We start from the raw sequence: 115,343 nt of genomic DNA, 5'->3' as shown, positions 1-115,343 counted from the left end.
AACAGGACGCGACTCGATATTTTTGAATAATGGACGCAATATACACTTTTCCTTCGGGTTGTACAGTCTTTGCCCATGTGATAGCATGAACGTGAAAATTGAAAACTCCTTTTTTTCTGATTACGACCTCTAAGGGATACATACGAGGGGTATTTAAATGAAGATAAAAACAGTATCCCCTCTAGAAAACAAAAGAGTAAGCCGCTTTCGGAGGGGAGCGGCTTTTATCTATATTTGCGGATTGAGATAAATTGTATAAAAAATACGCAAAGACTTTATCTCCTCAATTTGTGAAAGGGATAACGATTAGTAATAAGTTTCGTTCATATATATGTGATTAACGTTGAGAAATACTTCCCAGAAGCACCAATGGAAGTTCACAACAAGGAGGGGAATCATGTCACAAGTGGAGTTGAAAAAGATCCAGAAAACGCGGGAAATTGTGGCGCCCTGGAAGGGTAAGAAAGGTGGTCTTATTCCGATTCTCCAGGAAGCTCAGCATGAGTTCGGGTATCTTCCCCCAGAGGTGATGGAAACCATTTCCAAAGAACTTAAGATCCCGAAAGCTGAAATTTATGGGGTCGCGACTTTTTATGCTCAGTTCCATTTGAAACCACGAGGTAGACATGTAATTCGAGTTTGTAGAGGAACAGCCTGCCATGTTCGCGGAAGTCTCAAGATCCTTGAGAAAGTGAAAGAACTTACCGGCGTCAGTGAGAACGAGACGACTGATGATTTAAGGTTTACGATTGAGCCAGTCGCCTGCCTTGGCGCATGTGGACTAGCCCCAGTCATGATGGTGGACAGCCAGACCTTTGGACGTCTTGCTCCTGATATGGTGGCTGGAGTACTTGCAAAGTTTGAATAACAAGGAGGACGGCAATGGCTAAAATAACTAATCTGGAAGAACTGAAAAAAATTCGCGAGTCATCGAAGGATTTAACCTCTGCTCGTTCTGAGGGGAAAGTCGTTATTATTGTTGGAATGGGTACGTGCGGTATTGCTGCCGGTGCGCGAGAAATCATGACCGCTATTATGGATGAAATAGAAAAACGGAAACTCAATGAAGTAAATGTCCAAACGACTGGGTGCATTGGCATGTGCCAGGATGAACCTCTCGTAGATGTTATTCGTGACGGGAAACGTATCACCTACGGTAATGTGAAGCCCAGTGACATCCCTGTCATCATCACTGAGCACGTTGTCAATGGTCATATTGTTGAGAAACTGGCCATTGGCAGAGCCGACTAAGGGGGGTAGTGAGGATGCCAATCTATCGTTCGCACGTTCTCATCTGCGGAGGAACAGGATGTACCTCTAGTGGATCTCATGAGGTGATGGACGCATTCCGTGAAGAACTTCGAAACCAGAAGCTTGACAGAGAGGTTCTCATCGTTCCTACAGGCTGCCATGGCATGTGTGAAATGGGTCCAATCGTGGTGGTCTATCCGGAAGGGACCTTTTACTGCCGGGTAAAGGCAGAAGACGTAAAAGAAATTGTAAGTGAACATCTTTTGAAAGGACGAATCGTTCCCAGACTTCTTTATACTGTTTCAGAAGAAGCCCCTAAAGTCCCCCATTATAAAGAGATTCCTTTCTATGGCAAACAGCATCGCATTGCTCTTGAAAATTGTGGTTATATCAACCCGGATAACATTGAGGAATATATTGTCCGCCATGGATACGAAGCATTGGGCAAGGCTTTGACTGAAATGACCCGGGAGCAGGTTATAGAAGAGGTTAAAACGTCGGGATTGAGAGGTCGCGGAGGCGGCGGATTTCCCACCGGACTGAAGTGGAGCTTCTGTGCCAGAGCCCAGGGGGATAAAAAATATGTCATCTGCAACGCTGACGAAGGCGACCCAGGTGCCTTTATGGATCGCTCCATTCTGGAAGGCGACCCCCACTGCGTCATTGAAGGAATGATGATAGGGGCCTATGCCATAGGTGCAGATGAAGGCTATATATACTGCCGTGCTGAATATCCTCTGGCCATCCAGCGCTTAAAGACTGCTATCGAGAAAGCTGAAGCCTATGGACTTCTTGGAAAGAATATTATGGGCACAGATTTCTCATTCATAGTGCATATCAAAGAAGGGGCAGGGGCTTTTGTCTGTGGTGAAGAGACAGCTCTCATGGCCTCTATCGAGGGGCAGCGCGGAATGCCTCGTCCCCGGCCGCCATTTCCGGCCAATAAAGGTTTGTGGGATAAACCCTCGAACATCAACAACGTGGAAACATGGGCAAACATTCCTTATATTATCCTTCATGGCGGCGATCATTATGCTTCAATGGGGACTGAAAAATCAAAGGGGACCAAGGTCTTTGCTCTGACCGGTAAGGTTAAACATACCGGACTTGTGGAAGTTCCCATGGGAATTACCCTAAGGGAGATAATCTTCGATATAGGCGGCGGAATTCTTAATGATAAGAAGTTCAAGGCCGTTCAAATTGGCGGGCCAAGTGGCGGATGTCTCACTGAAGAACATCTTGATCTTCCCGTAAGTTACGAATCCCTCGCAGAGGTTGGCGCCATTATGGGATCCGGCGGTATGGTCGTTATGGATGAAGAAAACTGCATGGTTGACGTTGCTAAATTCTTCCTTGAGTTTACTCAGCGTGAGTCTTGCGGAAAATGTACTCCTTGCCGGGAAGGAACGAAGCAGATGTTGTTGCTTCTCAATAAGATCTCTGAGGGAAAGGGTACGATGGAAGATCTCGACACCCTTCATGATCTGGCGGTTATGGTTAAGGAAATGTCTCTTTGCGGATTGGGACAGACTGCGCCTAACCCCATACTTACAACCCTGCGGTATTTCAGAGATGAATATGTGGCTCACGTAAAAGACAAGAAGTGTCCCGCAGGTGTCTGTTCCGCCCTAATCGAGTACTCCATCGACCAGGACCTTTGCAAGCGCTGTGGTCTGTGTGCCCGTAACTGCCCGGTACATTGTATCCCCGGGGACAGAGCTTCGGGATACACTATCGACACAGAGAGATGTATCCGTTGCGGCACGTGTTTTGAAAAGTGCCCCTTCGGAGCCATTATCAAAGGTTAGAGTGGCAGGGAGGATGCGAATATGAGCGAAATAACTCTTAACATTGACGGAAAGGTTTGTAAGGGTACAGTTGGAGATACGATCCTTGATATAGCCCGTAAAAATGATGTCTATATTCCTACCCTTTGTTATTTAGAGGGTATATCAGCTATAGGTTCATGTCGTATGTGTGTCGTGGAAGTGGAAGGAAGCAACAAGCTGCTGACCTCCTGCACTACTCCTGCCACTGACGGCATGAAGATCCATACTCAAACAGAAAAACTGCGAGCCTACAGATTGCAGATACTTGAACTGCTCTTTGCTGGGCGCAACCATTTCTGTATGTTTTGTTCCCAAAGCGGAGATTGCGAGCTGCAGCGTCTTGCCATCGAGCATGGCATGGATAAAGTGAGATATCCCTATCTCTATTCTGATTTTCATAACGACGCTTCCGACGAAGACCTGCAGGTAGACCATAACCGCTGCATTCTTTGCCTTCGCTGCATCAGGGTTTGTGGTGAGAAAGTAGGAGCCCACACCCTTGATCTGGAAAAACGCGGATGGAATGCCAGCGTAGTATCTGATCTGGGGAAAGTCCTTGGTGAGAGCGATACTTGTGTTTCCTGCGGAGCTTGCGCTCAGGTTTGTCCTACAGGAACGATTACAATCCGGGATTTTGTCTATCGTGGACGCCGTAACGATTGTGACGAAGTAGTGGAAAGCATTTGCCCCCTTTGCCCCATAGGCTGCAAAATCAAAGCCTATGTAAGAACAGGAAGTGTTGCCAGAGTCGAAGGGGCTTCAATTGATACTCCTGACGGCGGACAGCTTTGCCACAAAGGCCGCTGGTGGCTTCCTGAATCTACAGAGAGAGAACGTCTCTCTGTGCCCATGGTCCGTGAGGGTTCAACCTTCCGAGAAGTATCATGGGATGAAGCACTTGACCTTGTTGCCGACAAATTGGGGAGGGCCAAGGCCGCAAATAGAGCGGGAGCACTTATATCCGGGCTTTCCACAGATGAAGAGCTCACAGTTCTTTCTGACTTCTTCCGCAAATCCTTGAAGATGGATAAGGTCGATTGCTTCAATGGAGATGTGCTTCGCGGCTTTGAAGAAGGTTTTCACCCATTTATAAGCCAGGGGGTTCAACCGTTTACAGCAGCCCACAACATACTTGATAGCGATGCAATCATAGTCATTGGCGCTGATCCTCAGAATGAAGCCCCTGTCGTTGCCAGTTATATCCGTGTGGCTACGGTGAAAAATGGAGCCAAACTGATCAATTTCTCGGCCAAGGACAATCCCTTCGAAGGGATTACCGATGTGGATATCCGCATTTCTCCCGAAGTCCTTCACGGGGCCCTTGTTTCCTTTACTGAAGCGGTTGCCGGAAAAGAAGATGCGGAGAACAGAATTTCATCAGTAGCGGATCTTGCCAATATGAAACCGGAAGAAATAGCTATAGCCGCTAAATACCTGGCTGATGCCAAAAAGCCGGTTGTTGTTCTTGGTTCAAGACTGGCCAAACACCCTCAGATAGTTATGGAGGCGGTGAACATGGCCATTACGGCACAAGGCTTCTTCGAAGACGGATTAGCTCTTGTTCCTATGGTTTTGAGCGGGAATAGCCTTGGTGCGTGGAATACAGTTTTGGGCAAAAAAGCGTGGCTTGAAACAGAATACCTTGATTTCCTTTATGTTAGTTCAACAGGCATGGTACCGGAAGATCCCAAGTCATTGGAAGCCGTCAATAAGGCTAGATTTGTAGTAGCACATGTACCCTACATGGTTAGTCCTCTGGTTAACATGGCGGACGTTTTGCTTCCCATGCCAGCCTGGTATGAGAGAAGCGGTCATTTCTGCACATTGGAGGGAGAACGCCGCCGAATGAACATGATTGTTCCCCCAAAAGAAGGGCTTCGTGGGCTTTCGAAGATTTTCCAGGATCTTGCGTCACGGATGGGCGTTTCTCTGGCAACTTCTTCTTCAGCATCGCCCTGTGAAAACGTATTTAAATCACATGTTTCACCTGATAAAGCCCAAGTGGTTTCTTCAGAGGAGGTGTAGGGTATGTCTAAACCGAAGGTAGCAACAGTCTGGCTTGAGGCATGTGCCGGGTGCCATATGTCTTTCCTCGATATTGATGAACGAATAATAAACCTCCTTGATTTGGTGGAAATAACGGCTACGCCCATAACAGACTTTAAAGAATTCCCTGAAGTAACAGTAGGAGTCATTGAGGGAGCTCTAGGGAACGAAGAGGAAGTACATCTAGCTAAAGAGATGAGAAAAAAGTGCAAAATTCTCATTGCATGGGGAGATTGTGCTGTTTTTGGCGGCATTAACTGTATGAGAAACTTTGCGAAAGTAGAGGATGTCCTCAAAGAGGGGTATATAAATACCGTTTCTACGGTGAACCCAAAAGGTATCCTTCCCGGAGAGGATATTCCTAAGCTATTGCCTCACGCAATCCCTGTGGACTATGAAGTAAAAGTTGATGTATACGTTCCAGGGTGTCCTCCGGATGCGGATACGATCTATTATGTTTTCGAGGAAATATTGCAGGGGCGTATCCCCAAAGTGCCGGTAGACATGATGAGGTACGACTAGGGAGCAGGGAGGAGATCGAAAATGTGTGCAGAAAAAGCAAAAACCATTGTTGTTAATCCTGTCTCCCGTATAGAGGGACATGGAAAGATCACGGTGACTTTAAATGAAAAGGGTGAAGTTCATGACGCTCGCTTTCATGTCACTCAGTTCAGGGGATTCGAGGCCTTTACCCAGGGACGGGATTTTCGGGAAATGCCTGTTATTACCCCTCGTATTTGCGGCATTTGCCCGGTAAGCCACCATTTGGCTTCTGCGAAGGCATGTGACGCTATTCTAGGTGTCACCATAACACCTACAGCCCATAAGCTTCGTGAGCTTATGCATATGGGGCAGTTCATTCAGTCCCATGCCCTTTCTTTCTTCCACCTTTCGAGTCCGGACCTGCTTTTTGGCTTTGATGCAGATCCAGCCATACGAAATGTGGCCGGTTTGGTCGCTAAATTCCCGGATTTGGCGGTTATGGGTGTGACCATGCGCAAATTTGGGCAGGAAGTTATAAAAACTCTTGGTGGAAAAAAAGTCCATCCATGGCATAGTATTCCCGGCGGCGTGAACCGCAGTCTGAAAAAAGAAGAACGGGAAACCATTCTGGCGGGGATCCCTAAAATTAAGGAAGACCTCCGCAAGGCACTTGATCTGATCAAAAACTATCTGGCAGAACATGGAGATGACGCAAAGGAGTTTGCCACTCTGGAGACCTCCTATCTTGGCCTAGTTCGCGAAGGAAACCTTGAACTGTACGATGGCCGCATTCGTTTGCGGGGGCCAAGGGGACGTATTACTGATGAATTTAACTCCGAAGAATACGTGAACTTTATTGGCGAGCACGTGGAACCTTGGAGTTATCTGAAGTTCCCCTTCTACAGACCGCTGGAATTTCCCCACGGAAGTTACAGGGTTGGACCTTTGGGACGTGTCAATGCTTGCGATACAATCTCTACTCCAGAGGCTTCTGCCGAATTGGCGGCTTTTAGAAAGCTGACAGATGATGGCATAGTGCACTATACTATGTATTATCACTACGCCAGATTAATTGAGATCATGTATGCAATTGAGCGTATGGAAGAGCTTCTTCACGATGAAGATATTGTAGGAAGCGAACTTAGGATCACATCTAACAGCCTTCAGCCTGAAGGTATCGGTGTCATTGAAGCACCTCGCGGAACCTTGATTCACCACTATCAGGTGAACGAGAAAGGTGCCATTACAAAGGTCAATCTCATTGTGGCCACTGGACACAACAACTATGCCATGAATAAGGGCGTAGAGCTTGTGGCGAAAAAGTACATTCATGGGGAATCTGTGGAGGAAGGCGTACTTAACAGAATGGAACATGTCATTCGTTGTTATGACCCATGCCTCTCTTGCTCAACTCATGCAGTGGGCAGAATGCCTTTGAAGCTGACAGTTGTAGATGTAAATGGACGAGAGATCCGTACCATAGAGAAACACTAAGAGAAGAAGCCTATCTCGTAACCTAAAGGGGATGACAGCGGGGCTGGGGACTTCTTCTGGCCCTGCTGTTTTTTCAAACAAAGGAGTTAAGAATGAAGGTATTCATCGCAGGATTTGGAAATCCTTTTCGTGAAGATGATAGTGTCGGGTTGCAACTTGCCCCCCAAATTGCAGAATGGCTTGAAGAAGAAGGATTTGAGGTTAACCTGTGGATAGGCCAGCAACTTCTTCCAGAATTGGCCTATGACCTTGAAGGCGCTGAGATTGCCCTTTTTATAGACGCTGATATGAGAGAACTTCCTGAAGGGTATATGCTGGAAAACGTTTTATCTGACGCAGCCCTCGAAGGATTGAATATACACTCCATGGGACCGGCCTGGCTGCTATCCCTTATGGATCGCCTTGAGATACCAAAACCTGAAGCATGGCTTCTGTCAATATCAGGGTATTCTTTTGATTTCTCAGAAACCCTTACAGAACAATGTTCTCTAAATGCTCACAAAGCTGAAGAAGCTTTTAAAAAATGGTGGAAGCAAAGAAAGGGAGGCTCATCATGTGTAAAGTAATAACCCCGCAATCATCAGAAGAACATCTTCATGTACATGGTCCATTAGAAGAAGCAGAGCTTCTTAGGGAGACCATCTGTGAAGAATTAGAAGGAATGACAAGTCTTGTGGCCCGTTGGCACGCCGTATCAGGGCATGAGGCAAAACATGCTTTTGTCCATGCTATCGAATCAAAAAAAACAGCTTTAAGAGACTTATGGAAAGCTCTGGAAGAACTGGAAGAAAACCTTTTCTCAGAAGAGAGCGTAGAACATCATCACCACCATCATTAGATCGGGCTAATTACCGGGGAAGAAAGAGAGCAGCCCCAGCATTTCAATGTCTGGAGCTGCTTTTTTGTAACCTATAGAGACTTAAGACACTATTTTTTAAAACTATCCATCAATTTAAGAAGGGCCCCTTTTTGAAATTCTATGGCGTTATTAGGGCATACTTCCTGGCAGCAGAAACAGCGAATGCATTTGTTGTAATTAAAATGGAGTTTCCCGTTCGAATCCAGAATGACGGCATGGGCGGCACAAATTTCTTCACATTTTCGGCATCGAATGCACAGGTCGGGATTTTGAACCGGTCGAGAAACAAGAAAGCGTTTCGAGAAAATATCAAGAAAAGCCGGGATCAGGTGAAGAGAGTCAAGATGAGGTATATCAAAATCATTAAAGGCAAAGGATTCTGGCGTATCGTGGGTAAAAAAGATACAGGGGCTGCTGACAATAAGGTTTCTCCGCTCTGCGGCTCTGTATAAGGGAAAGGATTCGGGAGTTGCGTGAAGAATGCGGCTAATTGCAATATCGAGATTAACTGCATCTTCTGATGCTGCGAGAAGACCTAAAAACCGTGGGGTTCCGTTCCCTGGCCCATGCCCTTCCATGCACCAGATGCCGTCAAGAATTGTAAAGGAGGAAGGGAGGGCCTGATAGATGTCAAGATGAAGTTCAGCAAAAAGGTCTCGATTAAGTCCGACATTGTAATGCCATGAAGCTTTCTGCTGACCTACAACTGTGCCGAATAGATTTTTTACCCCTAAAGTGAGAAGCATTTGAGCGTGGGTCTTAAGTTTAGGCAGATTAATAATAAGGTCTGCTTCTAATGCAAGCCGCGCCAGATCAATACGGTGGAAACGGGCAGAGGAAGAAACAGGTGCGGGTATGGGATCTGTCAGTTCTACTATAGGAATGCCAAGCTCATCGGCCACAGCTTTCATGCCGGTTTTCTCTGCTACGGAAGGAAAACGGTCAAGCCCGGGACTATCTCCTATGACAGGCTTGCCTAACCTGTCGAGAACAGCCTTTGCCGCCGTTTTCACAATTGCGGGGTCTGTAGTAATTCTCTTTTCAGGGGAAGAAGCAGAAAGAAGGTTGGGTTTTAATAGAATAATATCACCTGGGCGGATGGGATTTCCCTTATCAAAATGGAACTGAAAAATATCCTCTATCTTCTGTCGCAACGATGTTTCTTCATAGGTGTTTTGCTTCATAAGCGTAATAGTAACCATATTTTTTCCCCCTATAGATCTTTCTCCATTGACAAAGTATAGGGGTTAGATAGAATATCTTCCAGTATATACTACATCCTGAAGGGGAGTAGCTTGCGAGGGCAGGATCAACATCATGGCTTTACAGCCTGGTCCTGTCGTTGGTGAAGGCCAATAAGCGAGACCTTTGGTGTGGCGAAAGTCATGCTGAAGGTCTTTTTTTATGGCTATTATTTAAGAAGACGAAGACAGGAGAGTGAACTTGGTTGGGATTTATTTTCGAAGGCATTGCGTCGATAACAATTCAGCAAGGGGTCATGATAAGCTTGGGATTATTGCTTATCTATCTGGCAGTGGTGAAAGAGTATGAGCCAGCCTTACTTCTTCCCATGGGTTTTGGAACTATCCTTGTAAACATCCCTCTTACATCGGCTCTGACACAAATTGTTGCAGGGGTTTCTCATCCTGGAGCGTTGTCATTGCTCTTTGATATAGGAATTTCTACCGAACTTTTTCCCCTTCTCATTTTTATAGCAGTAGGGGCCATGATCGACTTTACCCCCCTTTTCCAGTCCCCACTTACGGCTCTTTTTGGTTTCACAGCCCAGGCAGGGATTTTCTTGACCATGGGATTAGCTCTGCTTTTCGGGTTCAATTTGAACGAAGCGGCTTCCATAGGAATTATAGGCGCTGCTGATGGTCCCACTTCTATCTATGTTTCATCCCGTTTCGCTCCCCATCTCCTTGGCCCAATTTCTGTGGCGGCATATTCGTATATGGCTCTTGTCCCTCTTATTCAGCCTCCAGTCATCAAGCTGCTTACAACATCAGAAGAACGCCGCATTCCTATGACCTACACAGAAAAACCCGTTTCAAAAACAGTGAAAGTGCTCTTCCCTCTTGCTGTTACTCTTGGGGCAGGAATATTAGCTCCAGCCTCTGTTTCCCTCATTGGCTTCCTTATGTTTGGCAATCTTCTTCGGGAAAGCGGGGTCGTTGACCGTCTCGCCAAGGGAGCTCAAAACGAACTGGCTAACATTGTAACAATCCTTCTCGGCCTGGGTATTTCCGCTACTCTGACTGCCGACCGTTTTTTGCAGCCTTCAACCCTTGCCATCCTTGCCATGGGACTCGTTGCCTTTATCCTTGATACAGCCGTAGGAGTGCTGTCCGCGCGCTTCATGAACCGCTTCCTTTCTCGAAAGATCAACCCTATGATCGGGGCGGCAGGCATTTCCGCCTTCCCTATGGCAGCGCGGGTGGCTCAGAGGATGGCCTATAATGAAGACAAGAATGTCTTTATTCTTATGCCGGCTGTGGCGGCGAATGTTTCGGGACAGATTGGGTCAGTACTTGCGGGAGGGCTTCTCCTTGCCCTTTTAGGGTAAAAAAGCCATCAACACTAAGCCCCCTCATTTGTTTTTAAAAAAAGATCGCACAAATCCTGATATAATATAGTTATTCACGGCGGATGATCGATGTGGAAGATTTTATTTTTCGCGGAATTTTATGGGCGGCCCTTAAAGTCGCCCTTTTTTATTACTTCTGTCGAGGAGGCGCGTGGTACATGGCTTGGAAAGAGATAGAACATACGGCAGACGTAGGTTTTGAAGTGGAAACTCAGTCTCTTAACGACCTCTTTATAGAGGCTGCCTTTGCTTTATACGGAGTCTGCTATGGAGATATATCTGTTTTAAGGGGCATTCGCCATGGGAGCCATGAAACGATTATGATCGATGGTATCGATCTGGAAGAGCTCATGGTATCGTGGCTAAACGAGCTTATTTATATTTGGGAAAGCAAAAACGTGCTCTTCATCCCTCTCCATGTCAATGTGAAAAGAGGTTCCTGGCATCTTGAGGCTGACGGTCTTTTTGCCGTATATCGCCAGATACAGCTGCCGATCAAAGCCGCGACCTATGGAGGACTGGTCATTCGAGGAGAACCCAGGCCTTTCCTTAGAATTTTCCTGGATGTCTGAATGAGAGGTGAGAGAATGAAAAATCTATTGAAGAGGATGGATAATGTTCGTTTGTTACTAGAAAAAGAGGCTTTCCCGGGCATGGCCGTACCTGGGTTGATCTACGCAGATCACTATATAGAAACCATGCTGGAACAGGATAGTGCTCTTGAGCAGGTTGCCCATGTGGCCTGCCTTCCTGGCATTGTAGGGTATAGCTACGCCATGCCAGACATCCATTGGGGGTATGGCTTCCCCATTGGAGGAGTAGCTGCTTTTGACGTGAATGAAGGAATTATCTCCCCAGGGGGAGTGGGGTACGATATTTCCTGTGGTGTGCGTTTGCTTTCTTCATATATAAAGCTTGCAGATATTAAGCCCGTTTTAGACGCTCTAACAACAGCTCTTTTTTCAGCAGTACCGAGTGGAGTGGGATCTTCGAGCGCAATAAGACTTTCCCTTAAGGATCTTGACGATGTCCTCCGCAAGGGGGCTCGCTGGGCGGTAAAAGAAGGTATGGGAATGCAGGACGACCTGGACCGCACGGAAGAGGGAGGCTGTCTTGACGGAGCTCTATGCGAATTTGTTTCTAGCAGGGCAAAGGAGCGGGGAAAGAATCAGCTGGGAACCCTGGGCTCAGGCAACCATTTTCTTGAGATACAAGTTGTGGATGAAATTTTTGATAAGGCAGCTGCTTCTCAAATGAACCTTGAGTCGGGAAGCATAACTGTGATGATCCATTGCGGCAGCCGCGGCTTGGGGCATCAGGTTTGCGATGACTATTTAAAGGTCATGCGGCGAGCCATGGCAAAATATAAGATTGATGTTCCGGATCGTCAGCTTTGCTGTGCTCCTATACAATCGGAAGAAGGACAGCAGTATATTGGATCGATGAAGGCTGCCGCTAATTTTGCCATGGCGAATCGACAAATAATAGGGTCAGTTGTACGGGATGTCTTCGCCCAGTTTTTCCCAGGAAAGCCTCTTTTCCCTGTCTATGACGTAAGCCATAACATGGCCCATATAGAAAAACATATATGGGAAGGGCGCAAACGTGAGGTTTGTGTCCATCGTAAAGGGGCAACCCGAGCTTTCGAAGGTCAGCCTGTGCTCATTCCAGGCAGCATGGGAACGGCAAGCTACGTTCTGGTGGGGACAAAAAAAGCAGAAATGGAAAGTTTTGCTTCAACTTGCCATGGCGCGGGACGCGTATTGAGCAGAAATGAAGCTGTAAAACGAACGAGAGGACAAAACCTGGTTCGAGAGATGGCTGACCGGGGAGTAACAGTAAAGGCAGATAGTTTCCGTACCTTGGGAGAAGAGATGCCGGAAGCTTACAAAGATATTTCTGCAGTAGTAGAAGTTGTTCATCAGGCTCAATTAAGCCTTAAAGTGGCAAAATTAAAGCCAGTGGCGGTGATAAAGGGGTAGTAACAGTTGCTTAATGGAGAGGCAAAACACAGCTTGCCTCTTTTTTTTTAAATGAGTACAATACGATGGGGATCAAAAAGCATCAAATATATCTATTCATTGCTGTATTGCTGATGATCTTGCATACGGTGAGTAGAGGAGGTAATGCTACGAATGATGCTGAGTGATATTGAGATAGCGCAAAATGCCGAGTTGAAGCCAATTGTAGAGGTGGCTGCGCAGCTGGGAATCAATGAAGATGAGCTTGAGTATTATGGAAAATACAAGGCGAAGGTGACTTATGGTCTTTGGAACAGGATCAAGGATCGCCCCGACGGCAAGCTTGTATTGGTGACGGCCATCACGCCAACGCCAGCTGGAGAAGGCAAGACAACCACAACGGTTGGCCTTGGCCAGGGATTGGCGAAGTTAGGTAAAAGGGTATGCATAGCGCTAAGAGAGCCCTCGCTGGGCCCGAGTTTTGGGGTGAAAGGCGGAGCTGCTGGAGGAGGTTACTCTCAGGTTGTTCCCATGGAAGATATCAACCTTCATTTCACAGGTGATCTTCACGCCATAACATCTGCTCATAACTTGCTTTCCGCCCTGATCGACAACCATCTCCATCAGGGGAACCCATTGAATATCGATCCTCGCCGTGTTGTTTTCCGCCGAGTTGTTGATCTGAACGAACGAGCCCTCCGTCACGTTATCGTTGGCCTGGGAGGCAAAGCTGACGGTGTGCCTCGGGAGTCAGGGTTTGATATCACAGTGGCATCGGAAGTTATGGCCATTCTATGTCTTTCGGCAAACATCAAAGAGTTGAAAGAGCGCCTATCCAAAATTGTTGTGGGCTATACTTATAATGGGACGGTTGTAACGGCAGGAGATCTGAACGCCCATGGTTCTATGGCGGCGTTATTGAAAGACGCATTGAAGCCAAACCTTGTCCAGACCCTGGAGCATGTTCCGGCTTTTGTTCATGGCGGTCCTTTCGCCAATATCGCTCATGGCTGCAACAGCCTTCAGGCGACGAAGTATGGTCTTAAGCTTGCCGATTACTTCATTACGGAAGCAGGTTTTGGCGCGGACCTCGGCGCGGAGAAGTTCTTTGATATAAAATGCCGCATAGGCAATCTTACCCCATCGGCAGTAGTCATTGTGGCTACAGTCCGTGCACTGAAGATGCATGGCGGAGTGGCGAAGAACGAGCTTACCGGGGAAAACCTTGAGGCACTCTCCAAGGGCATCCCGAACCTTGAGAAACATATAGAGAATATGAAGAGGTTTGGAATTCCGGTTGTTGTGGCCATTAACCGTTTCCCCACCGATACTGAGGCCGAATTGGAACTTGTAAAGGAACACTGTGTCGCGTTAGGTGTTCAGCAGGTATTGTCTGAAGTCTGGGCAAAGGGTGGCGAAGGCGGCATTGAGCTTGCGGAACGGGTTCTTGAGGCGGTAGAGAAACCCAACACCTTCCACAAGTTGTATGATGCTTCCTTGAGCCCTAAGGAGAAGATAGAAAAGATAGCCAAAGAAATCTACGGTGCGAAGAGCGTTGCCTATATGGCTCAGGCGGAGAAGGATCTTGAAGAGATCCACCGTCTGGGGAAGGATAACCTGTTGGTATGCATGGGTAAGACCCAGGCATCCATTTCCGATAATCCGGCCCTCATTGGGCGTCCGGAAGGATTTGAACTGACGGTTCGTGAAGTGAGGCTGTCAGCAGGCGCGGGATTCATTGTTCCCATAACTGGATCAATAATGACAATGCCCGGTCTTCCCAAGGTTCCTGCAGCAATGAAGATCGATGTAGATGACGACGGCAATATTACAGGACTGTTCTAGTCAAGGGAGGATCTGTTGTAATGAAAGCTCATATATTGGATGGAAAGAAAGTAGCAGCTGATGTAGTCGCTTCTATCAAAAAAGAAGTGGAAGAAATAAAGGCCCAGGGAAAGCATGTTCCGGGCCTTGCCGTGGTTCTTGTTGGTGAAAACCCAGCATCAAAGGTCTACGTTGGGCAAAAGGAAAAGAAATGCAAGGAAGTGGATTTCAACTCCTTTCTCCATAAACTGCCTGCGTCTACAACAGAAGAAGAACTGTTGAAGCTTATAGACACTTTGAATAATGACAGGGCGATAGATGGAATTCTTGTTCAGCTTCCTCTTCCAGAACAAATTAATACTGACAAGGTGCTCATGGCAATCGCTCCCTCTAAGGATGTTGATGGATTCCATCCTGTAAATATGGGAAATCTTGTGACAGGACTGCCGGCAGTACATCCCTGCACTCCTAAGGGAATTATGTACATCCTTGATGCCTACAATATAGACATCGAAGGCAAACACGCAGTAGTTGTAGGAAGAAGCAACATTGTAGGTAAACCTATTGCCCATCTTCTTCTTGACCGCAACGCTACTGTTACCATCTGCCACAGCCGTACAAAAGATCTTGCGGCTATCGTACGGCAGGCTGATATCGTTGTGGCAGCGGTGGGACGTCCCCGCATGATCACCGCTTCTATGGTTAAAGAGGGGGCAGTGGTCATTGATGTGGGTATTAACCGCCTTGAAGATGGCCTTGTGGGAGATGTAGACTTTGAAGGGGTCGCTGAAGTGGCCTCCTGGATTACACCAGTACCAGGCGGGGTAGGCCCTCTCACTATTGCGATGCTGCTTCAGAATGCTCTGGAAGCGGGGCTGAAAAAGTAGCGCCCGCCACAACACATACGATTGGCAAGAGAGAAAACGATAGAAGGGTCTCCTTGTAATTAATTGTTAATTATAAGGAGACCCTTTTTTATTCTTTCCTCTTCATGTTACAATACTACAATCTTTTTTTTGAGGAGTGAGATCCTTTTTTGTCTACAGTACGTACGTGTAAGACTCTAGCCAGTTTTCCCCTGCTCGCAGGAGAAAAAGGTCTTGATAAAAAAATAGATAAAGTTATGCTTTTGGATGATGTTAGAACTGGGCGTGAGTTTTCTTTAGGATCCTTCATCGTTGGAAGATGGGCTGGAGATAATGGAAAAAGTGACCTGGTTCTTTTAACAAAAGTTTTTAATTCCGGCGCAGCTGGTGTTGCCTTTCAGGGAAACCTCCCCCTCGAACTTGTTCGTTTGTCAGACGAGCAAGGGATTCCTTTGTTTCACATCTCTTCCGATCACGTGCTCCTCGATGTCCTTTTCGACCTCCGCAATGAATTGGTGGCCGAAGAAAAAGGATTGTATTCTTCCTTTTCGCCCTTTGCCGATATTTTATTGGACGACGGCGACATAGAACGCATTCTCTGGGCCCTCCGTGACGCCATAAAATACGGCGTAGCCTATCGAGACATGATTCAGAAGAAATTGTTCGTCGCTTCTTATTCCGACGAATTCAAAGAACATGTAAAAATATACCCTTTAAAAGAAGTAATGCGGCTTCACGAGCATGTGGAAGTGCGCGTGGGGGGCGCGGTAAGCGGGTACCTTATCCTTAACCGCTCCCATCAGCCCAAGAGAGAGCTCACCATTTTTGAGAGATCCGCAGTGGAAAACACTCTCATTGCGGTGAAGCTTGCCATAGAGAAAAAAATATCAGCTCAGAAGGTAGAGCGAAACTATATCGACGAATTTGTGAGAGACCTAATTTATAACAAAGTACAAAGAATGGAAGAACTAGAGAGCCGGTCGCGGACCTTTGGCTGGAGCCCCGTTAACGGTGTTGTGGCAGTGACCCTTGAAATGATAACCGAGAGCGGCGAATCAGGAGAGAGAGAACTACAGGTTTTCTTTTCCACATTGCGATCCAAATTCCTGGCTTTTTTCCCAAAGTCCATTTATACGTTGTCAACAAAGTCGGTGGTCTTCCTTCTTTCCCCGCCAGATCCGGACAGTGGCGCTAAAACCTTTCAAAATAACATCGTCAAAGTGGCGGAACATTTGAACGAAGAGGCCATGCGAGAGCTTCGGTGCCAAATCCTTGTCTCCGTGGGGGGCTACAAGCCAGATCCGTTAAACACTCATGAGAGCTATCGAGAGGCTATTGGGGCTCAAAGAGTTGCCAAACTCTCATCCCATGCTCAAAATGTGGTGTTTTGGGAATTCTTGGGGGCTATGAAACTGCTCTCCATGATATCCCAAAATCATGAAGCGGCTCTTTTCTGCCATAACATGCTGGATAAAGTTATAGAGCACGATTCGGGATGCAATGGAGAGCTTCTCGAAACGCTCAGGGTTCTAAGCAAGTGCAACTGGAATATTAAGCATGCTTCAGAGGCAATGAAGTTCCATTACAATACAATTAAATACCGGAACAAGAAGATAAACGAACTCCTGAATTTTGATCCTGAAAACAGCGATCATCGCTTTGATATAGCCCTGGCCCTTAAATTATATGACCTTGGCGTATTCTGAGTTTTTGTCAAAACTTGACAAAAAGACGAAATAAAACTTATCAATTTACAATAATGCCCCGAAGGTTTTCATCCTATACAATTCCCACGAAAGGTGGGAGTCTGGTGATGAAAGAAAGTTTTACGTTAAGCGAAACGGTCATCCCTATTCTACAGCAACTTATACGTATACGTACCTCTCAGCCCTCTGGCGATGAGCGTGACGCCGCGATTTATATTTCCTCATTATTCCCGGAAGATCGTGTTGAAAAAAGAATAATAAGTCATGGAAACAATAGGGCTTCACTCATAGTCACTATTCCAGGAATGGATCGGAGTCGGGGTGTTGCCATCTTAGGACACCTTGACACTATACCCGTAGGGGACGCGAAGGAGTGGACCCACTCACCCTTTGGAGCAGAAATCGTGGATGGTCTTATATATGGTCGGGGTTCAGCAGATATGAAAGGCGGCTTGGCCTCGATTATTTTCGCAGCGTTATCCCTCCTTCAGGAAGAGTCCAAGCCTGCCGTGGACATTCTCTTTTGTTTTACGGCTGATGAGGAAGATGGGGGAACAGGGGCACTCTCTCTTGTAGGCGGCGGTTTTTTGGACAAAGTAGAGGAAATTATTATTGTTAAACCCACCAATGGGAAAATAGGGTTGGCTGAACGGGGTGCTATTTGGCTTCGTGTTAAAACTGAAGGAAAATCAGCTCATGCCGCAATGGCTGATGCTCAAATTAACGCTCTTTTTGCTTTTAATAAAATCGCAGAAACTATAAAAGCCTTATTTTCAAATGAAAAGAAACACGATCTTCTCGGTTATACCACGTGTTTAGTAACGTCTCTTCATGCTATAAGCGATCAATGCAACGTTGTTCCACATTATGTGGAAGGTACGTTGGACATCAGAACTCTCCCTAGCGTAGATCATGATTGGCTCTGTCGAGAAATGAATGAATGTGCGAGCTGCGTTGAAAGTGAATGCAGGGATGTTCGTGTTTTTCTGGAAGTCATTCAAAATAGACAGCCAGTGGGCATGGATGAAGGGGCTCCTCTCGTCCAATCATTGAAGAACATTTATCGGGATCTGAATATTCCATGGAAAACTACAGGACTGAATTATTTTACCGATGCTTCTATTCTTATTCCTTCTCTAGGAGTTCCATTTGTAATGTTTGGGCCAGGGGATGAGCTTTTTTTCCATCAACCAGATGAGTATGTACGAATCGACTCTGTTATTCGCATGGGAGAAGTCCTTGCGCTCTATGCGAAAACCAGACAGTGAAAATGGGGGATTTTTATAATGAAATATTTTAGCTTGTTGGATACCCTTTGTGAACGGTTTGAAAGATTCGCTGTTTCCTGGAGCATTATCGTTATGGCGTTCGTAGCCATCGCCAATGTTCTTAGCCGCAACCTTTTAAACCATAGCTTCACGTGGGCTGAAGAGGTAACCCAGTTTACCATTGTCTGGGTCACCTTTGTTGGCATGAGCCATGCGGCGCGAAACGGCGCACACATACGAATGTCGGCCCTTTCCGACTTTTTAGGACCAAAGGCCCGCAAGGTTTTAATGATCATTGTTTGTATTGGGACCGCAGCTCTGATGTTCTATCTGAGCTGGTACGGATACATATATGTAGCCAAGCTTGCCCAGATCAAAAAACAGACGCTAGGTCTTCGCATACCCCTCTATCTAATCATGCTGTGGGTTCCTGTGGGTTTTGTTATGACTGGCGTCCAGTATATATTAGCAGCCATAAAAAATATGACTCATGAAGGGATTTATGTTTCAAAAACTGTACTGGAAGGGCACGCTGAGGACCAAGAGTCCTTCGACTTTTAGGGGGGAAACCTTATTATGCTATTGACTCTTATGGGCACAATGATAATTTTGCTGCTATTGGGATTTCCTATGATGGTGCCCCTTGCAGCGGGAGCGTTCTTAACGCTGATTCTAAACTTTCCGAATGTTAACCCATCAATGCTTATACAGCAGATAATAGGCGGCGTCCAGCCGATCTCTCTTACCGCAGTTCCTATGTTTATTTTAGCTGCGGATATTATGACCTCTGGCGAAATTGCAAATAGGCTGCTGTCATTCGTTGTTAAGATTGTAGGGCATAAAAGAGGCGGGCTTCCTATAGCTACAGCGACAGCCTGTACTCTCTTTGGAGCCGTTTCAGGTTCTACTCAGGCTACAGTTGTTGCCATAGGCGGACCTCTTCGTCCCATGCTTATTAATGCCGGGTATACCCCCTCCTTCTCTACAGCACTCATAATTAATGCAGCTATAATTGCTCTGCTCATTCCACCAAGTATCTATATGATTGTCTATGGCGTTGTAGGTGGAGCCTCTGTAGGCGAGCTCTTTATCGCTGGTGTTGGCCCGGGCCTTCTCATCCTGTTGTTCTTTTCTATCTATTGCTGGTTTATCTCGGGAAAGGAACACAGCATGCAAAGAGCGACCTCCCAAGAAAGGTGGCAAGCGTTTAAAGAAGCCATACTTGGCTTTACCTTCCCCATAATCATTTTTGGAGGCATTTATTCTGGAATATTTAGTCCCACTGAAGCGGCGGCAGTTTCTGTGCTGTACGCTTTCGTTCTTGAATATTTCATCTATAAATCTATAAAGCTGTCAGATATCCCTAAGCTTGCGTTACGAACGGGCATCGTTACGGCTATTGTATTTATCCTTATAGCGGTGGGACAAGCCTTCTCCTGGACAGTCTCCTTTGCCAGAATCCCCAATTTGATTCTTCCCCCGCTGCTGGGAACGGATCCATCTGTTCTTCGTGTTCTGGCTGTTCTCTCCATCGCTTATTTCCTGGGATGTATGTTTGTTGACCCCATTGTGGTAATCATGATCCTCACGCCAATCTTCAAGCCGGCCATAGATGCTACGGGTCTTGATAACGTATTAGTAGGTACAATTGTCACCCTGCAGGCTGCTATTGGGTCTACAACGCCCCCTTTTGGGTGCAATATTTTTACTGCCATAGCGATCTTTAAGCAGAAATATACAGACGTTGTGCGAGGTGTACCTCCGTTTGTGTTCATTCTGATACTGGTGTCCGTCTTGCTTGTGCTTTTCCCTCAAATAGCGTTGTTCTTGCGGGATATGGCAGTTGCTAGATAAATAAAGTAATAGCTGGGGAATGTAGGTAGTTTAGTGTAAGGCATAGAACAATGCCTTAAATTAGTAAACAGGAGGTAATAGCTATGAGGAAATTACGTGTTTTAGCTCTGGTTTTTGCATTTGTTTTCGCGCTCTCTGGTGCGGCTGTAGCAGCCGAGTACAACTGGCGTCTCGCCTGTGAGGAAATTGCAGGAAGTGTTGCTGATCTTTATGCAAACGAGTTTGCCCGTCTTCTCGCTGAGAAATCTAATGGAAGGATTCACCTTGATGTGTACCCTTCAGGTACCCTGGGGACTCCTACAGAAATGTTCGAGCTCTGCCTGAACGGCGCTATTGAATTCGGACTTGTTGGCCCTGGGCAGTGCGGCGCTATTGTTCCAGAAAACCAGATCTTCGCTCTTCAGTTTCTTTTCTCCGATGACGATATGCTCAACGAGAAGGTACTTGCGTCAAGCAAAGCGTTGAATGTCGATCTTGCGGCCAAATATGAAGCAAAGGGGCTCAAAGTACTCTCTTACTTCAGCGAAGGTGCTATGTACTGGTCTTCCAACAAACCCCTCCTTACTCCAGAAGATTTTGCCGGTTTCAAAATTAGGGTTATGCCTTCCGAAATGCTTGTAGAAACTTACAAAGCCTATGGTGCTAACCCAACACCTCTTTCCTTTACAGAACTGTACAGCTCTCTTCAGCTTAATATGGTTGAAGGACAGGAAAATGCTCCTTACATCATTCAGGAAATGAAATTTATGGAAGTCCAGAAATATCTTGTTGCTTCCAAACATAATTACTACATTATGCACAACCTTGCTAATGCCGATTTCTACAACGGCCTGCCCGAAGATATCAAGGCGATTGTAGAAGAGTGCGTTGCCGAGCTTCGTCCCTACGTCTACAAAGTTCAGCAGGAACTCAACGACCAACGTCTCGACATGATGGTCAAAGCCTTTAAGCCTGGCCAGGAGCTTCTTGTTCTTGATCAGGAACAGAGAATGCGCTTCCGTGAAATAGCTAAAAAGGCAGACGAAACGTACTTTAAACTTTCTGGCGACCCCGAGTTTGCGAAAAACCTTCTTGAAACTTTCCGCGCGGAGATGGCTTCGGCAGAAAAGGAACTGGCAGGGAAATAAGCAGGATTCTTCTGAAATATACGGGAGAGAATCCGTATAGCAACATGCAGTTTATTTTAGATTTAAAGAACTGATTGGAGGAACTAGAATTGGCAAAGAAGCAGTATGTACATGCAGTACCTAATTTTAGCAACGGGAGAGACAAGGAGGTTTACGAGGCCGTTGTTGATCAGATTCGCAACGCGAAAGGCGTAAAACTCATAGGCTATTTTCCTGATGCTGACTTTAATAGAACAGTTATTGAGTGCCTTGGAGAGCCAGGGCCTTTGAAAGAAGCGCTTTTAAATATGGCCGCAAAATCCTACGAGCTTATCGATATGGAGAAACAGGAAGGGAAACACCCTCGTATCGGTGCTCAGGATACAATTCCTATTTTCCCTCTTCATAACATTACCCTTGAGGAGTGCACGGCTCTCGCAGAAGAAATTGGCAAGGAAGTTTGGGAGAGATTTCAGGTGCCTGTCTATTTTAGCGGCGAGAATGCCAGAACACCAGAGCGCAGAGAGCTTGCCTACATCCGTAAGGGGCAGTATGAGGGATTGAAAGAGGTTGCCCATACTCCTGAGCGTTGCCCAGACCTTGGTCCTGCAAAACTTCATCCAACAGCAGGTGCTACTATCGTAAGTGCCGCACCTCGCAATCTTGTGGCTGTTAATATGATTTTAAATACAACGGACTTGGAAATTGGCAAGAAAATTGCTAAAATGCTGAGGGGGCCAAGTGGCGGCTTCAGTACAATCCGTGCCGTTGCCTTCAAACCTGATGGTTATGATAATGTCGCGGTTTCCATGAACATGTTTGATTATGTCAACACTCCAGTCTACCGGGCCTTCCAGGTTATTGAAAATGAGGCTAAAAGATATGGACTGTGCATAATTGGAACTCAGTTCTGTGGTACACTTCCTCAGGAAGCCCTTTTGAACTGTGCTCATTATTTCCTTCGAGTTGTAGATTTTGATCCGAACCAGATTTTAGAGAACAATATCCTTGCTCTTGATGATGGGGAGTAGAGTGGTATGTTGGTAGAAATGAATTTACAGGCTTTTGTAAAAGAATTAGCATCTGATTCGCCGGCTCCAGGCGGCGGAAGTGTTGCCGCTCTCTCAGGAGCTTTAGGAGCAGGCCTTATCTCTATGGTTTGTAATTTGACCATTGGTAAGGAAGGATACGAAGCCTATGAATCGGATATGGTTGAGGTGCGGGCAAAGTCAGAGAGCCTCTATGCCAGCTTGCTTGAAAGAATTGATAACGATACAGAAGCCTTCAACAAAGTAATGGCTGCCTTTAAGATGAAAAAAGAGACAGATGAAGATAAAGCTGCTCGAAAGGCTGCCATTCAGAACGCTTTTAAAGGAGCTTGTGATTCTCCTTTTTCTATCGCTGAAGAGTGTCTTGCCGTGATTCGCCTGGCTGATAGTATTGTGGATAAAGGCAATATCAACGCCGTGAGCGACATGGGAGTAGCAGCAGCTCAGGCCCTTGCAGGCCTTGAAGGTGCTGTTATGAATGTGCGGATAAACCTTCCTTCCATCAAAGATGAAGCGTATGTGGAAGAAAAAAAGGCTGCCGTTCAGAAAATGCTTGATGAGGGCATGAGCCTTCGCCAGACAGTCCAAGAAAAAGTAGACGCCAAGTTATAAGTTATTTTAAAGCGTTTTCACGTTTGTTCCCTATTAAGGGGCAGAATTAATTCTGCCCCTTAATGTCCTTTATGGGGTATATAAGCTGTAACAAACAGAGGAGGTAGTGCTACTAATGATGCTGAGCGATATTGAAATTGCGCGAAGTGCCAAAATGAAGCCCATCGTTGATGTGGCCGCGCAGCTGGGAATTGACGAAGAAGAATTGGAGCTTTACGGGAAATATAAGGCTAAGGTAACCTATGGCCTTTGGAATCGGATCAAGGATCGCCCCGACGGCAAACTTGTGTTGGTGACTGCTATTACGCCGACGCCAGCTGGTGAAGGCAAGACTACTACTACAGTAGGATTGGCTCAGGGACTTGCGAAGCTAGGGAAAAAAGTGAGCATCGCCCTTCGGGAGCCCTCACTTGGCCCAAGCTTTGGAGTGAAGGGAGGAGCGGCAGGCGGAGGCTACTCTCAGGTTGTTCCCATGGAAGACATCAACCTTCACTTCACTGGCGACCTTCATGCCATAACGACAGCTCACAACTTGCTAGCAGCCTTGCTTGATAACCATTTGCATCAGGGCAATCCATTGAACATCGACCCGCGCCGAGTCGTTTTCCGCAGAGTTATTGACCTCAATGAACGGGCCCTTCGTTATGTAAACGTTGGTCTGGGCGGCAAAACAAACGGAGTTCCCCGTGAGTCAGGTTTTGATATCACAGTGGCTTCGGAAGTTATGGCTATACTGTGTCTCTCTGAGAGTATTAAAGAACTAAAAGAGCGGCTTGCCAAAATTGTTGTGGCCTATACCTATGATGGCACGGCCGTTACCGCTGGAGATCTGAATGCTCAGGGATCTATGGCAGTGGTGCTGAAAGATGCATTGAAGCCCAACCTTGTACAGACCCTTGAGCACGTTCCGGCCTTTGTACACGGCGGTCCTTTCGCCAATATTGCCCATGGATGCAACAGCATTCAGGCAACAAAGTATGGGCTTAAACTTTCTGATTACTTTATTACAGAAGCGGGTTTTGGTGCCGATCTTGGCGCAGAGAAGTTTTTTGACATTAAATGCCGTGAGGGAAACCTCCATCCCTCAGCTGTAGTCATAGTGGCTACGGTCCGTGCGCTAAAGATGCACGGCGGAGTAGCGAAGAGCGAACTCACCGGAGAAAACCTTGAGGCACTGTCCAAGGGTATTCCTAACCTTGAGAAGCACATCGAAAACATGCAAGGGTTTGGAGTTCCGGTTGTTGTGGCAATCAACCGTTTCCCCACCGATACAGAAGCTGAACTGAAGCTTGTTCGCGAGCGCTGTGCTGCTTTCGGTGTCCCAGTAGCCCTTTCAGAGATCTGGGCAAAGGGTGGCGAAGGTGGAATAGAACTTGCAGAGCGGGTTCTTGAAGCGGTAGAGAAACCCAATTCTTTCCACCCGCTTTACGATGTGGCCCAGAGTCCGAAAGAGAAGATCGAAAAAATTGCTAAGGAAATTTACGGAGCGAAGGGTGTCACCTATACAGCTCAGGCGGAAAAGGATCTTGAAGAGATTCACCGACTTGGCAAAGACAATCTTGTAATATGTATGGCGAAAACCCAGGCCTCTATTTCTGACAATCCGGCCCTCATCGGGCGTCCGGAAGGATTTGAACTGACTGTCCGTGAAGTACGCCTGTCAGCAGGTGCGGGATTCATTATTGCCATAACCGGGTCAATAATGACGATGCCCGGTCTTCCCAAGGTTCCTGCTGCGATGAAGATCGACGTAGATAACGACGGTAATATTACTGGACTATTCTAAGTTAAGATACTAGAATATTTTTTAGAGGCGATTGGCATCATTATAATGAAGCCAATCGCCCTTTTTTATGTTTTTGTGGTAGTTTTAAGAAACGACGTCAAAAAAAGCACTAAAATCTTCTAGGAAGGGATAAAATAGAAGGCATAATACATAATCGAGGTGGAGGTATTTCTATGGCTGTAAAACCCTGGTGGCGCGAGACCCTCGAAACAGTACTCTGGGCCGTAGCTCTTGCGCTTGTTCTTCGTACCTTTGTCGTTCAATCATACTGGATCCCGAGTGGATCTATGATTCCCACTCTGCAGATACGTGATCGTGTTATGGCTGCAAAGTTCTGGTATCGGTTTTCTGAACCTCAACGGGGCCAAATCGTTGTCTTTAAATTTCCTGATGACCCTAAAAAAGATTTTGTAAAACGGATAATTGGATTGCCAGGGGAAACGGTGGAGATTCGAAATGGTGCAGTGTACGTTAATGGAGAAAATCTTAATGAACCCTATGTGAGGAATCATGATTCAATGTCGATGGAACCAACGATTGTTCCTGAAAAACATTACTTTATGCTTGGAGACAACAGACCCAACTCATGGGATGGTCGTTTCTGGGACCATCGTTTTGTTTCCAGGGATGAACTGAGGGGCCCCGCATTTTTTCGCTTCTGGCCTTTATCTAGAATAGGAATTCCCAAGTAAAAGACAATAGAATGGCGGCAATGGCAAAGCATATAAGGGGCTATTATGAATTGGACAGATAATTCATAATAGCCCCTTATATTTTAATGACTATTCCCAATAAGGGACCTTCGTGCCAACACCTTGCTCCAGAGCCTTTCTGTATGCACGGGTAACTACGGCTATGTCCTCTATTCCCATACCCACAGCGTTGAAATAGATGGTTTCATTATCGTTTTCGCGCCCAGGCTTTTTACCGTTAATGATCTCTCCGATTTGTGCAGTTATATCTCCATCGGTTATGAGACCCCTGTCGTACATAAGGGCGACAGTACTGATTTTCCGATGTTTTATGTTTTTCCAGTTATCCACGACGATTTTATCTGCCAGCCTTACGCAGTCATCGGTAAACTCGTAGTCGGCCATATTCATCATCAGAGCGCCTTTTTTGATCCAGTCTGCATGAACGATGGGCTCAGAGGCGATGGTGACCGTAATGATAATATCGCTCTTTTTACAGTATTCCCCAGGTTCCTTTACTGCGGTAACAGCCACACCGTATTTTTTGCTCATCTCGTTGGCGAAGATCTCTGCGCGCTCAAAAATGACGTCATTGATATAGACGTTTTTAATGGAAGGACGAGCCAGCAATGCCGCCTCGAGCTGTGTTCTGCTCTGTGCGCCGGCACCGAATATGGTCATTGTGGTCGCATTTTTAACCGAAAGATATTTTACGGCAATTCCGCCAACAGCACCTGTTCGTTTCGCGCTGACCGTGGTGCCATCAGAAATAGCGACGGGAATCTTGGTGATAGGATCATTCAATATTACAAGAACCGTTGCTCTTGGTAGTCCGATCTTGTAATTCTGAGGGCTGCTTCCAATCCATTTGATGCCAGCCATATCATACTCGCCGCCAATATATCCAGGCATGGCATTAAGTCTGCCTAGAGTGTTTTCATCCTCAATGGTCTTTCCCCATGGCATCACGGCTTTGTCAGGGCACATCGCATCACCGCTGTCAAAGAGGGAAAGAACTCTTTCCATATCATGCATTACTTCTGACATGTTGTTTGCTGCGAGTTCATTTACTTGTTTATCGCTCAAAAAAAGTATCTCAAGTTTGTTGGTCATCGTGATTAATTCCTTTCTTTGTTCATATAGTTGTGTAGTCTATGTCAGACCTTTTCAAATTGGGAAATAATCTGCTATACCGTCATTTTTTCCAGATTTAAGCTCTTAACAAGTTTATCCTGTTATCCGCTCATTAGATGTGCTGTAACTTGCATATGCACACTGCCTGTTTGTTCTTCTAGTACCTAGTATCTGCCATTTTAGAGTGGTAGTATGAAGTCTGTAAAGGGCCTCTTCACGACATTTTTATAGGTCTTTTCCTCCTTTCTTATAATGATCTGAAGCACATCAATTGTATTTCTGCAGACTCTTTTAGTCTGGCTTAATCAATCTTCTTTGTCTATAGGGTGAGGTTTTTTATATATCTTACCCTAATTTTCTTGCAGAATCCTATTGAACCTTTTAAGTATTCTGTAAAGAATTATAGGATAATTGGCTTAGAAGTAAGGGGCGCAATATGAAATATCGTTGATTGGAGGGAAGTTTATGTTATCGGATTCCCAGCTTGTTAACGATCATATAACCTTTAAAACCGCTGCCCAGCATGCTTTCATGCAAGTACCGATAGTGTTGCCCAATCAAAATGCTGGTGAAGTACGCCAGATGATGGCAGGGCGGAAGTATGAGCTAGCTAGCCATGTAGTAGTCTGTGGTGAAAAAGGTCTATTCCTTGGTGTTATCAGGATAGAGGACCTATTTGCCGCTCAATGTGAAACTCTCATGGGAGAAATTATGAATCGGAAGGCGCCGGTTGTCGCTCCCGGAGTAGACCAGGAGGTTGCCGCATGGAAAGCTGTCCAGAGCAAGGAGTCTGCCCTCTCGGTTGTAGACCAGAATGGGCTTTTTGTTGGCATTATCCCCCCTCACCGACTTCTTGCTGTTCTGCTATCAGAACATGAGGAAGACCTATCGCGCTTGGGAGGTTTCACAAGGAGTACTGAAGAGGCTCGCTCCACTAGTGAAGAACCGGTGCAGCGCCGATTTCAGCATCGTGTTCCATGGCTTCTGGTTGGCCTCGGAGGGGCACTGCTCGCAGCAGATTTTGTTGGCTGGTTCGAGGTACAGCTTCAGCAGAATGTAATGCTTGCTTTTTTCATCCCGAGCATTGTTTATCTGGCGGATGCCGTGGGTACTCAAACTGAAACCGTTGTAGTACGGGGGCTTTCAGTAGGTGTTGAAATGAAAAGAATGGTAATGAGAGAACTATTGGCAGGGCTGGCGATTGGTTTGGCTCTGGCTGCGGTAGCGGGTCCATTGGTGTGGTGGCGTTGGGGAATCCCTAGTATTGCTTTATGCGTAGGATTGTCGGTTTTCGCCGCCTGTTCCACAGCCACATTGGCAGCTATGATGCTTCCATGGTTGCTGAACACCCTCTCTCTTGACCCTGCCTTTGGAAGCGGACCTTTGGCAACTGTGGTTCAGGATCTCTTATCTATTCTGATCTACTTTTTCATTGCGACAGCGCTCTTGAGATAAAAGAAAACAGTCAGTTTGTATTTTGCGGTTTTATTTGCAATTGAAAAGAAAGTGTTTCTAGAGGCAACTAATTCACGCTAAAAAGCATAAAAAATGGGTTATCAAGATGGATCAGAAAAATCTTGATAACCCACAATAATTTCTCAAATGGCGGAGGACAGAGGATTCGAACCCCTGGAGGCTTGCACCTCAACTGATTTCAAGTCAGCCGCCATCGACCACTCGGCCAGTCCTCCGCAATGGGCATGTGCCCGGGCATGTATTATACACATTGCTTATGCGGCCGACAACCCTTTTAGTGATAAAGAAAGGATATAATGTAAAGAATTTCTTGCGAACCATAGAGAAACAGAGGGGGATTCATGTGGAGAAAATGGACATAGTAAGGATGTATCTTTGTAAGCCATCTGCTATTGTGATTATAGGGGCCTCCCAGAAGGAGAATAGAATTGTGTATAAGGTTATGAAATATCTCCAGGCAGCTGGACATAGACTTTATCCAGTGAACCCCGCATACAAAGGCCAGATGATACTCGATTGCCCCTGTGCAGGTTCTGTTTCAGATTTGTCAGAACCTATTGATGTAGTTGTTTTTTTCCTCTCTCCTTCTTTGCAGCAGCCTATAGCTGAAGAACTGGAAGGAAAGAAAGAACGCCCCGTCGTCTGGTTTCAGCCAGGAACAGAAAATGCGGCCTTGGAATTACGGCTCAAAGACAAAGGTTTTCCTGTTGTGAACCATGATTGCATAATGGCCGCCCATATCAAGCATTGTAAATTTACTTTATAAGTTAGAATACTTTATACAAGCTTTTTTCAAGCTTTTAATTTTCACACTTTTTGTGTCTATGGTATATAATTCTAGAAAGGACGGTTTTTTTTAATCATCCTGAAATCCTTTGCACATTACTTTTCCGTCTAAGGAGGTTCCTCTTTGTCTCAGGAAGTCACCATTTCTTTACGAGTCCGTTATAGTGAAACAGATCAAATGGGAATTGTGTATTACGCCAACTATCTGACCTGGTTTGAAGTTGGGCGAACCGAGTATTGCCGTATTCTTGGCACCCCCTACTCTCATTGGGAAAAAGAAGGGATTCTTTTGCCTGTAGTAGAGGCTTCCTGTCGCTATAAGGCCTCTGCCCGTTACGATGACCGTATCAATATCACTACATGGGTCGATGAGCTTAAGGTGTCCAGCATACGTTTTAGCTATCGAGTTACGAGGGAAGGAGATGGAAGATTGTTAGCTGAGGGTACTACTCGTCATGCCTTTATTAATAAAGAAGGGAAACTGCTTAGGGGAAAACATCCATTCTACACCATGATCCAATCATTTATGGATGAAAAATAATGGAGGTGGCATGTACTGTGAGCACAAAAGCAATACTCTTGGGCAATGAAGCTATAGCTCGCGGTATTGTGGAAGCCGGTTGTGGAGTGGCTACGGCTTATCCAGGAACTCCCTCTTCGGAGATTCTGCCAGCAGTAGCCAAATTTGCAGACGAACTGGGGACTTCCACTGCTGTTGAGTGGGGCGTTAATGAAAAAGTAGCTTTCGAAATGGCGGCATCAGCTGCTTTTTCAGGAGTGCGGTCTTGCGCGATCATGAAGCAGGTGGGCCTTAATGTTGCGGCCGACCCTTTTATGAGCGCAGCCCATTTTGATATGAAAGGCGGAATGTTGCTGGTTGTGGCTGACGATCCAGGGCCCCATAGTTCTCAAACAGAGCAGGACAGTCGGTTTTTTGCGTATTTTGCAAAAGTGCCTTGTTTTGACCCTGCTACAGCATTTGAGGCCAAAGAGATGGTTTTCGATGCATTCGATCTTTCTGAAAAGTACCATATCATCACAATTCTCAGGCCGAGCGTTCGTGTAGACCACTGCCGGCAGGATGTAGATCTCAACGAAGTAATCAAGCTTGATAGAGAAATACGGTTCGAAAAAGATCCTGCCCGGTGGGTCTGCCTTCCTGCAAGCGTGCGTATAAATCACCCTAAATTGAATCAGAAGAACGATGAAATCCGGGAAGACTTTGAAACCAAGTATAGTAAATACAATTATGAAGTTCCTGCAAAAGGAAGGGCTAAGCTCGGCATTATCGCTTCTGGCGTTTCCTTTTCTATTGTTGTTGACATCCTTAAAGCAATGGGAAGAGATGACGTTTCTGTATTAAAAATAGGGACTCCCGTTCCTCTCCCTATTAAGATGGTTTCTGATTTCATTAATCGCCATAGTAATGTTCTCGTTCTTGAAGAAACCTACCCGGTTGTGGAGATGCAGCTTCTTGATCGCACGAAGGTTAAAGGCCGATGGAACGGGTATGTGCCGAGATCAGGAGAGCTTCTGCCGGAAGTAATAGAAGAAATTATTCTTAAATCTCTTGGAGAAGAAAAACAGATAGGTGCCGACAGTGATTTAAAGGCTGCTCTAGAGGATCTTAAAATAACGCCGAGGAAACCTATGCTCTGTCCAGGATGTCCCCATCGAGCGAGTGTCTTTGCTATTCGTCAGGCCATTCCCAGTGCGATCAATCCTTCAGATATTGGCTGCTATACCCTTTCAGTCAACCAGAAAGGGGCAGATGCAGTTATGGATATGGGTGCTTCTGTGACTATGGCGTCGGGACTCTATCTTGCTCATAAGGTGGCAGGTAAAGAACAGCCCATCGTTTCTACCATTGGAGATTCGACCTTTTTCCATATGGGTATTCCTGGGCTTGTCAGTGCCGTTTACAACAAACATGCCTTTGTATTGTGCATCCTCGATAACAGGACCACGGCTATGACAGGAGCTCAGTCTAACCCATCTGTGGGTGAAAAGCTCCGAAAGGGGGACGAGGGCAGGGTTGTAGAAATAGATTCGGTTGTAAACGGGTGTGGCGTGAATTACGTTAAAACCCTTGAAGCCTATGATGTAGAGGAAGGGAAAAAACTTGTAAAAGATGCGTGGGAGTATGCTAAAGCCCATCAGGAACCAGCGGTGCTTATATTCAAACACCCCTGTATGCTACTGCGGGAAAAACAGGATAAGATTCCTATGAAGGTCGATCCTGAAAAGTGTATTGGATGTAAGTTCTGTATTAATTTCTTTAATTGCCCTGGGCTTGTATTCGATGAAGCCGGTAAGAAGGCATACATCGATGAACGGTTCTGTGTCTCTTGTGGAGTTTGCTCGAAGGTGTGTCCACACGGGGCCATAGTTGCTATGGAGGAGGTGTAGGCCCATGCAATATGTCATCGTAGGTATAGGTGGACAGGGAATTTTGTTTTCCACAAAAGTATTGGGTCATATTGCCATGTCCCGCAACGAAAAAGTTATGGGAAGTGAAGTTCATGGCATGGCTCAGCGTGGTGGGTCTGTTATCAGTCATTTTAAAGTGGGAGATTACCAGAGCCCCCTTGTAAAAACTGGTGAAGCGGACATCCTTCTTGCTTTTGATCAAAACGAAGCCATACGAAACCTTCACTTTCTAAGGGAAGAAGGAAGCCTGTTAGTAAATATTTTTGACGAAAAGGCCCTTGAAAATACCCATCTCAACGAGTATCTTAAAAAGAAAAATATTAAGGTATTCAAAATAAAAGGGTACGATATACTCAAAGAGCACATGGGCGGGAATTTCCTTTTTCTGAACGTACTTATTCTTGGAGCTCTTTGCGCATGTGACGTAAGCACCGTAAAAATAGACCAGGTTCGACAGGCTATTCAGCAGTTATCCCCAGAAAAATTTGCAGACGCTAACCTCAAGGTATTAAACCTCGGTTACGATGCCATTTTTTAACAAAAAAAGGAGCATTTTGCGAGGGGGCTCTTTTGAGCTCCCTCCCTTTACTCACCGCGGAACAATGCTTATAGAAGTAATTCTTGTTCTTGCCATCACCCTGGCAATATCAGGAGCAGTAGTTACACGTTTCCGCCCTCTCTCTGTTTTGGGGTCTCCTGAACAACAAGCGCATAAAGAAGCGGAACGCCTTGCTTTATGGTTCGAGTCCCGTCTGTGTAAAGGGAGATTGCAGCAACATTCCTGTGAAATTCGCCTCTTACCGGGAGATCGCCCTGTGGATCAGGTAAGAATCACTTGGGACACAGGAGAAAGGGAGATCTTTGATTCTCGTGGAAAAGCCTGGTTTCAAATGGCATCGTTTAATCGCGTGTGTACCTATAGTCCGCGATGGCACACAGTTTCTCCCGCTTTTGCTCTAGAGGTGAAGACCGCACCCCAGTCAGGTGAAACAGTTTGTTCAGTCGTTGTTTCCCTTCACAGTTTTATCAGCATTAAATAAAAGTAAAAAATATGTTTATTTCTATTGAAATCTTGAAAGCACTGGGGTATAAAAAAACAATTCCAACAGCGCTTTTATAGAAAAGGGGGATAGTTGGATGGCAGAGGGGAAGCCTTGGTGGAGAGAATTTGTTGAGACTATTTTATGGGCTCTTGTTATTGCTCTTATTTTACGGACTTTTATAGTACAGGCTTTTTGGATTCCCAGCGGATCCATGGTCCCTACCCTTGAGCCGAGAGATAGGGTTCTTGTGGCCAAGTTCTGGTATTCTTTCCGAAAGCCAGAACGTGGAGATATTTTTGTCTTTAAATTTCCCCTCGACCCAAAGCGTGATTTTGTAAAACGAATAATAGGTCTTCCTGGAGACTCCCTCGACGTTAGAGATGGGATCGTTTATATAAATGAAAAGCCCCTCCATGAAAAATATGTGAAGTGGAGAGATGATTTTTCACTTTTCCCAAACATTCTCTTTCCTCAGGTTCCCATAAGAATTCCTGAGGGAAGGTATTTTGCAATGGGGGATAATCGATCGCATTCACAGGACAGTCGTTATTGGGGTTTTGTCCCAGAAGAATATATTCGAGGTCCAGTTTTTTTCCGATACTGGCCTTTTAACAGAATAGGGGTTGTGTATTAATATGCCGCGTACAGTCTGGTACCCGGGCCATATGGCAAAAGGGAAACGCAAATTAGAAGAACTGGTTCAAAAGCTCGATCTTATATTAGAAGTTCGAGATGCGCGGGCTCCTCATCTTACCTCTTCGCCAATGTCAGATCAGCTTTCCAGAATTTGTCCCGTCTACATTGTACTTTCACGAGCAGACCTTGCTGAGGAAGGGGCTACAAAAGCATGGCTTCAGTTTTTTTCGTCTATTAAGCAGAAGGCCTGGGCATTCAATTTTCTTGAGGGGAGAATACAATTGTTGCGTCGGGACCTGGCGAAACTTCGGCCAGCTCACCGCGAACTTCGTCTTGCTGTTGTGGGAATTCCCAATGTGGGCAAATCTCTTTTCCTAAACCTTCTAGTAGGTAAAAAACGGGCTCCCGTTGGAGGAGTTCCTGGCATTACCAGGGGGGTTTCATGGTATAAAGGGCAAGATATCCTTGCTGTAGATTCTCCAGGCATTCTTGACCCCCGTTCACATGATGAGGTGCACCGCCGACTTGCCTGGCTCGGCTGCAGTAAGGCGGAAGTTATTGGCGGCACGGATGTCGTAGCACTTTCCCTTATTGAGCATTTAAAAGAGCGAGGACATTGGCATCTTGTTGAAAAAAAGTGGAATATAGAAAATGTGGAAGAAGAACCACTTATTACTCTTGAGAAAATAGGCCATCGTTTAGGATGTCTTGTCAGCGGCGGCCGTGTAGATCTTTTATTGGCAGGGCAGCGTTTTCTTGATGCCTTTTCTACGGGCAAACTTGGGCGAATAACATTGGAGTGGCCAGGGGAGCGGTATCCATGGGAAATAGAATAATAGCTGGTGTAGACGAGGCAGGCCGCGGCCCTTTAGCTGGGCCAGTTGTGGCGGCGGCCGTTGTTCTAACATCCTCTCAGCTTGATGCTTTGGCAGCGTTAGGATTAAATGATTCAAAAAAACTTACGCCCTTAAAGCGTGAAAAAATCTTTAAGGCAATGGTAAGCCTCGGAGTAGCATGGAGAGCCCAGGCTGCTTCCTCTTGGCGTATCGACCAAATGAATATCTTGCAGGCTACCTTATGGGCCATGAGCAGATCAGTGAACAAGTTACCCCTCGTTTTTGAGGAAGTCATTGTAGACGGCAGTATTCTTATCCCCGGGCTTAGGAATTACCCACAAAAGGCGATACCCAAAGGCGACAGTCTCGTACCAGAAGTGGCGGCCGCCTCTGTTGTAGCTAAAGTTCTTCGTGACAGAGCTATGGTCGCTCTGGATATGGCCTATCCTCAGTATAATTTTGCCAAACACAAAGGCTACCCTACAAAGGATCATCGTCGTCGTATTGCTGAGTTTGGGCTGTCACCCATTCATCGCAGAAGCTTTACGTGGAAGACTGTTTCTCCAGAGTAATCTGGGAGATTTTTCTGGCATGGTATTAAGCAACCATCCCGGTTATCCCTAAAAGGATAAATCCTGATCACCAGGGTTAAGCTCATACTGTGAAAGGCGCTGCGGATACAAGGCCGTAGCGCTGTTCTTGCTTTTCAACAACTTGACAAAGGAGATGGATAAAACCATGGATCATGTTGCACTTGGCCGTTGGGGTGAAGAAACAGCCTGTGCGTTCCTTCAGAAAAAGGGGTGGCGCATTATTGAACGTAATGTTTCATTTCCTCGGGGAGAGCTGGACATTGTAGCCATGGATAAAAAAGAACTTGTCATAGTGGAAGTCCGCACCCGATCTGTAGGACGCATTATGCCTCCGGAAGAATCTGTAGGACCTGTAAAAATCAGGCGACTTGTCAGAACCGGCTTTCTTTATATAGATCAGGTTCAATGGTCAGGAATATGGAGAATAGATCTCGTGGGGATAACTTGCCATAATAATATGTCCTCCTATACGATAAAACATTATTCTGATATTACCAATAGGATGATGTTATGATGAAACCTGTTTACGGCATCACCCTCCAGGGAGTGCGGGCTCTTAAAGTAGAAGTGGAAGTAGAGATAACGGGAGGACTTTTTGTCATTGGTATAGTTGGACTTCCGGATGCGGCGGTACGGGAATCTCGCGAGAGGGTTCGAGCCGCGTTAAGGAACCTTGATATACCTGTCCGCGGCCGTGTAACCGTCAATCTTGCCCCCGCCGATTGCCCCAAAGAAGGGGCTTTTCTAGATCTTCCCATTGCTATTGGCATCGCTCAACAACTAGGTGTCATTTCACTGCAAAGACCCACCCTTTTTATGGGGGAACTGTCTCTTGACGGCAGATTGCGAAAAACGAGAGGGGCTGTCCCTGCTGCCTTTTTGGCACGAGACCTTGGAATGCCTCTTTTTGTTCCCAGGGGGAATGCTTTTGAAGTTTCTCTGGTTCCAGGTGTAGAGGCCTATGCCCTGTCAACTCTAAGCCAACTCTTTGATCATCTGCAAGGAGAGGAGATTCTGCTGCCCCTGGAAAAACAGCGTTTGCCTTCACAGAAAAATATTCCCAATCCAGACCTTGCGGATATCAAAGGGCAGGCCGGGGCAAAAAGAGCCTTGGAAATAGCTGCGGCCGGTCATCATAATTTGCTTTTTATCGGATCTCCAGGGAGTGGGAAGACCATGCTTGCCAGAGCAATCCGGGGGATTGTCCCTCCCCTTTCCCATGAAGAGCTCTTAGAAAGCCTTCAGATACACAGCTCAGCAAGGCCAGATTATAAGCCATCCCTTGAGCCTCCTTTTCATACAGTCCATCCCACAGCGAGCACTGTGGCCATATGCGGCGGTGGAGCCTCCCTGCGTCCAGGAGAAATCAGTCTTGCCCATCGAGGTATACTTTTTTTAGATGAGTTTACGGAGTTTCGACGGGATCTTCTGGAGGCACTGCGGCAGCCCCTTGAAGATGGAAGTATCGTTGTTAGCCGGGCGGCTGGAAGGGTAGAGTTTCCTTGTCGCGTATTGCTTTTGGCAGCATGCAATCCTTGTCCTTGCGGCTGGGCTGGTGACCCGGTGGAGTCATGCAGCTGTTCAGCTTATGAGAAAGAAAGATATAGCAAGCGCCTTTCCGGCCCAATACTTGACCGCATTGACCTGCATGTTTCAGTTCCGCGCCTTCTGCCCAAAGAATTGATTTCTTTTGAAGATCAGAGTGGAGAAGATAGTGAAACTGTCCGCCAAAGGGTGTGTGAGGCAAGGGAAAAACAGCGATTGCGATGGAGAAAGTATGGTTTTCACTGCAATGCTGAACTTCCAGAGCGCATCATTAAAAGAGAGCTCAACCTCGGCACCGACGTTCGTCCATTTTTAATCCGGATGGCAGACAACCTGCGTCTTTCGGGCAGAGGCATAAGCAGGGTTTTAAAAGTGGCCAGGACCATTGCTGATCTTGATAATTCTTCTCGGGTACGGGTTCCGCACATATCAGAAGCTCTCGCCTATAGGGGAGGGGGGGGTTCTTCATGACGCCGCGGCAACAAGCCCTTTTATTGATGAACGCATTGGAAGCAGATAGCCGTTTATGGAATAGGCTGATTGCCACAGAAGAAAGTATGGAGGCCCTGCTTTCCGCAAATCTCACAGAAGAACAACGGGGAGCTCTTTCACCGGGAGCTTGCGAGCGCATTGTTTCTTTAATTAGGTCTAAATGGGTGAAAAGACAAGAAAATAGATGGCATTCCATGGAGATTCAGGTACTATATTATGGAGAAAAGGGATACCCCCCCTCTCTCCAGACCATGGAAAATGCCCCCTTGGTTCTTTTTGTACGAGGACGCTCGAGACTTGAAAAACCTATGCTGGCAGTTGTGGGAACTCGCAGAAGTACGTTTTATGGCCAGCAGGTAGCTCGTGCTTTAGGACGGGTTGCGGCTGAGCGGGGTTGCATCTTGTTGAGCGGCGGCGCTCTTGGCATCGATGGGGCGGCTCATGGTGGGTGTCTTGAGTCTGGTGGAGAAACAGCAGTCATTCTGGCTCATGGGCAAAACCGTATTTATCCAAGGCAGCATAAGGACCTTTTTAGCAAGATTGTTGGTTCGGGAGCCCTTATTACTGAATATGGGTTGGGGGTTGATGCTAAACCCTGGCATTTCCCGAAACGAAACCGTATTATAGCTGGATTGGCAGATGTAATTGTTGTGGTTGAGGCTCCTGTTCGAAGCGGAGCCATAGTAACAGCCCAATTGGCCCTTGACCTGGGAAAAGAAATCTGGGCTGTTCCAGGACGTATTGATGAAAAAGTGTGCAAGGGTTCTAACAAACTTCTTTTTGACGGAGCTAACCCCCTTATCGATGTTTCCGATTTTGCTGAAACCCTATGCTCAAAACAGCTTGATCTTTGGGGTTCTGATGTGCGGAAAAACAGGCAAAATCAATTGGATATAACAGAAAAAGAGCAAAAAATTCTCAATCTTTTTCAAATTCATGGAGATCGGACAGTTGACAACCTGTCTGCTGAATGTAAAATGACTGCCGCCGATGTTATCTCTTGCATAAGTCATTTGTCGGCGTTAAATCTTATCTATCAATCTGGGCCTGGTCGCTGGAGGGCCTCTGTCGATCCCAAGTAAAGGAGCGTATCGTATTGACGCGATTGGTACATGATCTTGAAAGAATGTTTTTAACTGAAGATGCACTAGACCTTATACACTACCTTCTTATGACTGAAGAATATCCACGGAAAGTCATAGAAATAGCTATTGAAGATGCCATCATGATCGGACAAATTCGGGGCGGGCATATTGATGCCCCATCTTTTTTGAACATTATTCAGAGGGCTGTCGATTCAAGCCTGGCAAGTTTTGACCTCATGGGTTCTCTTTATGACTCAGTTAAAGGTCAATATTTCGTTCATTAAACAAGGAGGATCTTATGACGAAGAAAGAATCGGGAAAAACCCTTGTTGTTGTTGAGTCTCCTACGAAAGCAAAAACTCTATCGAAAATATTAGGTTCAAAATATACGGTTAAAGCGAGTATAGGGCACATTAAGGATTTGCCTAAAAGCCGTATCGCCATTGATGTGGAGAACAACTTTCAACCTGAATATATTCTTGTAAAAGGTAAAGCCAAGATAAAAAACGAGTTGGTAAAACTAGCCCGGGGAAGTCAAAATATTTTGCTTGCCTCAGACCCTGACCGGGAAGGAGAAGCTATTGCATGGCATCTTTGCAACATTCTTGATATTGATCCTCAAACGTTATGCCGCATCCGCTTTTATGAGGTAACTCCAAAGGCTGTTAAAGAAGCTCTTAAAAAACTAGAACCAGTGGATATGAATCGGGTGAATGCTCAACAGGCCAGGCGGGTGCTTGATCGCCTCGTTGGCTATACTCTCAGTCCTCTTCTTTGGAAAAAAATTCGTTATGGCCTTTCTGCCGGCCGGGTTCAGTCTGTAGCTCTCAATCTCATCTGTGAACGGGAACGGGAGATAATTAATTTTGTTCCCTCTGAATACTGGCACATTAGCGTATTGGCCTCATCCCTTGATAAAACGAGGAATTATGATCTGAAAGTGATGAGCTTCAAAAATAAATCTTTCTGGAAAGAAGGCAAGCCTCTTCTTATTTCCAGCTCAGAGCAGGCGGAGAAAATAGCGCCAGATATTGCTAAACAGGAGCTTGTGGTAAAGGAGTATAAGGTCAAGGAAGGAAACAGAGCCCCCTTGCCCCCCTTTAAGACGAGTACTCTACAGCAGGAAGCCGCTCGCCGCCTGGGCTTTTCTCCTCGCCGGACCATGGGGATTGCTCAGAGTCTTTTTGAAGGTGTCAGCGTACCTGGTCGAGGTCCAGTGGGCCTAATAACCTATATGCGCACAGATAGTCTTCGCATTTCCCCGGATGCCATTAACGGCGCCAGAACCTATATTTCGGAAAGATATGAGACAAAATATCTTCCAGCGAAGCCAAACTTCTTTGCGTCAAAGGCGAGAAGCCAGGATGCTCATGAAGCTATCCGGCCTACCGACGTGACATTAACGCCAGAGATATTAAAAAATGTTTTGAATTCCGAACAGCACCGTCTCTATACCCTTATCTGGAACCGTTTTGTCGCTTCTCAGATGGCCCCGGCAATAGTTGCCAATGCTATTCTTGATGTAGCGGCCGGTTCCTATGGTTTGCGTCAGACAGGCGAATCACTTATTTTTGATGGCTGGGGAGCGGTATGGCCCCTTGAGTTGAAGGGGGGGCAGCTTGACCCAGCACAGCCTGAAGAAACTCTTTTGTGCCAAGAGATTGAAAAAGAACAGCGTTTTACAAAGCCGGCCGCCCGTTATTCCGAAGCGACTCTCATCAAAACCCTTGAAGAAAAGGGAGTTGGTCGCCCATCGACCTATGCCACCATTGTAGAGACCCTTTACGATAGAGGATATGTGGAAAAAAATGAAGAAAAACGTATTGAGCCCACACAGTTGGGTATGACTGTAGATGACTTTTTACTCCAATATTTTGATTCTAAAAGTCAGTCCCCCATAGTTGATACTGGGTTTACTGCCCAGATGGAAGAACAGCTCGACCTTATCGAAGAAGATCAACTTCAATGGGTAGAAGTAGTGCGATCCTTTTGGAATGGGTTTACTAACACCCTTGAAGAGGCTAAGAAAGCTTCCGCTGTTGAATTGCCTGAACCGGAACCTATTGGTGAGGATTGCCCCGAATGCGGCAAGGCCTTAGTTAAAAAAAGAGGCCGTTTTGGGGAATTCATAGCCTGTTCCGGATACCCGGAATGTCGTTATACCAGGCCGATATTAAAAACTATAGGTGTTAAATGCCCTCTCTGTGGAGAAACGGAGAGTGGGGAAGTAGTTCGGAGAAGAAGTAAAAAAGGGAAATTCTTTTATGGCTGTTCTCGTTACCCTGAATGTAAATATGTTTCATGGAATGAACCAACTGGAGAAAAATGTAAGGAATGCGGCGCTTCTCTCATTCGCAAGAACAAGAAAAGTCTTCCAGAATGCCCTGAGTGTGGCTGGAAGAAAGAAAAAAAGGGCAAAAAGGAGAATAAGTAATATATGAGAAGATCTAATGAGATTCTAATTGTCGGAGGAGGACTTGCAGGAAGCGAGGCAGCATGGCAGCTAGCTCAAAGGGGTTACTCTGTTTGCCTTGTGGAAATGAGGCCAGTTGCTACCACTCCTGCTCATCAGACCGATATGATGGGTGAGCTGGTATGCAGTAATTCTTTAGGAGCAGATAGTTTGACAAGCCCAGCCGGGATATTAAAAGGGGAGTTGCGTTATCTTAACAGCCTTATTATGGAAGCAGCTGATCTTTCTTCTGTTCCAGCAGGGAAGGCTCTTGCCGTAGATCGGAATGTCTTTGCTGGCTATATTACAAAAAAACTTTCAGGGCACCCCCGAATTCGAATCGAGCGGCGAGAAATAACTGAGCTGCCTGAAGAGCCTGCCATTATAGCCACAGGCCCCCTTACGAGCCCGATTTTTGCTGAAAGGCTTCGGCAAGTGACAGGCCAGGAATATTTTTCTTTTTTTGATGCCATCGCGCCAGTGGTCTTTTATGACACCATTGATATGAATAAGGCCTATCGGGCTGGTCGATATGGTCAGCAAGCAGACTATATCAATTGCCCCATGAATGAAGAAGAGTACATAAAATTTTGCCAGGCCCTCCTAACGGCAGAACAGGCTCCCCGTCATGAGTTTGAAAAAGATGTCCGATATTTTGAGGGATGTCTGCCTGTGGAGGTCATAGCCTCCAGGGGAATTGATACCCTTCGTTTTGGTCCCCTCCGTCCGGTAGGACTTCCAAACCCCTCTACCGGAGCAGAACCCTACGCAGTAGTCCAGCTTCGCCAGGATAACGCGGATGGAACACTCTTCAATCTTGTAGGTTTTCAGACAAGCTTGAAGTGGGGAGAGCAGAACCGGGTTTTCAGAATGATTCCTGGCCTTGAGAATGCGGAATTTGCCCGTTATGGCGTAATGCATCGGAACATATACGTCAATGCGCCTAAAGTACTTGACGGTTCCCTTCGCCTGCGAGGGAGCAAGGCGTTGTTCCTTGCCGGGCAGATAACTGGCGTCGAGGGATATCTTGAAAGTACAGCTATGGGACTCGTCGCAGGGCTTCACATGGTTTTCTGCGCCGCCGGTTTGCAAATTCCCCTTTGGCCTAAGGAAACAGCCATTGGCTCCCTTCTACGATACCTTGCTGAAACCGACCCAAAGGTATTTCATCCCATGAATGTTAATCTGGGCATATTCCCTACCCTCGATGTTAAAATCCGCCAAAAAAGCTTGCGATGTCAAAAGGTGGGAGAACGAGCCCTCAGTGCCCTGGAAGAATTTGATAAAAACTGTTTGAAATAGGACTTCCCCCCTATTTTCCTAATAGACTATTGTTGTATAATGTATAATAATCAATTCCAATGATTGTTAAACTTTTTCGTTGTTGTATCCTTGACATTCTTCTGACAATTCAAGTTGCAAAAGTTGCAATTTTATGGCATTCTGATTCTTTAGAAAAGTGTCAAGTAGCAGGAAAAGAATGATAAAATATGGTTATGGTTGAAAAGTTATCCTTTGCGCTGGATTATTATTTGGAACAGATGCGTTTTGCCAAAAGTATGTCAATGTATACAATAGAGAATTATGCTGTTGATCTCAATCAGTTTATCAATTACCTTCTAGAACAGAATGTTACCCTTCTATCTGAGGTCGATACTCGCATTATTCGGGAGTACTTGCGTGTTCTTGCTTCTTTTGGATATGCAAGATCCTCTGTTGCGAGAAAGCTTTCAGCTATAAAAAACTGGTTTGTCTTTCTTGTAGATAAAAAAATGGTGGGGAAGGATCCGGCAAAAAATGTTAAGGGGCCGCGTCTGCCGGGACGGTTGCCTCGCGCGTTAAGTGTTGAGCAGGTATCAAGGCTTATAGAAGTGGGATGTGCAAAGAGCGCTGATCCTATTCGTGATAAAGCTGTTCTGGAACTGCTATATGGCTGCGGCCTCAGGATCGGCGAACTAGTGGTCCTTCGCTGGGAAGACATAGATTTTGCGGAGAGATGGGTGTGTGTGCAGGGCAAGGGGAATAAGGAACGCATGATCCCTGTCGGAAAGATGGCTATAAAGGCTCTCTATAACTGGCGAGATAGTTGCCCCCAAATGGGTATTTTCCTTTTCACCGGAGAAGAAGGGAGTCATCTTACAGTTCGAACAGTTGGCCGCATTGTCGATCGAGCCGCTAAACGCGCGGGCCTATCTGGTGTAACGCCCCACATGTTGCGCCATAGTTTTGCCACTCATATGCTTGAAGGGGGCGCCTCTATCCGTGTCGTGCAAGAGTTGTTGGGTCACGAAAGTCTTATCACCACCCAACGGTATCTCACAGTAACGGCCGAGCATTTAAAACAAAGTTATATAGAGGCTTTTCCGAGAACTAGGGGAGATGATTAAGCTGTTTAAAGGAACTACGATTTTATGTGTAAGACAAGAAAATTCAGTGGCAATGGCCGGTGACGGACAGGTTACCCTAGGAGACCAGATTATAAAAGCGGGGGCCCGTAAGGTCCGTCGACTCTATAAAGGCAAGGTTCTTGCCGGTTTCGCGGGAAGCACAGCTGATGCTATGACCCTTTTAGAGCGTTTTGAGGCCCGGCTGGAAGAAAATAGCGGAGATCTAATGAGAGCTGCTGTCTCTTTGGTAAAAGAGTGGCGTTTGGACAGGGCTTTAAGAAAACTTGAGGCTCTTATGCTGGTGGCAGATGAAGAACATACGCTCTTGCTTTCTGGTGCTGGAGATGTCCTAGAGCCTGAAAATAATGTAGCTGCTATTGGATCTGGTGCTGGTTTTGCCTTGGCCGCCGCACGGGCCTTTATGGAGTCCAGTGACAAAAAAGCGTCTGACATAGCTCGCAGGGCCATTGAGATTGCGGCGGATATTTGTATTTATACGGATAAGGAAATAACGGTAGAGGTGATTGGAGAATGATCATTCTGGCCGAGGACAAACAGGATCTGACGCCCCGTATGATTGTGGAGTGCCTTGATAGATATATCGTGGGTCAGGAAAAGGCGAAGAGAGCTGTTGCCATAGCTCTTCGTAACAGAATGCGCCGGCGAAATTTGCCCCGGGATCTTGCAAATGAAGTGGCGCCGAAGAATATCCTTATGGTGGGGCCTACAGGTGTAGGAAAAACTGAGATTGCAAGGCGTCTGGCCGATCTCGTTTTGGCCCCATTTGTGAAAGTAGAAGCGACGAAATTTACTGAAGTGGGCTACGTTGGACGGGATGTAGACTCCATGATACGCGACCTCGTAGAAACAGCAGTAGCCATGGTGAAGAGGGTAAAAATAGAAGAAGTTCAAGGTCCTGCAGAGGAACGGGCGGAATGGCGGCTTGTGGATGCCTTGCTGCCACGGCCGGAGCGAAAGACATCTATGCCGGATTTTATGAAAATATTTTCAGGTAAGGAAGCTGAAGAAACGCCGCCTCAGGAAGAAGACACCATCCGGGAGTCTACAAGAAATAAGGTCTATGCCCTTCTTAAGGCTGGAAAGCTCGATGAGCGGGAAGTAGAGCTAGAAGTTGCTGAGAGTGCGTCCATGGGCATTCCTATTCTTGGAGGAGCAGGGATGGATTCCATGGGTATGAATATAAACGAAATGCTGAGTGGATTGCTTCCTAAAAAAACAAAAAAGCGTCGAATGAAAGTATCAGATGGAAAGAAACTCCTACAGGCAGAAGAAGCAGAAAAACTGATAGATATGGAGTCTGTAGCCAGAGAAGCACTGGATAAGGCCCAGGAAGAGGGCATTATATTCATTGATGAGATAGATAAGGTGGTTGCCCGAGGAACTTCCAGCGGTCCTGATGTAAGTCGAGAAGGAGTGCAACGAGACCTTCTCCCTATCGTAGAAGGATCTACCGTGCAGACAAAATACGGCACGGTAAAAACAGATCATATCCTCTTTATTGCAGCAGGGGCATTCTCGAGTGTTAAGCCCTCTGACCTGGTACCGGAACTCCAGGGCCGTTTCCCCATTCGGGTGGAATTGCAGCCCCTTGGGAGAGAAGAGTTGGCCCGCATACTTGTGGAGCCCGAAAACAGTTTAATAAAGCAATATCAGGCACTTTTAAGCACAGAGCGCATTGAAGTGCGGTTTTCAGAAGATGCCATTGAGGAAATAGCGGCAATGGCCGAAAAAATGAATGCTGAGATGGAGAATATAGGAGCCCGGCGACTCCATACCATGGTGGAGCAGCTTCTCGAAGAAATCAGTTTTACTGCGCCAGAGCGGCAAGGTGAAGTGGTTGATATTGACGCGCAGTTTGTAAAGGAGAGGCTTTCGCCTCTTATGGAAGACACAGACTTACGAAAGTATTTGCTTTAAATCATGCAGGAGGGATCGGAAATGGTAAAAAGTGACAAAAAAGTAGCAGAGAATAAGATTGGAATAGTTGATGACCCAGCAATGAAAGATTTGCTTGATAAGACTCGCCAGGTAGGCAGGGCCCTTCAGAATCGGCGGGAAGGGACGAAACCAGATTATAGCAAATTGGCAAAACTTCTTTGTGAATTCTCAACAGCCAATGTCTATATCATTAACAGAGAAGGGCGGATACTAGGGCATTCATGGGTTAGCGAGTATCATTCAGAAGCAGTGGCGAATTTCCTTGAAAGGGGATATATGCCAGAAAGTTTTGTGGAAAAAATGAACCAGCATAGAGAGTCCATTTTGAGTGAAACAGATGGATATCTTTTCGATGATGAGGTCGCTCCGAAAGAAGCTCCAGAAAAGCATCTATTGTATGTTCCTATCTATAGCGCGGCAGAACGGCTGGGGACATTGCTTCTCGTAAGGTTCTTCAACCCCTTCTACATGAAAGATCTCATTTTGGCAGAATATCTTGCCACTCTCGTAGGTATCGAAATACTCCATGACCGAACACGAAGTATAGAAGAACGGGCGAGAGAACGCCTTGTGGTACAGATGGCTATGCGTGCTCTCTCCTACTCCGAAGTAGAGTCTGTAAAGCATATCATCGCAGAGCTTGGAGCTTATGAAGGAGTTGTCATTGCAAGCAAAGTGGCGGATCGTGTGGGAGTTACAAGAAGTGTCATTGTAAATGCCTTGAGAAAGCTGGAGAGCGCTGGGATTATCGAAAGCAGAAGCCTAGGCATGAAAGGAACCTTTATTAAGATATTAAGTCCTCTTTTTATAGAAGAACTTGGGATGGTTCTTACCCAGAATAATTAACAATAAAACAGTGAAAGGGGCTGATCAGCCCCTTTCACTGTCCTTTCCCCTTTCGAGTGGAGCACAACACAGGAGAGATGCATACATGGGAAAAAGAGTGCTCATAGTTGACGACGCCGTTTTTATGAGGATAATACTGAAAGATATTCTTTTAAATAATAATTTTGAGGTTGCGGGAGAAGCTGAGAACGGGAAAGTTGCGGTGGAGGCTTATCAGAGGCTTCATCCTGACATCGTGACAATGGATATATCAATGCCGAAGATGGATGGCATTGATGCGCTCAGGGCCATAAGAGCTTTAGATCCTGAGGCCAAGATTATTATGGTGAGTGCCATGGGACAGCAACCTATGGTCAGAGAGGCGATCAAAGCCGGGGCGCTGGATTTTATTGTGAAGCCTTTTCAGCCGGATCGGATAGTGGAAGCTCTGAGCAGGGCCTTGGCCTGGATTGTTCCATAGTTCACCAATAGAGGCACGGTATCTATATAATATAAATTGCTTCGAATAAGAATAGGATATTAAAGAGACTGGAACGCCAGTAATTTGATATAATTCCAAAACAGATCTTTTTGTCTAACTAGTTTTTAAAAAAGATTTTATATTAGCCTTCTGGAGGGTAGAAAAACTGATGGTAGAAGATAAGAGGAGTGACCAGGCTCCCGTGAGTGTCGGGGATACGGTCGAATGTGAAGTGGAGCAGATCATGCCTTATGGTGCTTTTGTACGCCTTTCCACGGGACAGAGAGCGATGATTCACATTTCAGAACTCTCGTATAGCTACGTTAAGAAAGTGGAAGATGTTCTTGAGGTCGGCAAGAAGGTAACGGCGAAAGTGATCAAGATTGACGAAAAAAACCGGATTGATCTTTCCTTGAAAAAAATGGAAGAACGTCCTCCTGTTGCTCCTTCTGCTCCTAAAGAGACAGAGGATAACTTTGAAAAAAAGCTATCGAATTTCCTAAAAATTAGCGATCAGAAAATAGCGGATCTCAATAGCAAGTTAAATAATGCGAAAGCGAGCAAAAAACGGAGCAAAAGAAGCAAATGACCCGAATAATAACAAAGCAGGGGAGCTTAAGCTCCCCTGCTTTGTATTGGAGCCTTACGAAAGAAGATATTGAAATTGTGAAGCGTCAAATGGTTCATCGCAAGTTTGAAAACGACATCGTGGCAGGAGTGGTCTATTACTGCCAATGGGGGGCTCCACAAGTTCTTCTATGCAGGCCAATGGTGAAGAAAAGGCCTTTCCCCACGTCTTTTTGGTTAACGTGCCCCTATCTTATTCAGAAGTGCGGCGAACTTGAATCTCAACAGGGAGTGAAGGCTTTAGAAGAATATCTACAGAAAAGGGTTTCTCTCCATGATTGGATTCTTTATCATGTGCTTCATATGAATATACGCATGTCCCTTTTTCCTCCAGCCCAAAGAATGTACCTTCAAAAAAGACGCCCTTCATTATGGAAGGCTTTGCGTCGGGGAGGAGTAGGAGGGATTCAGGATAAAAATTCTTTTAAAGTAAAATGCCTTCATCTTCATGTCGCTTCATGGTTAACGCTGAGAACACACCCTGCCGGAGAGTGGCTGCATCAAAACCTGCAACAGGTTAGCTGTCCCGTTCCAGAGTGCTACCCATGTTTTATAAAAGGAGGGGGAAGGAATGTGGAAAGGGCGCTTTAGTGAAGAAACAGCAGAAATCGTTTTGAACTACACCCAGTCTCTTGATCTGGACTGGTGCCTTGCTCCCTTTGATATCCAGGGGAGCATTGCCCATGAGAGAATGCTTGTTTCTGTCGGTCTTTTGTCCCCTGACGAAGGAGAAAAAATAGAAGGCGGACTTCGTCAGGTCTTACAAGAAATAGAAGAGAAAAGTTTTATCCCCTCTATTGAATTAGAAGATGTGCATATGAACATAGAGCACCGTCTTACTCAATTGCTCGGACCTCTGGGGGCGAAGCTTCATACTGGTCGTAGCCGCAACGACCAGATTGCTACGACGTTGCGCCTTTATTTACGTGATAGACTGCAAAAGGTTCAACAAGGCATGTTCACCCTTCTTGAGGCAGTTCTGGAAAGAGCCCATGCTCATCGCCATATTGTTGTTCCGGGATACACTCACTTACAGCAGGCTCAGCCAGTGAGCATGGGCCATTACTGGATGTCCCATTTTCAGGCATTTCGAAGGGATTGCATCCGTCTTCAGGCTGCTCTGGACTCACTGGAAGATTGCCCTCTCGGCGCAGGGGCCCTTGCAGGTTCAACATTGCCTCTTGATCGTTTTTATACTGCGAAGGAGCTTGGATTTAAGAATCCGACGGAGAACAGTCTTGATTCTGTAGCCCATAGAGATTATTTACTTGATTATCACTATTTTGCGGCGGTGTTTGCAATACATTGCAGCAGATTGGCCGAGGATTTTATTATTTATAATAGTCAGGAATTTGGCTGGCTTAAACTTCCTGACGCTTTCTGCACGGGCTCGAGCATGATGCCCCAGAAGAAAAATCCCGACGTATTGGAGCTGACCCGTGGAAGGACAGGACAAATCATAGGACACTTCGTTGATTTGCTTGTTATGCTAAAAGGACTGCCCATGACATATAATCGGGATTTGCAGGAAGATAAACGAGGTCTTCTGGCATCTCTTGCCGTTATTCTCTCGATTATAGAAATTCTGCCAGAGTTTTTGTCTCGTGTAGAAGTTGAGGAAAAAAGAGCTGTTTTAGGAATGGAAAATGGTATGATCCTTGCTACCGATGTGGCCGAGTATCTGGTTAAGGAAGGTGTTCCTTTCAGAGACGCTCACTGGAAAGCCGGACAGCTTGTTCGCTATTGTCTCGATAACGGGCGGTCTCTTCTGGATCTGACCCTGTCTGAGTGGAAAGCTATTATTCCAGAAGCGAAAGAAGACCTTTTATCCATTCTTTCTCTTAAAGAGAGTGTTGCCAGGCGGCAAACCTATGGAGGAACAGGTTTTATATGTGTAGATCGGCAAATAGAGGAAGGGGATGGGTGGCTCGCGTCTCAAAAGAAGAGAGATGACGCCTGCTCTTCCAGTTGAATATGAAACCAAGTAAAGGCAGGCAAAAGCTATTTGGCAGGCCGAGATTGCCCTTATCAGAAAACTTTCAATCCTGAGATTTTTAAAAAGGGCTTGACTTGCGGCGTTTTTTCTGTAGAATAAACCCTTGCGTAACGGCAGTAACAGGTCGAATGCACGAGCCGTTAGCTCAGTTGGCAGAGCACCGGACTTTTAATCCGGGCGTCGTGGGTTCGACTCCCACACGGCTCACCATAGCGGTCCCATCGTCCAGTGGTCTAGGACACAGCCCTTTCAAGGCTGCGACACGGGTTCAAATCCCGTTGGGACCGCCATTTTTAAATTTAACTGCCGGTGTAGCTCAGTTGGTAGAGCAGCGCACTCGTAATGCGCAGGTCTCCAGTTCAAGTCTGGACACCGGCTCCAGTAATAGCAAGGGCTCCCGAAAATCTCGGGGGCTCTCTTTTTTACCCGTGTGTCACCCGTGTGTCACCCGAAAAAATACCAACTCCCATACTCATACTTCCACCCATAATTCTTTTTTAAAAATCTGACCAAAAGACTCTCCCTATATAAAGACTAAATATTGCATCTTCTTATTTTTTAGGGCTTTCTTTGTTTTGTGATACCCCCCGCAGGAAAACTAGCTTGTACATCCTGGAAAGTGGAGGTACATAGCTATGGCACGGACAAAAAAAGAAAATGGGGAAGTCAAGGTTACTCTTATCGGTGGAGTGCCGAAAATGGTGTTCACCACGAAACAGGCAGCGGAATATCTCGAAATCTCGTACTCGTACCTGAGGACCATACGAATGACGGGAAAAATCAAGGACCGAATGGGGCCTCCGCCTGATATTTCCATTGCTGGGGCCACCCGGTATCTGAAGGAAGACTTGGACGCGTGGTTGCGCCGGCTGCCAAAAAACTATAGAGGGGGCCCTGTACCGGTTCCGCAGGAGTCTGAGCACACCGGCGGGGAGATGTAGTTATGAACCTTCCTGATGTACTCCCTGTTGTCGATTTTTCCGAGGGGGTTTTTATGTCCCCTCGCGAACGCCTTTTTGTTCTTCCTGGATTACTGGCAGGTAAGGCCGGCACCCTTTCAGCCCCCGGCGGGACAGGGAAAAGTTTTTTGCTACTGGAGATGGCGATGTCTGTCGCATCAGGCCAGACACTCATCCCGGGGCTCACGCCGATGGTACCGGGCCCTGTGCGCTATTTATCTTTTGAAGAGGACTATGATGATATTCACAACCGCTTGGTGTCACTTTTTTTGGAATTCGTTGACCTGACCACGCCTCCCGTAGAAACCTTTTTTCCGTCCCCACTCGAGGGGGCAAGTTTACCTTTAATAAGAAGGGGCGGTGTGGAAAATTCTGAGGCAAAAGCCTGGCTGGAGCGGCAGTGCGAGGGAATGCGACTGGTCATACTGGATCCGCTGAGTCGCTTGCACGAAGCCAATGAAAATGACAATGGTGAAATGAAACGACTCCTCTGGGTTCTCGGAGAAGTTGCTGGGAGGACGAGGTGCGCTATTCTGGTGGCGCATCACACCAGTAAGGCGGCCGTACTCAATGGTGCGGGTGCCAGTCAGCAGTCTCCCAGAGGGGCAAGCAGCATCGTAGACGATGGGCGGTGCACTATGACCCTGAGCAGGGTACCCGCAGCGGACGACTTGGGGATTCCTGAGGATAACCCCCTCGCCCTAACTTGGGTTAAGGTCAACGGGTGTCGGCTCCCGGACCCTGTGCTTCTGCACAGGACCCGCACAGGTATTCTTGTGGCGGCGGAGGACAAGAAGGGAGGAATGTACCGGTGACGAAGGATAACTGTGTCGTACAGGTACCCCAGCCCTTAGTCCATTTTCCGCCTTTTTTCCCGGTGCAGGTACCTGCCAAGGGTTTTGACCTAAAAAAAATCAATGACTACGGAGACATTATCAGCGTGTCTGCCCCTGAAACTCCTCGCGTGAGGGAGTTACTGGTGTTCTTGGCAGCTTTGACGTTTGTCCAGGCCGATGATGTTGAAACTGACGGGACCCGAGTCACACTGACCATACACGGCAAAGAGTGGCGCAGACGCGCCGGATTTGGTCGTACGAAACAGGACAGGGCTGCGTGGGAGCGGGCAATTAAAATTCTGACAGGTGTGCAGTATGACATAGAAGTAGATGGTGCTCGCGGGGATGGCCGGAAATATAAACAGCGTCGTAAACCACTGCCGTTTCGTCGTGTGATTCTAACTGGAATTTTTAATGATGTTACGTTTCAAAAGCACGAAGACACGGTTACCCTTTCAATTCTTGCCGACTTTGTAAAAGGCTTGGATGTGACTGGTCTAAGGATTTCCCTAACCCATCTGCTATCCCTGCGAGGGAACATTGCCAGACTACTGGCGTACACTCTTTATGGCAGACAGGCCTGGGTGGGGACTTGGCAGCAGCTGGGAAAGCTCGCAGAAATTGACGGCTGGGAAGCAAGCTGGAAGCAAAAGCAGGCACTAAAAAAAACGTTGATTGAGCTAGCTTCTGGAGGTTTTAGGGTAGAGGTTGGAGAAGAACAGATAAAAATTTCACGTAAAAAAGGGAGTCTAGGAGCAATTTTTGAGGTGTAGATTTCTGGTAGAAAAGAGTAGAATTCTGGTAGAAAAGAGTAGAATTCTGGTATGTTAAAGCGATGCGAATTGTTGGTATTACACGTTTTGAACGAGTATAAAATGTGCTTAAGTCTTAAAGACTTAAAGAAAGGAAAGCAAAACCAGGGGCATTAGATACCCCTGGTTTTTTTATGAAAAAGGAAAAACTGGAGCTCACGCACACGTCCGCCCTCCCCGCCCCCCCCCCACAGGGGGGCGGGTGATAAGGGCAAAGGAACCTCTTGAATTCCTTGCCCGGAGGGCTTCCCCCCTCAAGTAGCTGTGAGTACAGGGACGGAGGCGCTCGGCCACAGGCGGAGCTGAAGAGCGAAGCCAAGGCCGGGCTGTAGCCTCCGCTCTTCTCCTCCCTTTGTTGCATCCAGACAGATTTTTAAAGATTTTTCGTGTGGATGCAACAAACAGATCTGAGCAGAGTCCTAACCATAGATTTTGGCCATCGCGGCGCAAGAGTGTCCGAGGCGGTCTGCGACGGGCCGATAAAACCCCTCAATGTACTTTTGTGAGTTTCTCCAATCCCGCCCGTACAGGTGTCGGCGCCAGTCCGGGCCGTACTTGGCCCGGAGCTCGGCCACTCGATTCTTTTTGAGCTCCCCGGCAAACTGATGGCGCAGGCTGTGTAAATCCCAACCGCTGTCTCTGTTCAGTCCCTCCTTAACCCTCGCCCGATGCCAGGCACTCCGTAGTGCGTGAGCAGAAAACGGGGCGGGGTGTGCCCCTCTCCGGTGGAGGATGCCGGCGAGCACGGCTCCATCCGCTGAGCACTCGGGAACCACCCACGAGCGCACCGTCTGGCCCGTTTTTTTGCGCCTCGCTCCGGTTTTCGCGGAGGTGATAGATACGCGGATGCCCTCCGGTGTCCGCTCCAAGCGTAGGCTGGCCGCCTCGCTGCTGCGAGCTCCCGTGTGGCGCAGGGCCAAAATCGCATCCTGATGCTGGGGGGGGAGGTGTAATAGTAGCCGGCTAAAAACTCTTTCACTCTGCTTAGCCCTGCGGGCCTCGGTGACTGCCGTACTGCGGCGCGACGGAGTCTTGTCCAGCAAACGGCAGAGCTCTCCGTACTGCGGCAAGGCCTGAATGAGCGCACCGGCACCCGGGGCTTTTTTTTCGAGTAAGCGCAGAACCACAGCTCTTCGACGTTTATACGTCGAAAGAGAAAACTCTCTGGCACTCTGGATGAGGTATAAAACCAAATCCCACCCTGTGGAAAGTCTTTTCTTTCTGAGCTCCCGCAAAACCTGTTTCTCCAGTCGGTGGTAATCCTCCTGAGACCGGGGTGACAACTTTTTTTCATCTTTTACGACTGGAGCCGGAAACGGCGATATAGCCCGCTTTTCGGGGTGAAAAAAATTCTCTCTGGTCCGCTCCAACACTTTCATCGTTGCCTCGTCTACGGGAACAGAAACGGAAATGGGGGGAAGTGGTTTTTGAAGGGTCGGTGTTGATTGCTCCTGCATAGGCTTAGGTGCGGAAGCCGTCCGCTCCCGGCGGGGAGCACAACTGAAACGTGAGGGGCGGTGAGGGCCCATTCCGGGGGGAATGGCGGTAACGGCCCGCTCGTGTGCAGGTACCGGGGCAGCGTCGGGGACCCCGGCCTGCCTTTCCAGCTGCTGGCGGGCCTCTCGCGCGGCCCTTTCGTCGGCATAGCGGTACAACTCCTGCACCAGACGGTACGGCTCCTCACTTTCCCTTTTTTGCCACCACTCATCTGAAAGAGTATTTGCCACAGCGAGGGCCGCTCTGCCCTTTTCGCTGGCGTGAAGAAAATTTGTACTAAGGTCCTCAAAAACAGCTCTTTTATTTTCTTCCCACACCGGGAAGAAAATTTCTTCCTTCCGCTCTGAAGTTTGTTCTATGCCGATTTGTTCTATGAAAATATCCATTTTATCACCCCGCTTTTAGTGTAGCGGTCGCGGGATGACCAAACCCAAACCCAAAACAAAAGTCGACCCTCCCCGGCGTCCCGCGGGGAGTCGCCCCCTCCGGGGGCTCTGCCCTGACTCGCTCCGCTTTTCAGGGCGGGTTCGCGTCCCCCCTCCTCCTGGCCCCAGAGGCCGGAGGGGGCACTCGAACCCTTTCAGGTCAAAATCCACCCCCGGAGCCGCACCCACCCAACCCCCTCTCCCTTAGGTGGTTCGCAGGAAGTTTTTTTGTTTTGCCGCCTCGCCGCAGATAACCTAAAGAAAAAAACGGGAGGCAATACTCTATGGACAGTAGAAATTTGAGACTTCAAGCGTGGCATCGACAGGAGTCGTGTTTGTCGGCTCCACAGTACCGGTTGACGGCAGTGGACCGGGACGCGGTGAGGGTGAGGGAGCTGAACCGGCGCTGGAATGAACGGCATCCGGAAAGGCCCCGCTCAGAGGACGATCCGCACGTAATCAACTTGTGCAAGCGACCAGGTGAGGACGAAGTTCTGTGGAGAGCTGAGGATGTGGTGAAAAATTTCCCTACTCTACAGTACCGGAATGTGGAGAGGTATGACGTATACGTTGCGCCAATTGACAGCCAATTTCACTACCTACTCTTGGATGATCTTACAGCCAGCGGAGTCGAGTATATCAAAACCCGTTACTCCCCCTGTCTCGTGCAGACGAGTTCTCAAGACAATTTCCAGGTTATCCTTAAAGCACCCAAAACAGAAGTTTCTCCCGCTGAGCAGAGCGCCGCAAATTTCCTGCTACAGCGACTAAACTGCCTACCGGACGGGTGCGGCGGTGACCGGGGCATTTCTGGCGCCATCCACCCCTTTCGGGTGTGCGGCTTTCAGAACAAAAAAACTGGGAGGGGGGATTTTTTGACTAAAATCGAGCTCTATCGTCCCGGTGCGGTATGCCCCGTTGCCACGGCAGAGCTTGAAGAGTGTCGAGAAACTATCAGGGTACGGCCTCCTCGTGTGCAGCCGGAGAGGACGAGGGAGGAACCGGAAAGAGTCGATTTCGGTGTCCCCACGCCCCTGGACGAAGTTTTTTTGAGGGAATGGAGAAAACAAAGCGCTTGGTCCACAGCACTAGTTTTTCGCGGGGTTTACCCCAACAGGGACGATAGCACAATTGATTACAGGGTGTGTAAAAAACTTTTGAGGCAGGGTTTTTCCCCGGAGGATCTCGTTGGGCCTTTCGCCCGTTGCAGCCCCAGAGTGGCAGAGCGGCATCCGAACCTGAAGTCCTATATCTGGACCACGCTTGATTCGGCTCTCAGTGATGAACCGGAAGTGAAACTTTAATTTTCTGCCCTTATGACCCGCCCCCCTTGGAGGGGGAGGCGGGCGGGCGGCAGTGTGCTTGCTTTTTTAACGTTCAATTCCTTGACCTCTGGGTATAATTTTGCCATAATGTCAAAAAATATCCCAGAGGGGAGGGGTGTGTTTGAATTACTTCGCAGAACTGGTCATAAAAACTGGTTTATCCCAACAGTCAATCTCCGAGCTTGTTGGTTATTCTCCAAGGACAGTTCATCGATGGTTTCGGGGGGAAATAAAACCGAGAGAGAGTGCAGTCAAAATCTTGGAATCCCGTGTTGCTCGTGAAAAAAACATACTTGAGCAGACAAGCTTCACGTTTATAGATCTTTTCGCAGGGATTGGGGGCTTAAGGAAAGGTTTTGAAGTACTCGGAGGAAAATGTGTTTTTACAAGCGAATGGGATGAATATGCCCAGAAAACATATAAGGCAAACTTTGAATGTGACCACCCTGTTAACGGGGATATTACCAAAATTGATGCAAAAGAAATTCCTGAGCACGATATTTTGCTTGCAGGTTTTCCCTGCCAGCCTTTTTCCATTGCTGGAGTAAGCAAGAAAAACTCGCTCCACAGGCCTCACGGTTTCAACTGTGAAACGCAGGGAACGCTATTTTTCGATGTCGCTCGTATATTGGCGTATCACCGTCCCAGAGCCTTTCTGCTCGAAAACGTCAAAAATCTCGTGAATCACGACAAAGGCCGAACTTTTAAAATCATACGTGACACCCTGTCAAATGACTTGGGCTATCACGTTCAATTTCGTGTCATTGACGCGAAACCCTGGGTTCCACAGCACCGGGAACGTATTTTTATTGCTGGCTTCAGAGACACAACCGATTTTTCCTTTAACAGCCTGAGTATCCCGGATGCTACTGAAGGACCGAAACTGGATGCAATCCTGCATCCCGAGGACGGCACTGAGGATTACTCTGCTAACAGTCAATTTATCGATAAGTCCGGCAGGGTCTTGCCCAAATACACCCTTTCAGACCACTTGTGGCAGTACCTTCAAGATTACGCAAGAAAACATCGTGAGAAAGGTAATGGATTTGGCTATTCCCTGGTTGGCAGAGACGATATTTCAAGGACTCTTTCTGCAAGGTACCACAAAGATGGTTCCGAAATTTTGATAATGCAAAGCGGTAAAAACCCGAGAAGACTCACCCCACGGGAATGTTCGCGTTTGATGGGATTTGACAAACCGGGTGAAAGTAAATTCCTCATCCCCGTTTCGGACACCAGGGCTTACAGGCAGTTTGGCAATGCCGTCGTAGTCCCTGTGGTAGAGACAGTTGCCAGGCATATGCTTCCGTGGATTCTGAATTCCGAAGGTCACCCGGTTATGTTGCGTCAGCTCTCTCTGGAGGGGTTTCCGGTTGGTTGATATAGTATCAAAAGAAAAGCGAAGCCAGATGATGTCGGGTATCCGTTCTGTGGATACCCGACCGGAGCTTTTTGTCCGGAAGGCTCTGCACGCAAAAGGCTTTCGTTACAGTTTGCATAGCACCAAGCTTCCCGGAAAGCCAGATTTAGTGTTTCCCAGGTTTCGTGGAGTAATTTTTGTCAGCGGTTGTTTTTGGCACGGTCATAACTGTCATCTGTTCAAACTGCCTTCAACAAGACGAGACTTCTGGGAGAAAAAAATCCAGAAAAATCGCGAACGAGATGAACTTGCAGTTTCTCAGCTTCGGCATCTTGGGTGGCGTGTCCTAATTGTTTGGGAATGTGCTTTGAAAGGAAAATTCAAACAGAATCCCGAACGCATAATTGAGGAAATATCATCCTGGTTGTATGGAAACGATTGTTTGAAAGTCTTAAGGGGGCGACGGGATGCAGATCACGATTAATGACTGGATAGAGGATTTTTCGGGAAGTGGTTGGGTTTGGTACCTCAAACGCCTCTCCGGTAATGATACTCTCGCAAACGGTTCCCACCAAGCTGGTCCGTATATGCCAAAAGATTTGCTTTTCTTGGTTTTTCCCTCACTCAACCGTCCAGAAATTCGCAATCCGGATGTTTTGTTCAATATAGTAGTTGATTCTCATTCTGATTTTCGCGAAGTTCGTGCTGTCTGGTACAACAACAGGCTCCATAGTCTTTCGGGAACGCGAAATGAAGCCCGCTTAACAGGCTTTGGAGGGAGTGAGTCGGCTCTTCTTGACCCGGAAAATACAGGAGCTCTGACGGCATTCGCTTTTTTACCTGAGGGAAAAAACAACTCAAGAGAATGCCACATCTGGGTCTGCCGGGATGCTCTCGAAGAAGAGTATTTGGAGGATATTACTGGACCGATTGAACCAGGGAAAGGAAAAATATGGACTTCCGACTCGCTCTTCAAGAGAGAGGGAGAAGATGTCTCAAGGACGTCCTGCCGTCTGATGCCTGAAGAAATACCAGTTCAGTGGTATTCAAAGTATCCCGCTGGCAATGAGGTTATTGCAAAAACTATTGAAATGCGCCCCTTTGACGGACAGAGGTTGTCACCTGATAATAGGCTGATTAGGAGGAGGAGATGCGAGTACGAGATTTACCAGTCCTTGGAAGAGGCTGTAGAATTACCTCTGATTAAAAAAGGTTTTAATTCGATTGAATCCTTTATCAGCCTTGCACAAACTATCTTGCAGCGCAGAAAGTCACGCTCTGGTCATTCCTTGGAGCTCCATACGAGAAATATTCTGATAGAAGAGAATTTTATAGAAGGTATTCATTTTTCTTTTCAGCCGGAGTCAGAGGATGGGAAGACCCCCGATTTCCTTTTTCCTTCCGAGCTTGCCTACAAGAATCCCAGCTTTCCTGACACGAAATTACGAATGCTTGCACTAAAAACGACTTGCAAGGACAGATGGCGACAGATACTGAACGAGGCAGACAGAATAAAGGAGAAACACCTGCTGACATTGCAGGAGGGGGTTTCGGAGAATCAATTTAAAGAAATGATTTTGTCAAATGTCCGGCTTGTTGTCCCTTCCCCTTTGGTGTCTCACTACCCCCAAGGCATCAGACAGCATCTTGTTTCGCTCGAAAGTTTCATTGGCGATTTGCGCCTCCTTGCAATTTAGCTCCAACGCAGATCAAGACTCAAGCTATCAGTTGCTAAGAATAAAGTGATGAAAGCTTTGCTACAGCTTTCTCAAGATGCTGTGGCGCAAGGTGAGAGTACACAAGAGTCATTTTTAAGCTTTCGTGACACATTAGCTCTTTAATTACTAGTATGTCAACGCCTTGCATCGCTAGCTGAGAGCCAAAATCGTGTCTCATATCGTGCCATCTAAACCCTCCGATTCCGGCCCTTTTTAAGAGAGTTTTCCACGGATTTTTGACGTCTCCCAAGTGTCCGTCGCGGGTGTCTCCGGGGAAAACATAACCTTCAGCGGCTTGTGGTGCGGACCGGTTTCTCCAGTCGATTAAAGCCTCAAGGGCAATGGGGTTGAGCGGTACTATTTTGGTTTTGCCGCCCTTCATAATTTGGGCTGGTAGAGTTAGGGTTTTGTTATTCCAGTCTACATACTCCCAGCGCAATTTTAGTAAAGTCCCTTTTCGAATGCCGCTGTTGAGGCTCAGAAGAACTGCACACCTGAGGTAGTCCTTTTCCTCGCTATCTCTCTTTTCCAAGGCTTGAAGTAATTTTTCACGTTCTTCTGGTGTGAGGTACCTCACTCTGCCGTTATCTCCTTCTTTCAGCATTTCGACGGTTCCCCTCAATGGGTTTGTGTTTATATGTCCCTCTCGCACGGCCCAAGAAAGCATTCCCTTTAGAAGGGCTACTCTCCTATTGATGGTTTTGGGGCTTATTTCGGGTTTTAAAAGCGTGAGAGTTTGTTTCCATCGTGTGATATCAGCAGGAGATAAATCTTCGGCTATGGTAGGAAAAAGTGGCTCAAAACTCTTCAGCATTGTAACCGATTGCCTGATACTCTTTCGGTGGAGTTTCATCCAAGGGATGTACTTATTCACTACCTCCTCTAGGGTTAACCGGCTGCGCATTTTCTTTTCTGCCTGAACAGGGTCCTCTTTTGTTAGAATTACTGTTGCGACAAAGTTTTTTGCGTACTCCCTAGCCTGTGCCACAGTGAGTTGTTCCTGTGGTGCAATTTTTTTGCGAACCCGGCAATGTGTCACTGGATGGCGGTAGTAGACATACCAGGTTTTTACGCCCGAAGGTTCTATTCGCAGGTAGAGTGAGGGGATTTTATCATCAGGGGTGTCATACCGCATTTTTTTGGCTTTCATTTTACTGATGCCCGTTTCCGTAAAATTCATCTTTTCCCTCTTTTCTCGTGTGTCACCCGTGTGTCAGCAGGATAATACAACCATAGCAAAATAAAAACAACAAAAACACACTGTAATCATAAAATGTCTATTTCACTGGCGATGCTTTTTATTTATGCTTGCAAATAGTAGCTTTTGGAGCTGTGGTTTTACACTCGTAATGCGCAGGTCGGCGGTTCGAGTCCGCCCGCCGGCTCCAGAGTTAGCAAGGGATTCCAAGATTCTTGGAAACGCCCTTTTTAATATTTCATAAGTATGTTCCCCATGTGAGCCCTTTCGCCCTTGTAAGTCCTCTGCCGATCCGAAGCATATTGAAGACGCCATCGCATTTCGCTGAAAAAGCGCCTCCAGAAGTATACTCAGCCAATCGAATTTATTGCCGCCGTTTTTGTTGGAAATGGGAAAAACGGACAAATTTACCGCACTATTATCGAAAAAGAATCTCCCGGTTCTCCTGCCAGGAACACCAGGCTTCCCCCGGGTACGGAGATTTCGCTGCTGTCTACAATGCTATCGTAAACTTTCTCTACCTGCCGTCCGGGAAAAACGATCACCCTGCCATTTGCGGGCTTTTCGATGGACATAATTCCTCCTTGTTCGACTTTCCTCCATTCGTTTTCGCCCTCAGATCCGATCACTATGGTATTTCCCCCTGGTACTAGCGTTCCTGCAATATCCTCCCCCGAATAGACGAACTGCATCGCCTTCAAACGGACAGCGCCGTCTTTCTTAAAAAGCCGGATATTGCACTGATCGCGAAAGCCTGTTGCGGCAATTGCTCCAAAGTCGGGGGTTTCCACCCTGTTTACTCCAAAGAATTTCACATACCCGGGGAGATCGCCGTACTCTTCAGATTTTACCAATAGGTCGTTAGGAAGCTGCACAAAGGGAGAGGCGTTGCGTATAAGCCAAAACCTGCCGTCCATTGCCACCGACAGACTTTTTGGTTTTTCTACCGGATCAATCTTCTGGAACATGGGAATATCTGCCCCGTACCGCGGGACTTCTTCCACGACAAGATAAACTGTCTTTTCTCCCGTGATAAAGTAATATCGGTAACCAGTTGCAAAATCATGAAATAAGCCTCCGTTGTGAACCAGTGAAAGAATCGGCTTCTGTTTATTCTCTTTCGACTCTCCGTCTTCCGAAGGAGAAGCGAGGGGATAGATGTTCAGCGTATGACTCTCATTGTCAAAGACCATACGAACAGCTTCTTGTGTGTTTACATAGAATCCTGCAAGTTTCAAAAACTCATCGGGAATGGGCTGTGGCTCTGGAGGTTTGACTGGAGAAACCGGTTTCGGTCCGGGAAGCCCCTTGTCCTTCATGAGCGCCTCCATAATACGGTGCGTAGCTTCCGCGGCGCCAGCTTGTCCGGAGTACGTCACTGCAACCGCCAGCCGCTCCTGTGGAAGGATTTGGAGATTGGTTGAATAGAACAAGGTCCCGCCGCTCTTACCCAGAACCTGGTATCCGTTCTCCCGGTAGGCTGGAAGGAGTGCATAATCCCAACCGAAGGCATCCAAAAGGGCATCCCCCTTCAATAAAGAAGAAAAGGGGGTGGGCTGTTCCTTCAGAACATCCTTTAGCGAGGAATCTGAAAGAATGTTCTTTCCACCGGGGGCAAAACTGTCTCCAAACCGGCAGAGGTCCTCCGGAGTGGAGGAGAGCCCGCCTGCGCCCAGCACCGTCACGACCTCGGGGGGATATTTATTTCCCTCTTCATCGTAGAATTCTGCAATCTTTCCTCCAGTAACGCCAACACTCTCGCCTGAGTTCCGCATTTCAAGGGGAGAAAATATCCTTTCGGTGACAAACGAAGCGAATGACTTTCCTGAAACACGCTCAACGATCATCTCGGCCAGGGTAAAACCGTCATTGCAGTAAATACTCATTTCACCTGGGGTGTGCTTGAGAACCGCATTCTTCAGTGTTTCAAGCAATAGGGTCTGGTGATCCTCGTCAGCCCTGTACCCAAAAACAAATGTGGAGCCAGGCAGGCCTGAAGAATGATTGAAAAGCATTCGTACCGTAATGTCTCGGTATCGGGGGTCCTTCATTACGAATTCAGGTATATGCTTTAACACGGGGTCTTCAAGGCTTAATTTACCATCATCTGCCAGCAGCAGAATTGCTACGGCAGCGAACATTTTGCTCGTCGAACCTATATTGAACCTGGTGTCTCTGTCCACGAGACGGTTAAGTGAGCGGTCTGCCGGTCCGAATCCCTCCGAATACACTATATTGCCCCTGTCCATCACTGCTACCGATGCGGAGTTTCCCCCTCCGGAGATAATAGTTTTCCATATTATTTCTCTTGCGGTCGAAACTGTGTTCGGGTAATTAAGAACATTGCCAGAACACGGCAAGATGAAGATGAAAAGAATTAATACAACACACGAAAGACTCATAAGAACAGGCAACACCTTACGGGTTTTCATTAATGTTTCCTCCCTTTCACACGTTTTATTGCTTCAAGTTTGAAATCCCGTGTGTAATATTTGCACCTCTCTAGTCTCCACTATATCGTCTCTTTGTACTGTCCATTAATTCGGGCTCTGCGATCAGGTATGCACTTAACCCGAGTTTTCGCATCAAGTGCTTTTTGTGATAGGATGTCTGTAGCAAACGTACCTTATTTTTCTCCACTCATTTCAACCTGGTACGCAGTAGGCCTTTTGCAGGTGTCTCCGTTAATTTAATTTTGACACCTTCCATGTATGTCGCATAATACAGCCAAAGTAAAATAAAAACAATGAAAGCGCAAGGCAATTAAAATCTGTCTATTTTACGTTAGGATTTTTAAGATGGCTTGCAAATAGCAACGTTCCGCGGCCTGTAATCGCACTTGTAATGCGCAGGTCGGCGGTTCGAATTTGCCCGCCGGCTCCAGGTCTACAGAGAGAATATAAAAGGCTTTGAGTCTTATTGCTGTTAGAGCAAAAGCCCAAAGCCTTTTATATTGCGCAACGGTATAATGGCACAGAATGAAAATATAAAAGGGGATTTCAAATGGCACTGAAAAAGCAGATACTATTTATTCGTCATGGACAAACAGATTGGAATAATGAGATGAGGTATCAGGGGCAAAGTGACGTGCCTCTCAATGCGGAAGGCATTGAGCAGGCTGATCGTGTTTCCCTTCGCCTGGCGGCATCCTTTGAAGCAGATCTTATCGTAACAAGCCCTTTGCTCAGAGCACGACGGACCGCAGAAATAATAGCAGCGCGGCAGAGCAGCAATGTGCTTCAAGTGCGTGAAGGCCTAAAGGAAATTGCTTTTGGCGAATGGGAAGGACTTTCTGTTTCAGAGGTTGAAGCGCGGTTTCCTGAAGAGCATAGCCAATGGAGAAAAGATCCTTCAACCCTTGTCCCAAGGAGCGGGGAATCTTTTAACGAGGTTCGCCAGCGAGTTGCGGAAATCCTTGATGAAATATTGAAAAGGGATGAAGAACGAATCCTTGTAATAGCCCACGGAGGTTCTATACGTACGGCCCTTGTTGAACTTCTAAAGGTCAGTTCTTCCCTAGTATGGCGTATGCGTCTCGATAATTGTTCTATTTCTTCCATACACGCTTACAGAAGTGTAATGATGCTTTCTTTTCTGAACGATGCTATGCATCTTTACGTACCGAGGGAAATCATTCAACAACTTCCCCTTTCTTCTTAGACAAGATAGAAACTAACTGGTAAAATTCCAATAGTTATGTCTGCATAAGGAGAGGAGGCTTTTTTTGAGCGGGAGATGGGATGAAGAACAGAACCAGTTACGTCTTTCTCCAGAGAAAGAAGAGATGCTTTGGGCCCGTTGTCATTTAGATGACGATGCCCGGGAGGAACTGATTATTTCTTATCGGCCTCTTGTTTTCTGGCTTGCTCAAAAATTCTATGTCTCTCCTTCACTCTACCCCGATTTAATTCAGGAAGGCATGGTTGCGCTTATTAAATCCGTAGATAAATTTGAGCCGGAGCGCCAGCTTAAATTTACCACCTATGCCTTTTACCGCATAAAAGGACAAATGGTTAATTTTCTCCAGAGAAGTGAGGCCAAGGCGCCTATTCCCATGGACGATGAAGACATGAGAATACAAGACAATTTTTCTTATGAGACCTACGATCTCCTTCTTACCCTTTCTCAGGAAATAAAGAATTTACCTGACCGTGAAGGGGAAATAGTAAGGGAGATGTTTTATAAAGGACGCGAGGCAAAAGAGGTTGCCGACAAACAGGATCTTGATATTAGCCACGTGTATCGTCTCAGACGAAATGCTGTAGCACGGCTTCGGAGTTGGATTTTCCCCGACCATACCACTAAGAAGACCTAGGAAGTGATAACTAAAGAGAGGGTTATAACGACGGCAGTGTCTTCAGGAGTGATGGCAGTATGGAAAAACGCATCGCAAGGGTTGTAAGATGGCTTGAAAGGTGTGTTTCTGCGTCAAAAAGCAAAGCGTGGCATAATGCGTTGACAGAAATGGAGTGTGCCAGGGCTGAGCTTGAAGAGGCAAGAAGGGAACTGTGGGAATTGGCTGCGGAAAATGAGCAGCCGAAAAGAAATATGTTTGTTGTTCATTTAAGTCGGGTTGCGGCCCTGGCTATATTTTTCCTGTGTGTCCTTTCTGTTCCCCTTTCGGCTCCCATAGGCAATAGTCAGAGAAACATTGTTATGAATAATGATGATCTTATATTGGAATGGATAACTTCTGATGAAAAAGCAGTTTTAGCAGGCTTGCGGAAAAGTCTGAGCGAAAGCAACCTTGAAGCTTTAAAAAGAGAGCAAAAAAACGAGTTGGAAAAAACTCCTTTGCCTTCCGCTACAACTGTGTCAAGTTTTAAACCTGTTCCTGTCCAGCCCAAAAAACAGATTTTTTTTGAACCTGAACAGCATGTTTTCCAGGATCAGAAAAAAAGCGATGAAAAACCTGTTGCCCTAGAACGTATTTTGACCCTTATGCAAATTGGGCAAAATGCCTTGCGAGAAGAAGGGCCTGCTATAATCATTAATAGACAATAAAAACTTCACCTTCCCGGAAGGAGAGATTACGTGTGAAACGGCCAGTTCTTATATCGATAATGTGTTTCTTTTTTATGATGTTCATGTCTCTAGGAGTTTGGGCTCAAGAGCCTCCTGTCGTTTCGCTGGATGTACGAGGTAATGAGCATGTGGTATCAGAGCACATCCTTTCGGCTACTGGAACGAAAATAGGCGAACCATTAAACCGTGATCAGCTTCAGAAAGATGTAGAGGCAATTTATGAGTTGGGCTTTTTTTCTTTTGTAGATGTGGATCTCGCCGTAGTGGAAGGTGGCGTTGGAGTTACCTATGTGGTGAAAGAAAACCCAGTTGTAGATAAAATTGAGTTCTCAGGCAATACTGTTTATAGCGATGAAGATCTGTTAAAACTAGTTTTCACTGCGCCGGGAGCTGTGTTTAACAGGGTCTTTTTCCGTCACGATCTGGAACGCATACAAGAAAAATATCAGAAAGATGGCTACGTCATGACTCGAATTGCCGATGTGCAGGTTGAGGGCGGCATTATTAATGTGCAGATTATGGAACCTATTGTAGGTGACATTATTATCCAGGGTAACACAAAGACGAAGAGCTACGTCATAGAGCGCCAGATCAAGGTTAAAAAAGGCGACCTTTTTAATGCCACTGTGCTTCGCCACTCCATTAACAAAATTCAGCAGATGGGCTTTTTTGAAGATGTGAACGTGGGCTTTGAACCTGGAGATACTCCCCTTGCTACAAATATTGTGGTAACGGTAGAAGAGAAAAAGACAGCTGCTGTTGGACTTTCCATAAGCCATGGCACTGAAAGCGGCTGGTCAGGCGGACTATCTTATGGAGACTCCAACTGGAGAGGAAAAGGGCACAATGCCGAAGTAGGTTTCGAAACGGGAGATAACGAGCAGTACTGGCTGACTTATACTGAGCCCTACATGGACGAAGTTTATTATGCCTGGAAAGTGGGCGCCTACAAGCGTGTATATGAGGAGCGAGGCTTTTACAGAGCGGGAGCAAAGCGCCTTGAATATGATGAGGAACGGGTAGGGCTCTATATTGGCGCCGGTAAAAAGTTCAGTTTTGATCCACGCCTAAGCTGGTATCTAACCCTTGATTGGCATGATGTTGATGTTTCTAATGTCATAAAACTGGCTGCCGGAACCCAGGAAGACCTTGATGACCTGACCACGGGAACCACCTTTGCCGTTATCGGAACATTGACCTGGAACACGTTAGATGAATACCTCAGTTATTCCAAAGGCCACATTATTGATTTAAGTGTTGAACATGCCCTGGATATGTTGGGCGCTGACTGGACCTACACTAAATATTGGGCCCAGGGCCGCTACTATATTCCTGTCATGGGATTAGGGGATTTTTTGGATTTCAATTTAGGGAAAGAAGACAATCCGCCCATTTTCGCTACCCGCGTCAAGGCCGGTTTTTCTTCCGGCGTCCTTCCTTCTGCTGAAAGGTATTCTGTAGGGGGATCGAACTCTCTTCGAGGATACGATGGCGGCGAGTTTGAGGGGGATGAAATGTTTCTTGCGAACGTAGAAGCCCGCATTCCTATAGAGAGTGCCTTTGGATTTGTGCTTTTTTACGATATAGGCAATGCGTGGCGTGGAGAAGACAACTTCAGTTTCTCAGATCTTCATGACTCATGGGGTGTGGGGGTAAGAGTGAAAACCCCCCTTGGGAACCTTCGTCTGGATTACGCACAGGGAGAAGATGAGAACAAGACCCACTTTGGTTTTGGAGAACTTTTCTAAGGGGTGAGATCGCCCATTATGACAAGAAGGAGCAGGGCTGTAGCCGCTGCGTTTCTGGCTGCGGCCCTTCTTTTTATGTCGCTCCCTCTTTACGGAGCCGTTCATATAGAGGGAATGCCGGCATGGATGGCAGAAAGCGCGGAAAAAAGCCTGAGTGCTGTCTGGGGGGAGATGGATACTTCCATCTCTTTGTCAGAGCGCTTTAAGATGCTTACTCTCGTTGCGGACCGATTGCTAACGGGGTACGTGTTCAGGTCGCCTCGTTATCGTAACAACCAGGTTGAAGTAAAAGCCCATGCTGAAGAAGCCCTGGCCTGGGAGGTGGAATTGCAAATGCCATCCCTTCCTTCCCCTGGCGATAAATGGTTTCAGGAGGATACCGTTTCTCTCCCAACCCTCATCCATTCCCGCATCGATGGGGTGCCCCTTGCTGCCTTGGCCTGGGCGGATACGGCATTGAAACGGGAGATACGAAGTCTGACAGAAACCCGTGCTCCAGGTTGGGATATTGCGGTTTTTGTGGAATTGCCGGCAAATGCCAAGTCAAACATCCTTAAAGTTTCCTTTCTTCCACAACAACCCTTTGTTCTGGCTGTAACCCCATCCGTTCAATCGGGATCCCTCCCTGTTGCATTTCAGTCTGATCTGAAAGATAATTTGCAGTCGGGCCTTTTTCCCATTGTAGGTCTGCCAGTAGAATGGGTTTCCCACCACAAGAACGATATTGAAAAACTGGCAGAAAAAGCCTTGGAAGACCGCAACATAGTGGTCAATTCAAAAGCCAAGGTTAGTGTAGATTTTCGCCCTGCGCAGATCTCACGAGCAGATGCTCTTGTAGAGAGTTCCCGGTTTACTGTTCAGGCGTGGGCAGCCGCCTACGGTGGAACGGATGATAAATACCCCGAGGTGGGACTTCACATAGGCAGAAAATCCCTTCCTGTAAGTGGCTGGGATGTTGAACTTTATGGCGAGTGGATTCTTTCCACCAATGATTTTGATCTTGAAAGTCGCTGGGGGGCGCGGTGGAAGGTTCATCCACGAATGCTCCTAGGGGCAGAACTGGCCTATCCTGGAGGAGAAGTATGGTGGAGATTCTGGTTTACTGGCAAGGTCAAGGAACCCTACGCATGGTGGCGGTTTAGTGAGGATAGTTACAGTAATTTTGGCGTAGGCTATCGAATAAACGAGTTTTTATCTATTGAATTGCATTATGACGAACGTGACGAAGATCAATGGAGTATTCGCGCGGTCGGCAACTTGTAAGGGGGCAGCAAAAGTGGACAAAATATCTGACACACCCATGACTCTTGGTCAGATTGCAGCATATATTGGAGGGAAAGTTATTGGGAACCCTCATATTTCAGTAAAGGGACTTGTTTCTCCCGAAAAAAGCGGAGAAAAGACCTTGAGTGTGGTCTGGGAAGAAAAAGAGCTGGGGATGCTGTCTGCAGAAGCTTTTTTAGCAGCCCCTGAAAAATTTTTTACAGAATCCCGACAAGGTATTGTCACAGAAAAACCCAGGGAAGCCTTTGCAAGGTTGCTTTATCTTTTTAAGATTCCCCAATCCTTCCCTTATGGGATTCATCCCTCAGCGGTGGTTTCTGAAAATGCTCGCATTGCAGATACGGCATATGTCGGGCCTCTTTGTGTTATAGAGGAAAATGCTGTAATTCATGACGAGGCTATTTTGGAAGCTCAGGTTTATGTGGGTGCGCGATGTTCTGTCGGAAAGGGTACGCATATTGAGCCCATGGCAGTGCTTTATGAGAATGTGACCATTGGAGAGAGGGGATTGATCCACAGTGGCGCCATTATAGGGTGCGACGGCTTCGGCATTATTCCATCCTCCCATCCTGATGAGCGCCCGCAGAAAGTGCCTCAGATCGGGGGGGTCGTTATAGACGATGATGTGGAAATAGGGGCTTGTACCACAATTGACAGAGGGACTCTCGACGATACGTATATAGGAAGAGGAACCAAAGTAGACGACCACGTCCATATTGCCCATAACGCTCGCATCGGTGATAATTGCATTGTTGTAGCCATGACGGGCATTGCGGGAAGCGCAGAGATCGGCGAGGGGGTTATATTGGCGGCTCGAAGCGGTGTGCGCGACCACGTTAAGATAGGGAATCGAGCTCAGGTAGCTGCCAATGGCGGAGTCATTAAAGATGTTCCTCCTGGTGAAATAGTATCAGGATTTCCCGCTCGTCCCCATAAAGAGCAATTCAGGGCCCAGGCCCTCTATCTTCGTCTGCCGGAACTTTTTTCGCGAATTAAGGCTTTGGAAAAAAGATTGGCAGAATCCGGGGAAGATTCTAAATGAGCTTTTTGCGCACCATAAAGACCCCTGTTTTTTTTCAAGGGACGGGTCTTCATTCCGGGGAACCGTGCAGGGCAGAAATAATTCCCTTTTACCATAAAAGGGGAATAGTTTTTGAAATTGGAGGCCGCCGCTACCCCTTGAGGGATGCAGTCTTTGAAGGAAGCGGCCGAGGGACGGAAATAATTTTCCCTGATAACACAGTAGTCAGGACCGTAGAACACCTTATGGCAGCCCTTTATGTTTTGGGTATTGGCCAGGCTTTGATCAGGATAAGTGGGCCTGAAATGCCTATTCTTGACGGCGGCTCCCTGACATTTGCGCAGAAGCTCAGCGAGGTGGAACTGGTAGAAACAGAGCATCACGAAGATCCGCTCTGCCTCTTTGTGCCTGTTGTAGAAAGAGATGAGACTCAAAAAAAGATCATCTGTGCATTGCCCGGTGAGGGTCTTTCTATTACCTATGTGATCGAATATGAAAATCCGGTCATCGGCACTGAAATCTATGACTTCAGGGTGACTGCGGAAGGTTTTTTAAAAGAGATAGCTCCATGCCGCACCTTTGCTCTTGAAGAGGAAATGGATACTCTAAAAAAGCGAGGGCTCGCAAAGGGAGGAAGTCTCGACAATGCGGTTCTTGTGACTTCACAAAAGGCGCTAAACAAAAGAGGCCTTTATTTTTCTGATGAATTCGTCCGTCACAAGATTCTTGACCTTATCGGCGATATAGCGTTGTTGGGGCGGCCTTTACATGCCCATATAGTGGCTATTCGAACGGGGCATGACATGCACCTTCGCCTCCTTCGCCGATTAAAACAATTAGAAAGCCGGCAACAATGAAAGGAGATAATATAATGATCGATATTGATAAAATTATGAAAGCCCTTCCACACCGCTATCCATTTCTTCTGGTAGACCGCATCTTGGAAGTAGGGGAAAATCGAGTGGTTGGCCTCAAAAATGTTTCAATTAACGAACCTTTCTTTACCGGCCACTTTCCTGACGAACCGGTGATGCCCGGTGTTCTTATTCTTGAAGCCATGGGGCAAGTGGCGGCCATGATGATCGTTTGCCGACCAAACATGCAAAATATGGTGACATACCTGACAGGAGTGGACAAGGCCCGTTTTCGCCGCCCTGTAAGACCTGGAGATCAGCTCATTACCACAGCTGAAATGGTCAAGTCGCGGGGGCTTATGGGAAAAGTGAAAGCAAGATCGGAAGTCGACGGAGAGCTTGCCGCAGAAGCGGAGTACAGCTTCTTCATGGCAGAGAGGCTTTCCAAGAAAGAAGCTATGGAGGAAAGGATTTAGCCATGTCCGTAACCATTCATCCTACGGCAATAGTATCGCCAAAGGCGGTTCTTGAAGATAATATTGTTGTGGGGCCCTATTGTATTGTGGGAGACCTGGTACATATTGGCGAAAACACCACGCTGGAGGCCTTTGTTCGTATCCTCGATTTCACCCGAATCGGGGCAGGATGCCACATCTATGAAAATTCCATCCTTGGCCGGGAACCGCAGGATAAAAGTTTTGGCAATGAAGAAAGCTGGGTTCATATTGGGGATAGGGTGGTTATTCGAGAAAATGTGACAATACATCGCGCCTGTGGTGAGGGAGCGATTACAGTGGTGGGCGATGACTGCTTCATTATGGAAGGTGTCCATCTGGGCCACAACGTACAGATAGCAAAACGTGTTACCATTGCAAACAAAGCAGGTTTCGCCGGCTACGTTTCTGTGGGAGAGGGTACAGTCGTAGGCGGCCTGGCAGGTTTTCATCAATTTGTCCGGGTTGGCCGCTACTGTATGATAGGGGGTCTGTCGAAAGTTGTGAAAGATGTAGCGCCATTTTTGCTTGTTGACGGCCATCCGGCCCAGGTACACGGTATAAACAGCGTGGGTCTGAAAAGGGCTGGTTTTTCTTCCTCTGACAGGAAAGATATAAAAAATCTATATCGGCATCTTTACCATAGCGGTCTTCCAATCAGAACGGCGGCTCAAAGTCTTGCTGCCGGTGAAAACGCTCTTGCTGCCGAGATCGTTGCATTTGTGGCACAAGCACACCGGGGGCTGGCGCCATGGCCCCATGGTTCTAAAGGAGAGACAGATGATTAAACTCCTTGTTCTTGACGTAGATGGAACTTTGACTGATGGCGGAGTATATCTTGATGGGCGGGGCAACGAGTTTAAACGTTTTGATATACAGGATGGCATGGGCATTTCCCGTCTTCGCCAAGGGGGCGTAGAAGTAGCCATTATAAGCGGCCGTTACTCACCTGCCACAGAAGGGCGGGCAAAAGAGCTTGGCATAGCCCTCCTTCAGAATGGCGTAAAAAATAAATATGAAGCATTGAAAAAACTGGCCTCTGATCTCGCTCTCCCATCCTCTCAGATTGCTTATGCCGGCGATGATGTGAACGATGTTGAATGTCTTCAGTGGGTCGGTCTTGGTTTTGCGGTGGCCAATGCCGTATCAGAGGCCAAAAAGGCGGCAGACAGGGTTACCACCAAAGAGGGCGGCCGGGGCGCTATTCGCGAAGCTGCCGAATACATACTCGCATACAATAAAGAATGGGTAACAGGACGTGGGGATAGTGGGAAATAGAGGAATTCTCGATCGTTTTATATGGAAAGAAATGGCTGGATCCTTTGTTTTTGGCGTCATGGCCTTTACCATGGTGTTTGTAGCGGGCGACCTGCTTTTCCAAATTGCCAGCATGATTATAGAAAAAGGGATATCCATTGGCGTTGTCTTGCGGCTTTTTATCTACAGTTTGCCGGAAGTGATCATTCTGACACTGCCCATGGCGTGTCTGCTCTCGGCACTCCTTACCTTTGGCAAACTTTCTACAAACAGTGAAATAGTGGCGCTGAAAGCCTCCGGAATTTCCTTTCAGCGAATTTTGAAACCTGTCATTGTGGGATCTCTCCTGGTAGGGCTTTCTGCTCTTATCCTTAATGAAACAGTGGTGCCTTTTTCAAATCGTGCCGCGGAAAATCTCATGAGATTCGAAGTGATGCGAGAGAAGCCCTCCGTTCTCAAAGAACAAGTTTTTTTACGGGACGAAAGCAATGGGCAGCTCAACAGGGTTATTTACATAGAAAAGCTTCAGCCTCGAAAAGGAACTATGACCAATGTGCTCGTTCAGGAGTTCGAAAAGGGAAAGCTCAAACGGATAACCGTGGGCAAGACCGGCCTCTGGAAAGATGGAAAATGGTGGATTGATGATGGTGAAGTATTTCAGGTAACGAATGGTGGAAAAGTAGAACTCCTTTTTCGTTTCGAGCGTCAGCAATTCGATCTAAACCTCTCGCCTCAGCAGGTTGAGCAGGCTTCCCGCAAACCGAGTGAAATGAGCGCCCTGGAACTTATGGCCCAGATACGCCTTCTTCAGGCCCAGGGTGGGAACCTTGCGCCGTTGTGGGTTCTCTTCCACCTTCGATTCGCTGTTCCATGGGCGAGCGTTGTTCTCGCCATATTAGGAGCCAGCCTTGGCGTAAGATCCCATAGAACCGGGTCCGGCGTGGGGTTTGGCCTCAGCGTCATGATTGTTTTCGTCTACTATGTAGTGATGTCCCTTTGCAAAGCCTTTGGGGAAACAGAACATATGCCCCCGCTCTTGGCTGCTTGGGTGCCTAACGTCCTCTTTTTGCTTGTAGGAGGATACTTCGCACGAAAGGCGAATGATTAATATGAAAAGAACACTTGCTATTATTGCCGGGGAGGGCTGCCTCCCTGAAATAATTTGTGCCAGGCTTTTCAAAGAGGGAATGCCCCCTTATGTTTTTTCAATGGGAGCGGATATAGAGCGCCTCGCTCCTTTTGCAAGGCAAATTTGGACAGTGGCAACACCTGATCTTGAATGGATTTTGGGTCAGATGCTTTCCCATAAAGTAGAGACCATGATACTGGCAGGTCAGGTTTCCAAAAGTCTCATGTACCAGCGAGAAAACCTCGACGTGTTGCTGAAACAGTCTCTTGATGCAGAAAACAACGATGACCACGCTCTTCTCAGTCGTATCGTCCGTACTATAGAAAAAACTGGAATTAAAGTAGCAGGGTACAGACAGATCCTTTCTGATCTCCTCACTCCTGAAGGGCAAGTCTCAGCCCGAGGCCTTTCAGATCAGGAAGCAAAGGATGTAGCCTATGGCTGCTCAATCCTTTTTCATCTTCTGCCCCTTTCTTTTGGCCAGAGCATCGTCATACACAGCGGCGCGGTTGTGGCAGTGGAAGCTATGGAAGGAACAGATGCCATGCTTCAGCGGGCTGGAACATTGGTCCATGGAGGCTCTGTGATAAAAATGATGCGGGCAGACCAGGATGAACGCTTTGATATCCCTGTAGTGGGAACTCATACCCTCCACATGATGGAGAAAGCCGGACAAACCTGCCTGGCTCTCGAAGCCGGCCGTACCCTCATGCTTGAGAAAGAAGCTTTTCTTGAGCTTGCTGCCCGGCTGAACATCGCAGTGGTGGGAGTGCCCCCATGTCTATCTATATAAGTTGCGGCGAACCTTCAGGGGATCACTACGCAGGCTCTATCATCCGGTATCTTCGCAAACAAACTGACGAGCCCATCATGGGGATGCTTGGTCCCAGGGGAGTCGCAGAACAGGGGGAGGCTCTCTGGACAATCGACCAACTGAGTCTTATGGGCAGCACAGATATCCTGGCGGCTATCCCCAGGCTCCTTCGCCTTAAAAATACCATGGTGAAGTTTATTCTCAAAGAGCAGCCCAGGCGGGTCATTGTTATAGACAGCCCGGATTTTCATCTTCCACTTATCCGGTCGCTGCGAAAGAAGGGGTTTGAGAATCCTATTTTCTACGTGGCCCCGCCCACTGTCTGGGCGTGGAGAAAAAAACGAGTCAGGACACTGCGGCGGTATTGCACTCTTCTGCTGCCCCTGCTGCGCTTTGAACACCTCTATTTAACAGAACATGACGTTCCATCCCTTTGGATCGGCCATCCCTTCCTTGATGAGACCAGTTCCTCTGGTGTCACAGAACCGTCAGGCCGAATCATTGCCCTTCTGCCAGGAAGCCGCACTGGGGAAGTGAAAAGGCTGCTGCCCATACTTGTGGAAAGTGCCCGACAATTTCAAAGTATGGGATATGAACCTGTCTTTTCAATTGCCCCAGGCCTTTCTTCTTCTATCCGTGAAAAGATGAAAAGAGACTTGCGAAAGTGGACTCTTTTTGAAGGAAGGGGAAAGGAACTTATGGAACGGAGCCGGATGGTAGTGGGGGCGAGTGGAACAGCCTCCCTTGAGGCCATGATGGCAAACCGTTTCATGATCGTCGTGTATAAAGGGTCATGGCTATCGTGGCGCATCTATAAGAATTTTGTTAAGACTCCCTGGGTTTCGCTTCCTAATATTATGGCCCACGAAACAGTTTATCCCGAGCTTCTGCAAAAAGAGGCCTCTTCTTCCCGTGTTATGGAAGAGGCGATCCTTTATCTTGATGATCCCGAGGTGGAAAAGCAGAAACACGAAGCTCTTATGAGAGGCAGAAAGGATTTGGGAGTGCCTGGAGCTACGGAACTTTGGACTCAGGCTATTCTCAAGGGGGGGCTGCCATGAATTCCGTGACTCTTCTTGTCAATGGCCCGGGCGAACTTTGGGGATGGTGCCGCCCCCTTACGAGAGAACTTAAACGCCGTAATAAAAATGTTACAATCTGGATTCTTCCATGCCAATTTGCCAGTGGGCGGGAAGGTCATGCGGCCATGGCACTGGGAGCGGATGAAGTGAAGGGGCCTTACTCTTCGGCAAATACTTTGCGGGCTATGAACCATCATAAAACTGATGGTATTATTCAACTGGGCGGCGATCTCTTTTTTGGGCGCCATATGGGCCAAAAAGGAAAAGTCCCTCTTTTCTGCTACACTTATGGCCGTAAAAAAGGATTGGAACACTGTAGTGGTGTCTTTACCGCCTTTGAATCCATGGCCCGGTCCATATCTCCTAATGCGGCAGTAGTTGGCGATCTTGTTAAAGAAGGGATCCTTATGGATGACGGCCCTTCTCCCTGGCTGGATAGGCAAGGTCTTAAACTGGTTTTATTCCCGGGAAGCCGCCCTGCCATACGCGCCAAGGCTCTGCCCTATCTTATGGAAGTGGTCTCTTTGCTGCGGGAACAGACAGGGCCGCTTCAGGTTGCAACTCTCCTCTCTCCCTTTTCGAAGGCTGAAGAGCGGGAAACCTGGCGTTCCGCGGGTTTAAACCCGGCGATGGCTGGAACAGGTGTGGTTCTTAAAAATGCGGACATGGCCTTAACCCAGCCTGGAACAAACACCCTTGAGCTTATGCATATGGGAATACCCGCACTCGTTGCCGTTCCCTTCGCTTTTTTGAGGGAAATCCCCATAAGCGGCTTAAAGGGGCTCATTGCATCCTTGCCGATTTTTGGTCCGGCTGTTAAAGAGAAAGTGCTGCGGTGGAAAGCGAATCATAGAACCTCCTACCTGGCGTGGCCTAATCGGCTTTCTCAAAGCCAGATAATGAAGGAAGTAGTTGGAGAACTGAGCTCGAAAGATGTAGTTAGGGAAATAAGCGCCCTCTGGTTCGACCACGAAGAACGGAGAGCCCAGAAAATAAAATTATGCCAGCTATCCGGGCGGTCTATAGAAACACCTTCGAAAAAGTTATGTGACATGATCGAAAGGCTGTGTAGCAATGAATAAGAAGCATATTTACGTACGTCTTTTAGAATATACCCGGCCATATTTCCCGAGGCTCTTTGCCGCCCTTGGGTGTATGGTTCTGGCCTCTGTCTTTACTGTCATTCCCCCGTGGCTTTTAAAAAACGTGGTGGACGATGTTCTCATCGCTAAAAAGATGGATGTTCTCAATGTGCTTACCATTGGTCTGGTGCTCCTTTTTACGGGCAAAGGTATCGCTTCCTACGGCCACCAGTATCTTATGAACTGGGTGGGGCAGCATGTGGTCATGGACCTTCGTGTGGGCCTCTACGATCATATGCAGAATCTATCCCTGCGATATATATACGGCAAGCGGGTAGGCGAGCTGATGTCGCGCATCACCAACGATGTCAATGTACTGCAGAACATGGTTACTACTGTCATAGTGGATCTTGTGGTACAGGGCATCACCTTTTTGGGCATGCTTGGGTTCCTCATATATATCAACTGGCGTCTTACCCTTATCACCTTTGCCATTCTGCCCCTGACCTTTTTCATTCTTGACCATGCCTCCAAAAAACTTCGCTTTGTCGGGCATGCGATCCAGGAAGAGCTGGCCAGGCTGTCTGCCATCATTCAGGAAGCCCTGTCGGCCATACGCATCGTGCGTTCCTTTGTGACGGAAGCCATGGAATCTCAACGCTTTAAGGACCAGAACAGAGCGAACTTCAAGGCCCTCATGCATGGAGTGCAGGTACAGGCTGCCCTCTCAGGTGTTATCGAAGTGGTGCTCATTGCGGCCCTTGCCTTAATTCTCTGGATAGGGGGGAGAGATGTTATAAATGAAAAACTCACTCCTGGTGAACTCATCGCCTTCTTGGGATATCTTGGTTTTCTGGTTCACCCTATCCGGGTCTTTACCCGCGTGGTCAGCAGCATGCAGCTGTGCCTGGCTTCGGCGGAACGCATCTTTTCAATTTTTGATACCCCTTGTGAAATACGTTCGCCAGAACATCCCGTTCCCCTGGGAGTCATACAGGGTGCGATCAAAATGGAAGATGTCTGGTTTGCCTATAAAGACGAACAGTGGGTGTTAAAAGGGGTCGCTCTCGAGGTCTGTCCTGGAGAAAGGGTTGCCGTTGTCGGCGAAACAGGCGGCGGGAAATCTACTCTCATGGACCTTATTCCCCGCTTTTATGACCCTTCCCGCGGGAAAGTGAGCGTTGATGGTTGCGATGTGAGAACCCTTGATCTCACAGAACTGCGGAAACAGATTGGCATTGTACCCCAAGACCCGGTTCTCATGAAGGGAAGTCTGGCCTTTAACATCAGCTACGGTTTTCCCCAGGCTACAGAAGAGGATATAGTGAAGGCGGCTCAGATTGCCGGTATCCATACCTTTATAACCAGCCTTCCCGAAGGATATGACACTGAAGTGGGAGAACGGGGAGTTACCCTCAGCGGCGGCCAGAGACAGCGCGTGGCCATAGCTCGTGCCATTATACGGAATCCCCGCATCCTTATTCTTGACGAGGCTACATCATCTCTTGACGTGGCCGTTGAAAGCCAGATACAGGAAGCTATGGAAAAAGCCATGGAAGGCCGAACCTCCTTTGTCATCGCCCACCGCCTGTCCACTGTGCGGAGTGCGGACCGCATTCTTGTCCTCAGTAAGGGGCACATTGTGGAAAGCGGCACCCACGACGAGCTCCTTGAAAAGGGTGGAATCTACCGCCACCTGTACGAGCTGCAATTTGGGGGAGAGAAGAACAATGAAACTCGTCCGTAGTTATCTTGAATGGGCCAGGGGAGAGCGGCAGTTCAGCCCCTGGGCCTTGCTCGTCCCCTTGGCCTGTGTTTCTCAAAGTTTTGCCCGGTCGCGTAATTTTGCCTTCGACCATGGTCTTGTGGCAAGCTATGAACCGCCTATTCCCGTTATCAGTGTAGGAAATATTACCCTTGGCGGAACAAACAAGACGCCTTTCGTAGAAATGCTTTCCCGCCATTTCTACAATATGGGGGTTCGTGTGGGCATTGTAAGCCGGGGTTATGGAGGGCGGACAAGCGAGCCTGTTGTAATAAAGGGTACTTCTTCTGAAAGAGAGATCGTTGGAGACGAGCCCCTCCTTCTGGCCTCCCGTCTTCCCCATGTGCCAGTGGCAGTTTCGAGAGATCGTTTAAAAGACGTGGAAGCCTTGCAGAAACACAATGTGGAACTCATTGTCGCCGATGACGCCTTTCAGCATCGCCGTTTAGGGCGGGATGTGGATATAGTGCTCGTGGACGCCTGCTGCCCCTTCGGAAACGGACGCCTTGTACCGGCGGGCATTTTGAGGGAACCTCCAAAAGCTATTCAAAGGGCCCATATAGTGGTCATAACAAAGGCCGATCAGGTTTCAGAAGATGAGCTGCGAAGCCTCCGCCAGAAGCTTTTGCAATATATTCCGGCAGACCGTCTGTTCACATCGAGGCTGGAACTGCGATGCTGGTCTTTATGGGACGGTTCCTGGCAGGATATGGAAGATTTTACTGTGAAGTCCCTGCCTGTGGTGGCCTTCTCCGCCATTGGAAGCCCGGAAAGTTTTAGGCGGACACTGGACCAGGCAGGTTTGCGCGTGCTCAGGGAACAGCGCTTCAAAGACCACCACCGTTTCGACCTGAGAGATATGGAACGGCTTGCCGCCCTCAAGGAGGAGCTGGGGGCCCGATATCTGGTCTGCACTGAAAAAGACGTCTACAATCTTCCCAAGGAGCCCCTTATCTCTCCTCTTCTTGTGCCTATAATCTCAACAGTCATAGACGAAGAAGACCGTTTCTGGAGTATTGTTGCAGAAAAACTTCGACCTCGGCTGGTAGTGGCCTCCAACGGATATGGAGAAGATGCCATGGGAGCTCTTTTGGCTCAAAAAGTGAAAAAGCGGTTCCCGTGCGCTTACGTTACGTCCTTCCCTATTGTGGGAAAGGGAGAGCAGTACGAGAATGCCGGCATCTCTGTGGACTCTGTACCTTCTGAATCCCCCTCAGGAGGGGTAATCAAATATCACATTTCAGATTTGCTAAAAGATCTGAAATCGGGGCTTGTCCGTCATATATTTTCCCAGCTCAAAGCCTGGAAAAAACTGCGCGGCGAGGTGCGCACCCCTCTCTGTGTTGGAGATGTCTATCTTTTACTTCACACCCTCTGGGGGCAGGGACAACTTCCAGTTCTCGTAGCCACGGCCAAAACCGTCTATCTGAGCGGCCATTGGCGACTTGAGCGGTTTCTTTTAAAACATCGTTGCCGCCGGGTTTGGACACGGGATTCCGAGACCGCTAAAGAGCTTGTACGTTCCCACGCCGACGCGGTGTTTGCGGGGAATCCAATAATGGACCTCACATGTGATAATAATAGTGGATATTTTCAATGGCCCAAAGAAAAGGGAGCCAGGGTGCTTTTGTTGCCGGGCAGCAGACAACGTGCCTATGATGATATGAAAATGCTGCTCGACGCTGTGGAGATCCTTAATAAAAAGACGTCGTGCGTATTTGTGGCAGTTATTGCCCCCTCACTGGACATAGAGCAATTGGTGGCAGCGGCCCCTGGGTGGCGGCTGGCTGACGATGGACGAGGCATTGTAAAGAACGGATTACGGGTATTGTTCTATTTAGGTCCTCTTGTATCAGTCGCAACCGACGCCCATATCCTTATAGGTCTTGGAGGAACGGCTAATCAGGTCTGTGCAGGCCTTGGAGTTCCCGTTGTTTCCATAAGGGAGAAAGGGAAGCTAGTGCAAAAAAAACTTCTTGGAGACTCTGAAATCCTTGTTTCCCCCGATCCACAGGTTCTTGCTGATACGGCTTTCGTCATTCTGTCCGATTCAGAACTTCGTCAATCTATGGGAGAAGAAGGCAAAAAGCGCCTTGGCGGTCCAGGAGCATTAGACAATGTAGTAGAGTATGTGGCACGAGAATACGGTTGGGATCTCCGATGTCGCGTCTATCAGAAAATATCCCGCATTATAAATCAGGGAGATGACATTCATGGTTCATACAGTACCAATTCATAATTTTTTTGTAGGTGGAGAAGCCCTTACAGTCATTGCTGGTCCCTGCTCTCTCGAAAGCCTGGATTTGGGTCTGGAAATAGGGCAGACAGCAAAGGAAATATGTGATCGTCTAGGCATGAACTATATTTTTAAAGCTTCTTATGACAAGGCAAACAGAACTTCCATTCACAGCTATCGCGGTCCAGGCCTTGAAAAAGGCCTTGCCCAGCTGGCAGAGATAAAAGAAAAGCTTTCAGTGCCGGTACTGACCGATATCCATGAGTCATGGCAGGCAGAGCCTGTGGCAGAGGTGGCTGATATCTTGCAGATTCCCGCTTTCCTCTGTCGCCAGACAGACCTTCTCGTAGCTGCCGCCCAGACCCGGCGCGCCCTTCATATAAAGAAAGCCCAGTTCCTGGCCCCCCAAGATATGAAGCAGGTTGTGGAGAAATGCAGAGAAGCGGGAAACGAAAAGATCTTGTTGTGCGAAAGGGGCACCACTATGGGCTATAACCAGCTGGTTGTGGATATGCGTTCTCTTGTTTTGATGCGGAGTCTTGGATGTCCTGTTGTCTTTGATGCCACCCATAGCGTACAGATGCCTGGCGGAAAGGGAACGTCCAGCGGCGGAGACCGGCGTTTTGCCCTTCCCCTGGCAAGGGCTGCTGCCGCTATCGGCATTGACGGCCTCTTTATTGAAACCCACCCTGATCCGGACAAGGCGAAAAGTGACGGACCCAATATGGTCCCCCTTAAAAAACTTGAGTATTTTCTCTTTCAGATAAAAGAAATATGGAATTTTGTAGAAAACACCATCGAAAAGGTAAATCTTGATTGGGCGGAGGAGGCGTAGAAAATGGTCTGTCTTCCCAGAGATCGGGCAGGGATCGATCTCGATGACGAACGGCTGCTTTCCATAGGCCGAGATGTATTAAAACAGGAAGCGAGCGAATTGTTGCGAGTGGCCGACGAAATGGGCCAGGAAATTGTTAAGGCGGCAAGGGTTATTCATTGCAGCAAAGGCCGTCTTGTTGTGATAGGCATGGGCAAATCGGGGCTTATCGGCAGAAAAATAGCGGCAACCCTTGCATCCCTGGGGACGCCGTCTTTCTTTCTTCATGCTGCCGAAGCGTCCCATGGCGACCTCGGCATGGTTTGCAGAGAAGACGTTGGCCTTTTTATCAGCAATAGCGGAAAAACAAAAGAAGTGGTGGCCCTCCTTCCTTTCTTTAGGCGGTTAGGAGCGCCTGTTATATCCATCACTGGCGGAATATCTTCTCCCCTTGCTAAAAACTCTGACATAGTCTTGAACTCAAGTGTCAGCAGGGAAGCGGATCCATTGAATCTGGCCCCGACGAGCAGCACCACTGTACAGCTTGCAATTGGCGATGCCCTTGCAGGCATGGTAACGGAACTCCGGGGGCTTGAAGAAGATGATTTTGCCCTCTTTCACCCAGGGGGTGCCCTTGGCCGAAGGCTTTTGACTAAGGTCGAAGATGTTATGGGATCTGGAGATAAGCTGCCGGTGGTCATCGAGCATGTCAAGGTAAGCGACGCCCTTTTCGAGATGACGAGCAAGGGATACGGGGCAACGCTCATTGTTGACGAAGAGGGAAAACTTGCCGGAATATTTACAGATGGCGATTTGCGTCGCCTTATTGAGCGGTGCGGAGTGGAATGTCTTGAGTCTGATGTGTCCAGTGCCATGACAAAAAATCCTGTCACGCTGGAAGCTGGCCGTTTAGCTGCGGAAGCCGTCCATATAATGGAAGAAAGGGAAATTTCAGTGCTTATTGTTGCGAAGGCAGGCAAGCCCATTGGAATTATTCACCTTCACGAACTGCTTAAAGCGGGGGTGGCCTGATCTGAACTATTCTGCGTACAGGGCCCTCATATCAGCAGCCTATCTCATGGCGTACCCATGGCTGGCGCATAAATACAAAACGGGGCTGAATGAGCGGAAAGCTCTTTATACAGAAGAAAAAAAACAATTGTTTCGTAGAAAAAACCCACTTTGGGTTCATTCCGTTTCAGTAGGAGAGGTTCAATCGGCCTGGCCCCTTCTTCTTGCGGCCCACGAAGATGTTCCGGATCTTCCTGTAGTGTTGTCTACGACAACCGTTACAGGAAAAGATATGGCCCATCAGCTGGTATCAGAACTATTTGACGCCCATATCTATTACCCCTGGGATACTCCGTGGATCGTGGCTCGCGCTCTTGACGCCATACAGCCCAAAGCCTATGTGGTTATAGAAACTGAGATTTGGCCCAATTTGCTCAAAGAGCTGGTAAAACGGCAAATTCCGGCATTTCTTGTGAATGGCCGGTTTTCAGAAACGACATCGTTAAAGGGGAAAAACCACCCGGATTTCTGGCGGAATATTTTTTCATGCTTTACCCGCCTTATGGTTCGCTCAGATAAAGATGAGGAATATCTGCTTTCTTTAGGGCTGGAGCCAGAGAAAATCGCAGTGACGGGAGACTGCAAAGTTGACGCTCTCAGATTGAGGCAAAAAAGTGCGGACTTCAGCTGGGCTAATAAACTTATTGGCCGCCGAAAACCGGTTTTTTTAGCCGGCAGCACCCATACAGGAGAAGATGAAATTGTCCTTGAGGCCTATTCACAGGTCAAAAAGCAAATACCAGAGGCCCGGCTCATCATAGTTCCACGCCATCCCGAACGGGCCGAGGCCGTCACTGCTTCAGCTCAGAAAATTGCCAAGGCGGAGCGCCTCTCTGCTGTAAAAAATGGATGGGACATCCTTATAGTCGATAAAATAGGGGTTCTCTTCGACCTCTACGGTGTTGCTGACAGTGCCTTCGTGGGAGGAAGCCTGGTTCCTAAAGGGGGGCAGAACCTTATGGAGGCCGCAGTCTTCGGCATACCGGTCTGTCATGGTCCGAATATGGAAGATTTTCCCGAAGCGGCAGCAGGTCTGGCAGCACACCATGGGGCAGTAACTGTGCGAAATGCGGAAGAAATGGCTGAATGGTGGCAGAAAAGCCTCTCTCCCTCTATGAGGGAAAGAGTAAAACAGGGAGCGGCACAGTATTTTGAAGGAGTGGGGGGAGCGGCATCCTTATCCTGGAAAGAAATACGTGAGGTGATGGGTTGATGAAAATAAATGAAAAGCTTTTAAATTCCTTTTATCAGGAATTAGACGAAAGATCAAAAGCCAGTCTGGACGAAGCTGTAAAAATAATGACGGCAGTGAAGAAAAAGGGCGGCAAAATAATGGTAGCCACAGGCAGCGGCCCTAACATTCACGAAGGTGTCACCACCCTCATAGCAGAGCTTATGGATAAAGGGATCATTGACGGAGTAACCACCAGCTCGGCCGTTGTGGGGCACGAAATGGCAGGTGCTCTCGATAAGGTAAAAATGAGCAGCGGGACGGAGTTCGGATTTGATGAAAAGTATATGCCTCGGGGAAACGTATTCGAATTTACCCAGCTTACTCCCCAGGAAATGAACACCCTACGGCGCGAAATGGTTCTTGACGAAGAACTGCTTAAACGGGGCGAAGAAATAGATGGCCGCATTGTTTTGAAAGCGGCAGGCAACATGGCTTATCCTATGGGGTTGCGCAACGAAATGCTGGCTGCGGAAATATTGAGCATATGCAAGGTCTATGGCCTTCCCTTCGAAGTTGTTGCCGGATGGGGAGCCGACCGGCGCACCATGATCGGAATTGGCGCTGAAAAGGGGTTGCCTGTTCTCGTCAGCATTCCTCAGATGATAGGAAGCGGCCATGTGGGCATGGCTATTGGCGACAGTATTTCTGTTTTTGAACGGTCACAGAGAGTGGCCAGAATGCTTGATGAGGCCGATGTGATCATCGAATCGGCAGTGGCCCTTACCCAGGAAATCCACGATGGGCCTTTCGAATGCTACACTGGCCATGGCATCTGGTCGTGGTGGAAAGGCCTTCATACCTACAGCCTTAGGGACAAGAAACTCATTCGCATCGATCTTGATGAAAACCTTCGCAAAGCCCAGGATCTGCAGAAACAAAGCGCCATGATACAAGAGGCCATTAACAAGGGATTGCCCAAAACAAAGATCTCTAAAATCCCTTTCCGTATGGAAATGTCGGCCTTTGCCAGGCACGAGGGAAGCATCCCCATCATTGGCGATATTGGTCAGGTGTGGCCTGTCATGGCCTGGCGTGTGGCTCAGGAACTGAATGTTAAACTTGACTTTATGAGCTACTCCCAGGAAACTGAGGATGGCAAAGCCATGAGAGAGTGGATAGTCAGGGAGATTTCCTTCCTTGACCGTGATAAATTACTACAAAAAGCGAAGGAGCATCGTATAAAGCTATGAATATACTAGGCGTAATACCTACTCGGTACGGATCAACCCGTCTTCCGGGAAAACCCCTTGCCGATATTTGCGGCAAACCTCTTATACAGCATGTTTATGAGAAGGCGTCCAGTTCTTCTCTTGGAGCCTTGATAGTAGCCACTGATGACGAACGGATCATCAAAGCCGTACAGGCCTTCAATGGCAATGCCGTTCTAACTTCAGAAAAACATCCCAACGGAACAAGCCGGGCGGCTGAGGTGGCAGAAAAGATGAATGTGGATTACGTCATCAACATTCAGGGCGATGAACCCCTCCTCGACCCACGCATGATCGATGAGGTGATCCATGCTCTCACAGAGAATGAGGACGTTGTCTCCGCGACCCTTTGCGTCCCCATTCTCGATAAGGCGAGTCTTTCAAACCCCAATGTGGTTAAAGTGGTGAAAGACCGTCGGGACTTCGCACTCTATTTCAGCCGTTCTCCCATCCCCTATATGAGGGTTGAAACAGCCCTTCCAGTGTACGAGCACATAGGGATATACGGCTATCGCAAAGATTTTCTTATGAAATATGTGGAGCTTGAGGCTACGCCTCTTTCTACGGCGGAATCTTTAGAACAGCTCAAGATCCTTGAGCATGGCTACTCTATGAAAGTGGTGGAAACGGCTGTGACCCATCGTGGTCCCAGTGTGGATACCCCCGAAGACCTCGATGCCGTTCGCCGTATCATTGGCTGCTCAAAGGAATAGATGAAAAATATGAAGGGCGGGCCAGGGCTGGTCGTCATCTTAAGCGACGGAATACGGGGCCATCTCTTTCAGAGTAGGGGCATTGCGGGCTGGCTGGCCCAGGAAACGGGGACGATTGTAGAAGAATTAGAGGTTCCCAAAGTATCTGGATTTCGAAAACTTTGCCTTCTTAAACTCAAGGGGCGGCATCTTCCGTCCATGGACAAAAAGAGCCTTGAAGATTGGCTGGCAAAGACTGGCGCCACGCAATTGATGGAGCAGTGTCAGACTCTTTTAACTCGACATAGGGCAGAACCCCATGAAGTGCTTTTTATCTCTGCTGGAAGCGGCACGGCTGCCTTTAACCTCGCTCTTTCCTCTTATTTGGCGGCGAAGAGCTGCGCCCTCATGACGCCATCATTTATTGGCTCAAACCCCTTCGATTTTGCCATTGTGCCTTTACATGACAGGCCGAAAGACATACAAAACGTACTGCCAACCCTTGGGGCGCCGAACTCTATTTTCCCTGAAAAGCTAAAGCAGGCCGCAGAAGAGCTAGCCACGCTGTATCCACAAGAATCACAGGATCGATGGGCCCTGCTCATTGGCGGAGACGATGGGAACTATCGTATTAGCGGACGATGGGTTGAAGAAAATGTGAAACCTATTGTCAGCGCTTCAGCGGCCAAGGGGGCGGATCTGTACATAACCACTTCCCGGCGCACTGCCCAAGACGCTGAAGACGCCCTTGTTCATATGGCGGCGAACCAGCCTCACGTTAAAATGCTGCTTCTCGCGTCCCAAAACCCCCTTAACCCCGTGCCTGGGATGATGGGGTTGTGCAACAGGGTGTTTTGCACAGAGGACTCCGTTTCCATGGTATCTGAAGCTATTACGGCGGGACATCGTGTTATATTGATGGGGGTTGAGCATCGCAAGGGCATTAAGGGAATTCTTCAACAGGTGGCGAGCCCCTTTTATTTATGGGGAATTCCTCGCTTTAACACTCTTTTCGATGCCTTTAAAAAAAAGGGATGTCTTGTTGAGTATTCCCCACAGTTTCTGGAAAGCGGCGAAGGCCTTAAGGGGATTAAAGATTTTAATGAAGCCAGACGGGCGGCTTTATGGATTATAGAGAGGTGGAAAGAATGAAAATCATTCAGCTCCTTCCAGAATTTATAGAGGGGGGAGTGGAGCGCCATGTTCTTGGCCTTTCAAACGAATTGTCAAAAATGGGGCACACCGTTCTAGTTGTTTCCGGCGGTGGAAAACTTCAGGAGAAACTTGAAAATGTGGAACACTGGGCACTTCCCGTGTATCAGAAAAATCCTCTAACAGTCATATACGCAGCGATTAAAATAGCAATGCGGATCAAGAGGGAAGGCTGGGAGCTCATTCACGCCCATTCCAGAGTTCCCGCGTGGATCGCGTGGTGGGCCAGCCGCCTTTCCGGAATTCCATTCATTATTACCGCCCATTCCACTTATTCAAAAAATATGGGTATCGCCCCTTTTAAAAAAGCTTTGGGAGCTATTTCGATCAGCAACTGGGTTCAAGACTATCTGGATCATTACTTGCCTCAAAAAAGAGTCGTTATTTTTAACGGGATGCCGCCCCTTCAAAACCAATGGAAGGGGAGTCTTCAATCGACCCCGTTCTTATTTTTGTTTATCGGCCGTCTGACAAAGATAAAGGGACTTCATATAATAATGGAGGCCTTAAAAGATTGCTCATTCCACGATTGGCGCCTGAACGTCGTGGGAGACGGCCCTCAGAGAGAAGAGCTTGAGACTTTTTGTCACGAAAACCATCTTTCAGAGCGTGTGTCTTTTTATGGTTTTCAAAACAACCCGGATAAATGGATGGCGCAATGTTCGTGCCTGCTTTTTCCGTCACTGTCTGAAGGTATGGGGCTAACGTTAATGAGGGGCATTCAAATGGGAGTGCCTGTTCTTGCTTCAGACCTCCCTCCCGTGAGGGAACTATGTAAAAATCCTGAAGAGCTGATTCCCCCTGGTAAGGTGGAACTATGGAAAAACGGCCTCCTTGAGATACTTAAATCGCGAGAGACAAGGCAACATTTTTTTCAAGAAAAAATATCAGGTGAAAAAGAAATGGCTGAGCGTGTAGCAAGCTTTTATCGTAAGATTATTTTTTAAGTCTGCGCGGGAGTGATTTGTATGAGGGTATTGCACTACGTCAACGAAGGGAACTTATCGTGGGCTATCCCCTGGATTCAACTTATACTAGGCATGCAATCAAAGGGCATTGATAACGTAGTGCTTTGTCCCGGGCAGGGAACACTGTCAGCTCAGTTTCAGGAAAGAGGAATCCCCGTTTTTCCCTACAAGCCCGTTGTTTCCTGGGCTCCATGGGTGTGCCAGGGGTTTGGGCAGCTTTTGAAGCGGCTTTCTCCCGACCTTATCCATACCCGTCTTTTTTCCGCCGCTGTCATAGGCGGATATTGGGGGAAAAAACTTGGAATCCCTGTGGTGGGCACCATAGATTCAAGACCGAAAAGCAAGTATTTTCGCTTTGTAGATAGAACCATTGCTATTTCTTCTTATATCAAAGAGCAAGCCATAGAGAGCGGCATGGATTCGCAAAAGATTGATGTCATTCCTAATGCCATAGATGCTCATTATTATCACAGACCTCCTGGCTTTAACCCCCAAACAGTCAGGGGCAAGTATGCTATAGTCCCAGAAGACAAGATCATTATCGGGGCGGGGCGATTTGTTGATTGGAAGGGTTTTGATGTTCTGATCGAAGCCTTTAAAAAACTTGATCGTGAAGATACATGGTTGTTGTTGGCAGGTACTGGTGAAGAAGAAGAAAAGCTGAAGAACCTCGCTGGTTCAAATCCGCGAATAATCTTTTTGGGCTTTGTCGATGATATTCGCCCCTATTTCTGGGCCGCAGATGTATATGTGTTGCCGTCTCGTTTGCCAGAGCCCTTTGGCCTATCCCTTTTGGAAGCCATGGCATCAGGGTTGCTTTGTGTTGCCACTCATATGGGAGGTCCGCTCGACATGATAACCCACTCCGCAGAGGGCTGGCTGGTTCCGCAAGACAGCGCCGCCTCCATGAAAATCACTCTGGCTCAGGTTTTGGATGCAGATACGGCCACTAAAAACCTTATCCTCGAAAAAGCTAAACAGAAGGTTTCTTCCTTCGATGTAGAAAGAATTTCTTCCCTGTACGCCGGCTATTACAAGTTCTTAGTGAAATAGGAGAAAAATATGCGTATAGACCCTGCTCACATCTCCCGCGTGTTGGTTATAGGTCTTTCATGCATTGGAGACATGTTGCTCTCAATGCCGGGAATTAATAACCTAAAGCATTATTTGCCAAAGGCGCGTTTTACCCTTTGGGCTGGGCCTACCGTTGTCAATGTTTTCAAACATGATCCCATGTGGAGTGATCTGGTTCCCTATGACCGCTGGTCTCCAACATCTGAGTTCTACGGTTTCAAAGGGCGGCTTCGGGCACTTCGTATTATGAGAAAGGGACATTTTGACCTTGTGGTAGACCTTCGTGAAACCCTTATGCCTCTTTTTATCGGGGCCCGTTACGCTCCTCTTCTTCTCTTGAAAAGGCCCTTTTTGCCGAAAACGATTCATGAGGCGGAGCGGGTTATACAGAAGATATATGCTCTGGGAGTCCCTATCGTTTCCCGTTCAATGAGCTATTATGTTCCAGAAGAAGAACGACAGTATGCAGAAGAAACGCTCTTATCTTTTCCTCAAAAAAAGCTCGTAATTGCAAATCCTGGCGGTCGGGAACATAAGCGCTGGCCAGTTGAAAATGTTATAGAGCTTTCTCAAAGGCTTATAGAGAAGCGTCAATGCCTCATTGGAATTATGGGATATACAGAAGAGGAGCAAACCATTGCTTCTCGTATTGTCAAGTCGTTGCCGTCAGACTATACTCTTAATTTGTTTGGGCGTGTTCCCATGCCTCGAATAGCTGCTATATTGCAAAAGGCCGACCTTTTTGTAACCAATGATTCAGGCCCCCTCCACCTGGCAAGCGCTATGGGGACTCCTACTGTGGCAATATATGGGCCTTCTCTCCCCGATAGATTTGGACCATGGGGAAACCGCCATATTGTTCTTCTTCCACAGCTTCCTTGTGCGCCATGTGACGAAGGGAAAAAATGTCTTTTAGGCAATCGTCTTAAATGTCTCGGGCATATAAGTGTGGAAGATGCTTTGCAGGCATGTGACAATCTTTTAAAATAGTTTTCACAACACTTTCAAAGGAGCATTGCAATGGTTGCAGATCGCATTATTGAATTTGGCTTTTTATGGTCTCTTTTCTGGTCCCCCTGGGGGCCTGTCCCAAGATATCTGGGATGGCTTTTGGTGTTTATAGGGCTGGCGCTGAAGGCTATTAAAAGAGAATCGCTGCCGGCTGTATTTGATAGATCGGTTTCCTTTGTGTTTATAGCCCTTCTCATATGGGGAGGAGTTGTCACCTGGTTCGCAAAAAACGACTTTGCTTTATGGGGCCGCGGTTACTCGATGCTCGTGGAGTTTGTTTTTGCGTGCTGGTTGGCTGCCTACGTGTTGCGAAAAGAGAAAAATGTAAATAGATGGGTTCATGTCTGGTACATGACCGTTATTGTTACCATGGCCTTTTCCTTCTTCAAAATAGCCCAGAACCCCCTGGGTGAAGGTGTTTTTTCCAACATCAATTCCCTTGGGCTTTACGTATGCCTTATTTTCCCCTTTGCCCTCTTATATCCAGGCAGCGCCAACATGGTAGAAAAATCCCATATTAAATCCTTTGGTTATATTGCTGTAAGCATCCTGGTTTTTATAGCCCTTATAATAAGTTTTACGACAGCAGCCTGGATGGCCTGTGTCTTTAGCTTGTTTTTCCTCCTTTACTACAGTAAAAGGGTTAGAAAGATAACGGCACTTTTTATTCTTATCTTTATATGTGTCGCGTTAGTAGGGCACGTCACCGCGGACTCTACCTTTAAGAAAGTTTTTCATCGTTTCTCGAAAGAGGTTCAACAAATTACGAGTTTTCATGATATTTCACATTTAACCACAAACAGGTCTGATATATGGCAAGTTGCCTATTATATGGTGAAGGAAAAACCGATTACTGGGTGGGGATGGGGCAGATTCCGAGAAGAATTTCAAGAAGTGAAAAAACGCTACGTTCCGGAAAATCACATAAAGGAAGCCCCTGATGCACATAATATGTATTTAAACTTGTTAATTTACGGAGGGATTCCAACCCTTATAGGAATGCTCTATCTATTTGGGGTTGCTTTGAAAAAAGGGTTTCAGCGTTTTAAAACCGGCGCTGACAAGTGGCGGTGGCTTTTTCTTGTCTGTTGGGTTACAATATTGTTAATACTTTTATACAGTATTGGAGGGGATGTCTTCTCCTTCCGATATAAGGCGGCCGTGTTATTCTGGACTGTTCTCGGATTCAGTCTACAACGGGAGAACTATGGAATTGAGTCTTAGGGCCTATTCCAATCGTAGGGATTTCACGGTAGCATAGTCAGCGAAATTACTGAGTCCTTTGACAATTTGACTTGGTTCATTAGCTTCATTCATCCGTAATAATCTCTGAAGGCAAGAAAGGAGGTGCCGACAACCCCCAGCCAAAAAGAGGGAGCGGATGTTGAGGGCGGAGAAAACACAGTTCTTGAGTGAGGACACCAAAGAAGGAAACGAGGAAACTTCTCACTAGTCTTCCGATAAGAATGTGTGATCCCGCAAATATAAAGACAACCAAGGGGGTTGCACAAATATGAAAAAGATTCTTGCACTCGTAGCAGTAGTAGCATTGGTTGCTTTCGCCGCACCGGCGTTCGCTGCCAATCCTTTCATGGATGTACCTATGAACCATTGGGCCTATGACGCAGTAGGCCAGCTTGCTTCTCGCGGTGTCGTTTCCGGTTATCCCGATGGTTCCTACAAAGGAAACCAGCCCATGACCCGTTATGAAATGGCTTCTCTTGTAGCCCGCTCATTGGCCGTAGTTGACATGGAGAAGGCCAGCAAGCAGGATGTTGAGATGCTGAAGAAACTTGTTGTTGAGTTCAAAGACGAGCTTGACGCACTTGGCGTGAAGGTCGACAAACTCGACGGCAGAGTAGCCGTTCTCGAAGAGAACCTTGGCGGCTGGAAATTCTGGGGCGAATTCCGCTTCGACGCGAAGTTTGCTGATCAGGCAGACGGCCTTTACACAGGCAGCGATGTAGACTTCAACCTGAACCGTTACCGCATCTGGATGAGCAAGAAGGTTGACGATAAAGTTAAGTTCACTGCTCGTCTTGGAAACGCAGCTGGAAACGTTGCCTGGCAGCGCTACTGGATCGACGTGGCCCTTCCCTGGGACGTCAACATGATGGCGGGTAACTGGGCCTATGACTGGGAAGACGACGACGGCCTCTACGCCGATAACGATGCATGGTTCACCGACCGCGCCCTTGTTGGCTTCTATTTCAGCAAACCCTTCAGCATGGGCGAGTTTGCCATGTATGTTACTCATGACGAAAATAATCTCGCGGGAGTAGAAAATTATGAGTACGCTGCCCGTGTGAAGTTCAACTTCAACGAGAACTTCTGGCTGTCTGGGAACTACCTTATGGGCGATCTTCATGAGTTTAATGTAGATGTTTCCGTCTGGTGGGCAGCCTTTGGTTTCAACTTTAACGATGATTGGGCACTGAAGGGCGCCTATTTCAAAGAAGACCTCGATGATTTGATCGGCGAAAAACCCGCAGCATGGAAAGCCATTCTCGACGTGAAACAGGAAGCTCTTGGTTTCACGTCCCTTTGGCTCGAATATGTCGATTTCGATGAAGGATTCTTTACTCTCACATCCGGGCCATGGGATGATTATGGCGCGGCGGCATATAATGTAGCCCGTTACTTTGCTGGTGCTCCTGATCTTTATTATATGGGCGTGTGGGACAATGTACTTTTCGTCCGTTTGAACCAGAAATGGAACGACCAGTGGTCAACCTTCCAGCGCTATTTCGCTGGCGACGCCCGTTATGTTGGCAGCGAAGACACAAAGAACTGGACTATTGGTGTGAAATACTACTACACGCCGGCCCTTTCTTTCGAGCTTGCCTATGACAAGATCGAAAACAGCGGGACTGAGGCTGGCAACGACGACAACGTCATCAGACTTCGTACCCGCGTAACATTCTAATTGAACTGAAGAACGTTGCTTGTTAATCAAAAGGGTCTCCCGTACGGGAGACCCTTTTTTTATATTTTCTACTTGCAAAAAAAGTGATAATTTAGTACCTTATTAAAGTAGGGTTTTTGTTTTATTAAAGAAATTAAATAATTTAGAGTGTAATTGAGTTGAGCGTACGCGGTAAAAAAGAAGAGCCGACAGCTTTTAGCCGCAAGTATAAAGACAACCGGGGGGTGCGCAACTATGAAAAAGATTTTTGCACTCGCAGCAGTTGTCGCATTGGCCGCTTTCGTCGCACCGACGTTTGCTGCGAGTCTTTCTATAGATGTACCAATGATCCACCGGGGCTATGACTGGGAAGGTGACAATGCCCTTGGGTTCACTTTCCTTTGGCGTGAGTACGTGAATTTTGATGAGTACTTTTATGTTTTGACATCCGGGCCATGGGATGATTATGGCGCGGCGGCATATAATGCAGCCCTTTACTTTGCTGGTGCTCCTGATCTTTATTATAGGGGAGAGTGGGACAATGTATTTTCTGTCCTTTTGACCCGGAAATGGAATAATCAGTGGACGACCTTCCACCGCTATTTTGCGGGCAAAGCCCGCTATGTTGATGCAGAAAACATGAAGAACTGGACCTTTGGCGTTAAATACTACTACACGCCGGGCCTTTCTTTCGAGCTTGCCTATGACAAGATCGAAAACAGCGGGACAACGCCTGGCAAGGATGACAGGGTTATCAGACTTCGTACCGTAGTAACTTTTTAAGGGTCCTTCCGTAATGTGGGGAGGTCCTTTTTTCATGGGCTTTTCCAGTGTATAATGACATTCAGCTTGTGTAGAACCTGAGGAGGGACTTTCTGTGAAGCTAAAAAAATGCCTTGTGTGTATATGTGCTGCCGTGCTTATATTGAGTATTATGGCACCAGGCTTTGCCGATGAGAAGATATTGCGGCGATGGTCGAAGACAAACCATTATAAGGATGATATGGGAAGCGAGGTATGGATTACCGCAACCTATTATGCCGCAGAATATATAGAGGCCCTGGTGCAGAGTGAAGCTAATAAGAATCTGTGGACGTCTGATGAGGCAGAGCAGTATAAATATGAACTTCTGAAGACACTAACTTTAGAAGAGTACATTCCTATTTTTATTGAGTTTGACAATAGGGGGCCGTCCATGCACATGGCGCCTTTTGGCGACCAGCTTACGCTGTGGGTGGGCAAGAACAAACTGAAACCCGTGGACTACGATAAGCGTTTTAACTTTAAGTTGCAGGGCAAGCGTGACGGCTTTATCTATTTCCCCCGGTTTGACGAGAAGGGCAAGCCCATTCTTGAGGGGGTAAAATCCATTCGCCTCGTAGTAAACGGCGGGATTAGTTCTGTGACCATGAGCAAAACCATTGAATATATATGGGATGTGGTGGATGATAACCCCGAGAGGCTCTATGCTGGCAAGGCCGCGGCCCGCCTTGAGCTTGACCGCCTTATAAAGCGTCTTGATGTGCTCAATGGCCAGAAGAAAGACCTTGAAGGACAGCTGGCAGAAGTGGAAGAAGAGTTGCGGCAGGTACAGAAACGTGTGGAAGAGTTGCAGCATCAGTAATATTTTGTGACAATAGGGGACGGCATAGCCGTCCCTTTTTTATTTGTAGAGGAGGAAATGACGACGTGAAAAGGGTTGCAGTGCTCACGAGCGGAGGAGACGCCCCAGGTATGAACGCAGCTATCCGGGCAGTGGTACGAACGGCCATTTATCACCATCTCGAGGCGGTAGGCGTTATGCGGGGGTTTGAAGGGCTGATCGATGGCGATTTCGTGCCTTTGAACAGGGCTTCTGTGGGGGGAATCATCCATAGGGGCGGTACGATTCTTAAGACAGCCCGAAGCGAACGGTTTAAAACAGAGGCTGGATTGGATCGGGCCCTGTTCCAGTTAAAGAATGCGGCAATTGACGGACTTGTCATTATTGGTGGAGACGGATCGTTCAGAGGGGGGCAGAAACTTTACGAAAAAGGGGTTTCTGTCATAGGAGTGCCCGGTACCATCGATAATGACGTGGCGGGCACAGATGAGACCATAGGCTTTGATACGGCCGTTAATACAGCTCTTGAAGCCGTTAAAAAGCTTCGTGATACGGCCAGCAGCCATGATCGGCTTTTTATTGTTGAAGTAATGGGACGGGAAGCGGGCTTTATTGCCCTTGAAGTGGCTGTTGCCAGCGGAGCTGAGTATCTTGTGGTGCCCGAACTGCCTTTCAGCCTGGGGCGCCTCTGCGACAAGCTTCACGATACGAGGGCCCGGGGCAAGACCCACTCCCTTATTATAGTAGCGGAAGGGGCCATGTCTGCGGCGACCCTTCGCAGTGAGCTTAAGGATACGGCAGGATACGATGCAAGGGTTACGGTTTTGGGATATATTCAGCGAGGGGGCAGCCCAACGTCCTTTGACGCCATTCTCGCCTCTCGTATGGGAGCCTTTGCTGTTGAATCCCTTCTTGATGGCAAAAAGGGGATGATGGTGGGGACTGTTGCCCATCAGATGAGTCTCTGTTCTCTCTCCGATTCATGGCAGGTTAACAAAATATTGAGTCCCGAAAAATTGGAACTCGTTGAGAAGCTGAGCATATAAAAATGAAAAACCTCGCTGATCTTTGTTCCCTGGTGGGTGCTGACAAGGGTGGAAGGTCTGCGTCCAGATTATGTAAGCCTCTTTATCTGTCGAAAGCACTGAACCTGCTGGCGGGCTCTTCTTCTGTGGCTATTGTAACGGGGTTCTATATTCCTTCAGCCCGGGCGGCAGAAACCGATGGCCCTTCTGGCGCTGCTGTGCTGGGGCGGGCTCTTGTTTGGTCTGGCCGCTCTGCGGTGATTTTTACCGACCCCCTTTGCAGTTTGGTGGTGGAGGCGGCAAGCAAGGCCATAGATGGACCGCCGGTAGTTGCGGTTTCCACGGCCGAAGAAATAATGGAATATGCCTCTTTTGATGTCTTCATCTATATTGAGCGCCTTGGAAAAACTTCCTCTGGCGGCTATCACAATATGCGGGGAGAGGATATAACCCAATGGACAGCGCCCCTTGATGATGGGATATTTCTTGCTCAGCAGAAAGGAATTCCAGTCCTCGCCGTTGGCGATGGCGGAAATGAGGCGGGGATGGGACTTCTCTTTTCAGAGCTTGCCCGCCTTGTGCCAGAGTATGAAAGCTCTTTATCTGTAACCCAGGCAGACATAGCTTTGCCGGTGGATGTGTCAAATTGGGGAGGATATGCCTTGACAGCCCTTCTTTCTCTACGGGAGTCCCGATGGCTCGGGCAATCATTGCAAGAGGAAGAAGATCTTCTTACGGCGGTTTTTAAGGCAGGGGCTGTGGATGGCGTAACGAAAAGGAGGGAACCCTCTGTTGACGGATTCCCCCTTAATGAACATCTTCGGTTGGTAAATGCCTTACGCGACTGGTGGCAGGCTGCTATGAGTTTGAGAGAAAAGAAGGCTTCAGACGTTTCTCTATCATAGGCGACAACACCAACGCAACGATGGCGCCTATGCCTGCCTGCAGAAGATCGGTGGCCAGCTCCACTGGGGCGGCCTTTGCGCCATAGAGAATGGCGGCCATGGTGGTGTACCCTGTGATCATAACGGAGGCGCCGGCTGCGATGGCAAGAGTCTTATTCTTGTTGCGAAGCTTTCCCGCGACATAACCTTCCAGTCCCTTAATAACAAGGGTAAAGGGGGCCCACAGAGGATAGCCTAAAATGAGATCTGCAATAGAAGCGCCAAGACCCCCGCATAATGCGCCATATCGAGGGCCGAAAATGAGAGCAATAGTGTAGATCACTCCTTCTCCCATGTTAAAATAGAGCCTGAATCCTGGCATGGGAATACTTATGAGGGTTGCCACAGCTACTATGGCGGCCATTACAGCTCCAAAAGAAACTCTTGATGCCTGAGATCTTTTTTTCATAACACGATCAGCTCCGTCCTGAGGAGAATGTTTTTATATTGTATAAGTGTATTACCGCTGGTATTAGTACCAGATCAGGCATAATTAACGACATTTCTGGATCTGAATAAAATCTTTTTATATTACGAACTTGTCATATTCGAGGGGCGATGGGTATAATGTCTAGGAATGGGAGATTTTTTCTCCTTCTGGTAATGTCTTGTATTGTGCTTCTTCTCGGTTTTTCCTGTTGGGCTGTTAAACACAATCGGCGAACGGCAGATTCTTCCTTCCAACTCGAGAACATGGTGCTCTGCGACGAAGTGGACGAAAAGATGCGTCCTCTCCATACGGGAACGCAGTTTATGTCTGGAATACGTCAGCTTTGCCTGTGTTTTGACTATAGTCTTGCCAGTAAAAGAAGTGACATTCGAATAAAGTGGTATTATGGAGATCACCTTGTCTATTCAGAAGTTCTTCTGCTTTCTCCAGGAAAGGGATCAAAGGTGTTTTGCCTTTTGCGGGAAGATGGTTCGCCACTGCCCGTTGGAGCCTATGATGTGCGGGTCTGTTACGAGGGAACAGTGTATTCCAGCCTGAATTTCGAAATTTCCAGTTTGGTAAAAGTTCCATAATAAATAGAGTGAAGAGGGGATATAGGTGCAATTTTTCCTTGATACGGCTAATCTTGATGAGTTAAGACAGGCTGCTGCCTGGGGAGTTATATCAGGAGCGACAACAAACCCTTCTCTTGTAGCCAAAGAGGGGGCTGTGGATTTTCATCAGCTGATCCGGACAATTACAGGTATTGTGGAAGGTCCTGTCAGCGCGGAGGTTATAGCAACAGATACGGAAGGTATGATTCGAGAAGGGCTTCAGTTGGCTGCACTCTCGCCTCACGTTGTAGTGAAGATTCCAATGACGCCACAAGGTATGGGAGCTGCTAAGGCGCTTTCAAAAGAAAAGGTTTCTACTAACGTGACCCTGGTGTTTTCACCTCAGCAGGCCCTGCTTGCCGCCGCTGCCGGGGCAACATACGTGAGTCCCTTTGTCGGACGACTTGACGATATCGGCGAAGAGGGTTGCGGTCTTCTTCGAAATATCGCAGATGTGTTTCATATACATTCCATTGCAACAAAAATTATAGCAGCCAGCGTTCGCCATCCAGCCCATGTGCTGGAGGCCGCCCTTGCTGGCGCTCATATTGCGACGGTGCCTTTCAAAGTTATGAAGCAGATGTTCAATCATCCATTAACAGAAAAAGGCTTGCAGCAATTTATTTTAGACTGGGAGGGGTATCGGAAAAGCCATGACAGATAATCAGAATCCAGAGAATAATATTCTCGATGTTACACCTGAGGTGGAGACACCTGAGATGAACGAAACAGAAGCTGAGGCGGAGACCGAAGTGACTGAAACCAAGACAGTCCCGAGACCGAGATATAATTTTGCAAAGCTCTCTTCACAGCTCATAACTGAACTTCGTAAGATAGCAAAAGATATAGGAGTAACCGGCTTCTCTAATCTTCGCAAAGATGATCTCATCATTTCTATACTTACAACACAGGCAGAACAGCTGAATTATCGCTTTGGCGGTGGAACCCTTGAGATATTGAACGAGGGTTACGGTTTTTTGCGGCCAAAGGGATTGTTGCCCAGCGATCACGACATATATGTTTCTGCTTCCCAGATTCGGCGTTTTGGACTTCGCAACGGCGATGTCATCTGGGGAATGGTGAGGCCTCCAAAGGATCAGGAACATTATGAGGCCCTCTTACGGGTAGAAATGGTGAATTTTGCCGATCCTGAAGCCGCACGGAAGAGGCCCCATTTCGGAACCTTAACCCCCATATTCCCCGATTCCAGATTGACGCTAGAGACAGACCCTGACGAAATCTCTACTCGACTGATAGATCTTTTTGCTCCTATAGGAAAGGGGCAGCGTGCCCTTTTGGTTTCTCCCCCCAAGGCAGGGAAAACCACGGTTTTGAAAAAGATAGCTAATGCGGTGACCGTCAACCACCCCGATATCATACTCATGGTGCTGCTTATTGATGAACGCCCTGAAGAAGTTACGGATATGGCCAGATCTGTGGATGGAGAAATAATCGCATCCACCTTTGACCGTCCTGCTGAAGAGCACCTTCGCGTAGCTAATCTCGCCCTTGAAAAAGCGAAAAGGCTTGTGGAAACAGGCAAGGATGTAGTGCTCCTTTTAGACTCCATTACCCGTCTGGCAAGAGCTTCAAACCTGGTTGTTCCTCCTTCTGGGAGAACACTGTCAGGTGGTATGGATCCCGCGGCCCTCTATTTTCCCAAACGATTTTTTGGCGCGGCCAGAAATATAGAAGAGGGCGGGAGTCTCACAGTTATAGGAACAGCTCTCGTGGATACGGGAAGCAGAATGGACGATGTCATTTATGAAGAGTTTAAAGGTACAGGCAACATGGAGCTTCATCTTTCACGAAAACTTGCGGAACAGAGAATATTCCCCGCTGTTGACATTACCAAGTCTGGAACACGCCGGGAAGAGCTGCTTATGGGTGAGGAAGACCTTGGCAGAATCTGGCTTTTACGGCGCAGAATGGTGAATGTGGACGAAGCGGGAGCCTTATCCCTTATCATAGACAAACTGAAGAAATCGCCAACAAACCGAGATTTCTTGTTGACCATTAAGATGGCGTAGTATAGAGTAGTAGGAGTGTTTAAGGAGGGACAAGGATGAAGGATTCTCCAGCCAACAGCAACCACTCTAAGTCTGGCCGTATGGGCTTTATGATTGTTATGCTCCTTATGTTCAGTACGGCCATATTCATCACTGTCTGTGCCAGTAATCGTTCAGCGGGCGTGGCATGGGGAAATCTTCAGGATGACCAGGAAAACAAAGATGATAATGCGCAATTTCCGGCAGGTTTTGTTGTAATAGATATGTCTGGTGCCGTTGCCAATGATATGGATCTCACTGATGAAACCATAGGGATAGGTCCCCTTCCCGAGGAAGAAGGCCTTTCAGACTATGGTTATGGCGGTGAGGTTCTTATGGCCAGTAGTGAAAGTTCTGATTTTGCCACAGATGATGTAGATCCAGAAGTCGATGTCATTGCTCCTGAAGAGGAGAAAGAAGTTAGAGTAGAAAAAGAAAGTGCTGAAAGCGCAGATAAAGCAGAGGGCGCAGAAAAAGCAAAGGTGCCGGAAGGGACAAAAGAAGTCAGTGAGGTTGTCCTTTCTGAAGTCAAGACGAAATGGGAAGAGTATACGGTAAAAGCAGGAGAAACCCTTATAGATATCGCCTCCCGCTATAATGTTACGGTGGAGGATATCACCAAAGCAAACGAGTTGAAAAATCCCAATCGTTTGACGCTCAATCAGAAGCTTCTCATTCCTCATTCACCAGATGATGTGGAGATAGTTCTTGAAGAAGTGAGAACTCGAAAGGCCAGACTGGCAGAGAAACAGCGGAAAGTGAAACCACTGGAGGTGACCACATACACTGTGGCAAATGGGGATAGTCTCTGGTCTATTTCCAACACTTTCAGTCTGGAAATTGATACCCTTTTCGGAAGCAACGACCTAAAGGATCCCAACGTTTTAAAACCTGGAAAGCAGCTGAGGATTCCTAATCAGGATGGAATCTTCTATACTGTGAAAAAGGGAGACACCTTAGATTCCATAGTAAAGAAATTTCAGATTTCGATTGATAAGGTCAAAGAGATCAATGAATCTCGTGTGGATCTTGCGATATTGAAGATCGGTGAAGAGTTGTTTCTTCCCGAAGCCCGTCCAGAAGTTTCAGCCTTTGGTTCTTCTTCTGGCAAGGGATCCTCCTCAAAATCCGGCGCCACATATTCAAGATCTTTCAGATGGCCGGTGGTGGGGCGTATTAACAGTCCCTTCGGGTGGCGGCGTCATCCTATTACCCGCCGTAAAAGTTTTCATACGGGAATCGATATAAAAGCGTCCCGTGGATATCGCATAAGGGCAGCAAAGGATGGACAAGTCGTTTACTCCGGATGGATGGGCGGTTACGGACGTGTTGTGGTGTTAAGTCATGGCCAGGGCTATTCAACCCTTTATGCCCATTGTTCGAGTTTGAGCGTTAAAAAAGGCCAGCGGGTCAGCCAGGGACAGGTGATTGGTCTCGTGGGCACTTCGGGACGGGCTACAGGGCCCCATCTTCACTTTGAAGTGCGAAAAAATAACAGCCCGATAAATCCCTTAAAGGTGCTTCGATAGGCTGGTGGCCCCATGACAAGGGAGTGTAGATTCGATAAACTGGACCAGGGGGTTCTTGCGGCCCTGGTCCATCTTTTTTGATATTTTTATTTCCTAGGCGGAGGATTATTCCATGACAAAGTTTATTTTTGTGACAGGCGGCGTAGTTTCTTCTCTCGGAAAAGGTATTACTGCGGCGTCTTTAGGGGTGTTGTTGAAGAAGAGAGGGTTTAGAGTTTCCATTATTAAACTTGATCCCTATTTGAATGTTGACGCTGGTACAATGAATCCTTTTCAGCACGGAGAGGTTTTTGTTACTGACGATGGGGCTGAAACAGATCTGGACCTCGGCCATTATGAGCGTTTCATAGACGAGTCCCTTTCTGCCGATAACAACGTAACTACGGGAAAGATCTATTCAACAGTCATATCAAAGGAGCGCCACGGCTGTTATCTCGGAGGGACAGTGCAGGTTATTCCCCACATAACAAACGAAATTCAGGATCGAATCCTTAAAGCCGCGGATGACAACGATATAGTTATTGCCGAGATTGGGGGAACTGTGGGGGATATCGAGGGGCAGCCCTTTCTTGAGGCCATTCGCCAGATGGCGACACGTGTTGGACGACAAAATGTTCTGTATTGCCATGTGACCCTTGTTCCCTATCTTGAAGCAGCCAGGGAACTTAAGACCAAACCCACCCAGCATAGTGTGCAGGAACTGAGGCGAATCGGTATTCTTCCCGATATTATAATTTGCCGTTCACACTATCCTATATGTGACGAAATGAAAGAAAAAATCGCACTCTTCTGCAACGTTCCGAAGGAGGCAGTTATCGAAGCTCTTGATGAGCCTACAATTTACCAGGTGCCCCTGAGCCTACAGGCCCAGGAATTCGATCGCCTTGTTATGAGATTGCTCTCCTTTACCAGTACTCTTGAACCCAACCTTGACGATTGGAAGCAAGTTGTAAAAACCTTCTGTGATCCGGAAGGCGAAGTGGAAATAGCTATGGTGGGCAAGTACATTAATCATAAAGATGCCTACTTGAGCGTAGTGGAATCTCTCAACCATGCTGGCATTCAAAACAAGGTGCGGGTTCGAATTCGAGCGGTAGAGGCTGAAGAAATTGAAGAAAAAGGAGCCGAAAAAGTACTGTCAGGAGTCCATGGAGTGATTGTCCCAGGGGGCTTCGGCGCACGGGGCATAGAAGGCAAGATAGAAGCGGCACGTTACGCAAGGGAAAGGCGCATTCCCTATTTGGGGCTTTGCCTTGGCATGCAGGTAGCAGTTGTCGACTTTGCCCGGAATGTCTGCGGCATAAAAGATGCAAGCAGCGCTGAAATAGATGAGTCGGCTGAGCATCAGGTGATCCATCTTATGGAAGAACAGCGCGAGCTGGATGAGATGGGGGGAACCATGCGCCTGGGAGCCTACCCCTGTACCCTTGTTAAAAACACACGTTCTTATGAAGCCTATAATGTAGAGGTAGTAAATGAACGACATCGCCATCGCTACGAATTTAATAACGCCTACCGCCAGAAAATGGAAAAGGCAGGCCTTAAAATAGCGGGAGTATATAAAGAAAAAGATCTTGTAGAGATCGTTGAAATACAAGATCACCCATGGTTTGTGGGGGTGCAGTTTCATCCGGAGTTTCGGTCTAGACCGGTTAAACCCCATCCCCTTTTTGTTGGGTTTATTCGGGCGGCTGTGGATTTGGCGAAAGAATAATTTGATTAAAAAGGTGCGAAGGAGGGACCACAATGAAGAAAATGCTGAAGTTGTCTACGGCGGTAATGGTTCTTATAGTCCTGTTCTTAGGGGTTTCCAGTTCTGCTGTCTGGGCACAGTCCGATGATGGGACATCTACCTTTCAGACGTTGAGTCATATTGAAGATATTTTATACGGCAGAACAAAGTCAGGCGGCTTGATTGAGAGGCTTGGTAATATTGAAAAAGACCTTTTTGGCCGGGAACTGCCAGGAAGCATCGCCGAACGTCAGAGAGCAATTCTTGATTTTCTTGAAAAAGGAACCTCCGGCCAGCCTTCTATGATTTTTAAACTGGGAGTGGCCGAGTGGGCTATTAACCAGAAAGTGGATGCTTATGGTCCGGTAAATAGGCGTGTAGACTCTCTTGAGACCATCCTCGAAGGGACAGCTCATCCAGATAAGCCTGTGGCCATGAGATTGGAACGCATTTTAGGACTCATCCTTTCTGAAAATGTCACGTGGCAAGATGCAGAAATACCTCAGGGACAGGTATTGCGGGTAAAGTTTAAGGATACATTATCCCCGGCAGCTGTTAAAGCAGGTGACAATGTGCACCTGGAACTTGCGGAAGATCTTGTTTCGGGAAGCATGTTGTTGGCTCCAGCTGGCAGTCGCGCTTTAGCCCATGTAGAATCTGTAACAAAGCCTCGAAGTTTCGGACGCCCGGCGGAAATAAAGATTGGAGCGGACACCCTTCTGCCTTTAGGGCCAGAGATGATTGCCCTCACCATCGGAGAGAAGGCAGATAAGGCAACAAAAGCGGAATCTGCTCAGATTGCGGCAGCCGGCACGAGTTTCATAGGGGCCATTCTTCTTGGTCCTGTTGGCCTTGCAGGCGGAATGCTTGTTAGAGGTGATGCGAAAGAAATTGCTGCGGGCACCGAGCTTTTTGTAGAAACAGCAGAAACAGTTCGCATATCGGCCTACCCCGTTCCTGCGGGGCTGCAGGGGATGGTGCGCCCCGCGGCGGTTTCGGAAGAAGGATCATCTGATACGGTGTCGACAAACGAAACTCAGGGAGTAGCAGAGGCACCAGCGACAAATGATGACACGTTAACGCCGATCAACTAATAGTTTCTTACGAGGTGTCGTCAGCAGTGAAGGAGTTGAAGTATATGATGAAATACGGAAAGAAGAAATTGGCGGCTGTGGTTCTGGCCTTCGTTATCTCTTTGTCCGGCATGGCCTGGGCTATAGACCTGGGCGATCTCATTGGAGTAGTGGGCGGAGGGTTTATTGTTTCTCAGGTGGCGGGTCCCCTTAACGATTTCATCAACACTGTCACCTTTAATAAAGGGGCAAAGGTTGAGGGCCATACGAAGGTGGTTCCCATCGTATCTCTTGGTTCTGGAACCCGTATTGGAGCAGCTCAGGTGGCTGGCCCGCGTGGAGAAGCAATACAGAAGACGAAGGCTGTGGCTCAGCTTGAAGTAACTTTTAGAGACAGACTCAGAACGAAGATACTGATCCCTATAGATTCAGAGAACCCTGTGAAGCAATTCAAGAGGGTTCAGGGGGTAGGAGTGTCGGCTATAATTGATTTCAGACTATAATATCCTGAAGAATCGGTAAGCCCTGGGTCGATTTTACATCGGCCGGGGCTGCCATGTTCTGTAGGGGAGGAAAATGATGGCTGGCAGGTTCAGCGGTAAAAAAAAAATCTATATCTTCCTATTGGTTCTTGCTGGCCTTATGGCCTTTTATGGGTGGATAGCCTGGAGAGACCTTCACCTGGATCCTGATTCCATTAAGAAAGTGGTAAAAGAGGGACCAGCTATTGTGGTTGAAAGTCTTTCTATGGAAAAAGAAGTTTCTGGCGGCATATGGCATATCCATGCAGAGCGGACAGAGCGAAAATCCGGTCTCATTGCGGCAGAACAGATTACGGTTACGGGGAAGACCTCTGAGGGCAATCGCTGGAGAGTTATCGCTCCTTCAGGAGTTTTTGATGAGGGCTCTTCAGACGGCGTGTTATATAATCCGGAAGGTGTAACTGAGAGTGAGACCTTTACTGTGAGCTGGGAAGCACCTGAGGCTCAGTGGAACAGCGCCAAGGCAGAATGGATTTTCCCAAAAGGAATTTCGGCCGACCACACTCAGGGAACATTAAGGGGAAACTATGGGCGCGCCACAGAAGATGGTGTATTTTATGTGGAGAAGGGGGCCGCTCTGACGTGGAGAGAATAGCTCGTGGCAGTGCAGTCGGAATAGCATTCATACTGGCCCTCGCTGTTATTATGGCAAAAGGTATCTGCTGGGCTGCACAGCCTTCAGAAGTGTTTCTGGAAGCAGAAACAGTTGCCTACAATGAAAAGGGATCCCTGGCCACCGCTGAAGGGAACGCCTTGCTTCGTTATGGAGCCATTAGAATATATGCCGATTCCATAGATTTTGATATTGCGTCTCAGGAGGCACTGGCGAAAGCGTTGCCTGGCAAAAGCGTCTCTATTATTTCTGGGACACAGAAGCTGTACGGTGAAAGTCTTTTCTACCACCTTCCAACAGAAGAAGGCGTTCTGGAAGGTGCAAAAGGAGAGATGCCGGCAGGTGTGGGGCAATTGTTTGTGCGGGGGGAAAAGCTGGAGTTCGCCCCTACAGAAAAGGCTGCTGAAAAAGGTTGGATCAGCAGCAAGTCAGCCCGCCGAATAAAAGAAAAGGTCACCATTGGAAAATGGAGCGACATCGAGCTGACCACGTGCCCTGAGAAAAATCCCCACTACCGTGTTGTCACAAAAAAACTGACCATTATACCGGGTAAAAGCATTGTAGCTAAAAAACCAAAGGTTTATATAGGAAAATCATATCTTTTTACCTATCCTTTTGACTATGTGGTTAGTCTGAATAAACTTGAATCTGAACTTATGCCCTCTATAGTTTATGATTCAGATAAAGGCGTGGGGTTGGGTTATAGCGGCCCCATTGTCTGGGAAGATGGCGGCGCCCATGTGGGGGCTGTCTTCTGGACGAAAAATAATATGGAATGGACAGTTTCAGCCCATCAGAATCTTGATTTTTTAGGCTTGGATAACGCTTCCTTCTTCGGTGATCTTGAATATTCCTGGGAAGAAACTACCGATGAAGAGACATTCAGGCCTTCCTGGGGGGTAAAAGGCAGCTGGAACGGCTGGTCGGCTAAGGTCTGGTGGTCTCAGCGGGAGGCTCTTAATATAGAAAAGGGCGGCGGTGAAATCTATAAGAACCTTCTTTACCGCGAGCCGGAGATCTATATTTACAGCCCGTCATGGCCACTGATGTCGTGGGTCAACACCAAATGGCGGCTGGTTGGCACCTACGGAAGCTATGAAGAGAGGCGGGGACGTCGAACTCTTGAAGCGGATCGCAGCGGGCTGGGAATAATTGTTTCGGGAGTCGGGAATCCGGCACCAATACGCCCCTTCTGGACCTCAAGTTACTGGCATTATAGTTATGATGGCGGCGACGATGAGCAGAAGATTGCATGGTTATCTCTGGGAGCCGGATACAAACTGGGCTTTTTAGATATGAGGACGGCGTACCGCAGACGGTGGGTAGATGGTAGATCCCCGATGAGATGGGATAACTATGGCGAATTGGAAGAGCTTTATCAGCAATTTGCTTTCCCTATAGGAAGAGACCTCTCTCTTACTGTACGCGGCGCTTATAATATACGCACCGAGAAATGGTTTGAACGTGCCTACATCTTGACATATGACACGAGTGACTGCCTGAAATGGCAGCTTTTTTACCGGGACGACCTGAGTCGGACAAATGACGACTGGGTAAGTATGAAGCTGATCATTAATGCTTTTCCTGACAAGCCCATGGCACTAGGAGATAAAAATCTTTCCAATCCCTTCCCATTTTAGCGGGGGAGCTGTTTGCTGGGTCAACGAAACGAGGATGACATTGTGGATAAAAAGTTGAATGTTGCGGTATTGTATGGCGGGGATGGGCCGGAAAGGGAGGTTTCTCTCAAGAGCGGTGCAGCTGTGGTTTCTGCTTTGGAAGAAGCGGGATTTAAAGTTGTCCCCTTTGACATAACAGATTTGGGTCAACTGTCGGATTTAAGAAAAACAGGTCATATTGATAGTGTTTTTATCGCTCTCCATGGAAGCTGGGGGGAGGATGGCCGAGTGCAGTCAGCACTTGATGCGCTGAGGTTGCCCTACTCCGGGTCAGGGTCTCTTGCCTGTTGCCTCTCTATGGACAAGGCTGCTACGAAGGGGTTGTTGAATCTTTTTGGGGTTCCTACTCCAGAAGGGGTTCTTGTTCTGAAAGGGTCGTCCTTTTCTCTTGAGAAGGCGCGGCATTTTGCGGAAAGGCACCACTCAGTCGTTGTGAAGCCTTGCAATGGTGGAAGTACCCTGGGAGTAACAGTTGTTCATAACAGCCAGGGGCTTTCTGATGCTTTTAACGAGGCCTGGAAATATGATAGTCGATGCGTCATTGAAAAATATATTGATGGGGTGGATCTGGCTGTTACTGTCTGGAAACAGAAAGGGTATCTGGAAGCTTTGCCTGAAGTAATGATTTGCCCGGAAAAAGGGTTTTATGATTACGATTCAAAATACACGCCGGGAAAGACTCGCTATATAGTACCGGCGCCCTTTGATCCTTCAATACGTTCAGATATCCATCAGATGGCCTGCCGTGCCTTTGAAGCCCTTAGTTGTGAAGGATACGCACGAGTGGATTTTAGAGTTGAAGAAAAGGGCACTCCCTGGGTTCTGGAGGTTAATACTGCTCCAGGAATGACAGGAACAAGCCTGACCCCTAAAGCTGCAGCGGCGGCAGGTTATGATTTTCCAGCTTTTCTGTCTCATGTTGTTTGTCTGTCCCTTGAAAAAAAGAGCGCCTGCCGTTAAGTGCGGCAGAGATGCGCCCTCTTAATTGATTACATTACAGCGATGCTGACGATTTTCAGATTCCTTATTCCCCTAGGAACTTTGACCTGGACTTCTTCTCCTATTGTTTTCCCAAAAAGGGCTTTTCCTACGGGACTGGAAGATGAAATGTGATTCATTTTAGGGTCTGCTTCTTCTGAGCCAACGACAGTATATGTGAAAACTTTTTTGTGTGTGATATCTTCTATTGTGACGGTAGTTCCGAGGGTGACACGGCTGGTATCCACATCTGAAGTATCTATTACTTTAGCTTTGCTCAACTGAAATTCTAGCCACGAAATGCGTGATTCTAATTTGGATTGTTCGTCTTTTGCGGCGGCGTACTCTGCGTTTTCGCTTAAATCGCCAAAGGATCTTGCTTCTTCCAGTTGGCGTGATATTTCCGCCCGTCCATCGCTTCTGAGTTCAACAAGCTCGGCAGTGAGCTTTTCGTAGCCGCTTCGTGTCATTACAGGTGCACCATCAAAATCAATTCGACTCAAATTCTCCAACCTCCTTTAGAGGGACGAATCTACAGTAACTTGGAATAATACCAAAAAATGCTGATTATGGCAATAAAAATATTGGAGGTGAATGAATGCCGGATAATAAAAAAGTGCGGCGACGCCCAAGAAAGCAGAAAAAATCGGTACAGCTTAAGGTTTTTGCCCTCGGTGGACTTGGCGAAATTGGTAAAAATATGTATGTATTTCAATATGGAGACGACATTCTCGTTGTGGATGCTGGGCTCATGTTTCCCGACGAAGAGATGTTAGGCATAGATTTTGTCATACCTGATATTTCTTATCTTGAAGAGAATCGCGAAAAAATTAAGGGGATTATTATTACCCACGGCCATGAAGACCATATTGGCGCTCTTCCCTTTGTGTTGCCCCGCCTCAACGTCCCGGTCTATGGAACTCGTCTTACCCTTGGAATGGTGCGCCATAAACTACAGGAGGCAGTGCCCGACTACAATGCTAATTTTGTGGAGGTAAAGGCGGGGGAAGAGGCGGGGCTTGGCAGTTTCAATGTTCAGTTCGTTTCAGTTTGTCACTCCATACCAGATGGTGTGGGGCTAGTCATTCAGACCCCCCAGGGCTGCATTGTACATACAGGGGATTTCAAGCTTGATCCTACCCCCATTGATGGACGGCTCACCGATTACGCGGCTTTTGCCGAAGCTGGGAAAAAGGGCGTTCTTCTCATGCTTTCAGACTCTACCAATGCAGAAAAGAAAGGTTTCACATCATCAGAATTTATTATAGGCGGAACCCTCGATCGTATATTCCGCCTCCATCGGAATAAGCGTATTATTATAGCGGCTTTTGCCAGTAACCTTCACAGGGTGCAGCAGGTTGTGGATGCGGCGAGCCGGTTTAACAGAAAGGTCGCTTTTGTGGGGCGCAGCATGATTAACTACGTAGCCCTTGCGAGAGAGCTTGGCTATCTGTCAGCAGATGATAAGATGATTATCCCTGCGGCTGACGTGTATAAGTATGCGCCGAACCAGGTTGTTGTGATGACTACGGGAAGCCAGGGGGAACCTTTCTCCGGACTTGTTCTTATGAGCAAGGGAGAGCACAAACAGATAGAGCTGAGTGCGCGAGATGTGGTGGCCATTTTTGCCTCTCCCGTGCCGGGTAACGAAAAACTCGTAAGCAGCACTATTAATCGCCTGTTTGCCTGCGGCTGTGAAGTGATCTATGAGGGAGATAAGGAAATACATGTTTCCGGGCACGCCGCCCGGGACGAATTGCGTCTTATGATCAATCTCGTGAGACCCAAATACTTTGTGCCTATCCATGGCGAATACCGGCATCTGGTTCGACACACCCAGATAGCTCAGGAAATGGGAATCTCCCCCAAAAATACATTTGTATTGCAGAATGGCGATGTGCTTGCCATATCAGGCACCAGGGCCCAGGTGCGTGAGCATGTGGCGGCAGGAAGGATCATGGTCGATGGGGTGGCCATGGGAGAACTGGAAGGCAGCATTATGAAAGAACGTCATGAATTGGCAGAAGATGGTTTTATTGTTGTTTCAGCGGTGGTTGATAAATATTTGAATCTCCTTTCTATCCCTTATATAGAAAGCCGAGGATTTATCCACATAGAAGACGCGTCCAGTCTTCATGAAGACCTTCTTGCCGCTATTAAAAGAGTCTTTGAACATTTTGCAAAGAGAAAAAGAGCGGTGGAGAAAGATGTTCTTGAGCTGCGAGTGAAAAGCAGAGTGCGGGATGTGGTGCGTCGGCGCTATGTACATGCAAGACCGATGATTTTACCTATCATAACCATGGTGGAGGAGCGACCTGAAAAATGAGTTTTGAATCGCTTATTCTTGGAATAGTTCAAGGCCTCACAGAGTTTCTTCCTGTAAGCAGCTCTGGCCACCTTGCCCTTCTGCAAAACTTGTGGGGTATCACTGAAAACAGCCTGACCTACGATTTGCTGCTTCACTTTAGTACGATGGTTGCCACGGCCTGCTTCTTTTGGCGAGATATTCTTTATCTCTTCCGTGAGTGGCTTGTTGGTTTTGTTTCCTCTTCTGGTCGTCAGTCAGAAGGTTGGCGCCTGGGGTGGGCCGTTATTTGCGGTACCTTTGTAACGGCATTTATCGGTTTTCCTCTCAAACCTCTTGTTGAGCGCTGGATGGTTGTTCCTTCCCTTGTGGGAGCGGCGCTTCTGGTGACGTCCCTTCTTCTCTGGTATGCTTCCACATTGCCCAGAGGACAGGGGAAAATATCTTTGCTGTCAGGTCTTTTGATCGGAGTGGCTCAGGGGCTGGCAGTTATTCCCGGAATCTCCCGGTCTGGCTCTACCATTGTTATGGGGCTGAAACGGGGTCTATCTCCAGAAGAGGCATTCCGCTTCTCTTTTCTTCTCTCTCTTCCCGCTATTTTGGGGGCAAATATACTCCAAATTATGGATATAACCAAAAATGAAAGTCTGGTAACCCAACTGCCTGATTTCTGGTATGGTGGGGTTATTATAGCTTTTATTTCGGGGTATGGAGCGCTTATCTGTTTGCGAAAGATGGTAACGTTGGGTCGCTGGCGCATATTCGCTTTTTATTGTCTTATTCCTGCCAGCGTGAGTCTTTTGTCGGTTTTATGGAGGTAGGTAGATGTGGCTATTGGAAAGTATAGTTCCAAACGATGGTGGATGCTCATCGTTTCCATAGTAATCGGAACCCTCATCGGAATTTATTTACAGGGATTTGCCTCTACAGCATCGTATTTTCGTAATATAGTATCTGTAGGCTTTAATTTTCGCGACGTGAATCTTGCCGTGATTGATTTTGGCCTGAAATTCTACTTCCACGCTAATTTGGGAACACTGATCGGAGGCATTGCGGGATTGTGGATCATACGATAAAAAAAGTGATATTAGCTTCGGGGAGTCCCCGGCGAAAAGAATTACTGGTGTCCCTGGGATGGCCTTTTGATGTCATAGTTTCAGATGTAGATGAACATTTATTGCCTAAGGAAGACCCCGTGGCTATGGCGAGGCGACTGGCAGAATCAAAAGCCCTATCGGTGTCTGTTGATTTTCCTGAAGCCTACGTAATAGGTTCGGACACTATTGTAACCATCGATGGTCAGGTATTGGGCAAACCGGCTGACAGAGAAGAATCTTTGAAAATGCTCCGTCTGCTGAATGGAAAAACGCACCGTGTCTATTCCGGGGTGGCCTTATGTTCTGGCGACAGGATGTTTTCTGATGTAGAGTGTACGGAGGTGACCTTTCGCCAGCTTGATGAAGATGCCCTGTCGGCCTATGTCGAAAGTGAAGAAGGTCTTGATAAGGCTGGTTCCTATGCCATACAGGGACAGGGCGCCCTTCTTGTACAATCTATTCATGGCTGTTATTTCAACGTGGTCGGGTTGCCTTTATATGCTTTAAGCTGTCTTTTTGAGAAGGCGGGGCTTTCTCTGGCAGATCAGTGGAGGATGAGGGAGAAATGACTTTTACGAAACGCAACTTTACGCTGCTTATTCTTGTGTTGGCCGTTATCTGTGCCGGGCTGGCCCTTACCCCCCGTTGGAAAGGGGAAAAAGAGCATAGAGATGCAGGCATTATTATCGAATATAAAGATGTGCTCTCTCTGGCTCAGAAAAATAGCCAGAGCCCTGAAATAGTCTTTGACCGTCTGAAAGAGGCCGGTGTTTCTGGTCTGATCGTATCCGAAACAGTAGGAAAAGATCTCTCTTCCGGCTCTCTTCCTCTTTATTACGGAACCGTCGCGGGTCTGCCGGACGGTTTGGGGAAAGACCTCCATGAACCCTTTGGCGCGGCCGCTTTATGGATTCCGTCAGACATTACTGCCTCCCAATGGTATGATTCCGCACTTCAGGTGAGGTTTCCGGAGAGCCGCAGATATGTCAAAGAACAAGGAGTTGTCTATGTTCTTCCCCATACTCTAGAGGAACTTTTAGAAACAGGAGTGTTGCCTGATTTTTCGGGACTCCTTTTTGCATCTTCTGCGGGAATTCCTGTCATGTACAGAGTTGCGCCGGTCGCTGTCCCCGATACTCAAAATGAAATGGCCCTTTTAGAAGGGCTTCTTGATAACTTTTCTGCTGTGATTCGAGCCGTTTCTCCTTCCGGGCTTTTTGCTGCCGGTTATCCAGATCTTCGACCACTGGCCGATGTGTTGAAAGAGGCGGGTATACCTGTGGCAATGGTTGAGTTTTCCAGACAATTCGGAGCCCACCAGCTGAATTGGCTTATGTATCCGGGATTGCTTTCCCTTCACAGTGTCACCACCGAAGAGATTATTAGCCGCAGTATTTCTCGTTATACCCTCTATGAGCGGATGATGAGAGCAGCGAAAGAGCGTGGCGTGCGCCTTCTACTCATGCGTCCGTCAGCTATTGAAGCGACTGACGACCCTCTTGCGGCTTTCGAAAAAGAAATCCAGCGTTTATCTCAGGGACTGAGGGGTCAGAAGATAGCGGTACAATGGCCAGACCCTTTCTCATCGTGGAACATGTCCCTATTCGGGGCTATTGCCTGTTCCCTTGTGTTTCTTCTCATGATAGCCCGCTTGGGCGATCGCTTTCAAATTCTTGAAATGACTACGGTCAGCTTCATTCAGACCGCCGCTTTTATTGTTATAGGACTTTTTCTCGGGGTGGGGGTCTGGAAGATCCTTTTCATTGCCAGGATCGTTGCGGCTTTCACCGCGGGGCTGCTTGCTTCTGAGGCCTCTCTTATTGCTCTTGAAGAATGGAAAAAACCTTTAAAAGGCCTTGTGGGTGGGTTTCTCGTCGCCCTTGTTGGCGGCCTTGCCATTGCAGCTCTTTTTAGTTACCCCGTTTACATGTTGAGGCTGCGGACGTTTTCTGGTGTTAAACTGACGTTGTTTTTACCCCTTCTTATCGTCCTTCTCCATGATCTGCGTCGGCGAGTCCACCCAGAATCTTTAAAAGATGTGATTTTCAGACCGCCTCTCTGGGGGGAACTTATGCTTATAGGAGGTCTTCTCGCTGCCGCTGCTATAGTCCTGCTCAGAAGTGGAAATGCCCAGTTTGTTCCTGGTTGGGAAGTGACAATGCGTGACATGCTTGAGAGATTCCTGATAGCTCGTCCAAGGAATAAGGAGCTTTTTGCGGGGTATCCGGCCCTCCTTCTTTGGTATTACTTTAGAAGGAGCCTGTTATGGGAGCGGTATCGTGAAATTTTCAGATTAGTTGCGACCCTGGCCTTTTCATCCCTGGTCAATAGTTTCTGCCATTTCCACACCCCCTTGTATTTTATTCTATGGCGAGAGTTTAATGGGTGGTGGACAGGTATTATTTTAGGAACATTAATGCTTCTTGTCTTCCACTACATCCTTTGCCCCTTTTGGAAACGATGGCGAGGAGTGATTATGGATTGAGCCGTCCCTTCGCAGCAGCTCTTGCAGGGTACTATGGTTTCAACAATTTAGGAGACGAACTTTTAGCAACGTCAGCGATTCATTACCTTGAAAAGAATGGCGTTCCAAGGGAGAGAATAGTAGTGCTCTCTGCCTCCCCTGAGGAAACAGCGTCTTCCTTTGGAACTCATGCGGTGGATCGGTGGAGTTTTCTGGAGGTGTACCGTACCCTTCGACGTTCAGAAGTTCTTCTTTTTGGAGGGGGGGGGCTTTTTCAGGATTCCACAAGTCTCCGATCATGTGTATATTACTGGGGACTCCTTCATATGGCTAGGATAGCAGGGTGTCCTTCGGCAGTTCTGGCCCAATCTATCGGCCCTTTTCGTACCGGGATGGGGGCCTGGCTGGCCCGCAATGCCCTGACCCTCTGCAAGGTCAGAACAGTTCGGGATCAGAGATCGCTTGATGTACTTCACTCCTGGGACCTTGCCGGAGAGCTTGTTCCTGATCTTGTTATGGGGCTGTCCTTTTCTAAACAAGAAAATGCACCTTTGGCATTGCTTGTGAATCTTCGTCCTTGGGAAGGGGATTTATCAGTTCTGACCGCAAAGACTGTGGCACGGTATGCCCGGCAACACGCTCTTCCTGTAATAGGAGTAGGTATGGCGCCTGAGGATGTACAGCTGTTACGATCTTTTTCCGCTTCAGGACTATTGCCCTGTAAAGATATACGCCTTGTGCGAAATTGGAGGGAGATAGAGGAAATCTGGAGTCTGGGAGGACAGGCGGTGGGAATGCGCTTGCATTTTTGCATGATTTCCCTGTTAGCCGGATGTCCAGTTGTCGCAGTTCCTTACGATCCCAAAGTCGAAGCTTTTGCTAAAAATTGGGGGATTCCTCTTCTCAGTAATAAAGACCTGCCCCTTGTTCCATGGCCCGTATCAGGCCTTGAGCGGGTCGCTTACGTCAGGCAGGAATGTGGCCGATCAATGGAAAAAACTTGGAAGGAGATGAGCTTCCATGAAAAAACTTCCTAAGGAAGAACAGGTTTTACTCGAAGAAGCCGCGGCTTTGATTCGGAAAGATGTGGTTCGGATGATCGGGGTTGCCCGTTCTGGCCACATGGCATCATCCCTTTCTATCGTGGATATAATGGCCTGGCTGTATTGGAAGGTTCTGAAAACGAATTCTGAAAATCCGAACTGGGAGGAGCGGGACAGGCTTGTTTTAAGTAAAGGCCACGGTTGCCCCGCTTTATACTCTGCTCTTGCTAACCGCGGTTTTTTTAGCAGAGATGAACTATGGAATTATAGGCGGCTCGGCGCCATGTTGCAGGGACACCCCCTGGCGAAACGAACGCCAGGGATAGATGCGTCGAGTGGCTCCCTTGGCATGGGGTTAGGTGTGGCGAATGGCATCGCTCTCGGCCTCAGGCTGAGGGGTTCTCAAAGCAGGGTCTTCTGTCTGGCAGGGGATGGGGAATTGCAGGAGGGGGCCATTTGGGAATCCGCTATGTCTGCAGCCCATTATCAGCTTGATAATCTTATTATGATCATAGATCGCAATGAAGTTCAAATGGAAGGCATAGTGGAAAAAATTTTGTCTATCGAGCCTCTTAATGCTAAATTTCAGGCTTTTGGCTGGCATGTTGTTTGTGCCGACGGTCATGATTTTTCAAGTTTGGATTATGCCCTCTCCTGTGGCGTACCAGGCAAGCCTCTGGTCATTATTGCAAAAACGGTAATAGGAAAAGGGGTCTCCTTTCTGGAGGGACAGCTTCTTGACCGGTCGGTTGTTATAACCCGGGATCTTGTAGACAAGGCTCTTGGTGAGCTGGATTCAGGGGGGATGAAGCTATGACGGAAACATTGAACAAGAGCACGCGGGATGCCTATGGGCCAGCGCTTGTGGAACTTGCCGCTCTATATGATGATCTCGTTGTTATAGATGGAGATGTTGGTGCGCCGGCATTCAAAGACGCAGCTCGCAATCTTCGCTCCAACCGTTATTTCAATATGGGTATTGCCGAGCAGAATATGATACTTACTTCCGCAGGTCTGAGCCTCGCTAATTTTCGGGTATTTGTTTCATCATTAGCGTCATTTCTTGTTGGAAGGGCCTATGATGAAATTAGAGAGACTATTGCCATTCCCGGTCTTCCAGTGAAGCTCATAGCTTCTTATGGAGGAGTCACTGTGGGGGAGGACGGCGCTACCCACCAGATGCTTGAAGACATAGCTTTAATGCGAGTTTTGCCTGGTATGGGTGTTTTGGTTCCATCAGATTACAACTCGGCTTTTGCTCTTATTAAAGGGGCGGCAGAACTTAATAGACCGGTTTACATACGTCTTGGGCGTCCCGAATTGCCCCTTTTATACGATAATGACGACGCTAATTTTTCTTTGGGAGGCGGCCGAGTCTTAAAAGAGGGGACAGAAGTGACCATTTGTGCGTGTGGTATTATGGTTCACGAGGCATTGAAGGCAGCAAAAATATTGGCACAGCAGGATCTGTGTGCGGAAGTGATAGACTGTTATAGTGTCAACCCTCTTCCAGCCCAGCAGATATTGGAATCTATCCATCGAACAGGATGCTGTGTAGTAGCGGAAGAGCATTTGCTTCATGGCGGATTGGGCGATGCCATTGCCAGTCTTGTCTGTCGAAGTTACCCTGCTCCGGTTAAATTTGTGGCAGTTGATAACAAGTTTGGGCAAAGCGGAAGAGCCGAAGAATTGCAGGAGTATTATGGCCTCACTTCCAGCCAGATAGTTAGTGCGGCTGTACAGGTATGGACGATGCGCAGGAGGTAAGAATGGATATACGTCTCGCAGGGGTCACTAAAATATTCCAACCGGACATTGTAGCTCTCGAAGATGTCTATCTTTCCATAATGCAGGGAGAATTTGTATACCTTGTGGGAACCACGGGATCTGGAAAAACGACTCTTATGAGGCTTATAACCAGAGAACTCATTCAAACTCGTGGTCAGGTGACCGTTGGTGACCAGAACTTGAGAAAGCTCAGGGCTTCACAGTTGCCCTACTATCGCCGGTATCTTGGCGTTGTCTTTCAGGATTTTAAACTTCTTCCCCATTTGACAGCCTGGGAGAATGTAGCTTTTGTTCTGGAATCCATGGGAATGCCTCGAAGAATGGTACAAAAACGCACCAACGAGGTAGTCGACCAGGTTGGATTGTGGCGACGCCGTTTTTTGTACCCCCCCCAGCTTTCGGGAGGAGAACAGCAGCGGGTGGCGATTGCCAGGGCAATGGCTAACTCTCCCGCTATTTTTATAGCGGACGAGCCTACAGGAAACCTCGACATCCATACGGCAGAGGATGTTATGAGGCTGCTTGTGGCGTTGAATGCCGCCGGAGCCACTGTCATAATGGCCACCCATGATCAATATCTTGTGGATGCCTACCGTCAGAGAGTTGTTGAACTTCAGGAAGGCCGCATTGTCCGAGATGAAGAGAAAGGGAGGTATCTTATAGATGGCGAGCTTTAGATACGCCCTTCGTGATACATTCAGGTTGGTTTTTCGACACTGGGGACTTAGCATTCTTACGCTCATTACCGCAGGGGCAGTGATTTATTTGCTAGGGATGTCCGCTCTTTTTTCTTTGAACGTCCGATCTATGGTATCCAAAGTTGAAAGTGAGCTGGTGGTTCAGGTCTATTTTAAAGAGGGCGGTCAGATTCAGAAAACGGCAGAACAAATTAAAACAATTCCCTATGTAACCTACGCCAAGGCCGTATCTCCCGAGGAAGCCCTTGAGCGTTTACGGGCCAAATTAGGCACCAAGGCCAGGGCAGTAACCCTTTTAGGAGAAAATCCATTGCCATGGAGCGTAGAAGTTAAAGTGAAACGGGCTGGGGATGTGGCTCCTCTTGTTCGAAAACTGACAGCTATGCCTGAAGTTGATGAACTTGTATATGCGGGAAAATTAGCAGAAAAGCTATCTCGCATTTCCCTCATGGTATCTAAAATATCCGTCGTTGTCTTGAGTCTTGCACTGATCATCAGCGCTCTTGTGGTTTATAACACCATCAGGATCTCTTTATATTCCCGTAAAGAAGAGATACAGGTAATGGTATTGGTGGGAGCGACTAAGACATATATTTCTCTCCCCTTTGTCTTGCAGGGCATGATCCTGGGATCTTTGGGAGCGTTACTGGCAGCTCTCGCTGTTGCTGGATCCTATTCGACTGCGAGAGAAGCCATATGGACGACTCTTCCCTTTGTCCAGCTAATTGCCCAGCCGGAATTTCTTTTAAAATTCTACCTGCTCCTTTTGGGAATAGGAACAACCCTAGGCTGGGTTTGCAGCTGGTTTGCAGTGAGTCGTTTTGTGCGTGTGGCAGAAAAACCTCTTTAATGTGAAGGAGAAAGGGGGAGTGATCCCTTGAAGTGCTTCACAAAAAAACTTTTATTCGGTATCCTTCTAGCGGCTTTTTATATTTTTTGTTGTTTAACACCACCTATTTTCGCTCTTAC

111 protein-coding genes, 4 tRNA genes and 1 pseudogene (1 of these 116 cut by a window edge) are annotated in these 115,343 nt (G+C 47.5%); 108 read left to right on the top strand and 8 right to left on the bottom strand.

Translation table 11 applies throughout. The features are described 5' to 3' along the window. The first annotated feature begins 397 nt into the window (after window positions 1-397). The 8 genes from nuoE to BUC50_RS08160 all read left to right on the top strand — a co-directional run bounded on the left by nuoE (window position 398) and on the right by BUC50_RS08160 (window position 7,941). On the top strand, window positions 398-868 hold the full coding sequence (nuoE, locus tag BUC50_RS08195; RefSeq protein WP_013048938.1) for an NADH-quinone oxidoreductase subunit NuoE: 471 nt from the start codon (window positions 398-400) through the stop codon (window positions 866-868). 14 nt (window positions 869-882) lie between these two features. Continuing rightward, window positions 883-1,251, top strand: a complete 369-nt coding sequence (locus BUC50_RS08190) for a (2Fe-2S) ferredoxin domain-containing protein (RefSeq protein ID WP_013048937.1) — start codon at window positions 883-885, stop codon at window positions 1,249-1,251. Window positions 1,252-1,265: 14 nt separating this feature from the next. After that, on the top strand, window positions 1,266-3,059 hold the full coding sequence (gene nuoF, locus BUC50_RS08185; protein ID WP_013048936.1) for an NADH-quinone oxidoreductase subunit NuoF: 1,794 nt from the start codon (window positions 1,266-1,268) through the stop codon (window positions 3,057-3,059). A 21-nt stretch (window positions 3,060-3,080) separates the two neighbouring features. Then, window positions 3,081-5,105: an NADH-quinone oxidoreductase subunit G gene (locus tag BUC50_RS08180; RefSeq protein WP_013048935.1), complete on the top strand. Its 2,025-nt coding sequence runs from the start codon at window positions 3,081-3,083 to the stop codon at window positions 5,103-5,105. Window positions 5,106-5,108: 3 nt separating this feature from the next. Next, window positions 5,109-5,648, top strand: a complete 540-nt coding sequence (locus BUC50_RS08175; RefSeq protein WP_013048934.1) for an NADH-quinone oxidoreductase subunit B family protein — start codon at window positions 5,109-5,111, stop codon at window positions 5,646-5,648. 21 nt (window positions 5,649-5,669) lie between these two features. Next, entirely contained in the window at window positions 5,670-7,103 is a 1,434-nt protein-coding gene (locus tag BUC50_RS08170; RefSeq protein WP_013048933.1) for a Ni/Fe hydrogenase subunit alpha, read from the top strand. A 92-nt stretch (window positions 7,104-7,195) separates the two neighbouring features. Then, a complete protein-coding gene (locus BUC50_RS08165; RefSeq protein WP_013048932.1) occupies window positions 7,196-7,669 on the top strand; it encodes a hydrogenase maturation protease in 474 nt (157 codons plus the stop codon). Beyond that, window positions 7,657-7,941 (top strand): hypothetical protein, encoded by a 285-nt coding sequence (locus BUC50_RS08160; protein WP_013048931.1) that lies wholly within the window; start codon window positions 7,657-7,659, stop codon window positions 7,939-7,941. Before BUC50_RS08165 ends, BUC50_RS08160 begins: the two co-directional genes overlap by 13 nt. 89 nt (window positions 7,942-8,030) lie before the next feature. Here BUC50_RS08160 and BUC50_RS08155 read toward each other — a convergent pair whose 3' ends face one another. After that, the gene (locus BUC50_RS08155; RefSeq protein WP_013048930.1) at window positions 8,031-9,164 is read right to left on the bottom strand and encodes a DUF362 domain-containing protein; all 1,134 of its coding nucleotides are present in this window, start codon (window positions 9,162-9,164) and stop codon (window positions 8,031-8,033) included. A gap of 245 nt (window positions 9,165-9,409) precedes the next feature. Between BUC50_RS08155 and BUC50_RS08150 the strand changes: the two genes are divergently transcribed. From BUC50_RS08150 to lepB (BUC50_RS08085), 14 genes are all read left to right on the top strand, one after another. Beyond that, window positions 9,410-10,531, top strand: coding sequence for a sodium ion-translocating decarboxylase subunit beta (locus BUC50_RS08150; RefSeq protein WP_013048929.1), 1,122 nt, complete (start codon window positions 9,410-9,412; stop codon window positions 10,529-10,531). Window positions 10,532-10,710: 179 nt separating this feature from the next. Then, window positions 10,711-11,124 (top strand): archease, encoded by a 414-nt coding sequence (locus tag BUC50_RS08145; protein WP_169302820.1) that lies wholly within the window; start codon window positions 10,711-10,713, stop codon window positions 11,122-11,124. A gap of 15 nt (window positions 11,125-11,139) precedes the next feature. Next, window positions 11,140-12,534, top strand: coding sequence for an RtcB family protein (locus BUC50_RS08140; protein WP_013048927.1), 1,395 nt, complete (start codon window positions 11,140-11,142; stop codon window positions 12,532-12,534). A gap of 156 nt (window positions 12,535-12,690) precedes the next feature. Next, window positions 12,691-14,358, top strand: a complete 1,668-nt coding sequence (locus tag BUC50_RS08135) for a formate--tetrahydrofolate ligase (protein WP_041459665.1) — start codon at window positions 12,691-12,693, stop codon at window positions 14,356-14,358. 20 nt (window positions 14,359-14,378) lie between these two features. Next, window positions 14,379-15,224: a bifunctional methylenetetrahydrofolate dehydrogenase/methenyltetrahydrofolate cyclohydrolase FolD gene (gene folD / locus BUC50_RS08130; RefSeq protein WP_273313335.1), complete on the top strand. Its 846-nt coding sequence runs from the start codon at window positions 14,379-14,381 to the stop codon at window positions 15,222-15,224. Between the two features lie 149 nt (window positions 15,225-15,373). Next, window positions 15,374-16,909, top strand: a complete 1,536-nt coding sequence (locus BUC50_RS08125; protein WP_286677348.1) for a helix-turn-helix domain-containing protein — start codon at window positions 15,374-15,376, stop codon at window positions 16,907-16,909. Between the two features lie 107 nt (window positions 16,910-17,016). Beyond that, complete coding sequence (locus tag BUC50_RS08120; RefSeq protein ID WP_013048923.1) at window positions 17,017-18,177, top strand: M20 family metallopeptidase; 1,161 nt, start codon at window positions 17,017-17,019, stop codon at window positions 18,175-18,177. 18 nt (window positions 18,178-18,195) lie between these two features. Next, complete coding sequence (locus BUC50_RS08115; RefSeq protein WP_013048922.1) at window positions 18,196-18,738, top strand: TRAP transporter small permease; 543 nt, start codon at window positions 18,196-18,198, stop codon at window positions 18,736-18,738. 15 nt (window positions 18,739-18,753) lie between these two features. Continuing rightward, window positions 18,754-20,031, top strand: coding sequence for a TRAP transporter large permease (locus BUC50_RS08110; RefSeq protein ID WP_013048921.1), 1,278 nt, complete (start codon window positions 18,754-18,756; stop codon window positions 20,029-20,031). Between the two features lie 83 nt (window positions 20,032-20,114). Then, a complete protein-coding gene (locus BUC50_RS08105) occupies window positions 20,115-21,158 on the top strand; it encodes a DctP family TRAP transporter solute-binding subunit (RefSeq protein WP_013048920.1) in 1,044 nt (347 codons plus the stop codon). A gap of 89 nt (window positions 21,159-21,247) precedes the next feature. Next, a complete protein-coding gene (ftcD, locus tag BUC50_RS08100) occupies window positions 21,248-22,168 on the top strand; it encodes a glutamate formimidoyltransferase (RefSeq protein WP_013048919.1) in 921 nt (306 codons plus the stop codon). Between the two features lie 6 nt (window positions 22,169-22,174). Beyond that, window positions 22,175-22,798 (top strand): cyclodeaminase/cyclohydrolase family protein, encoded by a 624-nt coding sequence (locus BUC50_RS08095; protein WP_286677347.1) that lies wholly within the window; start codon window positions 22,175-22,177, stop codon window positions 22,796-22,798. A gap of 118 nt (window positions 22,799-22,916) precedes the next feature. After that, window positions 22,917-24,584: a formate--tetrahydrofolate ligase gene (locus BUC50_RS08090; RefSeq protein ID WP_286677356.1), complete on the top strand. Its 1,668-nt coding sequence runs from the start codon at window positions 22,917-22,919 to the stop codon at window positions 24,582-24,584. A gap of 173 nt (window positions 24,585-24,757) precedes the next feature. Then, a complete protein-coding gene (gene lepB, locus BUC50_RS08085; protein ID WP_286677346.1) occupies window positions 24,758-25,276 on the top strand; it encodes a signal peptidase I in 519 nt (172 codons plus the stop codon). A gap of 90 nt (window positions 25,277-25,366) precedes the next feature. Here lepB (BUC50_RS08085) and BUC50_RS08080 read toward each other — a convergent pair whose 3' ends face one another. Then, a complete protein-coding gene (locus BUC50_RS08080) occupies window positions 25,367-26,389 on the bottom strand; it encodes an ornithine cyclodeaminase family protein (protein WP_286677345.1) in 1,023 nt (340 codons plus the stop codon). Window positions 26,390-26,875: 486 nt separating this feature from the next. On the opposite strand from BUC50_RS08080, the gene BUC50_RS08075 reads away from it, so the two are divergent. Continuing rightward, window positions 26,876-27,865 (top strand): magnesium transporter, encoded by a 990-nt coding sequence (locus tag BUC50_RS08075; protein ID WP_286677344.1) that lies wholly within the window; start codon window positions 26,876-26,878, stop codon window positions 27,863-27,865. A 148-nt stretch (window positions 27,866-28,013) separates the two neighbouring features. On the opposite strand, the gene BUC50_RS08070 is transcribed toward BUC50_RS08075, so the two are convergent. Further along, window positions 28,014-28,101: transfer RNA gene (locus tag BUC50_RS08070), tRNA-Ser, on the bottom strand. A 137-nt stretch (window positions 28,102-28,238) separates the two neighbouring features. Between BUC50_RS08070 and BUC50_RS08065 the strand changes: the two genes are divergently transcribed. From BUC50_RS08065 to BUC50_RS07930, 28 genes are all read left to right on the top strand, one after another. After that, a complete protein-coding gene (locus tag BUC50_RS08065) occupies window positions 28,239-28,652 on the top strand; it encodes a CoA-binding protein (protein WP_286677355.1) in 414 nt (137 codons plus the stop codon). A gap of 144 nt (window positions 28,653-28,796) precedes the next feature. Then, window positions 28,797-29,213 (top strand): acyl-CoA thioesterase, encoded by a 417-nt coding sequence (locus BUC50_RS08060; protein WP_286677343.1) that lies wholly within the window; start codon window positions 28,797-28,799, stop codon window positions 29,211-29,213. Continuing rightward, complete coding sequence (iorA, locus tag BUC50_RS08055; RefSeq protein WP_286677342.1) at window positions 29,213-31,081, top strand: indolepyruvate ferredoxin oxidoreductase subunit alpha; 1,869 nt, start codon at window positions 29,213-29,215, stop codon at window positions 31,079-31,081. The genes BUC50_RS08060 and iorA overlap by 1 nt, the downstream gene beginning before the upstream one ends. Before the next feature lie 4 nt (window positions 31,082-31,085). Continuing rightward, window positions 31,086-31,640, top strand: a complete 555-nt coding sequence (locus BUC50_RS08050) for a 2-oxoacid:acceptor oxidoreductase family protein (protein WP_286677341.1) — start codon at window positions 31,086-31,088, stop codon at window positions 31,638-31,640. Window positions 31,641-31,704: 64 nt separating this feature from the next. Continuing rightward, entirely contained in the window at window positions 31,705-32,142 is a 438-nt protein-coding gene (locus BUC50_RS08045; protein WP_286677340.1) for a hypothetical protein, read from the top strand. Between the two features lie 97 nt (window positions 32,143-32,239). Beyond that, on the top strand, window positions 32,240-32,779 hold the full coding sequence (gene lepB / locus BUC50_RS08040; RefSeq protein ID WP_286677339.1) for a signal peptidase I: 540 nt from the start codon (window positions 32,240-32,242) through the stop codon (window positions 32,777-32,779). 1 nt (window position 32,780) lies between these two features. Further along, window positions 32,781-33,617 (top strand): YlqF/YawG family GTPase, encoded by an 837-nt coding sequence (locus BUC50_RS08035; RefSeq protein WP_286677338.1) that lies wholly within the window; start codon window positions 32,781-32,783, stop codon window positions 33,615-33,617. Then, the gene (gene rnhB, locus BUC50_RS08030) at window positions 33,602-34,189 is read left to right on the top strand and encodes a ribonuclease HII (protein ID WP_286677337.1); all 588 of its coding nucleotides are present in this window, start codon (window positions 33,602-33,604) and stop codon (window positions 34,187-34,189) included. The genes BUC50_RS08035 and rnhB overlap by 16 nt, the downstream gene beginning before the upstream one ends. Window positions 34,190-34,355: 166 nt before the next feature. After that, window positions 34,356-34,724: a YraN family protein gene (locus BUC50_RS08025; protein WP_286677336.1), complete on the top strand. Its 369-nt coding sequence runs from the start codon at window positions 34,356-34,358 to the stop codon at window positions 34,722-34,724. Then, window positions 34,724-36,226: a YifB family Mg chelatase-like AAA ATPase gene (locus BUC50_RS08020; protein WP_286677354.1), complete on the top strand. Its 1,503-nt coding sequence runs from the start codon at window positions 34,724-34,726 to the stop codon at window positions 36,224-36,226. The genes BUC50_RS08025 and BUC50_RS08020 overlap by 1 nt, the downstream gene beginning before the upstream one ends. Beyond that, window positions 36,223-37,329: a DNA-processing protein DprA gene (gene dprA, locus BUC50_RS08015; RefSeq protein ID WP_286677335.1), complete on the top strand. Its 1,107-nt coding sequence runs from the start codon at window positions 36,223-36,225 to the stop codon at window positions 37,327-37,329. The genes BUC50_RS08020 and dprA overlap by 4 nt, the downstream gene beginning before the upstream one ends. Window positions 37,330-37,343: 14 nt before the next feature. Beyond that, window positions 37,344-37,616 (top strand): hypothetical protein, encoded by a 273-nt coding sequence (locus BUC50_RS08010; RefSeq protein ID WP_013048902.1) that lies wholly within the window; start codon window positions 37,344-37,346, stop codon window positions 37,614-37,616. A 14-nt stretch (window positions 37,617-37,630) separates the two neighbouring features. Continuing rightward, on the top strand, window positions 37,631-39,766 hold the full coding sequence (gene topA, locus BUC50_RS08005; protein ID WP_286677334.1) for a type I DNA topoisomerase: 2,136 nt from the start codon (window positions 37,631-37,633) through the stop codon (window positions 39,764-39,766). A gap of 3 nt (window positions 39,767-39,769) precedes the next feature. Continuing rightward, window positions 39,770-41,086, top strand: coding sequence for a methylenetetrahydrofolate--tRNA-(uracil(54)-C(5))-methyltransferase (FADH(2)-oxidizing) TrmFO (trmFO, locus tag BUC50_RS08000; RefSeq protein ID WP_286677333.1), 1,317 nt, complete (start codon window positions 39,770-39,772; stop codon window positions 41,084-41,086). 194 nt (window positions 41,087-41,280) lie between these two features. Beyond that, the gene (locus tag BUC50_RS07995) at window positions 41,281-42,171 is read left to right on the top strand and encodes a tyrosine recombinase XerC (RefSeq protein WP_353743426.1); all 891 of its coding nucleotides are present in this window, start codon (window positions 41,281-41,283) and stop codon (window positions 42,169-42,171) included. Further along, window positions 42,164-42,706, top strand: a complete 543-nt coding sequence (gene hslV / locus BUC50_RS07990; protein ID WP_013048898.1) for an ATP-dependent protease subunit HslV — start codon at window positions 42,164-42,166, stop codon at window positions 42,704-42,706. The genes BUC50_RS07995 and hslV overlap by 8 nt, the downstream gene beginning before the upstream one ends. Next, window positions 42,703-44,109, top strand: a complete 1,407-nt coding sequence (hslU, locus tag BUC50_RS07985) for an ATP-dependent protease ATPase subunit HslU (RefSeq protein WP_286677331.1) — start codon at window positions 42,703-42,705, stop codon at window positions 44,107-44,109. The genes hslV and hslU overlap by 4 nt, the downstream gene beginning before the upstream one ends. Window positions 44,110-44,130: 21 nt before the next feature. Next, window positions 44,131-44,976, top strand: a complete 846-nt coding sequence (codY, locus tag BUC50_RS07980; protein ID WP_286677330.1) for a GTP-sensing pleiotropic transcriptional regulator CodY — start codon at window positions 44,131-44,133, stop codon at window positions 44,974-44,976. An 85-nt stretch (window positions 44,977-45,061) separates the two neighbouring features. After that, window positions 45,062-45,436 carry a response regulator gene (locus BUC50_RS07975; protein WP_286677329.1) on the top strand — a complete coding sequence of 125 codons (375 nt, stop codon included), beginning with the start codon at window positions 45,062-45,064 and terminating at the stop codon, window positions 45,434-45,436. A 169-nt stretch (window positions 45,437-45,605) separates the two neighbouring features. Beyond that, window positions 45,606-46,025: a S1 RNA-binding domain-containing protein gene (locus BUC50_RS07970; protein WP_013048894.1), complete on the top strand. Its 420-nt coding sequence runs from the start codon at window positions 45,606-45,608 to the stop codon at window positions 46,023-46,025. A gap of 41 nt (window positions 46,026-46,066) precedes the next feature. Next, the gene (locus tag BUC50_RS07965) at window positions 46,067-46,654 is read left to right on the top strand and encodes a DUF501 domain-containing protein (RefSeq protein ID WP_286677328.1); all 588 of its coding nucleotides are present in this window, start codon (window positions 46,067-46,069) and stop codon (window positions 46,652-46,654) included. After that, a complete protein-coding gene (argH, locus tag BUC50_RS07960) occupies window positions 46,635-48,035 on the top strand; it encodes an argininosuccinate lyase (protein ID WP_286677327.1) in 1,401 nt (466 codons plus the stop codon). Before BUC50_RS07965 ends, argH begins: the two co-directional genes overlap by 20 nt. Before the next feature lie 158 nt (window positions 48,036-48,193). Next, window positions 48,194-48,269 (top strand) — tRNA-Lys (locus BUC50_RS07955). A gap of 4 nt (window positions 48,270-48,273) precedes the next feature. Beyond that, window positions 48,274-48,349 (top strand) — tRNA-Glu (locus tag BUC50_RS07950). A gap of 15 nt (window positions 48,350-48,364) precedes the next feature. Next, a tRNA-Thr gene (locus tag BUC50_RS07945) sits at window positions 48,365-48,440 on the top strand. Window positions 48,441-48,694: 254 nt separating this feature from the next. Continuing rightward, on the top strand, window positions 48,695-49,000 hold the full coding sequence (locus BUC50_RS07940; protein WP_286677326.1) for a helix-turn-helix domain-containing protein: 306 nt from the start codon (window positions 48,695-48,697) through the stop codon (window positions 48,998-49,000). 2 nt (window positions 49,001-49,002) lie between these two features. Continuing rightward, window positions 49,003-49,833, top strand: a complete 831-nt coding sequence (locus BUC50_RS07935) for a helicase RepA family protein (RefSeq protein ID WP_286677325.1) — start codon at window positions 49,003-49,005, stop codon at window positions 49,831-49,833. After that, window positions 49,830-50,627: a hypothetical protein gene (locus BUC50_RS07930; RefSeq protein WP_286677324.1), complete on the top strand. Its 798-nt coding sequence runs from the start codon at window positions 49,830-49,832 to the stop codon at window positions 50,625-50,627. The genes BUC50_RS07935 and BUC50_RS07930 overlap by 4 nt, the downstream gene beginning before the upstream one ends. A 458-nt stretch (window positions 50,628-51,085) precedes the next feature. Here the strand turns inward: BUC50_RS07930 and BUC50_RS07925 are convergent, their stop codons facing one another. Continuing rightward, entirely contained in the window at window positions 51,086-52,549 is a 1,464-nt protein-coding gene (locus tag BUC50_RS07925) for a site-specific integrase (protein ID WP_286677323.1), read from the bottom strand. A 323-nt stretch (window positions 52,550-52,872) separates the two neighbouring features. Between BUC50_RS07925 and BUC50_RS09670 the strand changes: the two are divergent. From BUC50_RS09670 to BUC50_RS07905, 5 genes and pseudogenes are all read left to right on the top strand, one after another. Beyond that, window positions 52,873-53,439: pseudogene (locus BUC50_RS09670) on the top strand (DNA-primase RepB domain-containing protein); the annotation flags it as partial. Window positions 53,440-53,463: 24 nt separating this feature from the next. After that, window positions 53,464-53,892: a hypothetical protein gene (locus BUC50_RS07920; RefSeq protein WP_286677322.1), complete on the top strand. Its 429-nt coding sequence runs from the start codon at window positions 53,464-53,466 to the stop codon at window positions 53,890-53,892. A 142-nt stretch (window positions 53,893-54,034) separates the two neighbouring features. After that, on the top strand, window positions 54,035-55,294 hold the full coding sequence (gene dcm, locus BUC50_RS07915) for a DNA (cytosine-5-)-methyltransferase (RefSeq protein ID WP_286677321.1): 1,260 nt from the start codon (window positions 54,035-54,037) through the stop codon (window positions 55,292-55,294). After that, complete coding sequence (locus BUC50_RS07910) at window positions 55,287-55,757, top strand: very short patch repair endonuclease (protein WP_286677320.1); 471 nt, start codon at window positions 55,287-55,289, stop codon at window positions 55,755-55,757. Before dcm ends, BUC50_RS07910 begins: the two co-directional genes overlap by 8 nt. Next, window positions 55,741-56,970, top strand: coding sequence for a type II restriction endonuclease (locus BUC50_RS07905; RefSeq protein ID WP_286677319.1), 1,230 nt, complete (start codon window positions 55,741-55,743; stop codon window positions 56,968-56,970). Before BUC50_RS07910 ends, BUC50_RS07905 begins: the two co-directional genes overlap by 17 nt. A gap of 34 nt (window positions 56,971-57,004) precedes the next feature. Here the strand turns inward: BUC50_RS07905 and BUC50_RS07900 are convergent, their stop codons facing one another. Both BUC50_RS07900 and BUC50_RS07895 read right to left on the bottom strand, forming a co-directional pair. After that, on the bottom strand, window positions 57,005-58,171 hold the full coding sequence (locus BUC50_RS07900) for a site-specific integrase (RefSeq protein ID WP_286677318.1): 1,167 nt from the start codon (window positions 58,169-58,171) through the stop codon (window positions 57,005-57,007). Window positions 58,172-58,596: 425 nt separating this feature from the next. Beyond that, window positions 58,597-60,621, bottom strand: coding sequence for a serine hydrolase domain-containing protein (locus tag BUC50_RS07895; RefSeq protein WP_286677317.1), 2,025 nt, complete (start codon window positions 60,619-60,621; stop codon window positions 58,597-58,599). 571 nt (window positions 60,622-61,192) lie between these two features. Here BUC50_RS07895 and cobC point away from each other — a divergent pair. The 31 genes from cobC to BUC50_RS07740 all read left to right on the top strand — a co-directional run bounded on the left by cobC (window position 61,193) and on the right by BUC50_RS07740 (window position 93,702). Then, on the top strand, window positions 61,193-61,849 hold the full coding sequence (gene cobC, locus BUC50_RS07890; RefSeq protein ID WP_286677316.1) for an alpha-ribazole phosphatase: 657 nt from the start codon (window positions 61,193-61,195) through the stop codon (window positions 61,847-61,849). A 64-nt stretch (window positions 61,850-61,913) separates the two neighbouring features. Then, entirely contained in the window at window positions 61,914-62,504 is a 591-nt protein-coding gene (locus tag BUC50_RS07885; protein WP_013048889.1) for a sigma-70 family RNA polymerase sigma factor, read from the top strand. 59 nt (window positions 62,505-62,563) lie between these two features. Beyond that, window positions 62,564-63,193: a hypothetical protein gene (locus BUC50_RS07880; RefSeq protein ID WP_286677315.1), complete on the top strand. Its 630-nt coding sequence runs from the start codon at window positions 62,564-62,566 to the stop codon at window positions 63,191-63,193. 32 nt (window positions 63,194-63,225) lie between these two features. Then, window positions 63,226-64,962, top strand: a complete 1,737-nt coding sequence (locus tag BUC50_RS07875) for a BamA/OMP85 family outer membrane protein (RefSeq protein WP_286677314.1) — start codon at window positions 63,226-63,228, stop codon at window positions 64,960-64,962. Window positions 64,963-64,980: 18 nt separating this feature from the next. Beyond that, complete coding sequence (locus BUC50_RS07870) at window positions 64,981-66,225, top strand: hypothetical protein (RefSeq protein ID WP_286677313.1); 1,245 nt, start codon at window positions 64,981-64,983, stop codon at window positions 66,223-66,225. A gap of 13 nt (window positions 66,226-66,238) precedes the next feature. Continuing rightward, entirely contained in the window at window positions 66,239-67,288 is a 1,050-nt protein-coding gene (gene lpxD, locus BUC50_RS07865; protein WP_286677312.1) for a UDP-3-O-(3-hydroxymyristoyl)glucosamine N-acyltransferase, read from the top strand. Beyond that, window positions 67,285-68,124 carry a UDP-3-O-acyl-N-acetylglucosamine deacetylase gene (gene lpxC / locus BUC50_RS07860; protein WP_013048884.1) on the top strand — a complete coding sequence of 280 codons (840 nt, stop codon included), beginning with the start codon at window positions 67,285-67,287 and terminating at the stop codon, window positions 68,122-68,124. The genes lpxD and lpxC overlap by 4 nt, the downstream gene beginning before the upstream one ends. A gap of 14 nt (window positions 68,125-68,138) precedes the next feature. Beyond that, window positions 68,139-68,597, top strand: coding sequence for a 3-hydroxyacyl-ACP dehydratase FabZ (fabZ, locus tag BUC50_RS07855; RefSeq protein WP_273015418.1), 459 nt, complete (start codon window positions 68,139-68,141; stop codon window positions 68,595-68,597). A 2-nt stretch (window positions 68,598-68,599) separates the two neighbouring features. Beyond that, window positions 68,600-69,403, top strand: coding sequence for an acyl-ACP--UDP-N-acetylglucosamine O-acyltransferase (gene lpxA, locus BUC50_RS07850; protein ID WP_013048882.1), 804 nt, complete (start codon window positions 68,600-68,602; stop codon window positions 69,401-69,403). Further along, a complete protein-coding gene (locus BUC50_RS07845; RefSeq protein WP_041459377.1) occupies window positions 69,396-69,893 on the top strand; it encodes a KdsC family phosphatase in 498 nt (165 codons plus the stop codon). The genes lpxA and BUC50_RS07845 overlap by 8 nt, the downstream gene beginning before the upstream one ends. Then, entirely contained in the window at window positions 69,883-70,980 is a 1,098-nt protein-coding gene (locus BUC50_RS07840) for an LptF/LptG family permease (RefSeq protein ID WP_013048880.1), read from the top strand. The genes BUC50_RS07845 and BUC50_RS07840 overlap by 11 nt, the downstream gene beginning before the upstream one ends. A gap of 1 nt (window position 70,981) precedes the next feature. After that, on the top strand, window positions 70,982-71,794 hold the full coding sequence (locus BUC50_RS07835; RefSeq protein ID WP_286677311.1) for an LpxI family protein: 813 nt from the start codon (window positions 70,982-70,984) through the stop codon (window positions 71,792-71,794). Then, window positions 71,779-72,876 (top strand): lipid-A-disaccharide synthase, encoded by a 1,098-nt coding sequence (gene lpxB / locus BUC50_RS07830; protein WP_013048878.1) that lies wholly within the window; start codon window positions 71,779-71,781, stop codon window positions 72,874-72,876. Before BUC50_RS07835 ends, lpxB begins: the two co-directional genes overlap by 16 nt. Next, a complete protein-coding gene (locus BUC50_RS07825) occupies window positions 72,873-73,979 on the top strand; it encodes a glycosyltransferase family protein (RefSeq protein ID WP_286677310.1) in 1,107 nt (368 codons plus the stop codon). Before lpxB ends, BUC50_RS07825 begins: the two co-directional genes overlap by 4 nt. Next, window positions 73,972-75,726, top strand: coding sequence for an ABC transporter ATP-binding protein (locus BUC50_RS07820; RefSeq protein WP_013048876.1), 1,755 nt, complete (start codon window positions 73,972-73,974; stop codon window positions 75,724-75,726). Before BUC50_RS07825 ends, BUC50_RS07820 begins: the two co-directional genes overlap by 8 nt. After that, window positions 75,710-77,983 carry a tetraacyldisaccharide 4'-kinase gene (lpxK, locus tag BUC50_RS07815; RefSeq protein ID WP_013048875.1) on the top strand — a complete coding sequence of 758 codons (2,274 nt, stop codon included), beginning with the start codon at window positions 75,710-75,712 and terminating at the stop codon, window positions 77,981-77,983. The genes BUC50_RS07820 and lpxK overlap by 17 nt, the downstream gene beginning before the upstream one ends. Continuing rightward, a complete protein-coding gene (gene kdsA, locus BUC50_RS07810) occupies window positions 77,958-78,815 on the top strand; it encodes a 3-deoxy-8-phosphooctulonate synthase (RefSeq protein ID WP_013048874.1) in 858 nt (285 codons plus the stop codon). Before lpxK ends, kdsA begins: the two co-directional genes overlap by 26 nt. Window positions 78,816-78,818: 3 nt before the next feature. Beyond that, entirely contained in the window at window positions 78,819-79,826 is a 1,008-nt protein-coding gene (locus tag BUC50_RS07805; protein WP_013048873.1) for a KpsF/GutQ family sugar-phosphate isomerase, read from the top strand. A 46-nt stretch (window positions 79,827-79,872) separates the two neighbouring features. Next, window positions 79,873-81,078: a 3-deoxy-D-manno-octulosonic acid transferase gene (locus tag BUC50_RS07800; protein ID WP_013048872.1), complete on the top strand. Its 1,206-nt coding sequence runs from the start codon at window positions 79,873-79,875 to the stop codon at window positions 81,076-81,078. After that, window positions 81,078-82,289 (top strand): deoxyhypusine synthase family protein, encoded by a 1,212-nt coding sequence (locus tag BUC50_RS07795; RefSeq protein ID WP_013048871.1) that lies wholly within the window; start codon window positions 81,078-81,080, stop codon window positions 82,287-82,289. The genes BUC50_RS07800 and BUC50_RS07795 overlap by 1 nt, the downstream gene beginning before the upstream one ends. Next, window positions 82,286-83,020, top strand: coding sequence for a 3-deoxy-manno-octulosonate cytidylyltransferase (gene kdsB, locus BUC50_RS07790; protein ID WP_286677309.1), 735 nt, complete (start codon window positions 82,286-82,288; stop codon window positions 83,018-83,020). Before BUC50_RS07795 ends, kdsB begins: the two co-directional genes overlap by 4 nt. Continuing rightward, window positions 83,021-84,151 carry a mitochondrial fission ELM1 family protein gene (locus BUC50_RS07785; protein ID WP_273015265.1) on the top strand — a complete coding sequence of 377 codons (1,131 nt, stop codon included), beginning with the start codon at window positions 83,021-83,023 and terminating at the stop codon, window positions 84,149-84,151. Then, window positions 84,148-85,158, top strand: coding sequence for a glycosyltransferase family 4 protein (locus BUC50_RS07780; protein ID WP_013048868.1), 1,011 nt, complete (start codon window positions 84,148-84,150; stop codon window positions 85,156-85,158). The genes BUC50_RS07785 and BUC50_RS07780 overlap by 4 nt, the downstream gene beginning before the upstream one ends. Window positions 85,159-85,179: 21 nt before the next feature. Next, complete coding sequence (locus BUC50_RS07775) at window positions 85,180-86,232, top strand: glycosyltransferase family 4 protein (RefSeq protein ID WP_013048867.1); 1,053 nt, start codon at window positions 85,180-85,182, stop codon at window positions 86,230-86,232. 9 nt (window positions 86,233-86,241) lie between these two features. After that, complete coding sequence (locus BUC50_RS07770; RefSeq protein ID WP_013048866.1) at window positions 86,242-87,243, top strand: glycosyltransferase family 9 protein; 1,002 nt, start codon at window positions 86,242-86,244, stop codon at window positions 87,241-87,243. 30 nt (window positions 87,244-87,273) lie between these two features. Next, on the top strand, window positions 87,274-88,488 hold the full coding sequence (locus BUC50_RS07765; RefSeq protein ID WP_213700600.1) for an O-antigen ligase family protein: 1,215 nt from the start codon (window positions 87,274-87,276) through the stop codon (window positions 88,486-88,488). A gap of 289 nt (window positions 88,489-88,777) precedes the next feature. Beyond that, window positions 88,778-90,190: an S-layer homology domain-containing protein gene (locus tag BUC50_RS07760; protein WP_286677308.1), complete on the top strand. Its 1,413-nt coding sequence runs from the start codon at window positions 88,778-88,780 to the stop codon at window positions 90,188-90,190. Between the two features lie 234 nt (window positions 90,191-90,424). After that, window positions 90,425-90,952 carry a hypothetical protein gene (locus BUC50_RS07755; protein ID WP_213700602.1) on the top strand — a complete coding sequence of 176 codons (528 nt, stop codon included), beginning with the start codon at window positions 90,425-90,427 and terminating at the stop codon, window positions 90,950-90,952. Window positions 90,953-91,046: 94 nt separating this feature from the next. Continuing rightward, window positions 91,047-91,793, top strand: a complete 747-nt coding sequence (locus BUC50_RS07750) for a hypothetical protein (protein ID WP_013048862.1) — start codon at window positions 91,047-91,049, stop codon at window positions 91,791-91,793. Between the two features lie 65 nt (window positions 91,794-91,858). Continuing rightward, window positions 91,859-92,818, top strand: coding sequence for a 6-phosphofructokinase (pfkA, locus tag BUC50_RS07745; protein WP_013048861.1), 960 nt, complete (start codon window positions 91,859-91,861; stop codon window positions 92,816-92,818). Window positions 92,819-92,820: 2 nt separating this feature from the next. After that, entirely contained in the window at window positions 92,821-93,702 is an 882-nt protein-coding gene (locus tag BUC50_RS07740) for a DUF4392 domain-containing protein (RefSeq protein ID WP_013048860.1), read from the top strand. Here BUC50_RS07740 and BUC50_RS07735 read toward each other — a convergent pair. Further along, window positions 93,656-94,150 carry an ECF transporter S component gene (locus BUC50_RS07735; RefSeq protein ID WP_286677307.1) on the bottom strand — a complete coding sequence of 165 codons (495 nt, stop codon included), beginning with the start codon at window positions 94,148-94,150 and terminating at the stop codon, window positions 93,656-93,658. The genes BUC50_RS07740 and BUC50_RS07735 overlap by 47 nt on opposite strands. Before the next feature lie 158 nt (window positions 94,151-94,308). On the opposite strand from BUC50_RS07735, the gene BUC50_RS07730 reads away from it, so the two are divergent. From BUC50_RS07730 to BUC50_RS07685, 10 genes are all read left to right on the top strand, one after another. Continuing rightward, the gene (locus BUC50_RS07730) at window positions 94,309-94,764 is read left to right on the top strand and encodes a hypothetical protein (RefSeq protein ID WP_013048858.1); all 456 of its coding nucleotides are present in this window, start codon (window positions 94,309-94,311) and stop codon (window positions 94,762-94,764) included. A 25-nt stretch (window positions 94,765-94,789) separates the two neighbouring features. After that, the gene (gene fsa, locus BUC50_RS07725) at window positions 94,790-95,449 is read left to right on the top strand and encodes a fructose-6-phosphate aldolase (protein WP_273015472.1); all 660 of its coding nucleotides are present in this window, start codon (window positions 94,790-94,792) and stop codon (window positions 95,447-95,449) included. Window positions 95,450-95,504: 55 nt separating this feature from the next. After that, window positions 95,505-96,815 (top strand): transcription termination factor Rho, encoded by a 1,311-nt coding sequence (rho, locus tag BUC50_RS07720; RefSeq protein WP_286677353.1) that lies wholly within the window; start codon window positions 95,505-95,507, stop codon window positions 96,813-96,815. Window positions 96,816-96,850: 35 nt separating this feature from the next. Then, window positions 96,851-98,362, top strand: coding sequence for a peptidoglycan DD-metalloendopeptidase family protein (locus BUC50_RS07715; protein ID WP_013048855.1), 1,512 nt, complete (start codon window positions 96,851-96,853; stop codon window positions 98,360-98,362). A gap of 112 nt (window positions 98,363-98,474) precedes the next feature. After that, window positions 98,475-100,076 (top strand): CTP synthase, encoded by a 1,602-nt coding sequence (gene pyrG, locus BUC50_RS07710; protein WP_013048854.1) that lies wholly within the window; start codon window positions 98,475-98,477, stop codon window positions 100,074-100,076. A gap of 32 nt (window positions 100,077-100,108) precedes the next feature. Then, on the top strand, window positions 100,109-101,188 hold the full coding sequence (locus tag BUC50_RS07705) for a hypothetical protein (RefSeq protein WP_013048853.1): 1,080 nt from the start codon (window positions 100,109-100,111) through the stop codon (window positions 101,186-101,188). Window positions 101,189-101,232: 44 nt separating this feature from the next. After that, a complete protein-coding gene (locus BUC50_RS07700) occupies window positions 101,233-101,670 on the top strand; it encodes a hypothetical protein (RefSeq protein ID WP_013048852.1) in 438 nt (145 codons plus the stop codon). Between the two features lie 76 nt (window positions 101,671-101,746). Beyond that, window positions 101,747-102,304, top strand: coding sequence for a hypothetical protein (locus BUC50_RS07695; protein ID WP_273312447.1), 558 nt, complete (start codon window positions 101,747-101,749; stop codon window positions 102,302-102,304). Continuing rightward, window positions 102,292-103,962 carry an LPS-assembly protein LptD gene (locus BUC50_RS07690; RefSeq protein WP_013048850.1) on the top strand — a complete coding sequence of 557 codons (1,671 nt, stop codon included), beginning with the start codon at window positions 102,292-102,294 and terminating at the stop codon, window positions 103,960-103,962. The genes BUC50_RS07695 and BUC50_RS07690 overlap by 13 nt, the downstream gene beginning before the upstream one ends. A gap of 42 nt (window positions 103,963-104,004) precedes the next feature. After that, complete coding sequence (locus BUC50_RS07685) at window positions 104,005-104,961, top strand: D-alanine--D-alanine ligase family protein (protein ID WP_169302816.1); 957 nt, start codon at window positions 104,005-104,007, stop codon at window positions 104,959-104,961. 29 nt (window positions 104,962-104,990) lie between these two features. On the opposite strand, the gene greA is transcribed toward BUC50_RS07685, so the two are convergent. Beyond that, entirely contained in the window at window positions 104,991-105,482 is a 492-nt protein-coding gene (gene greA, locus BUC50_RS07680; RefSeq protein WP_013048848.1) for a transcription elongation factor GreA, read from the bottom strand. Between the two features lie 95 nt (window positions 105,483-105,577). Between greA and BUC50_RS07675 the strand changes: the two genes are divergently transcribed. The 11 genes in view from BUC50_RS07675 to BUC50_RS07625 are tightly spaced (at most 27 nt apart) and all read left to right on the top strand, a layout consistent with a single transcriptional unit that may run on beyond the window. Continuing rightward, window positions 105,578-107,305 carry a ribonuclease J gene (locus tag BUC50_RS07675; protein ID WP_013048847.1) on the top strand — a complete coding sequence of 576 codons (1,728 nt, stop codon included), beginning with the start codon at window positions 105,578-105,580 and terminating at the stop codon, window positions 107,303-107,305. Continuing rightward, entirely contained in the window at window positions 107,302-108,105 is an 804-nt protein-coding gene (locus BUC50_RS07670; RefSeq protein ID WP_013048846.1) for an undecaprenyl-diphosphate phosphatase, read from the top strand. The genes BUC50_RS07675 and BUC50_RS07670 overlap by 4 nt, the downstream gene beginning before the upstream one ends. Window positions 108,106-108,111: 6 nt before the next feature. Beyond that, window positions 108,112-108,360 (top strand): DUF4321 domain-containing protein, encoded by a 249-nt coding sequence (locus BUC50_RS07665; protein ID WP_013048845.1) that lies wholly within the window; start codon window positions 108,112-108,114, stop codon window positions 108,358-108,360. After that, the gene (locus tag BUC50_RS07660) at window positions 108,345-108,950 is read left to right on the top strand and encodes a Maf family protein (protein WP_013048844.1); all 606 of its coding nucleotides are present in this window, start codon (window positions 108,345-108,347) and stop codon (window positions 108,948-108,950) included. Before BUC50_RS07665 ends, BUC50_RS07660 begins: the two co-directional genes overlap by 16 nt. After that, entirely contained in the window at window positions 108,947-110,866 is a 1,920-nt protein-coding gene (locus tag BUC50_RS07655) for a DUF5693 family protein (protein WP_013048843.1), read from the top strand. The genes BUC50_RS07660 and BUC50_RS07655 overlap by 4 nt, the downstream gene beginning before the upstream one ends. Further along, window positions 110,863-111,882 carry a polysaccharide pyruvyl transferase CsaB gene (gene csaB, locus BUC50_RS07650; RefSeq protein ID WP_013048842.1) on the top strand — a complete coding sequence of 340 codons (1,020 nt, stop codon included), beginning with the start codon at window positions 110,863-110,865 and terminating at the stop codon, window positions 111,880-111,882. The genes BUC50_RS07655 and csaB overlap by 4 nt, the downstream gene beginning before the upstream one ends. After that, a complete protein-coding gene (locus tag BUC50_RS07645) occupies window positions 111,866-112,705 on the top strand; it encodes a transketolase (protein WP_013048841.1) in 840 nt (279 codons plus the stop codon). Before csaB ends, BUC50_RS07645 begins: the two co-directional genes overlap by 17 nt. Next, window positions 112,702-113,655, top strand: a complete 954-nt coding sequence (locus BUC50_RS07640) for a transketolase family protein (RefSeq protein WP_013048840.1) — start codon at window positions 112,702-112,704, stop codon at window positions 113,653-113,655. The genes BUC50_RS07645 and BUC50_RS07640 overlap by 4 nt, the downstream gene beginning before the upstream one ends. Before the next feature lie 2 nt (window positions 113,656-113,657). Next, window positions 113,658-114,353 (top strand): cell division ATP-binding protein FtsE, encoded by a 696-nt coding sequence (locus BUC50_RS07635; protein ID WP_013048839.1) that lies wholly within the window; start codon window positions 113,658-113,660, stop codon window positions 114,351-114,353. Next, window positions 114,340-115,224 carry a cell division protein FtsX gene (locus BUC50_RS07630; protein ID WP_013048838.1) on the top strand — a complete coding sequence of 295 codons (885 nt, stop codon included), beginning with the start codon at window positions 114,340-114,342 and terminating at the stop codon, window positions 115,222-115,224. The genes BUC50_RS07635 and BUC50_RS07630 overlap by 14 nt, the downstream gene beginning before the upstream one ends. A 27-nt stretch (window positions 115,225-115,251) precedes the next feature. Next, window positions 115,252-115,343, top strand: partial view of a murein hydrolase activator EnvC family protein gene (locus tag BUC50_RS07625; RefSeq protein WP_273015352.1) — the start only. The gene runs 1,123 nt beyond the window's last position; the window shows 92 of its 1,215 coding nt (coding positions 1-92); its start codon is at window positions 115,252-115,254; its stop codon lies off the right edge, out of view.

Source organism: Aminobacterium sp. EBM-42, assembly GCF_001896635.1.
GTDB lineage: Bacteria > Synergistota > Synergistia > Synergistales > Aminobacteriaceae > Aminobacterium > Aminobacterium colombiense.
Note: the sequence above shows the minus strand (reverse complement) of the source record. Positions and strands in the feature narration are given on the sequence as shown.

What these genes read in the sequence shown, in the direction of transcription:
- BUC50_RS07845 (WP_041459377.1), top strand. Translation starts at nt 69,396, where the DNA reads ATGATTAAACTCCTTGTTCTTGACGTAGATGGAACTTTGACTGATGGC.
- BUC50_RS07820 (WP_013048876.1), top strand. Translation starts at nt 73,972, where the DNA reads ATGAATAAGAAGCATATTTACGTACGTCTTTTAGAATATACCCGGCCA.
- rho (WP_286677353.1), top strand. Translation starts at nt 95,505, where the DNA reads ATGAACGAAACAGAAGCTGAGGCGGAGACCGAAGTGACTGAAACCAAG.
- BUC50_RS07640 (WP_013048840.1), top strand. Translation starts at nt 112,702, where the DNA reads ATGACGGAAACATTGAACAAGAGCACGCGGGATGCCTATGGGCCAGCG.
- BUC50_RS08175 (WP_013048934.1), top strand. Translation starts at nt 5,109, where the DNA reads ATGTCTAAACCGAAGGTAGCAACAGTCTGGCTTGAGGCATGTGCCGGG.
- BUC50_RS08050 (WP_286677341.1), top strand. Translation starts at nt 31,086, where the DNA reads ATGCAATATGTCATCGTAGGTATAGGTGGACAGGGAATTTTGTTTTCC.
- lpxB (WP_013048878.1), top strand. Translation starts at nt 71,779, where the DNA reads ATGTCTATCTATATAAGTTGCGGCGAACCTTCAGGGGATCACTACGCA.
- nuoF (WP_013048936.1), top strand. Translation starts at nt 1,266, where the DNA reads ATGCCAATCTATCGTTCGCACGTTCTCATCTGCGGAGGAACAGGATGT.
- BUC50_RS08160 (WP_013048931.1), top strand. Translation starts at nt 7,657, where the DNA reads ATGTGTAAAGTAATAACCCCGCAATCATCAGAAGAACATCTTCATGTA.
- BUC50_RS08155 (WP_013048930.1), bottom strand. Translation starts at nt 9,164, where the DNA reads ATGGTTACTATTACGCTTATGAAGCAAAACACCTATGAAGAAACATCG.
- BUC50_RS07895 (WP_286677317.1), bottom strand. Translation starts at nt 60,621, where the DNA reads ATGAAAACCCGTAAGGTGTTGCCTGTTCTTATGAGTCTTTCGTGTGTT.
- BUC50_RS07705 (WP_013048853.1), top strand. Translation starts at nt 100,109, where the DNA reads ATGAAGAAAATGCTGAAGTTGTCTACGGCGGTAATGGTTCTTATAGTC.
- folD (WP_273313335.1), top strand. Translation starts at nt 14,379, where the DNA reads ATGAAAGCTCATATATTGGATGGAAAGAAAGTAGCAGCTGATGTAGTC.
- BUC50_RS07975 (WP_286677329.1), top strand. Translation starts at nt 45,062, where the DNA reads ATGGGAAAAAGAGTGCTCATAGTTGACGACGCCGTTTTTATGAGGATA.
- kdsB (WP_286677309.1), top strand. Translation starts at nt 82,286, where the DNA reads ATGAATATACTAGGCGTAATACCTACTCGGTACGGATCAACCCGTCTT.
- BUC50_RS08065 (WP_286677355.1), top strand. Translation starts at nt 28,239, where the DNA reads ATGGACATAGTAAGGATGTATCTTTGTAAGCCATCTGCTATTGTGATT.
- BUC50_RS08190 (WP_013048937.1), top strand. Translation starts at nt 883, where the DNA reads ATGGCTAAAATAACTAATCTGGAAGAACTGAAAAAAATTCGCGAGTCA.
- BUC50_RS07730 (WP_013048858.1), top strand. Translation starts at nt 94,309, where the DNA reads ATGTCTAGGAATGGGAGATTTTTTCTCCTTCTGGTAATGTCTTGTATT.
- BUC50_RS07880 (WP_286677315.1), top strand. Translation starts at nt 62,564, where the DNA reads ATGGAAAAACGCATCGCAAGGGTTGTAAGATGGCTTGAAAGGTGTGTT.
- BUC50_RS08090 (WP_286677356.1), top strand. Translation starts at nt 22,917, where the DNA reads ATGCTGAGCGATATTGAAATTGCGCGAAGTGCCAAAATGAAGCCCATC.
- BUC50_RS07765 (WP_213700600.1), top strand. Translation starts at nt 87,274, where the DNA reads ATGGTTGCAGATCGCATTATTGAATTTGGCTTTTTATGGTCTCTTTTC.
- lpxA (WP_013048882.1), top strand. Translation starts at nt 68,600, where the DNA reads ATGTCCGTAACCATTCATCCTACGGCAATAGTATCGCCAAAGGCGGTT.
- BUC50_RS07630 (WP_013048838.1), top strand. Translation starts at nt 114,340, where the DNA reads ATGGCGAGCTTTAGATACGCCCTTCGTGATACATTCAGGTTGGTTTTT.
- BUC50_RS07645 (WP_013048841.1), top strand. Translation starts at nt 111,866, where the DNA reads ATGAAAAAACTTCCTAAGGAAGAACAGGTTTTACTCGAAGAAGCCGCG.
- BUC50_RS07835 (WP_286677311.1), top strand. Translation starts at nt 70,982, where the DNA reads ATGAAAAGAACACTTGCTATTATTGCCGGGGAGGGCTGCCTCCCTGAA.
- trmFO (WP_286677333.1), top strand. Translation starts at nt 39,770, where the DNA reads ATGAGAAGATCTAATGAGATTCTAATTGTCGGAGGAGGACTTGCAGGA.
- BUC50_RS07940 (WP_286677326.1), top strand. Translation starts at nt 48,695, where the DNA reads ATGGCACGGACAAAAAAAGAAAATGGGGAAGTCAAGGTTACTCTTATC.
- BUC50_RS07700 (WP_013048852.1), top strand. Translation starts at nt 101,233, where the DNA reads ATGATGAAATACGGAAAGAAGAAATTGGCGGCTGTGGTTCTGGCCTTC.
- BUC50_RS08080 (WP_286677345.1), bottom strand. Translation starts at nt 26,389, where the DNA reads ATGACCAACAAACTTGAGATACTTTTTTTGAGCGATAAACAAGTAAAT.
- BUC50_RS08095 (WP_286677347.1), top strand. Translation starts at nt 22,175, where the DNA reads ATGTTGGTAGAAATGAATTTACAGGCTTTTGTAAAAGAATTAGCATCT.
- hslU (WP_286677331.1), top strand. Translation starts at nt 42,703, where the DNA reads ATGATCATTCTGGCCGAGGACAAACAGGATCTGACGCCCCGTATGATT.
- BUC50_RS07780 (WP_013048868.1), top strand. Translation starts at nt 84,148, where the DNA reads ATGAAAATCATTCAGCTCCTTCCAGAATTTATAGAGGGGGGAGTGGAG.
- BUC50_RS08025 (WP_286677336.1), top strand. Translation starts at nt 34,356, where the DNA reads ATGGATCATGTTGCACTTGGCCGTTGGGGTGAAGAAACAGCCTGTGCG.
- kdsA (WP_013048874.1), top strand. Translation starts at nt 77,958, where the DNA reads ATGGTTCATACAGTACCAATTCATAATTTTTTTGTAGGTGGAGAAGCC.
- BUC50_RS07805 (WP_013048873.1), top strand. Translation starts at nt 78,819, where the DNA reads ATGGTCTGTCTTCCCAGAGATCGGGCAGGGATCGATCTCGATGACGAA.
- BUC50_RS07795 (WP_013048871.1), top strand. Translation starts at nt 81,078, where the DNA reads ATGAAAATAAATGAAAAGCTTTTAAATTCCTTTTATCAGGAATTAGAC.
- argH (WP_286677327.1), top strand. Translation starts at nt 46,635, where the DNA reads ATGTGGAAAGGGCGCTTTAGTGAAGAAACAGCAGAAATCGTTTTGAAC.
- nuoE (WP_013048938.1), top strand. Translation starts at nt 398, where the DNA reads ATGTCACAAGTGGAGTTGAAAAAGATCCAGAAAACGCGGGAAATTGTG.
- BUC50_RS08145 (WP_169302820.1), top strand. Translation starts at nt 10,711, where the DNA reads ATGGCTTGGAAAGAGATAGAACATACGGCAGACGTAGGTTTTGAAGTG.
- BUC50_RS08140 (WP_013048927.1), top strand. Translation starts at nt 11,140, where the DNA reads ATGAAAAATCTATTGAAGAGGATGGATAATGTTCGTTTGTTACTAGAA.
- BUC50_RS07800 (WP_013048872.1), top strand. Translation starts at nt 79,873, where the DNA reads ATGGCGTACCCATGGCTGGCGCATAAATACAAAACGGGGCTGAATGAG.
- lpxK (WP_013048875.1), top strand. Translation starts at nt 75,710, where the DNA reads ATGAAACTCGTCCGTAGTTATCTTGAATGGGCCAGGGGAGAGCGGCAG.
- BUC50_RS07760 (WP_286677308.1), top strand. Translation starts at nt 88,778, where the DNA reads ATGAAAAAGATTCTTGCACTCGTAGCAGTAGTAGCATTGGTTGCTTTC.
- BUC50_RS07900 (WP_286677318.1), bottom strand. Translation starts at nt 58,171, where the DNA reads ATGAATTTTACGGAAACGGGCATCAGTAAAATGAAAGCCAAAAAAATG.
- BUC50_RS08075 (WP_286677344.1), top strand. Translation starts at nt 26,876, where the DNA reads ATGTTATCGGATTCCCAGCTTGTTAACGATCATATAACCTTTAAAACC.
- BUC50_RS07775 (WP_013048867.1), top strand. Translation starts at nt 85,180, where the DNA reads ATGAGGGTATTGCACTACGTCAACGAAGGGAACTTATCGTGGGCTATC.
- rnhB (WP_286677337.1), top strand. Translation starts at nt 33,602, where the DNA reads ATGGGAAATAGAATAATAGCTGGTGTAGACGAGGCAGGCCGCGGCCCT.
- BUC50_RS07755 (WP_213700602.1), top strand. Translation starts at nt 90,425, where the DNA reads ATGAAAAAGATTTTTGCACTCGCAGCAGTTGTCGCATTGGCCGCTTTC.
- dprA (WP_286677335.1), top strand. Translation starts at nt 36,223, where the DNA reads ATGACGCCGCGGCAACAAGCCCTTTTATTGATGAACGCATTGGAAGCA.
- BUC50_RS07735 (WP_286677307.1), bottom strand. Translation starts at nt 94,150, where the DNA reads ATGAAAAAAAGATCTCAGGCATCAAGAGTTTCTTTTGGAGCTGTAATG.
- BUC50_RS07635 (WP_013048839.1), top strand. Translation starts at nt 113,658, where the DNA reads ATGGATATACGTCTCGCAGGGGTCACTAAAATATTCCAACCGGACATT.
- BUC50_RS07935 (WP_286677325.1), top strand. Translation starts at nt 49,003, where the DNA reads ATGAACCTTCCTGATGTACTCCCTGTTGTCGATTTTTCCGAGGGGGTT.
- BUC50_RS08110 (WP_013048921.1), top strand. Translation starts at nt 18,754, where the DNA reads ATGCTATTGACTCTTATGGGCACAATGATAATTTTGCTGCTATTGGGA.
- fabZ (WP_273015418.1), top strand. Translation starts at nt 68,139, where the DNA reads ATGATCGATATTGATAAAATTATGAAAGCCCTTCCACACCGCTATCCA.
- hslV (WP_013048898.1), top strand. Translation starts at nt 42,164, where the DNA reads ATGATTAAGCTGTTTAAAGGAACTACGATTTTATGTGTAAGACAAGAA.
- BUC50_RS07695 (WP_273312447.1), top strand. Translation starts at nt 101,747, where the DNA reads ATGGCTGGCAGGTTCAGCGGTAAAAAAAAAATCTATATCTTCCTATTG.
- BUC50_RS07675 (WP_013048847.1), top strand. Translation starts at nt 105,578, where the DNA reads ATGCCGGATAATAAAAAAGTGCGGCGACGCCCAAGAAAGCAGAAAAAA.
- BUC50_RS08180 (WP_013048935.1), top strand. Translation starts at nt 3,081, where the DNA reads ATGAGCGAAATAACTCTTAACATTGACGGAAAGGTTTGTAAGGGTACA.
- BUC50_RS07870 (WP_286677313.1), top strand. Translation starts at nt 64,981, where the DNA reads ATGACAAGAAGGAGCAGGGCTGTAGCCGCTGCGTTTCTGGCTGCGGCC.
- pyrG (WP_013048854.1), top strand. Translation starts at nt 98,475, where the DNA reads ATGACAAAGTTTATTTTTGTGACAGGCGGCGTAGTTTCTTCTCTCGGA.
- BUC50_RS07670 (WP_013048846.1), top strand. Translation starts at nt 107,302, where the DNA reads ATGAGTTTTGAATCGCTTATTCTTGGAATAGTTCAAGGCCTCACAGAG.
- BUC50_RS07655 (WP_013048843.1), top strand. Translation starts at nt 108,947, where the DNA reads ATGACTTTTACGAAACGCAACTTTACGCTGCTTATTCTTGTGTTGGCC.
- BUC50_RS08120 (WP_013048923.1), top strand. Translation starts at nt 17,017, where the DNA reads ATGAAAGAAAGTTTTACGTTAAGCGAAACGGTCATCCCTATTCTACAG.
- BUC50_RS07715 (WP_013048855.1), top strand. Translation starts at nt 96,851, where the DNA reads ATGAAGGATTCTCCAGCCAACAGCAACCACTCTAAGTCTGGCCGTATG.
- BUC50_RS08035 (WP_286677338.1), top strand. Translation starts at nt 32,781, where the DNA reads ATGCCGCGTACAGTCTGGTACCCGGGCCATATGGCAAAAGGGAAACGC.
- BUC50_RS07905 (WP_286677319.1), top strand. Translation starts at nt 55,741, where the DNA reads ATGCAGATCACGATTAATGACTGGATAGAGGATTTTTCGGGAAGTGGT.
- BUC50_RS08105 (WP_013048920.1), top strand. Translation starts at nt 20,115, where the DNA reads ATGAGGAAATTACGTGTTTTAGCTCTGGTTTTTGCATTTGTTTTCGCG.
- BUC50_RS08165 (WP_013048932.1), top strand. Translation starts at nt 7,196, where the DNA reads ATGAAGGTATTCATCGCAGGATTTGGAAATCCTTTTCGTGAAGATGAT.
- BUC50_RS08115 (WP_013048922.1), top strand. Translation starts at nt 18,196, where the DNA reads ATGAAATATTTTAGCTTGTTGGATACCCTTTGTGAACGGTTTGAAAGA.
- BUC50_RS08045 (WP_286677340.1), top strand. Translation starts at nt 31,705, where the DNA reads ATGCTTATAGAAGTAATTCTTGTTCTTGCCATCACCCTGGCAATATCA.
- lpxC (WP_013048884.1), top strand. Translation starts at nt 67,285, where the DNA reads ATGAGCTTTTTGCGCACCATAAAGACCCCTGTTTTTTTTCAAGGGACG.
- BUC50_RS08020 (WP_286677354.1), top strand. Translation starts at nt 34,724, where the DNA reads ATGAAACCTGTTTACGGCATCACCCTCCAGGGAGTGCGGGCTCTTAAA.
- BUC50_RS07785 (WP_273015265.1), top strand. Translation starts at nt 83,021, where the DNA reads ATGAAAAATATGAAGGGCGGGCCAGGGCTGGTCGTCATCTTAAGCGAC.
- BUC50_RS07825 (WP_286677310.1), top strand. Translation starts at nt 72,873, where the DNA reads ATGAATTCCGTGACTCTTCTTGTCAATGGCCCGGGCGAACTTTGGGGA.
- codY (WP_286677330.1), top strand. Translation starts at nt 44,131, where the DNA reads ATGGTAAAAAGTGACAAAAAAGTAGCAGAGAATAAGATTGGAATAGTT.
- BUC50_RS07995 (WP_353743426.1), top strand. Translation starts at nt 41,281, where the DNA reads ATGGTTGAAAAGTTATCCTTTGCGCTGGATTATTATTTGGAACAGATG.
- lepB (WP_286677339.1), top strand. Translation starts at nt 32,240, where the DNA reads ATGGCAGAGGGGAAGCCTTGGTGGAGAGAATTTGTTGAGACTATTTTA.
- topA (WP_286677334.1), top strand. Translation starts at nt 37,631, where the DNA reads ATGACGAAGAAAGAATCGGGAAAAACCCTTGTTGTTGTTGAGTCTCCT.
- cobC (WP_286677316.1), top strand. Translation starts at nt 61,193, where the DNA reads ATGGCACTGAAAAAGCAGATACTATTTATTCGTCATGGACAAACAGAT.
- iorA (WP_286677342.1), top strand. Translation starts at nt 29,213, where the DNA reads ATGGAGGTGGCATGTACTGTGAGCACAAAAGCAATACTCTTGGGCAAT.
- BUC50_RS07770 (WP_013048866.1), top strand. Translation starts at nt 86,242, where the DNA reads ATGCGTATAGACCCTGCTCACATCTCCCGCGTGTTGGTTATAGGTCTT.
- BUC50_RS07970 (WP_013048894.1), top strand. Translation starts at nt 45,606, where the DNA reads ATGGTAGAAGATAAGAGGAGTGACCAGGCTCCCGTGAGTGTCGGGGAT.
- BUC50_RS08135 (WP_041459665.1), top strand. Translation starts at nt 12,691, where the DNA reads ATGCTGAGTGATATTGAGATAGCGCAAAATGCCGAGTTGAAGCCAATT.
- lepB (WP_286677346.1), top strand. Translation starts at nt 24,758, where the DNA reads ATGGCTGTAAAACCCTGGTGGCGCGAGACCCTCGAAACAGTACTCTGG.
- BUC50_RS08170 (WP_013048933.1), top strand. Translation starts at nt 5,670, where the DNA reads ATGTGTGCAGAAAAAGCAAAAACCATTGTTGTTAATCCTGTCTCCCGT.
- BUC50_RS07925 (WP_286677323.1), bottom strand. Translation starts at nt 52,549, where the DNA reads ATGGATATTTTCATAGAACAAATCGGCATAGAACAAACTTCAGAGCGG.
- BUC50_RS07740 (WP_013048860.1), top strand. Translation starts at nt 92,821, where the DNA reads ATGAAAAACCTCGCTGATCTTTGTTCCCTGGTGGGTGCTGACAAGGGT.